Origin of the sequence: Virgisporangium aliadipatigenens, from assembly GCF_016863615.1 — a bacterium.
Taxonomy (GTDB): domain Bacteria; phylum Actinomycetota; class Actinomycetes; order Mycobacteriales; family Micromonosporaceae; genus Virgisporangium; species Virgisporangium aliadipatigenens.
In genome coordinates, this window is record NZ_BOPF01000030.1 from 57,672 (window position 1) to 142,059 (window position 84,388).

The following is an 84,388-nucleotide window of genomic DNA, read 5'->3' on the forward strand; positions in this document are numbered from 1 at the left end:
CCCGGGCCACGGTCGACGTCGAGTTGGTGATCTCCGACGATCCGCACGCCGCCCGGGCGGTGGCCGGCCGCCAACCGACCTACGTGGTGGCCGCGCGGCTGCGCAGCTTCCGCGCGGCGGCCGGCCCGCCGGTGCGGGCGGCGGCGCGCGTTCTGGTGCTGGGCAGCGATCCGGGCTGGCGCGGGCTGCTGCCGGGGCAGGTCGTGCGCGCCACCGGTCGGCTGTCGCCGTCGCGCGGCGGGGACCTGCGGGCCGGTGTGCTGTCGGTCAGCGCCGCACCCGAGCCGGTCGGCGGCCCGCCGTGGTACCAGCGCGCGGCGGGTCGGCTGCGCACCGGTCTGCAAAAGGCGTGCGCGCCGTTGCCGGCCGAACCGGGCGGGCTGCTGCCCGGGCTGGTGATCGGGGACACGAGCCGCCTCGACCCTGGACTGGAGGACGACTTCGTCGCCACCGGGCTCACGCATCTCACCGCGGTCAGCGGCTCGAACTGCGCGATCGTCGTCGGCGCCGTGCTGCTGCTCGCCCGCGCCGCGCGGGCCGGTCCGCGCACCGCGGCCGTCGTGTCGGTGCTGGCGCTGGTCGGGTTCGTCATCCTGGCGCGGCCGTCGCCGAGTGTGCTGCGCGCGGCGGCCATGGGCGGGATCGCGCTCGTCGGCCTGGCGACCGGACGGCCACGCGCCGCCCTGCCCGCGCTCGGCGCCACGGTGGTGGTGCTCGTGGCCGTCGATCCCGAACTGGCCGGGCACCCCGGGTTCGCGCTGTCGGTGCTGGCCACGTCGGGGCTGCTGGTGTTGGCGCCCCGGTGGCGGGACGGGCTGCGCCGGCGTCGGGTGCCGGCCGGCGTCGCGGAGGCGTTGGCCGTTCCGGCCGCGGCGCAGGCGGCCTGCGCGCCGGTGATCGCCGGGATGTCGGGCGTGGTGAGCCTGATCTCGATGCCGGCGAACCTGGTGGCCGTTCCGGCCGTCGCGCCGGCCACCGTCTGCGGGGTGCTCGCGGCGATCCTGTCGCCCGCGTGGCCCTCGGGGGCGGAGTTCCTCGCCTGGGTGGGGTCGTGGCCGGCGCGCTGGCTGGTGGCGATCGCCCGGTACGGGGCACAGGCACCGGCCGGTGAGATCCCGTGGCCGGACGGCACCGGGGGCGGGCTGCTGCTGGGCGGGGTGCTGGCCGTCGCGCTGGTCGCCGGCAGGTGGCGTTCGGCGCGGCGGGTCGTGCTCGTCGTGGTGCTGGTGGTCGCGGTGGTGGCGGTGCCGGTTCGGCTGGTCGTCGGCGGATGGCCGCCGCCGGACTGGATCGTCGTGGCGTGCGACGTCGGGCAGGGCGACGCCACCGTGCTCGCCGCCGGGCCGCACACCGCGGTGGTGGTCGACGCCGGACCCGAACCGGACGCCGTGGACCGGTGCCTGAGCCGGCTGGGCGTGACCCGGATCCTGATGCTGGCCGTCACGCACTTCCACGTCGACCACACGGGCGGGGTCGAGGGTGTGCTGCGGGGCCGTTCGGTGGGTGGGGTCGTCACGACGGCGTTCCCGGAGCCGGCCGGTGGGCGGGCCGCGGTGCACGCGGCCGCGCGATCGAAGCGGGTGCCGGTGATCGCCGCGTCGCCGGACTGGTCGGCACGCTGGGGATCGCTCGCCGTGCGGAGCCTCGGGCTGGCGGAGCCGTTGCGCGGCACCCGTTCCGACCCCAACAACAACTCGCTGATCCTCGCCGCGACCGTGGGCCGGCACTCCGTGCTCCTGCTCGGCGATGCCGAGGTCGAGCAGCAGTCCGCGCTGCTCACCGCCTACGGGCCGGCCGTCCGGGCGGAGGTCGTGAAATTGGCGCATCACGGCAGCGCGTTCCAGGACAAAGGAATGCTGGACGCGGTCGGTGCCGGGGCGGTCCTCGTCTCGGTCGGCGCGGGCAACGACTACGGTCACCCCAACGGTCCCGTCCTCGCGCGGCTCGCCCACCGCGGCGCCCGGATCATGAGGACCGACCGGGTCGGCGACATCGCGATCGTCACCCGCGCCGGCGCTCTCGCGATGGTGGGGGAACGGCGATGAGCCGGCCGCGGCACCCGTGGCACGATGGCGCGATGGCCGATCGCAATGCCGTTCATCTGGTCCTGGGCGACGAGGAACTGCTGGCCGCACGCGCGGTCGGTGACCTGGTCGCCGCGGCGCGGGCCGCCGAGCCCGACGCGGAGCTGCGCCAGTACATGGCGGGCGAACTCGTCGCCGGCGAACTCGCCGAGATGCTGAGCCCGTCGCTGTTCGGCGGCGCGCGGGTGCTCGTGCTGCGCTCGGGTCAGGACGCGAAGAAGGACGTCATCGCCGCCCTGCTCGCCTACGCGAAGTCGCCCGACGACGACGTGACGCTGATCGTTCAGCACGTCGGCGGTGCGAAGGGCAAGGCGCTCTCCGACGGATTGAAGTCGGCCGGTGCGAAGGTCGCCACCGTTCCCAAAATCAGCCGTCCGAGGGAACGCGTCGATTTCGTTACCTCGGAGGTTCGTCGGCTCGGTGGCAAGGCCGGTGACGCGGCCGCCGAGGCGCTCATCGCCGCCGTCGGCAACGACCTGCGCGAGCTGGCCTCGGCCTGTTCGCAACTGGTCGCCGACACCGACGGAAACATCGACGTGCGTACCGTCTCCCGCTACTACAAGGGACGCGCTGAGGTGTCCGGATTCAACGTCGCCGATGCCGCGCTCGTCGGCGACGTGTCCGGCGCGCTGGAGGCGTTGCGCTGGGCGCTGCACATCGGCGTCGATCCCGTGCCGATCGCCGACGCCATCGCCGACGGCGTTCGAACGGTGGCCCGCGTCGCCTCCGCGGGGCGCGGCAGCGCCTACCAGATCGCGGGAAATCTAGGTATGCCCCCGTGGAAAGTGGAACGAGCCCAGCGACAAGCCCGTGGCTGGACGCCCGATGCGCTCGTTGATGCCATGCAAGCGGCCGCGGAGTGCAACGCGGCTGTCAAGGGCGGCTCGGACGACCGGGCCTATGCCCTCGAACGTGCGGTCTTCGCCGTCGCGGCGGCGCGTCAGGGAGGTGGTGCTCGATGAGTGCCAAGGGGGCACCGCTGTACGCCCGGATGCTGCGCCTGCGCCGGATACGTGTCGGCGGGCTGGCCAGCTTCCTGTTCGTGGAGTGCGCCATCGCGGCCGGCATCCTGCTGGCCCTGGCGGAACTCGTGAGCTGGTGGGCCGTTCCGCTGCTGCCTGTACTGGTGGCCGCGGTCGTCAAGGTCAACGACATGGTCGGCGGGGTCGGCGGGATGGCCTCGTCGCGGCAGTCCGCGCCGCCGGTGGAGGAGGTGCCGGTGGAGTCGTCGTCGTGGTTCGACGATGACGAGACCGGGCGCGAACTCGCGGGCGCGCTGTCGATCGCCCGCACCGGCGGGGTCTACGGATCGCGGCACGCCCAGGCGCACGGCGACCCCTACGACTCGCACGGCGGTGCGGCGTACGAGTCGCGCGGCGGCCTGGCGCTGGAGGAGCGCGACCCCTGGGACGCCGAACAGGAGCACGTCGCGCACGAGGAGCCGGTCGGCACCGTCAGCGCCCGGGCCGGACGGCGCGACTTCCTGGAGCACACGCGCGTGGGGCTCGGTGCCGTCGCCCGGCACACCCACACCGACGCCCACGAACCACAGGCCGACGACCGGCCGATCACGATCGACGACTGGTCCGCGAGCGGGTTCGACGCGCGAACGGCCTCGTGGACGGACACCAGCGGCGGCCGTCGACGGGCGCCCGACTCCGACGGCCACCAGGACGCACCCGAGCGCGTCGGCCCTTCCGGCGGCGAGCGTGTCGATCCTTCCGAGGGCCGTCAGGAGACGACCGAGCGTGTCGGCTTCTCCGGAGGGCGCCAGGGCACACCCGAGCATGTCGGCCTTTCCGGAGGGGGCCAGGGCACGCCGGAGCGGGTCGGCCGGCACGGCACCGTCGAGACCGAGCCGTATGTCGGCGGTCGACGGCGGGCCGCTGACGACGACGAGTCCTCGCGGGCCAGCCGCGGCATCCCCACGAACTCCCGCTGGCAGTACGCGCGCGGCGGATCGTCCGGTGGCCGCACGACGGCGTTCGGGGTGACGGCTCCCGTCGGCACCACGCTCGGCGGCGGAACGCCCCCGGCAACGGCCGGCCGCGCCCCACTGATCGAGGGCGCGCCGGACCCGGCGATGGACGGCGCGGTCGCCGGCGCGGAGCGATGGGGCCAGCACGACTCGGAGACCCTCGTGCCGGGCACCGCTCACCGCGAGCCCACAGCCGTCGACCTGAACGGACGCCGCTCCGGCCGCTCCACCGGAGCCCGGGCCTACGACCGGGGCCGCAACGACGCCTACGAGCAGGCAGACGACCCGGCCGACGATGGAGACATCCCCGCGGACGGTCAGGTCGCCGGCCGGCGCTCGGGGGAGTGGCGCGGCGCCGAGGACGGGTTCCGGGACGACGACGGCTACCGCGACAGCGGACGATGGACACCCGAACAGCCGGCCGGCCAGCACGATGTGCGCTACGCGGCCGGGTACGAGGTTGATGCTCGGGCGGCCGGTGTGCCGGAAGGCTTTGACGTCGACGCTCGGGCGGCCGGTGTTGAGGGCGGCTTTGACGTCGACGCTCGCGCGGCTGGCGTGGCGGACGGCTATGACGCCCGCGCAGCCGGTGTGCCGGGCGGCGCCGGGCGGCGGGACGCCGGCTGGGAGTACGACGGGTCCGAGGCCGACGGCTGGTCGGACGGGGAGCCGTACGCGCAGGGCGGCCGTGGCGGATTCGGCGCGGACGAGCGTGCTGCCGACGGCTCGTACCGCGGGTCCGACTATGCGTCCGCCGCCGGTCGGGCGCGGCGGGAGCGGGGTGGCGGGGGCGCGGACGGGCGTGACTATCCGGCGGCTGAGGGCCAGGCGGCGTTTGCCGGTCAGTCGATCGCGGGTCGGTCGGCCGGCGATCCGGAGTACGGCGGCCGGGATGCGGACGGGCGTGACTATGCGCCCGCGGGCGGTCAGGCGGCTGGTGCGCGGTCCGCTGGTGCACAGTCCCCTGGCGGCCGGTCAGCGTCCGCGCACGAGTATGACGGCCACGATGCGGGCGGACACCACTATGCGCCTGCGGCCGACCAGGCGGCTGGTGCGCGGTCGGCATCCGGGCGTGAGCGTGGTGGCCGGGAGGTGTCCGGGGCTGACCACGCGGCCGCACCCGGGCAGGAGCGCGCTCCCCGGAACATGCCCGGCCAGGGCTACCGGTCCCCGACCCGCGGCGCCTCCATCCGCCGCACGTCCACCCGCGCCGTCGGCGGCCCCGACGCGGCAGCCGGGCGCTCCGATCGCGGCCGCGACTTCGGGCCGGCCGGCGAGCAGTCCCGTGGCGGGCACGACCGCCCGCAGGAGAGCCGCAGCGGCGGCCGTCGCCGGGCACAGGAGGCCGCCGGAACGGGCGCCTCGGAGCCGGCCCAGCCGCCGGCGTCCACCGGTGTCCCGGGTTCCGGAGCCCCGTCGCGTGCGCACGCGATCGGCGCGGCTGTGCGGCGTTCGATGGCGATGCAGGCGCAGCTCGGAAATGCCCGCGTGGTGCAGGTGTCCGGTAGGCACTCGAGGCACGACTCGGAGCCCGGCGCGGGGCTGAACGAACGCCGGTTCGGCGGTAACCGCTAGGCAGGTGAGGTTCGCGGCCCCATCCGGATTCCGGGTGGGGCCGCGCTGTATGCGACGCCTGTGCCGGTTGGGGCGGGCGGGGGCTGCAAGATCGCCACCAGTGCTACGCGTGCCACGTCATTCGTCAGCCATTACGTGGCACGCGTAGCATTCCCGCCGCCGTGGGCCGTGGGCCGTGGGCCGTGGGCCGTGGGCCGTGGGCCGTGGGCCGTGGGCCGTGGGTGCGGAGGTCGCAGGCCCGCGGGCTTCGCAGTGACGCTTCGCTCGCCTCCGGCCATCAAGGCCGAAGGGTCTGGGCGGCCGCACGGCGCACAACCGCCCCGCATCGCAGCCTTCGGCGCCTTCGGTCCTGGGTCGGGTCGATCGAGGGGACACGCGGTCGGCTCGACCTACGCTTCGGGATACATACGGGGTGGGGAAATAGGCGAACGCGTCGGCCGCCTTGTACCGATCATGACTGCTGTTCCGATGCCATCGGCCGCCGCTTGGCACCACCGCGATGCCCGGCAAGGGTTCGAAGTCGTGTACTTCCACGCCGTCGAGGAGGGCTACCGCATCGACGGACACACCGCCGCGGTCGAGAACGGCCAACCGTGGGTCGTCCAGTACACCATCCTGGTGGACGCTCGCTGGGCAACGCGCAGGGCCAGCGTCACCGGACACTGGTTCACCGGCACCAGGAAGATCGACATCGAAGCCGACGGCCACGGTCGATGGCACATCGACGGCGCGTACGCGTCAGCTCTGGACGGATGCCTGGATGTCGACCTGGAGTCCTCCTCGATGACCAACGCGCTTCCGGCCCGGCGGCTGGCGCTGCGCATCGGTGACCAGGCCTCCGCGCCCGCGGCATACGTGCGTGCCCTCGACCTGTCGGTCGACCGGTTGGAGCAGCGGTATGTCCGGGTCACAGACGAGGACGGCGGCCAGCGGTATGACTATTCGGCGCCCGCTTTCGATTTCGGATGCCGTCTGGTGTACGACACGGCGGGCTTGCCACTGCACTATCCCGGCATCGCGATCCGGGCGTTCTGAACGCTCGAAGACCGGCGCGCCTCTGAGCAGGTCCGGATAGAGCGCGCACCACACCGTTGCCAAGGCGTGCTGTTCGCCGGGGGTTAGCGGCATGCCTACCTCGGCGGCCGGCAATGCGACGCAACCGAGGACGGAGCCGAAACTCGCGAATAGAGCCACGCACGACAGCCGTGGCGCCGCATCAGAAAGCCTCAACCGCCACCGGCGCAGACCACAGCCGCCCGAGCCCACCCCGAGGCGCCGTCCCGGGCAGGCCGGAAACACAGATACGCCGGCATCGGACGCCTGCCGTCAGGGCAGCGACGTCGATGCCGGCGTCCCGGTCTTACCGCTCAGAGGTCAGCGCCCCCAAGAGGTCAGGCAGCGACCACCGTGTGGAGCTTCTTGGCGATGGCCGACTTGCGGTTGGCCGCCTGGTTCTTGTGGATGACGCCCTTGCTGGCGGCCTTGTCGAGCTTGCGGCCAGCGTCCTGCATCAACGCGGTCGCGGTCTCCGTGTCGCCGGCCGCGGCCGCCTCGTGGAACTTGCGGATCGCAGTCTTGAGCGACGACTTGACCGACTTGTTACGGAGCCGGCGCTTCTCGTTCTGCCGGTTGCGCTTGATCTGCGACTTGATGTTCGCCACGCGACAGCCTCGTCCTGATCGTTCGGTTGGTTTCGTGATGGTGCAGCTTGGGGCGGTGCCCAAGGCGCGCGGGACATCTGCACGTCACCTACGCGCGAAGATTCAGGCTACCAGCACCCGGTCTATCGAGCCAAAACGGTGTGACGCTCAGGACCGCAGGAGCGCGGGGGAGGCGTCGGGCTGGCCGAGCGGGATGGCGCTGCCCTTGGCGTAGTCCGCGAACGACCGGTCCCAGTGGGTGTAGCCGTCCTGCCACTTCACGTGTTCCTCGGTGCCCTTGATGATCACCGGGTCGCCGACCTGGGTCTGGTTGTACAGCCACTCGGCGTCGGCGTTGGAGAGGTTGGTGCAGCCGTTGGAGACGTTGCGCTTGCCCTGGTCACCCTCGGACCACGGCGCCGCGTGGAGGTACTCGCCGCTCCAGCTCAGCCGCTGCGTCCAGAACACGTCCTTGCGGTAGCCGCCGGGCCCGTCGACCGGCCGGCCGAACGTGGAGGAGTCGAAGACCTCCTTCTTGTTCTTGATCATCACCATCATGTTGCCCGCGTCGGTGGGAGTGGCCGGCTTGCCGAAGCTGACCGGCATGCGGCGCAGCACCTGCCCGTTCTTGGTGATGGTGAGGTGCTTGGAGGTGTTGTCGGCCTCCATGATGGTCTTGGCGCCGATCTTGAAGTTCATCGTGAGGTCCTGTGCGCCGTAGCGATTGCCGCCGAGCGGAAGCCCGCCGACCGCGGCCCGCACCTGCACCTTGGTGCCGGACTGCCAGTACTCCTTCGTCCGGAAGTGCACCTCACGGTTGTTCCACCAGTACCAGATGCCCTCCTGGGCCGGTTCGCTGGTGACGAAGAGCCGCTTCTGCACGGAGGCGCGCTGATCCTTCGGGATGTCGGCACTGAACGACACGATGATCGGCATCGCCACCCCGACGACCTGGTTGTCGCCGATGACGGTGCTCGCCTTGGCGGTGCTCCCCGGCTTGGCCATCGTCGTGAACGTCGCGGCCTTCGTCGCCGTGCGCCCGTCCGCCGTGGTCGCCGTGATCTTGGCGGTGTACTGCGTGCCGTACTTCAGCTGCGCCCCCGGCACCCACGCCGACTTGTCCGAGCGCCACGCGCCCTGCACGGGCCCGCCATTTGTCTCCACCAACTCCAGCGTGGAGGTGGGCGCATCGGCCTTGTAGGCCAGTTCCAGAGATGTGGGAACGTCCGTAGCCCCGTCGGTCAGCCCGGTGAACTCCATGGCGACCTGTGGACCGCTGTCCGACGGCGACGCCGCGGCGATGGCCCCGTTGGCCTGGTCGCCGGAACCGGACGACTTGGCGCCGCCGCTGTCACACGCGACGAGGCCGAGAAGGGCGACTGCCGCGGCGGCTGCCACGCGCAGGTACCGGACCGGGGGGTGCGTTCGCATTGAGAACTCCAGGGTCGTCCTGCCGGACTTAAGGTGCTTAATCGTGCCCTAAGATTGGCGAACGCGCTGACCCCCACATCCGCCGTCGATGGTCTAGACGCCGTATTGATCCCACGGGATGTCCCAGGCGGTCCAGCCGTTACCCTTCTGCAACGTCCGCTCGGTGCCTTTGACGATCACCGCATCGCCGATCATCGTCAGCTGGAACAGCCACTGCGCGTTGGACTCGGAGACGTTGACGCAGCCGTGGGAGACGTTGGTGTTGCCCTGCTGCTGCACCGACCACGGCGCCGAGTGGATGTACTCGCCGCCCCAGGTCAGGCGCTGCGCGTACTGGATGTCGACCCGGTAGCCGTTGGGCCCGTCCGTGGCCCGCGTGTCGAACACCGTCTGCTCGGCCTTCTCCATCACGACCATGTGCCCGCTCGACGAGGGCGTGCTCGGCTTGCCGAGGCTGACCGGCAGCTCCTTGATCGGCTGTCCGTCCTTCAGCACGGTCATCTTCTTGTTGGCGTTGTCGACCTCGATCACGATCGAACGGTCTGCGATCTTGACGGTCGCCGACCGGTCCGTGTCGCCGTACTTGCTGCCGATCGGCAGGCCCGACAGGGCGCTGCGCACACTGATCGTGGTGCCCGGCTGCCAGTACTTCTCGGCCCGGTAGAGCACCATCCGCGGGCTGTGCCAGTGCCACCGCCCCGGCTGCTCCGGCGTCGTCTTCACCAGGAGCCTGCGGGCGACGGCGGCCCGCGACGCCTCGGGCACGTCCGACTCGAACTCGACCACCACCGGCATGGCCGTCCCGTAGGTCTGCCCGTTGAACAGGTACAGCCCCGAGCCGACCTTCCCGCCACCCGGCCGCGCCATCGTCGTGAACGTCGTGTTCTTCGACTCGGACTCGCCACGCACGCCTTTTGCGGTGACAGTGGCGCTGTAAGTCCGTTCGAACTCCAAGGGCTTGGCGGGGATCCACGAGGAACCGTCGGCGCGCAGCTCGCCCTCGACGGCCTTGCCCTTGTCGTCGGTCAGCGTGACGGACGCCACGGTGCCGCCGGTCACGCGCGTGTCGACCTCGGTAGTGATCGGCAGCCCCTTGGTCCCCGCCGCAGGCCCTACCTCGAACGTGAACGGAGGCACACTCGCCGTGGGACTCGGCGACGCCGAAGCGGCCTGACTCGCAGGCTGCGCCGCCGGCTTCCGCGGATCGTCCGAGCATGCCGTCACGCCCAGTGGCAACGTCACTACCAGCGCTAACAGCATCCGTCGTACTGACATCCGTGCTCCCACGTGAACCCCTCCCCGTTGCCGACATCGTGCCCGACGGGTCCGACATTCTGCGACCCCGTGACGCGTGTTTCTTAAGGCGGGCCTCAGGTTGCCCGCGGAGGGATAACCGGTTGGGAGCCCCGTCAGGTCGCGTGCTATGGTTTTGCCCGTTCCAGTGAGCGCCGCTAGCTCAACTGGCAGAGCAGCGGACTCTTAATCCGCGGGTTCGGGGTTCGAGTCCCTGGCGGCGCACATTTGATCATGGCCCTGACCTGGCATTACTTGCCGAGTCGGGGCCATTTTCATGTCCACTGTGGACTGTTGGGTGATCGATGGGTGATCTGTAGCCCGTGGTACCACGCGTCATCGGGGGAAATGGCACGGCACGCACCGTCGGGCGACGACACTTCGGGTCGGCTTGGAGTCCGCTTGTCAGCGTGGCGCAAGTACTAAGCGCCGAGCACCCACGTCGCCCAGTCGATGGTCGGCATTGTGCTTACGCTCCATGTTCTTCTGATCGCAGACCGGGTCGCGACCTGGGTGAGCCGGCATCACAGATGGATGCACGTCCTTGTGTTTCGGGACGGCCAATCGGATGTCGGTGGGCCGTCGGAGCTGGCCAACGCGTACGTGTTCTGCGTGCTGGAGCAGTTCCACGCCCGGCTGCGCCGCCGGGACATCTTCGCCGCCGCCTCCCTACGCTGGGCGGATCCGGTCGCGCAACTGCTGGACACGACGCCTGGCAGAGCGTCCGCGGCGGGGTCCTCAACGATCTGCAAACGCCAAGGTCCGCATTGACGCCGACGGCCGCCTACACGCGGACAAGGTCACCGCCGTGGCGGACCCGCCGAGCCTTGTCGACCTGCCCCGTCGAATGCTCAGGAGGTTGCCGACCAGGAGACGGAGGCCCAAGTCGCGACCGGACGAAAGCCGCATACAGCTGCTCTGAGCAGCCCACTCTCGTCCGGTACGCACCCACACGGCAGCGATCCGCTCGCCGACGGTGCGGACATCCACCGTTTCTTAACCACGCACCACGGGCCACTGCCGCCCTCATCGGTCGGGGGAATGCACCGAGGAGACGGCTCACGGCCCGGTCAGGAGCGTCCTATGCATGCCGACGCAGGTGTGCACGGGCGTCTTACCGCTGCATCCTCAGCGGCGGTGGGGTAAGTACCCAGGTGATCGTCGTGCCGCCGGGTTCGACCGCGAACTGCCGGGCTGCGTGCCTAGCAGATCGTGTGGCGCCGGAGCGGGCGAATATTCTGGCCGGAACCGAAAAACGCGGCTGAAGCTGCCGGTGGGACCTCTCCCGAGAGGAAAGGTCCCACCCGCGCCGCTCGGAAAGCATCGCCGGCGCCCAGTAGACCGCCGGCGTCGTCTTACCGACGCCGGGCATTCTCTCCTCAGGCCATCGACTCCGCCCACCCCGCCGTCCCCCTGCTGCCCCGATTGTCCGTGCTGATACTGCCGCGTTCGTTGCTGGAGCTGGCTGCCGGTCAGTCGGGGCGCACGAGCATGTGGGCACGGCGGGTGGCCGGGTTGGCGGCGATGAGGGCGGTCTCGCCGACCTGGATCCAGGAGCGCTGGTAGTCCGCGCCGCCGTGGAACTGGCCGGCGCACTGGCAGACGCAGTCGTTGCCGAGGGCTTCCTGGCAGCGCACGTCGCAGCGCTGGTTCTCCAAGTAGTCGAGATGGACGTGCACGTGGCCGAACCGCTCGGCGAGGCCGGTCACGACCAGCCGCAGGTGCGTGCGGGCGAGGGTCCACTTCCCGCCGGCGTACTCGAGGCGGATCCGCGCGCCGAGCTGCTCGTGCAGCCACCAGCGGTTGCCCCTGCGATCGCTCGGGTCGTAGGGCATCTTGACCACGACGCGGCCCCGGACCGGCCGCCAGACGGCGGACAGTGGCGAGGCGCCCATGTCCAGCATTCTGCCGAGCCGGCCCCACGGCGTACATCAGTAACTTCCGATGCAATGCACGGGCGGAGAGTCGAGCGCGCCGCCCACGCCGAGCGGTTGAACCGGCTACGGCCCCACCCCCGGATGACCAGCCGACGCGACCTTGCTAGCGAGCGCCAGGCGGACTGGCAAGGTCTGGCTATTCGACGGCGATGAGTTCGCCTGAGGCCTACCGGTCTGGTGAGATCGCCTATTCAACTGTCCCGTATTCGGGACGGAGATCGCGCGGGTTGCCACGGAACGTATTGCGACCGCGGTGACCGATCTGGACTGGGCGCGACCCAGCCGGGCGAGGTCGGCTCAGCGCCACGGCACTAATGGCCGCGCAGCCGCCGCCTGCGTCACCACGCCGCGGTCCGTGTCAAGCTAGACGAACGCAATTATCATCGAACACGCGTTCGATATGGTCGCGTGGTGGAGACCGCGGGGAGATGGTGGAACGGCACGTGGGGTCGCCTGGCCCGGCGCGATGTGTTCCTCCGCGTAGGTCAAACTGTGGGAAGTCGAAGCCCGCGCAGGTGGCGCCGACGGAACCTCCCGGGTGTGGCGGTTCCTCTCCGAGGAGGAAGCCCTCGCCTTCGCTGCGTGCTGCATGTCCCGGCGGATGGCGGGATCTCCAGCACGACGACCCGCTGGCCGTCCCCGAGGCAGTCGCCGAGGGCGGTCGAATCCATGAGCGGCCGACCTAGGGCCGCTCCCAACGCCCGGACCGTGCCCATCGACCCGCCGACGTCCGGTCAACCGGGCCGACGGATCTTCTCTGTGGTGATGCCAGCACCCATCTGTCGAATATTATTCATAGAGCCGTGTGGACGAAGGATGGCGGCCTTATGAGTGTTGTTACGCGGACTGCGCACTGAAGCACGCGGCAACCGCCGAACAGGCTTGGCCGAAGACTCGGTTCGGCAACGTTGTTGCGCCATCGACCGGGCACCTATGGAAGATCGGTGAGTATCGTGCTACAGCCGTGTGATGGCAATGTGCGGTCACCCCAGATATGGTCAAAAAGGACTAAGGCCCTGCCGTCAAGATTTTTCTTCGTTGGACTGGACGCTTCCTATCGCCTATGACTTCTTCCTTGTGTCCCCGGCACGCTGCCTGGAGCGAGGAGATGCACGCGATGGACGGCCAGTGGATCCCGCTTGCGGGAATGGTAGGGCTGGGGCTGATCACAATGGTCTCCACCATCGCTCACGCGATGCAACTTGGCCGCACCGTGAAGAGTGCTCTTCAATCCCTTCCGATCGGTGCATCTGGCGTGAATATCCAGGTCAACGACCTGCGCGGGAGAAGTGTTCGCATTCAGATTGACGCAACCTCTGCGACTCGTCGAGACCGCGTGTGACATGGCGCAAGATACCGTCTCGCAGGCTAGGCCAGACGACTCGGACGCGGAGCCCTGTGCCGACTTTGAGACGTTCTACAAAAAAGCAGCCCCGGCGCTGTTGCGTCACGCGGCCTCGATCACGAACAGTTCTCGCGAAAAGGCTCAGGAGTACATGCAAGAGGCGATGCTGGTCGTATGGAAACACTGGTCAGAGTTGGAGCACCGATCCGACGGCGAGCGATACCGCTTCGCGCAGACGGTCATGATCCGGGTCGCCTACCGTGCGAGTGAACGGGCCGCCCGCTACAAGCGCCTGCTGCCCAAGTTGTGGAACCGGTCAGACGAACCGGCCGTCGAAGACGGTGTGGTGGCTAACCTGACGGCCGACGAAGCGTTAGCCGTGATCAACTCTTTGCCAGGCCAGCAGCGTATCGTGATGGTGCTGATGTACGACGGCTGCACCGCCGCTGACGTCGGGAAAATATTGGGCATAAGCCCATCTACGGTACGCTCTCATCTATCTCAGGCGCGACGGGAACTTCGCAAAGCTCTCGATCATCTCCAAGGGGGCGGTCATGGCTGAGTCGCCGCCGGACCGACTTACCGACGCCGAGCGTCACTTGTTCGCCCTCGCCGCCGATGCTGCTGGCAACCGCGCAAAATCGCTCGACTTCGACGCCACTGAAGGTTGGGAAGCCGTCCAACGAAGGGGAGTGTCCAACCGTCGGCGGGGCGAATTACGAAAAGTCGCGCTTGACGTCCGCCGCAGCTTCCACCTGGTTCCTTTCGGTTTGTCCGCCGCAATCGTTTGGGCAGCTTTTCTGTACCAAGCCAACCCTCCATTTGGTTTTTTGGGAGGACTGGTCCTTGTCGGCGCAGTCGTATTTATGGCATTCATGGGCTACGCTCATCTGCGTCGATCAAACGCCGCGTCGCTGATGGCGGCCGCTACTGCTCTGCTGATGATAGTAGGGGGGTTTGCCGCAATTGCATCGAAATCGGAAAATGGGATCCCGTCGGATAGCGGGCGCGCGGGGCCTGTCGAGGCAGTCCCTGCGCCATCTGAGCCGTCTGCAATGCCAGGCCCTTGGCGGACCGATGGCGGTGTTAGCCTGCTCTCGCTGACTAAAATAACAGGAATAGCGAGACAGGGTCCTGTAAGTATTGCCGGCCGATCATTTTCGGACGGCGTTACAATCCCATGCGGAAGCTCCGCTGCCGGCTACAATAATGTGCTCTGGAATGTTGAACACTACAAGCGCTTTTCGGCAATAGTGGGGATCCCCAGCGAGCTTCCGGGCGGCGTCGCCCTCAGCATTGCTTTTATGGACCAGGCGGGACGCTTGCTAGATTCCTACGACTTGTCGGCCGGGGAGACCAAAATCGTTTCTATCGCCGTATATGATTACTTGCAGATTTCTTGTCAACCGGTAAGTAATTCTCCGAACGGATATATTCCTGTAAGTGCCGCTATTGGAGCTCCGGAACTCTTTGAGAGCTAAGGGCTATCCGTACTTACCCGTCCCGCTCAACCGCGCGGTACTGGCCCTCATGCGCGTTGTGGATGGCCAGGGTCTGTGCCCGGCAATGCGTCAGCTGGCGTGGGGCAGCTACTCCTCGATCGGAAGAATCATGTCTCCATCGAGCCCGGCGTACAGGCGGGGCGTCGCGGTCAGCACATCGCAATCGTGGCCGTACGCCGCCAAGACCGCCGAGGCCGCGTCGACCCGACCGATGATCTCGTCTGTGGGCCCGGCCGACTGGTGAGAGCGCCTATTCAACTAACGCGGATTCCGGTCCGGTAGAGATCCAACTCTTACTCTCCGTACTGCCGAGGGTAGCTCCGGGCTGAACATGGCACTTCTCCGATGAGCCAACGAGATGTCGGCGCGTCAGCAAGGCTGTGCAGGTCAGGTCGAGACTGGGCCCACCAAGGCGGGGAGCACGGCATGACCAACGCGAACATCGAATCCGACCTCAGAATCACGCTCACGGACGAACGTTTCGCTGAGCTAGAGCATGCCGCAGCGCTCGCCAACGTCGTTCTGGGCAATGTTGGCGCGATCGCATCGATCACCGTTCGAGTCGGTTCGAGTAGGTGTGCCGGAACCGTCACGATCAACACAAGCGATGGCTCGGTCGACGTGGGACTCGGCGAGCTCTCAATGATGCGACTCCGTCTGGAGCGCATCGCGTTCCTGGACTCGGAAGCGTTCGTGATAAAGCCTGATGGCGCTATCTGGCAGGAGTTCGATCGGGTAAGCGTGGAACGCGATCGAGGGCGGCAGGTCTCGCCTTTGCCATCGCAGGAGGAATGGGCGGTCTTGTTGAAACTTGAGGCGGCCTGCACGGAGTAGCGGTCACGTCCTGTGGTCGCCGGGGCGTAGTTGGACCAGGTGGTGCCAGCGTTGGCTGCGAGGCGGGCGGCGGTGACCTGGTGGTAGCCGAGCGCGTCGGCGACGATCGGGGCGGGCATGTCGAGGACGTGCTGTCGGATCGCGGCGATGCGGCCTGCGGTGGTCGGGGACGCCGAGCTCATGGATCAGCGGTGACAGCGTGCGGGGCTGGAGCGGTTGGCCAGCTCGACGGCCGGGGAACAGCCAGCGGGAGTCGCGGTTGGTGGCGGTGCGCATATTGGTGCGCTGGCCGAGATACTCGAGCAACAGAGCAGCGACCGGTTCGGGCACCGGTGTGGGTGGGTCGCCGAGGCGTAGCAGGACCTGATCGTCGTCGCGGATGATGTCGTCGATGGTCAGCCGGGTAATCCGGCTGACCGGTTGGGCATAGAGCAGCAGGATCACCGCGGCGACCCGGGTGCGCAGCGGGGCGCGAGTGTCGATGAGGAGTTGGCCGAGGAGCACGGTGCGATCGTGCTCGGGCAGCGGCGTGCCGCCGGTTCCTTGGGCGGCTGGCAGCTCGAACCGTGGGCTGTGCCGGTTTGCGGCCGACCACTGCAGGAACGCCCGGACGTTGATGCGGTCGCTGACGGTGTGCTCGACGGCCCGCGCGTCGATGTCGGCTTGGGTGCAGTCGGCGAGCGGGCGGCCTCGGGCGGCAAGCCAGCCGAGTATGCGGTGGCCTGGCCGATCTGCTGGCCGGCGTAGCTGCGCCCGGCCGGGGTGATCGGCTGGTCTCGGCGCGGGACCGGAGCCGGGGCAGGACGTACCAGGTCGCAACCGTCGCAGCAGTTGGGCGTGGTCCGGGTCGTTGACTTCGGCGAGGTGCTGGTGCAGCCAGCGCACGAACAGCAGGATCTGCTTGTCGATCGTGGGCAGCAGACCGCAAGCCATCAGCAGTTCACGCAGGTGCGCGGCCGCGCGCCAGGGTTGCAAGGTGCGGAACCCCTCGTGGATCAGCGGAATCTCCCCGCGAGCCAGCCGGCGCAGGATTTCAGCGGGCGCTCGGTGGCGTGAGGTCAGCCAGGTCAGCCCGGTCAACGGGTTCTCCATGCCGCGCAGTTGGTCGGCGAGCGGAGTCAGTCGGGGGTGGATGCGGCCGGTGCCGTCGTCGAGGAGCTCGGCGAGCCGGTCGGCGAGGGCGCAGCGGGTGCAGCGGCGGCCGCCGTGCAGTTTGCCCTCATGGCCGCAGCGCGAGCAGGGTCAGCGGCCGGCTCACCGTTTATGGGACCCTTTGGTCATTTCGTTAAGCGCTTCGCGGACCTTAAGAAGGTCGGCGGAAAGCGCGGACGGCGGTGTGGCCCAGAGCAGGACTGTCGCGTCGTCTCCACCGGTGGCAAGCATGTGCCCCTCGGGAGAGAACGCCACCGCACGCACCCAGTCGGTGTGGCCGGTGAGGGGTTCGCCAGCGGGTTGGCCGGTCGCTAGATCCCATAGCCGCACCGTTTGATCACCGCTGCCGGTGGCGATGAAGCGGCCATCGGGAGAAAACGCCACCGCGAGCACCGTATTGGCGTGGCCGGTGAGGGGTTCACCGAGGGGTTGGCCGGTGTCCGGGTTCCACAGTCGAACCGTCCTGTCGGCGCTCGATGTGGCGAGCAGGCGCCCGTCGGGAGAGAACGTCACGGAAAGCACCGGAAGTTCGTGGCCGGTGAGGGGTTCACCGAGGGGTTGGCCGGTGTCCGGGTCCCATAGTCGCACTGTCCTGTCGTCGCTGGCGGTCGCGAGCAGGCGGCCGCTTGGGGAGAACGCCACCGACCACACCACGCCGGTGTGGCCGCGGAAAGGTCTGCCGAGGAGTTGGCCTGTGGTCGGATTCCACAACTGCACCGTCTCGTCAGCGCTGGCAGTGGCGAGACGGTGTCCGTCGGGAGAGAACGCCACCGCGAGCACCTCGCCGGTGTGGCCGGTGAGGGGTTCGCCGACGGTTTGGCCGGTCCCTGGGTCCCACAGCCGCACCGTTCTGTCGTCGCTGCCGGTAGCGAGCAGGCGGCCGCTTGGCGAAAACGCCACCGCACGCACCATGCGAATGTGGCCGGTGAGGGGTTCGCCGACGGTTTGGCCGGTCCCTGGGTCCCACAGCCGCACCATTTTGTCGGCGCCAGCGGTGGCGAGCAGGCGCCCGTAGGGCGAAAACGCGACCGCAACTATCCGATCTCCTGGTCGCAACGGCGTTTCGGGAAGCGGGAGTCGCGCTGCTTGGCGTCGCTGTTTGAGCAGGTCGTCAACGATGGTGAGCAGTTCAGCTGCTGAGTTGCGTAACTTGGCCACCTCGGCCCGCGCCTCGGTGGATTGGCGTCGGGCCTGTGTCAGGCCAGGGCAGCTATGAGAGCTCCATAGCCGCACCGTCTTGTCGAGGCCTGCGGTGGCGAGCAGGTGCCCGTCGGGGGAGAACGCCACCGCGTTCACAATGATGTGGCCGGTGAGGAGTTTTCCGGCGGGTTGGCCGGTGGCCGGATCCCACAGCCACACCGTCTCGTCGAGGCCTGCGGTGGCGAGCAGGTGCCCGTCGGGGGAGAACGCCACCGCGTACACCCCGGTGTGGCCGGTGAGGAGTTTTCCGGCGGGTTGGCCGGTGGCCGGATCCCACAGCCACACCGTGCCGTCGGAGTCTGCGCCGGCGAGCAGGCGCCCGTCGGGAGAGAACGCCACCGCATATACCCCGGCGGTGTGGCCGGTGAGGAGTTTTCCGGCGGGTCGGCCGGTGGCCGGATCCCACAGCTGCACTATTTGATCACCGTTTCCGGTGGCGATGAAGCGGCCATCTGGCGAGAACGCCACCGCGTACACCCCGCGGGTGTGGCCGGTGAGGGGCTCGCCGGCGGGTTGGCCGGTGGCCGGATCCCACAGCCGCACCCTCGCGTTGGAGCAGATGGTGGCGAGCAGGCGCCCGTCGGGAGAGAACGCCACCGACCGCACCCCGCCGGGATGGTCGGTGATGGGTGTACCGGCGAGTTGGCCGGTGGCCGGGTCCCACAGCCGCACCGTCTTGTCGGAGCCGGCGGAGGCGAGCAGGCGCCCGTCGGGAGAGAACGCCAGCGACCGCACCTCGCCGCCGGTGTGACCGGTGAGGGGCGCACCGGCGGCAGCCCATCCATCGTGGAGGTGAGGAGTCCGTGGCTGCGGAACCACGACAGGTTGGTTGATGACGGCGACGGCATCCGTTTGCGCCTGTCTGTTCGGACCTGGTTTGGCAGCGGATGCGAGTTCGGTTTGGCGGGCGGCTTTCCGGAGTGTGCGCAGCTGTGGAATCACGGCGAGCTGACCGGTGGCGGCGACAGGATCGGGTTGGGCTACCTGCTCCGAAGGCATCTGCGCGGACGTGCGTTCGTCCTGGCGGGCGGGTCTCGGCGGTTTGCGGGCCAGATGGTGGTGCTCAGCGATGCGTTCCCATGCGGCGATCCACGCCGGATGCCGATCGGCGGAAACTTCGCAGAGGGTGAGGAAGGGCCGGATGAACTGCTTCTTCGGCAGCTTCTTGCCGGCGAGGGCCTCGTAGATGCTGTTGCGGGTGATCACCGGATCGCTGTTGCCGTTGGTGGTTAAGGCCGCGGCGCGTTTTGCCAGTTCCCGGTAGGAGGTACTGCCGGCTCGGACGTGTACCCGTTTCAGCAGCAGCGCGAAGTCCTCGACGGTGCTGGCCTGATTCGGGTCGAGCTCTCCAGCAGGCGCGGTGTTCGGATGCATCGGGGCCGTCCTTGGCTGTCCTCAACTGTCTTGAGTTGTCGGCCAATGTACGTGGCGTAACCAATGCGGGTGGGACGCTGCCGCCGATTGTCTGGCCCCGCGCGGTATCCGGCCCGGGTTTGTTCGGGTGTTTCCGCAGCTCTTGGCGCAGACAGTCTTAACGGCACTTGATGGTGGAGTCCTTGCCGCAGCCGTCCTCGAACGGGTGAGCGGCTTCGCACCGCCCACGTTGGAGATTGCCGTGACCATCGCCCTGCGCGCCGTATGGACCGCCATGGTCCTCCTTACCGCCGCCTTCGTCGCCGTCCTCGCCGGGCTGCTCACCGCCGCCGGCGGCGCTACCCTGCCGAACGCCCTACTCGCCGGCGGCGTCGCCTTCGCCAGCACCGCCGGGGTACTGCTGGCCGTGCTTACCCTCCTCCTGAGCGGCCCCCAATGACCTACCGAGCCAGCGGCTCACGGCGGGCCCTGACACGCTCGTCGAGCTGGGCGTCACGAGGGGAGACCGGGGCCCTCCCACGGAAAACCCCGGCCGGGGTGACTCGCGCCGGCCCGGCGCTCAGTCGGTGTCGCGCTCGATGAGGGTGCGCCGCACACCGGCGTCGAGCATCGCCTGGGCGCGGTGGTTGCCGTTGTTGTAGCGGGCATCGCGCGGCCAGGGTCCGTGCGGGCGGATCGTGTCCATCACGAGGGAGTCCAGCGCCTCGGCCTCCCAGTCGGTCAGGCCCTGTGCGTCCGGGTGGTTGAGCACGTGCCGGGGGATGTCCTCGAAGCTGACGCCGGCGGCCTCGAACTGCGCGACCAGGCGCAGCGCGAGACGGTTCACCTGGTGCCAGTCCCCACCGTGGTACCAGCAGCAGTCCCGGCCGCCACGGCGCGGCACCAGCTGCCGGCCGAGCCGGCGCCACCACGGCACCCCGGCCGCCATGCACTTCTTCTCGCGGAACGGCGCCGGGCGCGGCAACCGGACCACCGGGTAGGCCACGAACCGAGCCTCCGGTTCCGGCTCGGGTTCGGGCGGGGTGAAGCCGGCCCCGCGTTCCAGATCGACCGCCTGGCCGACGAGCGCGTCGACGTCGGCCGGGGACATCGGCCGCCACCCGGGCGAGCGCAGCGTGCGCGCGCTCGGGTCGGCGGCGAACGTCACCAGCGACAACTGCCGCCGGTGTTCCAGGATCAGGTGCGAGACCCAGACCGGCGGCTCCGGCGCGTCGGGGAAGTGCTCCCGCCAGACCGTCTCGGCGCACGTCTCGGCTGCGTTGGTCAGCGACGCGCCCTCACCGGCGCCCGGCATCTGCGTGGCGACCGCGACCGGGCGCATCCCGTCGCCGGTGAACAGCTGCAGCCGGAACGTCGCCCGCCAGCGCGCCTCCGGCGGCAGCCGGTACATGTGCTCATCGAGGACTCGCGCACGCGCGCCGGCGAACGCGTCCAGCAGTTGCGGCAGGGACGGCTCGTCAGCGCTCATGCGCCGCACCGTACCGGCGGATCGTGTCGCCGCCGACCTTCCCGCCGCGCGTGTCGAGATCGATCCTGCTCGACACTCGGGCGACTGTCGCGGGTCCGGCCGGGACGGCCGCCGTCGCGGGTCGGCCGCCGTCGCGTGTCCGGCGCCCGGCTGCCGCGGCGCTTCCGTTCCTCGGCGCTGACGCGCCTGCGGTACGGGTCGCCTTGCCCTCGAACCCGCGCCGGGCGGCGCCCGCCCGACTCGCGCCAGGCGTGCCGGTGACGCCCGTGACCGCCGGGCGCGTGTCCACTCGCGGCCTGGTGCCCGGGCGTTACCGCGCACCAGGCCGCGTGGAAGCAGCAACGTAGTTGTCAGTGCTCGGCGGTCGCTTCGTTATCAGCGGATCGGTCGCTGCTGACACGGTCCGCGCCGGCTCGGCGTAGGTCGGACCCGACTCGTCGCGCGCCCGCGCCAGAATGCATTCGCGTCATCGACCTACTAGCGCGCGTCGCCCACCCCGGTATTGGTGTGGTTCCCCCACACAATCGTGACGGGACCGCCGGTGGAGTTGTACGACGCCTTGCGCTTCGCCCTGCGATCCTCGTCAACTGCCGCTCTGGCGTCGTGCGCCGAATTGGCAGAGATGAGGAGGACGGTCGCCTGCCCGTTATAACTCACGGGCACCTGCCAGGTTCTCACCTGATCAGGGTACGGCGGATCGCGGCGCGGCGAAGTCGAAGTCCGCGCCTGCTAACTGTCCCTATCTTTAGGTTTGTCGCCTCTACCCGTACTGGGGTCGAAGTGATCATCAACTCCAGCGCGCTGCCGCCAGTAGGTAACGGCGTTTTGGATGAGGATCGTGTCAGGAACGTCCGCACCGAATACCCGAAGCATTTTGGGAAGCAGGGAGCCGTAAGTAGCTGCAGCGGCAGCCGGATCTCCGGCCTCCCCACGCCAGTGGGCGAGATTGGCTTGTGTGAGGAGTACGTCGGGGTGGTCAGGTTCGAGGAGCCGGAGTTGGTCGGCGAGCAAATCGTTGAAAGCCGCAGCGGCGGCAGTTGGGTCACCGGCTTGGCCCCGGTAAGTGGCGAGGTTGCTACGAGTGGCGAGAGTGTGGCGATGATCTGGTCCGAGGGCTCGCATTTGATCGATGAGTAGTTCCTCGAATGCGGTCACTGCCCCGGCAGGATTGCCGGCTTCGCCTCGCCACATCGCGAGATCGCTGCGAGTGGTGAAGGTCGCAGGATGGTCCGGCCCAAGTGCTCGCAGCTGGTCAACGAGTAGCTGCTCAAGGGTGGTTACTGCTCCGGCTGGGTCACCACGTTCCCCCCGCGCTCTGGCGAGACTGTTGCGAGTGGCCAAGGATTCAAGGTGGTCCTGTCCGACCGCTCGGGCTTGATCGAAAAGCAGCTCCTCGATCGTGGCAGGGGTAGCGCTAAGCCGGCTCTTCCAATGAGCAAGGTTACTGCGGGTCAAGATAGTGTTGGGATGATCCGGTCCGAGGACACGAAGTTGGTCGGTGAGTAGTTCCTCGAAGGCGGTAGCTGCCCCGACCAGATCGCCAGTCTCACCTTGCCAACAGGCGAGGTTGCTGCGAGTGGTAAGCGGATAGAGGTGATCCGGTCCAAGGAGGCGTATCTGGTCAGCAAGTAGTTCTGTGCTAGCGGCGACTGCGCCTGACATGTCCCCGGAGCGACCGCGCCACACGGCGATATCGCTGCGGACCGCGAGCGTGTTGAGGTTTTCAGGACCAAACAACCGCAGGAGCTGGATAAGCAGCTCCTCAAAGAAGGAAACGGCACCACGGGGATTTCCTGATTCACCGAGACTCCGGCCAGCGTGAAGCAGTGCCTGATGGGTGTCGGGAAACAGCAGGGCGTCACGTCCGTGCTCGTAGACGGCGGCGGTGTTATCGCGTAGCGCCTGGCTGGTGGCCGGGTCGCGTTCGACGGCGGGCCAGACTTCGATCACGGCGTCGCAGGCGGCCCACGCTACGTCGGCGATGCGGCCGTCAGTGAGTTGGTCTCGGGTTACGCGTTGGACCAAGCCGTGCACCATGACGGCATTGTCAGTAATAGTGACCAGGTTGAGTCGGTGCAGAACCCGGAGTCCCGAACGAACGGTGTCGACATCCAGCTCAGTACCTTCGCCGCCGACGCTTGTGGGCCGGGTGTAAGCGAGCCAGTTGCGGGCGGCGGTAGTCATGAACACTGATTCAGGGATTCCGACCGGGCTCAGCAAACTGGCCAAGTCCAGTAACGGTGTGGCCATATCGGCCGGCCGAGCCTTGTTGGCGCTCTGGACGGACAGGGCTACGGTCGCCGCGACTGTGCGGGTGTAGTCGTCGGGTAGCTCGTCGGTGGACGGCGACAGTTCGTCCAGTCGGTGGCCGCGCTGCGCGAGCCGGCGTTGGTACTCCGTGCAGGGGATTCCTTCGTCGATCATGAACGCGGTTGCCTGGGCCAATGCGAGAGGAAGGTGGTATAAGGCGCTGGCGAGTCCGCCGACATCGTCAGCAAAGTCAGGGTGATCATCGAGCCGGGCCTGGAGATAGGCGACGGCCTCGGACTGGGTAAAGACGTCAACCTGTAAGAGACGACGACCCTGCCCGGTTAGCGCCGCTCCGCGCAGCCGCGTCGTGACAACCGTTCGTCCAGTGGGACGGACCGGGGGCCAGAGTTCTTTCAAGTCCGCGGCGATGCTCAAGTCATCTAGTACGACTAGCCACCGTCGGCCGGTGGTTGACAGCCAGGCGTGGAACCGGGCGGCGTCGCGATCGGTGTCAGTGCGATCGGCGCCGGGTAGGGCGAGGTCAACTGCGGCCTGGGCGTACCCGGCGGTGATCGCCTGCCTGGAAGAGGCGGAGATCCACACCAGGAGGTCCAGTTGCCCAGTGTCGCGCAGGTGGTTTGCAAGGTGAACCGCGAGTTGGGTCTTGCCGACTCCACCCATGCCGGAAAGTAGCCGGGTTGAAGCCCTCGGGCTTCTCGGTGTGGTGCCGGTCAGCACGGCAGTGCCACCGGCATCGGTGGCATGGGCCAGGTTGTCGACCAGGGCGCGGGGTTGGAAGCAGTCCGCCAGTCCGGGCACCACGCCGATGACCTGGACCTGCTGCGATCCAGATGGTGGCGGGTCTTTACGCTGGCCGGGATACGCCTGGTCATACCTGGTCCTCCACACCAGCATGTCCACCTCGTGGCCCGGCAACGGCCGGCCGCGCGCCTGGGCGTAGCCAGTGCAGGCGTCGATGAACGCGGCAACGGTCCCCCATCGCATTCCGCCCGTGCCGGTTAGTACGGCCGCGAGGGTGGACCTTCCCACGCTGTGCCCGCGCCGTTCGGCGTGCTCCAGCAGGCTGTCCGCCTTCGGGCCGCCAGCCAGCGTGTGGAGCTGACGCAGCTGTTTGCGCATCAGGCTGCAACCGTCCTACGCAGTGCATTTACCAGGCCGGCCAGCGGCATTTTTCGTCCTGAATCCAGTTCTGGACGGTGCTGGACGTGGAGGGCCGCACCGTCTTCCGCATCGCTGTTCGCTTCCCCTCGGAGGTCACCGATGTGGTTCACGATCATCACCGCCGTTGCCGTCGTCTGGGACTGGCTGCCCGAGATCACCATCGTGTTGGAGTTCTGCACCGCACTGATCGGGTTCGTCGTCACCGTGCCGTTGCTGGTGCGGCGCGTCCGTCGGTGGCAGCGTCGGCGCACACGCCGATAGGTGCTGATAGTGGCGGCCCGCTCGCACCGATACGCGGTCGGTGCGGGCCAGGCCGCGATGGGGGATGAATGTGCCGCCACCTCAGGCTGCCGTCCGATCGAGGTGCTGGTAGATGGTGCCTCGACTGACCCCGAGGGTGTGTGCGATCTGGTCGACGGTGTACTGCTGGGAGGCGTACATCTGCCGGGCGACGGCGATCTTTTCTGCCGTCATCTTGCGGGGCCGCCCGCCGCGGCGGCCGCGGGCCCGGCGCGCGGCGATGGCGGCCAGGCCGGCGGTGGTGCGCTCGCGTAGTAGGTCGCGTTCGAACTCGGCGAGAGCGGCGAACAGGTGGAACGTCAGCCGCCCGGCTGCGGTGGTGGTGTCGATGCTCTCCCGCAGGCTGCGGAACTGCACGCCACGCTCGTGGAGGGCTTTGACGGTGTCGATGAGGTGGCGCATGGAGCGGCCGAGCCGGTCGAGCTGCCAGACGATGAACACGTCTCCGGGGCGCAGGTAGTCGAGCGCCGCGATGAGCTGGGGCCGGTCGGCGCGGGCGCCGGAGGCGACGTCGGTGAAGATCTTGGCGCAGCCGGCGGCGGTGAGCGCGTCGTTTTGCAGGGCGGGGTTCTGGTCGGGGGTGGAGACGCGGACGTAGCCGACGGCGGTCACCGGATCACTGTACGGTTCGACCGTTTTTGGTGATGGATAGTCGGACGTTGATTTTCGGACGGTTTTCTGACTACCGTCCGTCCGAGGCCGAGCACCGATCACTCATGTTGATCTTTCTGTTTGGTTGGTCGTTCGGGTTTTCGGACGACCCGCCCGGGTGGGGTCGTTATGGCGAGGAGCCCGGGAGGGCGCAGGGCCGGTAGTCGAGCGTCGTGGTTCGTGATCGGCCGACAGTCCTGTTGATCGTGTTCGCGTGGTTGGCTGCCGCAACGTGGTGGACACCGGCGGGCATGGCGGCCGCCACTGAAATTCGCCGCCTGCGCGGTGGTGTGTCGGGAATCTGGTGGGACAGCGCGGAACCGGCGCGCGGCGCGGAACCGGCGCGCGGCGCGGAACCGGCGCGCGGCGCGGAACCGGTAACCCGTTCTGGGGAACGACCGCAGCGGGTACAAGGGCGGCAAGCGCCCGTCGGGCTTCTTGCCGCCCATCTTCGTGGCGAGCGCTATCCGGCTGCTCTTCGTTCGATCGGGACGGTGGTGGTGCGGCGGGGAACGATGGCGGCTGTCTTTTCGGCTGCGGTGCGGGCGAGGTCGGGTAGGACGCTGGTGTAGGTGTCTGCGGTGACGGTGATTGAGGAGTGTCGCAGCATTGCTTGGACGACCTTCATGTCGACGCCGGCGGCGAGTGCGAGGGTGGCGGCGCCGTGGCGGAGGTCGTGGAGTCGTACCGGCGGCAGGCCAGCTTGGCGTACGAGGAACTGGAAGTGGTCGGTGACGTCTGCCGGGTGTAGTGCTGCCCCGGTTGGTGTGGTGAACACGAGTCCGGTGTGTACCCATGCCGGGCCGGCGGCGAGACGGTAGCGCCGTTGCCGCGCGCGATGGGCGGTGAGCGCGTCGACGGTGGCGGCGTCGAGGGCGACGACGGCGTCGCTGTCGTCGGTTTTCGGTGCTTCGAGGGCGGTGGCCCAGCCGTGCTGGGTGATCTGCCAACGGATGGCCATCTGCTGGCCGGTCAGGTCGAGGTCGGTCCAGTGGAGTCCGCAGGCTTCGCCTCGGCGCAGTCCTCGGTAGGCGATGAGGTGGTAGAGGGCGTAGTAGGGGTCGTTCGCGGCGTGGGCGTGGTCGAGGAACGCGCCGGTCTGGGCGGGTGTCCACACCATGACCTTCCCCGGCCGCGTACCGGTGGTTTTCCACGCGTCGACGCGTTCGTCGGTCCACACGAGCGGCTTGGGTCGCACGGCGGGTGGTAGCTCGACGTGTTTGGCGGGGTTGGTGTCGATGAGTCCGTCGCGGCTGATGGCGGTGTTGAGCGCGGCGCGGAGGGTGGCGCGGATGCGGTGCATGGTGGCGGGGCCGATGGTGCGTTTGCCTTTGACCATGTCGCGGTTGGCGGGTTCGCGGCTGGCGCGCATGGTGGTGATGAGGTCGTTACGTTCGTCGATGGCGTCGAACATGGCGTCGAGGTGGCTGACTCGCAGCCGGTCCAATCGGATCGTGCCGAGGTGGGGGATGAGGTGGTTGGTGATGTGGCCGGCGTAGGAGCGTCGGGTGCCTTTGCGGAGTTTCTTTCGTCCGGCCAGCCAACTGGTCAGGTATGCCTCGACGGTGGGGATCTCGCCGATGTTGCCGAGGTGAAGGCGCCTGCGGACTTCTGTCGGGGTGGGGATCGGCTTTTCGGCCTGGACGGCCGTCTCGATCATGTCGCCGGTCTTGGTGAGATCGGTTGGGTCGTCGGTTTTGGCAACGGAGAGGGCGTTGCGGATCTTGTCGAGGATGTCCTGCGCCTCGGTCTGAGTGGCGTAGGTGCCGCGTCGGAGCGGTCGGCGGCGGCCGTCGGCGGCGGCCGGGAGTTCGATCTGGTACTGCCAGACGCCGTGGTTGGGGTTCCAGCCGTTGCCCCGGCGTAGTTTCGGGCACGACTGGCCGAGCCGTTTACGGTTGGTGTCGCGGCAGCCGCAGCGTTTGTAGGTGGTGCCATCCATCAGGTTCGGGTTCCTTCCGCCATCGTTGGACGGCCAGCGGATTCGCCGGATCGGTGAGTCCGCTGGCCGCGCTGGTCGATGTGGATCCATGCCGATACCACGGGGGCGATCAAGCCTGCTCCTGCCGTCTGCGAAGGCACCGGCGGGGACGCCCGCTGCCGGCGGGTTAGCTGTCGATACCGACGGCGTGGAGCAGGTGGGCGACCGCGACGAGGTAGCGGGCGCCGACTCTGCGGACGGGCACAGGGAACTGGTTGTCACGGACGAGGCGGTAGGCGGTGGTGCGGCCGATGCCGAGGACCGACCCGGCGGTGACGACATCGGTGGTCACGCCGAGCGCCCGTACCTGTTCCGGAGACCACGCCCGTGCCGCCCCCATCACCGTCCTCCGGCACGATCGAACACCGACATCACGGCAGCGCCATGAGCGCCGAGCGGACGTCTGAAGACCAGGACGTCTTCGTGCTGGCCGAGCCATTGTGGGTCGCCGGCGGCGATGGCTTCGCGGACGTTCTTCTGCTGGAAGAACGACGCCCGCGGCACGATGACGCCGTCGCGGACGCCGCAGATGAGCGCGACGCATTCCTCGACGAGGTCGAGTCCTGCGGTGAGGCCGGCGGCTTCGACCGTGCCGGGGATGTCGACGAGTTCGCCGTGGCGGCGGTAGGGCCGTGCGGTGACGACGACGTGGCCGCCGGGGCGCATTAGCGGGATGCAGCCGGCGAGGATTTGGGTGAAGCCGTCGGCGAGTTCGGCGTGGCTGCGGTAGGCGAGGTTGTCCGCCGCTCCGTACCGATGGTTGACCTTGCGGACCTTCCCGCGCCGCGCGCCGGGCGTGCGGACGTGCCCGTGGGTCGAAGGCCCGTACGGGGGAGAGGTGAGCACGAGCGCGACCCGCTCGCGGAGGTTCGCCGGCACGAGGTGCGGCAGGGTGCGGGCGTCGCCGATGTAGATCTCGCCCCTCCCGGGGGCGCCGCGCCGGTGGGCGAGTCGGATGTTGTCGGCGGCGTGGGTTGCCCACTGTGGTTCGTATTCCACGCCGATGCCGGTGCGTGCGAGGTGCATGGCCTCGATGAGGGTGGTGCCGATGCCGGCCATCGGGTCAAGGACTGTATCGCCGGGTTGGGTGTAGGTGCGGATGGCGTAGCGGGCGATGGTGGGCAGCATCTTGCCCGGGTGCGCCATCGACTCGGGCGTGTACCGGCCGCCGCGCAGATCTCGGGAGGCGGTCTGCCCGGTCAGCCATACCGAACCCGGTGCTGTTGCGGCGGGCGGTGCCGCTACGTTGGCGTCGATCGTCGAACCGGGAGGGACCGTGTCGGCGGATGGCGGTCGGGGCGAGGCTGGGGTGTCAGGCATCGATGCTCTCCTGTGCGGTGGCGGTGCCGGCGAACACGATGAGGTCGCGATGGATGAGTCGGTGCCGGCCGGTGGGTAGCCGCTTGGCGGGTGTCGGCTCGGTGGCCGGGTCGATGTCGGTGCGCGGTTCGTGTTCGGGCAGTGGGGTGTGCACGACGGGGATGTGCTGGTGGTACAGCAGTCCGGCCGCGCGGGCGGCGGCGATGACGCTCGAGCGGTAGCCGATGCTGTCGGGTTCCGGGGCGAGCGCGTCGAGGACGACGATGAGGTGCCCGCCGGGGCGCAAGAGCCGACGCCACGCCTGCATGGCCTCGACGGTGGCGATCAGGTCCAGCGGGTCCTGCCAGGGCCGGGGGAACGCGACCATGATGAGGTCCACCACCGCCTCCGGGCGGGGCATCACCTCGTCCAGGCAACCACCGGCCGATACCGCCGGCAGCGGTCGAGTGGGCGACCCGGTGCCGGCGTTGTCGGGTGGTGACGGAACTCGGCGTAGGTGAACGGCCGCTGCGGCGACGGTGGGGTGCGCGTCGATGTCGAGGACGATGTCCCCGATGCGGGTGTAGCGGCGGATCAGGTGGGCGACGCTGACCGGCGGCAGCCCGTGCCAGTCCGGCATGGCCGCGATCGGCGGGGCCGGGTGGCCGGGGCCGGTGGTGGGCGGTAGGAACAGGGAGATCGGTATCCGGTGCGGCGGCGTGTCGCCGTCGGCAGGTAGAGCCATCGGCATCGGCAGGTAGGCCGCGTCGTCGGCGAGCGCTGACATCAACAGATACCGGCGCGACCGCGATTTTCGACGCCACGCGGCTCACGGGTTGTCCAGCCCTGCAGCGGAGCCGGCGTTGTCATCAGCGCGGCAATCCCCGATGCGCTACGAGTCCGCGTGCACATTGGTCGGTGCCACCTGCGGATACCGTTCCACGTTGAACTCGCTGGCAGCGCGCGGTGTTCACGCTCTGACCACGTGCCATGCATCAGCCGCGCCGCGCGATGCCTGTTCAACCGTCCCGCGTTGCCAAGCGCATGCCGTGTTCAGTACCCGGCGTGCGGATGGTGTTGAAGGGTTGTCCAACCCCGGTGGCGAGATTGGTGGCGTCTTCGCCGAAGCGTTGCACCGCAACGGTCTCGGCACCTCGCCACCGAATCATCCGGGGGTTTCTCATGCCTTCATCCGTCCGTCCGAGCATGCCTGCCACCGCGCCGCCCGTTGCGTGCGTGGTGACGGGGACGGCGTCGCTCGACGTCGCTGAAGTCACGTTTCGTCTGCTCACCGCCGGTACGCAGCCGCTGGCAATCGACGGCGCCGAGATCGGTCTGGGGCTGCCCGCACGCCGGATCCCGTTGCACGAGCTGGCCGCGATCCTGATGCACCCGTCGTGCTCCTACACCGCCCGGGACACGGTGTGGCGCCTGCTGGTTGCCCGTGCGCGGACCGGTGGGTCGGCGTGGGTGATCGGCGCGGTCGGTGTGGCGTTGCCGGGGCTGCGCGCGGCGGCGAAGCGGCTCGCGGCCACCTACTGCGGTGATGTGCAGGCCGAGGTGCTGGCCGGGTTTCTGGCGGCGTTGCACCAGATCAGGCCGAGCCTGCCGCAGGTCGCCCAGCGGCTGTGCAGCACGGCCTTCGTCACCGCGCGCCGCCAGTTGCGGGCCGGTGAGCCGCCGCGTGTCGAGGCGGCCGGTGCCGCGGCGGGGGCGGTGGCGCCGCCGGCGTTGTGGCGGCACCCGGACTTCGTGCTGCTGCGGGCGGTCCGCGCCGGGGTGATCACCGAGGGGGAGGCGGCGCTGATCGGTGCGACCCGGATGGAAGAGGTCACGGTCGCCGACTACGCCGCCCGGGTCGGTAAGACGGTGAAGGCGGTGTACAAGGCCCGTGACCGTGCCGAGGCCCGCCTGGTTGCCGCGATCTGCTCCGGCGCCCTGTCGGAACCGGACGCCGAGGTCATCGCCGAGGCGACCCTGACCGTCGCCGCCGATCCCGAGCCGCGCACCTGAGCGCGCCTGACCGGCCGGGTGTCGAAAACGGGGCCGGGAACGGTATCTCCAGGTGCGGGATCTTCCGCGTGGTGACCGTCGATCGCCTTCGCCGGCGGCGCTGACACCCGTACGGCCCTGACCGACTCCTGCCTGTGGTGAGGAGGACGGCCGCGCCGGTCGACCGGTCACCACCTCATCTGCCACCTCGATTTCCGCCTTATCCATTCGCGCGCGACGGCTGCCGCATCGGCCGCTGGTCGGGCAGCCGTCGCGCGCACCGGAGGTGCCTTTCCATGAGTGACACGTCATCGCCGGTCGCCGAACCGGCCCGACGCCGTTCCTTCTTCAAAGAAGTTCGAGCCGGCCGACCGGACCATCACCGCACGCGACGCTGCCAGATCGCGGTGTCGCGGGTTGGCCGTGTCATGTTCGTTGTGGGCATTGCCGTCGCCGCAACGGTTTCCGCCGTGCCGGAGGCGGCGTACGCGGCTGAGCCGCACGCGGCTGTGGTCGCGGTCGAGTCGATCGACCAGGTGCTCAACAACATGCGCGCCTGGTTGATGGGGCTCCTCGGGGCCTGGGTCGCGTTGTGCGCCACAGTGGGCTGGTTCCGCTACACCAGCGGCGAGTCCGACGAGGTCGAACGCGGCAAACGCAGCCTGCGATACGCCGGGCTCGGCTTCATCGGCGCGATGCTCACACCGCTGATCATCAAAGTCCTAACTGCGTGGGTGGCCTGATGACCCACCGCCCCACTCGTCGGCGTCTCAGCGTCAAGAAGACGCTGCTGAGCGCTGCCGCGGTCCTCGTCGCCGGGCTGGCGTTGGTGTTCATCGGCCCGGCGTACGCCGATCCGAGTCCGGCACCCGGCCCCGCACCGAGCCCGCCCGGCGCCCCGGCATCCCCGAGCGCCCCGGCGCCGCCCGGCGTTCCGGATCCCGGCGTCCGCCCACCCGGAGCGGGAACGTCCCCGGCGCCGTCGGCACCGAATTCGACCCCGTCGCTCGCGCCGGCACCGCCGCCGTCGACACCACCGGGGGACGATCCGGCGTGGTGGGACGTTCCTGGCCAGATCCGTCAGGCGATCGTGGGCTTCTTCGGCTGGGCCGCGGAGCAGGCGATCCAGCCGGTGATGGCAGCGCTGGGCGCCTCGTGGTTGTCCACCCCGGACTTCACGAACAGCCCGCATGTGTGGGCGATCTGGACAACGTCCCTGGTCACCGCCAACGGCGTCGTGGTCCTGTTCGTCCTGGCGGGGATGTTCGTCCTGGCCGGCCGGGAGACGGTGCAGACCCGCTACGGGTTCAAGGAGATCGCGCCGCGGCTTGTGGCCGGGGTGGTGGCGGCGAATTGCAGCCTCATCATCTGCGCCAAGGCGATCGAGGCGACGAACGCGCTCACCGTGGCCATCGCCGGCAACACCGTCGACGGGCCGACGGCAGCGGCGGCGGTGGAACAGATCGTGAACACCGCGTTGGACGGCGACGTGTTCCTGCTGGCAATGCTCGTTCTCGCGGTGATCGTGATGTGCCTCGTCGTGGAGATCACGTGGGTGCTGCGCCTGGCCGCGCTGATCGTCCTCGTCGGGATCGCCCCGGCGGCCCTGATCTGCCACGCCAGCCCGTATACCGAGGGGTTGGCGCGGATGTGGTGGCGGGCGTTCATCGCCGCCCTCGGCATGCAGATCGGTCAAGCCGTGATCGTGATGGCCACGGTGAAGGTGTTCCTCACCCCGGCCGGCCCTACCGTCATGGGCCTACCCGCCACCGGCGGCGGTCTCCTCGGCGTTCTCGTCTGTCTGACGATGCTGTGGCTGCTGATCCGGCTACCGGGCTGGATGCGCCAGTTCGTCCTCGGCCCGCTCGGCGGCGGGCAGCGCGGCCTGATCGGCCAACTCGTGCACACCTACGCATCGGTGAAGACGTTCGGCGCGGCCGCCGGCATCCTGCGCGGCGGGACCGCCGCCCACGCCGCCGCGGCGGGCGGACGCGGGACGGCAGCCCGGGCGACGCTGCCACGCTCGTCCCCGATACGCACAACACCCACGCGGCTCGGGCGTGCGGTCCCGTCCCGCCGCGCTGCGGCCGGGCCGTTGTGGTTCAGCCACGGCCCGAGCGTCCAGGCACCGCTTGCGGGGCGGTCCGGGACGAGCGGTCCGCCGGCCTTCAGCCACCCGCCGTCCCCACCAGCCCCGTCCCGCCCGCCGCAGGACGGCGTACCGCCCGCGGTGTTCTCCCACCCGTCCCCGTCCCCGGCGAGCCCACCGGCCCGGCCGGCGCCTGCCTCGCCGATCGTGTTCTCGGCGTCGCGGGACGAAGAACCAACACGTCCGGCGTCCGGCCCGGTCTCGCCCGTGCGGTTCTCGGCCGCACCGCAGGCGCCGGCCGGGCCTACCGCCGGGAACGTGTCGCGCCGCCCGCCCACCCCGGGCGCGCCGGTGTTCCGCTCCGCGTCCGTCACCGCTGCCCGCGGACCAGCGACCGGGGGACGGGTCAGCAGGTCGCGTGGCCAGGCCGGCCCGTCGACCGGTTCGGCGCGTGCCGTCCCAGGAACTCGTAGCTCGCCGTCCCCGCCGATGCCACCGTCCCCGTCGCCCGTCCCGCCCGTGCAGTCGGGTGTGGTGCGGCGTCGTCCCCGGCGAGGGGGTGAACAGCGGTGACCGGTCGTCGAGGGGACGAGGTGCCGTTGCGCGTGCGGGTGCCGGGGGACGTGGAGCGGCAGGATCGGATCGCGTTCAACTTGAACGCACGCCAGTTGGTCATCGTGTCGGTGACCGGGTTGGTGTTGTACGCGGCGTGGACAGCGGTCGCGACGGTGGTGCACCCGGTGGTGTTCATGGTGTGCGCGGCGCCGGTGGCCGGGACGGCGTTCATCGTCGCGGTCAGCCGTCGGGATGGGATCAGCTTCGACGCCTGGCTTCTCGCCGCGTGGCGTCACCGACGTGCCCCGCGCCACCTCGTCCCCGCCGACGCCCCGATCGCCTCGCCACCGGCATGGGTCACCACCGCGGGGGAGCGGGTGGCGTTGCCGGCGCCGCTGCGGCTGCCCGCGAAGGGCTTCACCGACAGCGGGCTGGTGGATCTCGGCCCGGACGGCACCACCGGCCTCGTGGCGGCGTCGACGGTCGCGTTCGGGCTCCGCAGTGCCGGCGAGCAGAACAGCCTTGTCGCCGGGTTCGCCCGCTGGCTGCACAGCCTTGATGGGCCGGCGCAGATCGTGGTCCACGCCCGGCGGGTCGACCTGACCTATCTCGCCGACCGGTACCTCACCGCTGCGCCGGGGTTGGCGCATCCGGCGTTGGAGGACGCCGCCCGAGGTCACGCCGCGTTCCTCGACCATCTTGCGCAGCAGCGGGAGTTGCTGCACCGGCAGGTCACCGTCGCGGTGCGCAGTACGCACGGGCCGCACCGCACCGCCCTGCAGGTGGCCGAGGCGGTCCGGGCGCTCGGCGCCTGCGAGGTCCCCGCCCGCGCGCTCGACCCGGGGGAGGCGCAGGCGCGGCTCGCGGCCTGCATGCAACCCATCCCGGCGCCGCCGCCAACACCGCACCTGCTGACCGACGGAGACGATAGACAATGAACCTGCTGTCCGTGCTGCGACCGAACCGACAGGCCAGCGCCGACGACACGGCCGTGACGCTGCCGGGCTCGCCGGACGCGGTCGACGTCGCCCGCAGCTTCGTGCGCGTCGGTGACGGCTACAGCACCACCCTGGCGGTGACCGGCTACCCGGCCGAGGTGGGGCCTGGTTGGGCGGAGCCGCTGCTGTCCTACCCCGGCTTGGTCGATGTCGCGTTCCACATCGAGCCGGTGCCGCCGCCGGTCGCCGCCGAGCGGCTGCGGAAGCAGCGGGCACGGTTCGAAAGCTCCCGCCGTCACGACGCCGCACGCGGCCGGCTCGACGACCCCGACCTCGACGTTGCCGCGCAGGACGCGGCCGATCTGGCGGTGCGGGTCGCGCGCGGCGAGGCCCGCCTGTTCCGCCTTGGCCTCTACCTGACCGTCCACGCCGCTACCGCACGCGAGTTGGCCGAGCGGGTGGCGGAGGTGCGGTCGCTGGCGGCGTCGCTGCTGTTGAGCACGGCGGCGGTGACGTGGCGGCAGCTGCAGGGCTGGGTCACCGGCCTCCCCCTCGCGGTTGATGCGGTGGGGATGAAGCGGGTGTTCGACACCGACGCTCTCGCCGCCGCGTTCCCGTTCACCTCGCCGGATCTGCCGGACACGGCGGGGGACAGCGGCATGGGTGTGCTGTATGGGTTGAACCTGCATTCGCCGGGGGTGGTGGTGTGGGACCGGTGGGCGCAGCCGAACTTCAACGCCGTCATCCTCGCCCGCTCCGGCGAAGGCAAGTCCTACCTGGCCAAACTCGACCTGCTGCGCAACCTGTGCCTCGGCGTGGAAGCGTTCGTCATCGACCCCGAAGACGAATACCTGGCGTTGGCCGGCGCGGTCGGCGGCACGGTCATCCGCCCCGGCGGAGCGGGGGTGCGGATCAACCCGCTCGACCTGCCACCCGGGACCGAGGACGCGCTGCACGAGCGGGTGCAGTTCATGCACACCCTCATCGCGGTCATGGACAGCGGCGACACCACCTCCGCCAGTGCGCCGCTGCCGGCTGATGAGGCACGCGCGCTGGACGTGGCGGTCCTGGCTGCGTACCGGGCCAAGGGCATCGACTCCGATCCGCGCACGTGGCGGCGTCCCGCGCCGCTGCTCGCGGATGCGATGGCCGCGCTGGAAGAGACTGGCGGCGACGCCGGCCATCGGGTCGCGGCCCGGCTGTACCCCTACGTGGCCGGAAGCATGAAAGGCCTGTTCGACGGGCCGACAACGACCGCGCCGACCGGTCATCTGGTGGTGTACGCGCTCAAAGACCTTCCCGAACAGCTTCACCCGGTGGGGACGCTGCTGGTCCTCGACAGGATCTGGCGCACCGTCCGCTCCAGCCAATCCGCTGCCGGGCCGCAGGTGTTGCGCATGGTGGTGGTCGATGAGGCGTGGAAGCTGCTGTCCACCGGCCGCGGCGGCCGATTCCTGGAAACGCTCGCGAAGTCGGCGCGCAAGTACGGCACCGGTCTGACTGTCGTCACCCAGGACGGCCTCGACGTCCTGTCGACCAAGGTCGGCCGAGCAGTCGTGTCTAACGCCGCAACGCAGCTGCTGCTGCGCCAGGCACCGCAGGCGATCGACACCGTTGTCGAGGCGTTCCACCTCACCGACGGCGAGCGGGCGTTCCTGCTGTCCAGCCACCGCGGCGAAGCGCTGCTGTGCGCGGGGTTGGCGCGGGCCGCGTTCTACGCCCAAGCCTCCGACGTCGAACACGACCTCATCGTGACCGGGCCGCTGGCCGGCTCCACGGCCGGTCGTCGCTAACACCGCGCCCCATCGCCGCGTTCAACCCCCATCGATCGGGAGCGATTCTGGTGTACACGCTGATCCCTGTACCGCTGTCGCTGTCGCCGAGTCCGGTCGCGCCGCCGGGTGGCGCATGTGTGCCGGGCCGCGACGGCGTCCCCGACTCGGTGGTGGGCGAGGTGCTGTGCGGCACCTGGGGCGACGACGCCACCAACGTCGTATCGCGGCTCGTCCGGGACCGGTGGCCGCTGCTGCTGCTCGTCGTGGCGGCAGTGGCCGGTGTGCGGATCGGTTGGGCGCTCTGGCGTCGGGCGGTGTGGCGGGCCCACGCTGCGCAGGCGCGATGGCTGGCGATCACCCCGCCGGTAACGGCCACCCCGGCGGCGACGCTCGGCCTGTGGCGGCTGCTGGCCACCGTGCTGCCCGCGCCGCGACGGTGGGCGTTGCGGCCGGCCAGGTTGGTGTGGGAGGTGGCCGCGGACCCGCACGGGTTGCGATGTGGTTTGTGGTTGCCGCCGGGGGTCAACCCGACGGCGGTGAGCCGGCTGCTGCAACGCGGCTGGCCCGGCGTGCGCGCCGCACAGATCCGCCCACCGCGTCTGCCAACGGCAGGGGCGGTGACGGCACTGGCCCTGACGCCGACTCGGTCGGACTGGTTGGCCATCGTCGAGGACGCCACCCCGCCGGTGCGGCACGGTGTCGCTGCGGGGGCGCAGGAGGATGACCGGCTGCGGGCGGTGTTTGACGGGCTCGCCTCGGCGGGCCGCACCGGCGGCGGTCTCCTGCAGGTCCACGTCGGCCGGGCACCGGCGTACCGGCTGCGAGTGCTGCGCCGGGCGATGACCCACCCGGACAACACCCGCCGCCCGCGCGCCGCCGGGAGTATCGCCGGGGCGCTGCATACCGGGGTCCTGGCGATGCTCGACCTGATCGTGCCAGGACCGGCCACCCGCCGGTCCCCGTCCGCCAGGACGGACCCGTACACCGCCGATCTGGCCCGGCAGGCGCGGGCGAAGTACGCCGACGCGCCGCACCTGCTCGTTGCTGTGCACGCCGTCGCGGCCGGCCCGACGAAGGCCGCCGCCCGCGCGGCGGCCGCCGACATCACCTCCGGGTTCGGTCTGCTGTCAGCGCACTTCACCCGCCGTCGGCTCCGCGCCGGCCCGACCGGTGCCGTCGAGCGGTGGGTGCCACAAAGCCGGATGAGCGTCGCGTCGATCGCCGAGGTCGCCGCTCTCGCCGGGCTGCCCGCCGAACCGGCCGCCTACGGCCTGCCCGGCGCCGCATCCCGCCGCCGCGCCGCGACCCGCGACGTTTTCCGGACCTCCGGCCGGACCTCCGGTCGGGAGATAGCCCACCGCAAGGCCGCACCAGCGCCAGACGGAGGCGACGACCGCGACGAGCCGGCTGCCAGGAGGACTCCTTGAACACCATCAACCAGGGCGGTGCTGCGGCCGACCCCCGCCCGGAGGGAGGCGGCCGGTTGAGGCTGGTGCCGGTCGAGGAGCGGCACGGCATCGGCGGAAAGATCATCGGGGTCGCGAACGCAGGGCCGCCGGTGCAGATCGGGATCTCATTGCCCGACTGCCGCTACCACCTGCACATCCTCGGGCCGACCGGCACCGGCAAGACCACGCTGCTGGCGCGGATGGTCCTTGACGACGCCGCGGCCGGGCGCGGGGTGGCCGTGTTCGACCCGGCCAAAGGCGACCTGATCCGCGACCTCCTCGCCCGGCTGCCGCGCGCGTGCGGAGACCGGCTCGTCCTCATCGACCCGGACGAACACCGGGCGCCGCCGACGATCAACCTGCTCGACCCGCAGGTGCATGGCGGCAGCGCCCACGACGTGGCCGCGAATCTGACGGCGGTGATGGCGAAGGTGTGGCACCGGTGGTGGGGCCACCGCACCGCCGACATCTGCTACCACGGCCTGCTCACCCTGGCCCACCTGCCCGGCGCCACTCTCGCCCAGCTGCCCCGGCTGCTGTCCGACAGCGCGTGGCGGGCCAGCCGCGTCAACGCGGTCATCAGCGGGTTGAACGCGTGGGAGGGCAACACCCTCGGCGAATTCTGGGAGGGATTCAACGAGCTGCCCACCGCCGCGCGCTCCGGGCTTGTGGCGCCGCTGCTGTCGAGGTTGCGGCTGGTGTTGGCGCATCCGATGGCGAACTCGCTGTTCGGGGTGCCGGCCACCACGTTTTCCTTCGCCGACATTCTCGACGGCGGGATCCTCCTCGCGCGGCTACCGAAAGGCGTCATCGGCGAAGACGGCACCCGCCTCGTCGGATCGCTGCTGCTTGCCGGGTTGTGGCAGGCGAGCACGGCCCGCGCCCGCATCCCGGAAGCCGACCGGCCGGACTGCGCCATCGTGCTGGACGAGTGCCACAACTTTCTGCATCTGCCGATCGGCGTCGATGACGCGCTCGCCGAGGCCCGCGGGCTGCACACCTCGTTCGTCCTCGCGCATCAGTACCTGGGGCAGCTGTCCGGCGAGATGGCCGAGGCGATCGATGCGAACGCCCGCAACAAGGTGTACTTCGCCCTCGCTCCCCGTGATGCGATCGATCAGGCCCGGCACCTGCGCCCGTACCTGGACGACGGGGACCTGATCCGCCTCGGCGGCTACGAGATTGTCCTACGCCCCGTTGCCGGCGGCCGCACCGTGCCGCCGGTGACCGCCGACACCGAACCTCCACCGCCGCCGCGTCGCGGCCGGGCACCCGCGCTGCGTCACGCGGCCCGGACCCACACCGGCCTGGCGCAGGCAACGCGCCGGCGCCTCCTCGGGGAGACCGCTACCGCAGCAACCCCCGGCTCGGAGACTCCGGCGCCGGCTCAGGCCACGGGTGCGGATCTCGTTGGTCACAACACGTTCGCTGTCCAGGGCGAGTGGTCTAACGAGGGTTCCAACGAGGAATCCAACGAGTTTTCCAACGAGTCCGATGACTCGCCTGAACCGGCCCCCATGAACACCGCTTCCGCGCACGTGAGTACCCGTGGGGAGGGCCGGTGAACCGGAACCGACTGATAAGAGATATCACTCCTACCCGCACATCCGCCGGGTCGTCTGGTGGGCGGCTGACGGCGTCCGTCGTGGCCGGCGAACTTGCCCGCCTCACCCCTCGCGACCGGCACATCCTGGACCTGCTGCACCAGCATCGGACCTTCACCACCGACCAGCTCGTCGACCTCGCGTTCGGTTCGGTCGGCCGGGCCCGCAACCGGCTGAACACGTTGCACGAGCGCGACATTCTCGACCGGTTCCGGCACTACCAGCGGCCCGGGTCGCAAGCCTGGCGGTGGACCCTCGGCCCGGTCGGCGCGGCCATCGTCGCGGCCGGCAACGGCGAGTCACTGCCGCGCCCGGCGCTCGTGCGCGACTCCACGGCGCGGCTGGCGCTGTCGCCGACGCTCGGGCATCTGATCGCGGTGAACGGGTTCTTCGTCGCGTTGACCGCGCACAGCCACACGCACCCCGACGTCCGGCTGACGCGCTGGTGGAACGAGGCCCGGTGCCGTGAGGCGTGCGGCAACCTGGTCCGCCCGGACGGGCACGGCGTCTGGGCCGCCACCCGTGCCGGGCGGGTGGTGCCGTTCTGGTTGGAGGTCGACCTCGGCACCGAACCGTTGCGCCGCCTCGCGGGCAAGCTGACCGGCTATGCGGCGCTGCCACCGCGTCGGGCGTACCCGGTGCTGTTCTGGCTCACCAGCACCGCCCGGGAGGCGAACCTTCACACCCATTTGTCCCGCGCCGGTGTGCCGGACGGGGTCAGCGTCGCGACCGCCGCCGCTGAGCACGCCACCGAGGCGGGCGGGCCGGCCGGGCCGGTGTGGCGACCCGTCGGACACGCCGACCGCGTCGCGTTGACCGACCTCGCACCGCCCGGCGGGGCCGTGTCGTGGGACGGCTGATCGGGTGGGCCGCAACCGCCGTTGGCGTGCTGGTGGTGCTGTTCGTCGCTGCCGCCGCCGGAGTCGTCACCGCCGTGTCCGGTAACGGCTACGGCACCGGATGCGGCGCGGCCGTTGCCACAGTGGGCACGGCACCGGGCGGGTTGTCGGCGGAACAAGCTGCCAACGCGGCCGTGATTGTCGCGGTGGGACAGCGGATGCGGGTGCCGGTGCGCGGGTGGGTGGTGGCGGTCGCGACGGCGTTGCAAGAGTCCGAGCTGGTCAACGTGCGGGGTGGCCCGGATGACTCGTTGGGGCTGTTCCAACAGCGGCCGTCGCAAGGCTGGGGCACCCCGGAACAGCTCATGAGCCCCGACTACGCCGCCACCGCCTTCTACACCCGCCTTCTGGCCGTGCCCGGGTGGGAACGGTTGCCGCTGACCGTTGCGGCGCAACGGGTCCAGCGCTCGGCGTACCCGAACGCCTACCGCCGTCACGAGTCCCACTCGACGCAGATCGTCGCCGCCTACACCGGCGGATCCCTGCCGGTCTGTGACGGTGTGACCGTCGCCGCGTCGGGCTGGACACGCCCGGTCGCCGCCGAGATCGGGTCGAAGTTCCGCACCGGTGAGCGGCCCGGACATGACGGGGTCGACCTCATGGCCCCGCGCGGCACGCTCATCCGCGCCGCGTCCGCCGGCCTCGTCGTGCGGGTGCGGTGCAACGTCGACAACGACTCGTGGGAACCGACCGGCGCTGCGATGCCGTGCGACCGCGACGGAAGCCCCGGCGTGCGTGGGTGCGGCTGGTACGTCGACATCCGCCACACCGGCGACATCGTCACCCGCTACTGCCACATGATCCGGCAACCGGCCGTCCACATCGGACAGACAGTGACCGTCGGACAGCCGATCGGCAACGTCGGATCATCCGGTAATTCGTCCGCCCCGCATCTTCATTTCGAGGTCCACCGCTCCTATCCCGCGAATAAAGACAATGCGGTCGACCCGATTTCTTTCATGGCCGATCGAGGCGCGCACCTCTAGCAAAGCAAGTGTGATTCAACACATTTATAGGCTTGACATTGTTGTCGGATCGAGCGTCCATGGTTAGGTAAGCGAATTCGTCAGCCGAAAGGAAATCCCATGTCAGCGACCGTCGCGCAATTCACATACGAGTCAGTCCGCGACGCCGTGCGCGCACACGAGCACAATTTCACCACGCCGACACTGATCGTGCTGACCGCAGGAAACCCGGTCGCGGTCAGCCGTTCGGCCGCGTGGGACGATCACGTCACCGCCGACGCCATGGCCACGACGCTGGCAGGCGTGGCGACACTGATCACCCGCCACCGTGCCCTATTCGGCCCTGCGGTGATCGCGTACGGGGTTGACCTGCCTGGTGAGCGGGTCGCGTTCGTCGTTGACCGCGACCGGTGCCGCCACCACATCCAACTGCCCGGCGTCCCGACTCAGCCGTTGCGCCGCGACCGGTGGGACGCTGCCATCGACGGACTGACTACGATGATCAACGCCCTATAGCGTCACCATCAACCGTGCGCGCCCGGCCGACTTTCCGGCCGGGCGCATTGCGCTTTCCGGCAAGAAAATCCCCGCCCGTAGCGGGCGTGAAAGGCGGGTTGTGGGGCGCCGTACCGTCGCGCCGCGACGGCGCGTCAGGGGCGACGCTAGGTGGGTTAAATGGGCTATTGGGTGCGTGGGTGGCCCGGAGGATTGAGGCCATGTCGTTCCTGTTCGCAGGTGCGAGAAAGAGTCTTGGGAATCGGGGTTGACAATCAACTGGTAAAGAGGGTCCATGGACGTGGGCAACAAAAGCTGCCCCGCGAAACCGCCAACAATAGGCACGCGACGTACCAATGCGGAATCGCAATTCAACGCCCTTTTCGTGCGGAGGTTTCATCACCATGTCCGAGAACCCCAACGCCACCGCGTCCGCCGCTGACACCGTTGCCCGCGCGCTTGCCGAGCACCCCGAGGGCATCACGACCCGCGATCTCGCCACCAAGGCCGGAATCGGTGCGTCGACGACCGCCAAAGCGCTCGCCGCGATGGAAACCGCCGGCACCGCCGTGCGCACCCCCGGTGCCGTCAACGGCGGCCGCAAGAGCGCCGACCTGTGGCAGCCCGTCATCACCCCGCAGAACCCCATCGCCGACGATGCCTCGAACACTGAGGAAGCCCCGAAATCTGAGGGCGCGCCGTCAGTCGTGGATGACGCGAAGGCCGTCACCGACGACGCGCCGGTGACCGAGACTGCCCCGCGCACCGGGGACGAGGTGCCCCCGACCGGCGACATCAATGACGCTGCCGACGACGCGTCGGTGCTCGGCAGCGGAACCGGCGACGGCGACGCGGGGCCGACGGCCGACACGCCCGGGGACGAGGCGCCGGTTGCGGCGATGTCGCGTCAGCCGGATCTGAAGGTTCTGATCATGGCCGGTGTGTTGGGTGATCACCTCGGTGGGGTGACGGCGACGGACGCGATCACGGAGAGTGGATTGGCCCCGGCGGTCGGGGACACGATTCTCGCCGCGATGGAGGTTGCCGGTGCGGCGCGCCGCCTGCCGGTGGCCAACGACGGTACCGAGCTGTGGGTGCGCGGTGACGGTGATCTCGCCACCGTGGACCCGGCCAAGGCCCCGACGCACATCCGCTGCCAGGCGTGCGGGCAGACTCGCCCGGTCCGGCGCTCCTCGGCGACCGGCCGCCGCACCAACGGCACCGGTGGGGTCGGTCGAGCCGCCGGTGGTGTCAACAGCGATGGGTCGCAGAAGCTCGCCAAGGGCGAGTTGGAGCGCCTGGTCGAGGCGTTCATCCGCGACCTCGGTCCCGGCCACGACGTGTCGCCGGTGATCGTGGGCCGTGAGTTGGGCGGCCGTAGTTCCGGCGCCTGCGGCAACGCGATGGACAAGCTGACCGCCCATGGGGTGCTGGTGCTGACCAGCGAGGCGCCGCGCGCGTTCGCGCTGGCGGACAACCCGCCGCCGCCGTCGGCCGAGGTCGTCGCGCTGATGACCCGCCCCGCCGGCGACGACAGCTCGGGCGACGCGGACATCCCGGTCAGCAGCGATACCCCGAGTACCAACGGCGTCCCGACCGCCGACGAGGCCCGCGCCGCGTAGCACCACGCCGATCGGTCCGGCCCGCGCGGGCCGGACCGATCGGCGTCCCCGTGTTCGAGCTTTCCTTCCGATGGCGAATGGATACCAAGTGATGAACCGTGTCAGCTACCGGCGGAGCGTGACGCTGCGGATGGTGTGCCCGGTGTGCCACGAACCGGCCCGCGCCTATGCGCCGCGCGTATGGGCCACAGGTAACGGGCCACGCCCGTCGTGGTCGCATGTGGACGGTGAGCCGTTGTGCCCCGTCGTCGGGACCGGCGGCTACCGGCCTGCACGCCGCGCGTGCGTACTGACCGCACTACACCCGACCGGTGCACACCGGTCCTCCGCACGCCGCGCGCGACGCGTACCGGCCGGGCCGTGACCCGCCGCGCGACGCGAACCGCGGTAAGCGGAACCGCGCCCGCCGCCGTCGCGATGGCGCGTACCCGGCAACCGCACCTCACGGTTCCCGGAGCGAGGGCCGGGCGGGCGGCCGGTGCACGATGAGCCATCGTCCGGACTCCAGTGATGATGACCCGGGCGGGGTGGACCTTCCCGCGATGCTGGCCGCGCGTCCTCGTGACGCGCGGCGAGGCCGTGCCCATTCCACCAGTCAACGAACATCCGGACCCATCCGGCGGCGGCTGGCACGCGCCGACCGGCCCGGCGGCGGCATAATCCCGCCCGGATTACACGGCGACAAACCCGACCGGTACCTGTGGGGCATCACCCGCACCTACCGGACCGGTTCATTCCCGAACACGGCTACACCGTCTACCTGCCCGCGCCGGTTCTAAACGGTGCGCACCCACCTGTACGGCCCGGACGGCCGTCTACAGCCCGCGCCTTACGCCCGGTAGGGCATGCCGCGCGACGGCCGCCAAATTCGCTGAAGAAACCTCGATAGACGAAAACAGATCGGCTTGATCCAACCATTGAGGTAGGAAACATTATTTGTGACGGCGTGACCCGGGTCGCAAGCCGCAAGTCGCGCCGTCCCCGATGTCCGTAACGACCCCGGAAAGGGGTGCCACCGTGGCACACGAACTCGAACGACTCGCCAACGGCCAGACCGCCTTCGCCTCCGCCCGTCTATCGGCCTGGCACCAACTCGGCACCGTCACCGACGAGTGCATGACCGCCGAAGAGGTGATGGACAAGGCGTGGCTCGGCGGCTGGAACGTCCGCAAGATCGCCCTGCAGGGCATCGAACTCACCGAGCACGGCGTGACGAAGGTCGACGCCGCCGACAAGTACATGACCGTGCGGACAAACCCGGTCACCGGCGCCACCGAGTACCTCGGCATCGTCGGCGAGGACTACCGCGTCGTGCAGAACGAGCAGGTCACCGAAACCCTCAACCTCCTCGTGGACGAGTCCGGCGCGCACTTCGAAACGGCCGGCTCAATGCGCGGCGGCAAGAGCGTGTTCGTCACGATGAAACTGCCGAACGCAATGCGCATCGCCGACGTCGACGACCTCGACCTGTACCTCGCCGCGACCACATCGCACGACGGCACCGCCTCCCTGCGCTTGGACGGAACACCAGTGCGAATCGTCTGCGCCAACACGCAACGTCTCGCCTACCGCCGTTCGCGGGCCTCGTACACGTTCCGGCACACCTCCAACGTCACCAATAAGATCGCCGAGGCGCGGCAGGCGCTCGGGCTGATGTGGCGCGCGTTCGACGCGTTCGAGACCGAAGCCGAAAAGATGATCAACGAGACGTTGACGATGGGCGAGTTCGAGAAAGTCGTCGCCCAGCTGTGGCCGCTCGCCGAGGACGCCTCGGACACGGCAAAGAACCTCGCCAAGCAACGCAGCTCGGTCCTGCGGTACCTCGTGCGCGACGCCGACACCCAGAAGGCGATCAAAGGCACCCGCTGGGCCGGATACCAGGCGATCACCGAGTACGTCGACCACTACGGCCCCGCCAAGTCCGACACCGCCCGCGCCACGCGAGCGCTGACCGGCACCGGCGCGGAGCTGAAGTCCCGCGCGTTCGAGCTGCTGACGGTCTGATATGGGCGAGCACACGGGCCGGCGCAGGAACACCCCGCCCGGCCCCGGGCGCCGCACCACGGCCGGGATCGCTGCCGTCCCCACCGCCAGTACGACCGGGGTCGCCGAGAGCACAGATGCACCAGCGGCGGTCACGGCGCAGGATTTGATCGCTCTCGTCAACGAGGTGTGCGACCTGTGGGCGCGGGCCGAGGTCGCCCGCGCGATGGCGGGCCACTCCACCACCGAAGCCGAACATACTCACCTCGCCGCCCGTGCCGATCACTGGGCCGAACTCGCCCGCGAACGGTACGAGACCGTCGCCGGGACGATCACGGCGGTGCTTCCGGACGCCGCCGCGCAGATCGAGCGGTTCATGCCGGTCCGGCCGCTCGACAACGGCCACGTCGAGCTGCGCGTGCACGACGCCGACGCGCGTCTGCTCGTCGTGTTGCTGTCCGGCTCGCAGGCCCTCGCCCTCGGCACGCACCTCACCGCACACGGAGCGATCAGCCTCGACCGGGCCGGTCACAAGATCGATAACGAACTGCCGCACATCGCGGCCGTGCCGCCGCTGACCGCCACGCCCACCACCGGGCACCCGGCTGACGCGATCAGCCCGCCCGCGCACCCGTGAGCGCGCTGGACGCCGCGCGGCCACTTCCCCGGCCGCGCGGCCCGGCATTCCGTTTTGTCTGCCCACCCGTATGGAGCGATCGCGCATGAGTCCGGAAGAGCTGTTCGACATTGCCCTTGCATACGCCGCCGCACGTGCCCGAGCGGCGCAACTTCGTGCCCGCGCGGCGCTTTCCCGCGACCGCGACACCACAACGACGTACCGCTCCAAGGCGAAGACCGCCACGCGGCGCGCCGACCTGTTCCGCGAGAAACTCCGCCACGGCCTCCACCAAGCAGGCGGCAGCACGACAACGACCGATGCGGTGTCGTTGCCGTTGAACGTCGCCGAGTTTCTGCGGTATTGCCTGCACAACGCGGCCGAGCGGTGGCGAGCGGCGATCGCCCACGCCGCCGCCGGAACCGTTCAGCCGCCGCAGTCCTCGCCGGCTGAGCCGGAACATCCCACCGCGGAACCGAGGCCGGCCGGATATCGAGGTGCACGACGGCTGTTAACCGGCGACCTGGAACGGGTCGAACACTTGAGCCGTCTCCTCGACCAGCATCTCGACCACGTGCGTGCCGGTGACGAAACGGAGGAACAGCCGTGACCCCCGATCCCCGCGACTTCGGGAACCCGCCGGTGCAGCTGCTGTTCTGCCGGCAGTGCCGCCGCGCGGTCAACACCTACGCCGGAATGACCGGAGTCACCTACTTGCACACGATCGAGCTGCGCGGCGGTACCGCTGATCACCGGCCGGATCCGGCGCCGGTGACCGAGATCGCCGATCCGCTGATCGAGTGCGACTTCTGCTCCGCGTCGGACGCGGCGTGGATCTACCGGTGCGCGGATCAACACACCGACATCCGTACCGTCACCACCCGCGTGGTGCGTCTCGGCGACTACCGGGATCGGCACGACGCGGCGCGTGCGCGGCGTGTCGAGACCGCTCCCGGGCTGACCCAGGCGTGGGGCGAGCAGTGGGCGGCATGCGCCGGATGCGGGCAGCTGGTCGAGGAGCGTGACTTGTACGGGCTGATCCGGCGGGTGGTCGAGGCCATGCCTCCGAAACTGACCCGAGGCAACCGCCTCCTGCGCGTACGCGGCACTCTGCACACCACCTACTCCGCGGTGTTCGACACGCTCATCCCCGGCAGAGGCCGGATCGAGCCCGGCCACCCGCTCGGCGTGTGGCCGAGCGGGTCGGACGGCACACGGTGACCGTGCCGCCGCCGCGCCGGCACCGCTTCGCGCTCACGCACGCGAAGAGGCTCCACCGCCCGGGACCGGTGTGCGGCGCCGACGACGCGACACCGGCCCGGCTCAGCGGCGACCCGCCGCTTGGGAGCTGTGTCGATTGTCTCGGGCTGGCGGAGTGGGAGGCGCTGCCGGATGACGCGACCGCGTGACCCCAGGGTGATCGAGGTGCTGCGCGAGGCGAAACGGGGCGCGGTGTGCAAGGTCGACGGGGTGGTGGTCGACGCGACCACCGCCGACGCGATCCTGACCGTGTACGGCGCCTGCACACCGGCCACGCGGGCGAAACTCGCAGCGTTGCGCCTCGACCGGATGGCGACCGTCGCGTGGCGAATCCTCCGCCCGCACCTGTAGGGCGGTCGGTGGCCGGCGGGCACACCCGAGGGTGCGCGCAAGTCCCGCCGGCCACCTCGCTCCGCTTTCGGCAATCGGCAGGTCCGTAACAATCTGCGTCTCCCGTCGGCGGAGCGTGCGCCGATCGTACGGCGGCCCGCCGCCGAGACTCCATCACGCAGCACGAGTCCGGCCACCGATGCGGCAGGCTCGATGCCGAGGCGGCAGCAGCTCAGGGAGGATGGGGTCGTGGCGACCCGCACGATCAACGGGCGTCGCGCTGTGGACCGGCGCGGCGTCGCCGCGCGCCTGCGAGTGGCGTACTCCACGGTCAACCACTGGCACCGCCAGCGCGCCCGTTTCAATTTTCCCGAGGGCGTCTCCTGCGATGGCCGAGACTGGTTCTGGGTGGAGGAGATCGACACGTTCCACACCACCCACCTCGCGGCCAAACGCGCCCAGCTGACCACGATCGACCGCAGCGGAGACCCCGACGAACTCGTCGGCTCCGGAACCGCGGCGAAGATCCTTCGCTACGGCTCATACCGCAACCTGCCCGACACCCTCCTCGACCAGGCAGACCGCACCGAGAAGCTGCCGGACGGGCGGATCCGCCGACGATGGTTCCGCCGCACCGTATGGGCCGTCGCCGACGCCCGCACCGGACGGCAATCCACCGGCCGCACCCTGGGCATCACCGGCCCACGCAAGCCGCACCCCTACGCCGACGACCCTCGACTAGCGGCGGCCGCCGCACTGCTGGCCGAGGCGACAAACACCGGCCAAGAGGCGCGTGGCCTCGGCGTGGAACTGGCCCGCCGCCTCGGCATCGGCGAGCGCACCGCGCAACGCCTCCTCGCCGCCGCGAACTCCGACCTCGACCGGTAACACCACCACGCACAAGGGATTGCCGCCGGCCCAGCCGGACCGGCAGCAATCGTCATACGGGCTCGGTCAGTCGTCGTCCCTGCCTGCAGGCGCGGCCGAAACCTGCGGGGCCTCGATCAGGTAACGCAGCACACCGTCGATGTCAGTCTCCCGGCGGGCGGCGGTACGGGCGAGCACGTCGTAGACGTCTTCGCTGACCTCGACCGTGTGGGTTGTGGGCTTCGGCATGGTCATCTCGGTTCCTCCGGTCGGTCGTAAACGGGCTGGGCGTCGGCCCGGTTTCGGGCACCCGCGCCCATCCATGCCGGCCAGCGTGAAGCGATCAAGCCTGTCCCGGGCACCGGACTGGCACCGGAAGCTGAACTACTGATCTCGCTCAGGAGCGAGAGCCAAGGTTCGTCATTCGGGAGCCACCTCGCCGACGGCGCCGCATGAATTGTGGTGTTGTCGCAATATTGTCACTGAAGCCCTCCGCTTAGCCCATGCCACCCAAGCTGACCGGAAGGCCCGGCGGCGAACCCGATCCCGGCTTCGGTTGCCCTAAAAAGGAGTTCAATGTCAAGCTCAGATTCGCCTGTACCGACCGCAAGTGATCCTCCGAGCATCCTCGGCGCCACGCTCCTTAATGTGCTCGTCGCAGCTGGCGTGTTCAGTATTGTTGGCTACTATCTGTATTGGTGTCAACAATCCGGCTATTTCGGAGCCTTTTCTGTCAGCTTGGAACAGGTGGGTGTGAGCGGCAGCGTTCAAATCCAACGAGCAAGCCTTCTAGTAGCAAATTTGCTGTTCGGAATTGCTGCGATCGGCATGATCTGGGCTCTTGTGCACTTTTTCAAGCATGGCATTAAGGCGAACTGGGACAAGAAATTTAATTTGGTTGTAGTGTCGGTTCTCGCACTACTTCACCTTGGCATCATTGCTCAACTAGTCGCTGACCATAACTGGACTCGACACATCTTTTACACCTCCGTTGCACTGGTTGCGGCGTCTGGAGTTCTAGTTGGTACCCGACGGCTCTGGAAGGAAATCGAGGCTCAGGCCGACGAGAGCGTCAAGCGCAGGTTTCGCGCCTATCTGGTTGCGGCATCGGCGGCGTCGCTTTTGGGTGTTCTTGGTTTCGCAACGAACGCATGGTTCTACAACGTTGGTACCACAGTTCGGGAGCAGGGCGGGAGCCGATTCGGTTACCTCGTCGGTATCTCGGCGCCACACGCCGAAGTGGTATGGCGGTCGCCCTCTACGGATCAGTGCACAGAGGGACTCCTTCTCGGCGAAGCGAGTGCGCAGTACGTTGTGTACTGCCTGTCTGACGGGCGCGTTTACTACATTCCAAGAGTCGACGCACGAGTCATTACCGAGCCAAAGTCTTAACGCACTTTTGCACGTCAGAATGCCTACCCATAGTCCGCGGTGGCCGTGACGTTGCGGTAGGCACCATCTCCGGCGAAGTCGTCGAGACGTCCGAAGTCGTCGGGACATCCGGATCTGCCGCTGTCAGTGCGAACCGGCCGGTCGCTGAACGTGCGAACACCAGACGAGACACAACACACCCGCCCTCAACCCGAGCAGCGGTTATCACCTCATAGCCCCAGCAAGCAAACCGCACGGACAGTTGCCGCTTTGAGGGACAATGCATTAGAGGGAGTTGGTATGCCAATCTACTTCAGCGACAGCTTGGTGAACTGCGCTCTCGATTTCTGTGTGGAAATCGGCAATCGCCTTCTTTACAGCCTTGTCGGGAAGTCCGGCGCTGCTCAATGCCTGTCGTGCGCCGTCGCTGGCCGTTCGCGTCAGTGGGCCGATCCGTCGACGGCGGATGGCCGTGCGGCTTTCGCGCGCGTCGTCGCCGGCCGCTGGCTGACCATCTGGGCTGACCAAGTCCCGACTCTGTAAAGTCCGTTTCAGGGCGGCGTCCGCGCCGGCACGGCCAATTACGCGGATGCGGGCGTCAAGAGCCGATCGTTCGGTGCGCCGAAGGTGTGCGCGGGGAGCGGAGGCTGTGTTGAACCGAGCTACTTCGCTGCGGACGGATACTGAGTTGCCATTGCCGGCAGCGACCAGTCCGCCTCGCACTCGTCCTGCAGCGCCGGACAGTGCGATGGCCCCCTCAGGGAATGTGGCGCCGAGCCGGGCTGTGCCGTCCAGATCGCCCAGAGTTTTCCGTAGAGAGTTCCCGAGGCTGTCGTCGTTCCTGCCGGCATGGATCAGTTCGTACAGGGATCTCGCCACGCGGTCGTACCGGATCAGTCTGGCCATCGACATGTCGGCCTTCCGAACCCGTACAACCTGTACGTCGCGGATGACATTGTATGAGCCGATGGACACCTTATGGCATCTCCTGATGGCGATGCGGTCCACGCATCCCATGGTGCGGGCGACGCTCTGAACTCGAGCCGGGTCGACAGATCCGGCTACGGGAGTGTGTAGGCCTCGGACGAAGCGTCGATAGTTGTCGAATGTCAGACCGGCGCCGCCCGCACGGAGGCGGTTCTCAACCCATCGCGCGCTGGCCCTTATGTACCGGTCGAGGTCGCCCCGTTTGACTCTGGCTTGAGTGATCTCGAACCTGCGGTGGGCATCGATCTGGCCGCCGGATCCCACCAGCACACAACGCGAATGCGAGACGTTCAGCTCGCGCGCAGAGCCCCAGCTGCCTCGGCCGACCTTTGCCATCCTCTGGGCCGGGGCAAAGACCTCAACCTTGATCGATTTACCTGGGTGGGCGAAGTCATGCTTTTCTGGCTGAGTCGCCGGGCCGCGGTCCCCTAACTCTCTCCAGTTGAGCCGACCTGAGTATTCCAGGTGTTGCTCGACCTGCAGTACAACGTCATCGAGCGACCGCCACAAGCAAGCTACACCCATTCGCTGCAAGGGATCGTGGTACTGCCCCGCCCATTGCAGGCAATCCCGGCCGAGTTTCCGGGTCAGCAAGCGGTGAAGGTCCTGTAGGGCGCTGTACGGATCGAGATCATGGGGTGACTCGAGTCCGTGGAGAAGCTCATCGTCAAGATCGATTCCTGGTAGACGCATCAACCGTCCCAGGAGAGATCCGACCCGCCGCTGCCAGGTATTCGGTGTGACCGGCCCGATCGGCCACTCGTCAGGCTGCTCAACAACTACTGGTAGCGGCGCCTCGGCGGCATCGGTGACTTCGCGCGCAGCTACGAACGCGACACGTTTGCCCTCGTTCGCGGTCGGGGGATCCTCGCCGACCGCATGTCGGACCTCTGCGACCATGTCAGTGCACCGTCCGTCGCACTCGGACGAATCGCGTTCGGACCCGGTCTTACTGGGTGCGGTGTCTTCCGTCGACGCCGACATGGACGTGGTCAACATCGACACGGTTTCCACGGCTGATGATTCCTGCGGCACCACCTCGTCCGGCTCGACCGTCCTCGACGCCTCGACGGCTGCGGCGACGCCGGGAACACCGCCTGGAGCGTCGCTGGTGTCAGTGGTCTCGGTGGCGTGGACGTCGGACTCATCCGCGTTGACGCCGCCGGGCGTGACGGGCGTGTCTGCAACCGGAAAACTCGGCGGGACCGACGTCGTGTCGGGCACCGCTGCCAGCCCAATCTCGCTTGTATCGACATCGTCGGACTCCAGCGCAGGCGCCTCAGCGAACACGGTTCCAAACATGCCGTCGTCGATATCATCCGGCTTAAGTCCACCGGCCACGGTTAACGCGGAACCGATAACGCTGGTGTCGACCTCGTCCGGCGGATAATCGGCAACCTGGTTGAGTGCAGAACCGATAACGCGTCGGTAAACTTCGGCCCATCCGTACGCGTCAGCCGGGCCGAAGCCGGAACCGATCAAGTGGCTGTCGTCCTCGTCGGCGTCCGCGGTGATGGCCTCGAACATTTCGTAGTCATCGGGCGTGAAGGCGGCAGGTGAACCGCTGCTGTACACGCTGTGGATCACCCGAGGGGCCTCATAGCCGCCACCTGATATCTCCAGCACGCCGCCACCGCCAACCTTTCGCCCGGGCCCGCCAGGGGCTTGTCAATGCATGACGTTGCCATTGCCGATCTGCAACTTCCGATTCCGCTTCAGGTTGAACGTGTTTCGCTGCCAGGACGACATCTGATCCATTTGATGCACCTCGCCTTGGGCAACGTGGTGATCATCGGTGCGATCGCCGAACTCGGGCAGGCTCTGGAGGAATGCGAACGCGAACGCGGCGGCATTGCGAGCCGCCTTCGGTTGCCAGTGCATGTCCGCCTCCGGGTTCTTGCCGACAAGGAGGTCGGAGACTCCCCTGATCGGAAGCGCGTGACACCGATGGTCGCTGGCGTGCACGCCGTGAAGGAATCCGTAGCTCTCCATGTCGACGGCTACCGCTTCGGAGCAGTACTTTCGCAGTCGCCTGAAACTCGAGGACTGCCGTGAGGCAAGAACCTTCCCGCCGGACGCGATCTGCGCAACCATCGCGCGCGGTTCGCCGTCCAAGGCGCCCTTGACGAAGACCTGCCAGGCGGCGTTCGCGGCGACCGTTCGTGCGTGTCTGATCAATCGCTCGGACGACGAATGCTGCCTGATCCGCGGCCTGAACCCGAACCGGATCTCCTTGCCTCGTTCGTAGTGGACTACCGACTCCCCGACCACGACATCACCGTGATGCAGGTCGTTCAACCCACCTGCGATGCCGACGAACAGCGCCACTTCGGGTCGGTGTTCGGCGATGATCCGCTGGCATTCGCCGGCAGCCGCGATATTGCCGACGCCGACCTCCAGCAGGGACACTCGCCAAGTCCCATGATCGCCGGCGAAGGTACCGGTGCGCGCTTGTACTCGGGAACGACCAGGCCTCTGGTAATCGAGGTGGTCCAGTACAGCCCTGCTTTCGACCTGCAATGCAGTCATGATCACGGCCGTGCGATGCTGCGGCATACGCTCCACGTTCAAATGATGACAAGATCGACGGTCACAATCCACGATCCGTACTACGACGGACGGTTCCTGGAAGGTCGGACACAGGGCCGGCACCAGTGGCTCGCTGCCCCGGCACCTGCAACTGTCACGTTCAGGACGCCCGCAGCATCCAGCCACGGATACGGTGCTGTGACTACTGCGATCCGTTGGGAAGTGGGTCATGAACCCGTTGTCCATCGCCCCGTAGCCCTCCTCGCGCATGGCCGCGTCTTCATGCCGGATCCGCGCCATGAGGTCATCAATTGCGCACCGCTCTCATCGCTCACCCGCGATGATGCCGACCTGGCCACCACCGCCAACCGGCTTTGTCGGGGATCCAGGGGCATCCGCCTCTGCCGCAGAGGAAGCGCACCGCATCCCACTCCCATGACTACGCGTGAGCGAGTACCTCTCGACTAACTGGCGTAGCGCTGCGGTAGACAGGTGGCTTCCAAACTCGCGAACATCGAGGTCGGGTAGATCCAGCGGCTCCCGAACTCAGCGACTCCGGCTCTGGAGCTCACCACTGGACGCAGACGACAGAGCTTCGTCTCTACGCTGTGGTTGTGGAGCGGTGTCCGTTGACGGGTTCCGCGGACTGGTCGCTGTTTGCCGCCGCTGCCTCCTTCCGTAGCAGAGCGAGCAGTTCGGAGGCTCGGTTGTTGCGCACGGCGTGGCCGTTGCGGCGCATCTCCTTCGCGAGCGCGTCCCGGCTCAGTGGGTGACCTTCGCGGAGGAGTTGATCGCGCGCCGTGCGGGCAGCAGCGAACAGCGAATCGAGGCCGTCCGCAGGTGCGCTCCCGGCCGGAACGGTGGGCCGGCCGACCTCGCTGCTGCGGTGAGGACCGTTGTGCGTGTCGCTGCGGTGATGGCCGTCCGCGGGCGGGTGCGCGGAGGCGAGGTGGTCGACCGGACGCTCATCTCGGTTCCTCTGTTCGGCGCGCGGCCGGGCAGCCGTTGCCCCGGTCGCGGCAGCGGGTTCGGGGCGGCGGTGCCCTCCGTTCCTTGCGTCGTGAGGTGCGGCGGCCGGTTCCGGGACCGTGTGGGGCGGTGGAGCTGGGGCCGTCGGTTCGTTCGTGGGATGAGCGGTTGGTGTGGTGGTGTCGCGGAGGCGGGCGGCGAGTTCTACCAGGGAGACCGAGGCGACGATGATGAGGCCGTCGGCTGATAGCGGTAGTAGGTAGGGGACGGTGCCGACTTCGCCGTAGCGGGCGACGACGCCGACCATGTGCCAGTAGGAGACCCACGCGGCGATGCCGGCGATGGCTACGGTTGCGACGATCCGGACGACGCCGAGCGCGGGCCGGTATACCGGGATGCGGGTGACGAGTTCGACCGTGATGAGTAGGGCGAGTGGTGGCCACGCGGCGATGGCTTGCGCGATCGGATGTGGCCGGGCGTGGAGGATGTTCGCGGTGACCGAGGCGGTGACGCCGAGGACGAGGGTGGCGCGCACGGCCCATTGCAGACGCCGGATCTGGCTTTCTGTCATGCTCGGCCACCGGCGGCCGTGTGGTGTTGGAATTGGCGTTCGGCGACGTGGCGGGTCGCCAGGGACGGTTCGGCGTCGAGGTCGGCCAGGCGCTCTTCCAGACGGCGCAGCAGCCGGCGCACGGCGTCGGGTCGTCGGTTGCGGCCGTGGATGCGCATGATGCGCTGGTACAGCTCCTCGTTGAGCGGGTCGAGGCTGATTGCCTGTTCCAACGCGGCAACGGCCTGGTCGGGCTGGTCGGGCTCGAGGATTTCGGCGATGCGGGCGTGGACGGCGAGGATGTGGTGCCGGTAGGTGGTGGCGTGATCGGCGATCCAGGCGCGGTCGTGCCCGTCGGCGAAGTCACCTCCGTACAGCCCTGCCGCCTCGCGCAACGTCGCCAGCATGTTCGTGTCGTCGGTGGCGGTGTTGGCGCGCTGGATGGCGGTGAGCATCTGCCACAGGTCCACGGTCATCGTGTTGGGGTCGAGCCGGTATTGGCTGGTGGCTGGGTCGTAGATGACGAAGAACTCGTGGTCGCGGCCGGTGGCGGTGCGTAGGACTCGGCGGGTGGTGTTGAGGTCGGTTCGGACCCGCTTGACCGCCGCTGTCGGCTCGGTGTTCGGGTAGAGCGCATCTGCGAGTTGGTCGAGGGTGCGCCCGGCCGGGTATGCGGCGAGTAGGGCGAGGGCGATGGTCGAGCCGGTGCGCATCCCGGTTGTGATGGGCCCCGTGTCGGTGGAGACGGTGACCGGGCCGAGGACCCGCAGCCGCACGGGCGCAAGCGCGGCGGCGTCGTGGACCGGTGCGGACTCCGCCGGTGCCGCTACGGGCTGCGGGGCGGTGGTGGGAGCGTCGATGTCGATCCCGGCCTCGGGCCGTGGGATCGCTTCGGCCAGCGCGGCGAGAACGCCGGCCAGGTCGACGTCTTCAAGTGTCGACATGCGCCGGGCTCCGGTGTCGGCGCCGCCGATCACGGTGCCGTCGCGTCCGACCTTGACCAGCGGGACGGCGTCGAGCGCGCCCAGGACGACGACGTACATGTGTAGCGTCGCGGCCCGTTCGGCGATCCTGCAGAGTTGGGCGGCGTGGCGCTCGCTGGTGTCGAGGAGCAGGAGGTAGGGCGGCTGGGTCTCGGCGTGGTCGATCCGTGCGTTCAACTCGGTGATCGTGTGGGCGGCGAGGTCGTCCAGCAGCCGGCGCCGGCCGAGGGTCTCGGCTTCGGCGTGCGCGACGGCTGCGGCACTGTCGGCGCAGACGATCAGTCGTTCGCCGTCGAAGCTCGACCCGTCGGGGTCCAACCCGACCGGCTTTACCCCGCCAGGGAGGAGCCGGGCCAGCAATTGTGTCGTGGTGACCACGAGCGGGCGGTTTACGGCGGGCTTGTGCGCGCCGGTGGCGAGCGCGGCGGCGAGAACGGCCCGCGCCGCCGAGGCGGCACCCGCACCGTGCAGACCCATGCCGGGACCGGCCAGGTCGAGCAGACCGATGTCGGTGCCGTGCGTGTCGATGCCGATCGGCACATCTACGCGTCTGAGAGTTTCGTGCTGCTCGAGGGTGTCGAGGCGCCGGTTGGCGATGGTGTCGAGTCGCGTCAACGAGTCCGGCAGCGGTGATGGCTGCGGCGCCAGCGTCGCAGAGATGGGGTAGGACAGCCGGGCGCGGCGTCGATGCTGAAGGCGCAGGAGCCCGGCCACCACCGCGATCAGGCCAGCAAGGCCCAGGCTGACCCACCCGCGTGACGGTAGGGAGATCCCCGAATTCGGTGTGTGGGCGGAGCCGAGATCGGCTTTTGGCGACGACGCGTCCGGTCGGGGGGTCTGCGAAGAGTCCTCTGGGCCGCTGCTCGCGCCTGCCTGCGGTGGCGCCGGTTCCGGTTCAGGGTCCGGGGCCGGCGAGGTGGGTGGGGGAGTGGCCGGCGGGCTCGGGTCGGGAGGGCTCGCGGCCGGCGCGGGCAGGTACAACGTCCAGCCGGGATGAATGACATCCGGGTTCGTGAGCGTGCCTCCGACAGGCCAACGGCGACCGCGGTTGAGGTTGAAAATCTCCGGCCACCGGCTGCCGTCACCGAGCCACCGCTCGGCGATGGCCCACAACGTGTCGCCGTGGTGCACCGTGCATTCGGAAACGCCCTCGTCGGTGGACCGCAGCGGCAGATGCGGTCCGGACTCGCCGTCAGCGTCAGCCGGTGTGGCAGGTTCGGGATCCGGTTGTGCGGGCGCCACCGCCGTGGCGACGCTGGCCGACGCCACGGCCGGAAGCGCGGTGCCGGCGACCGCAACCGTCCCGAACAGCGTCCACCACCACCGCGCACCCCACCCGACCGACAGACGCGGTCCGACCGCACGCATCCGCCACCGACCTCGCAGACGACGAGGCCGGTCACGAAACGCTGAGCATGTCTCGGCCGCGGCGCCAGCCACGAACGCGGCCCACAACAACCACAGCACCCCAACCAGCACCGCACGCAGATGCTTTCCGGTGATCGGCTCCTGCACCGATGCAACGAACTGCTCGACGGCCGGAACCCGGCCCGGTACCGGCCAGCCGCCCACCACCAGCAGGACAGCAGGCCAGCCCAGCACGACGGCAAGAACCACTAACCAGCGAACAGCACCCCGGGCAGCGGACACGGTGACTCCTAGCGAAGGCGGCACGCATCAGCGCCACTGCCTCTCCGGCCAGTGGCGCAACGCGAACGACAGTGCCGTCTCCACAGCGAGCCAAAACCGACGACTGTGATGCGCCGCCGACATCGGTGGAGCCGGTCGCACCGACGCTATTTATCCCGAGAGCTGCCGGGAAGGACTGTGACGTTCACAGAAGTTCACAGAAGTTAACACCGCAGGTCACAGGCCATCGGCTCGACCACCACGGCGAGGCCACCTGGAATCGCATGTTCATCGCCAGATCGGCTCGGGTGCCGGCGGTGCGGCCGGCAGATCGACGGAGGGGACTGCTGCACGGCGTGCCGAACGGGTACGGGTCGGCCGGGCCGGCACCGAGCGGCCCAATGCAAATGCGTTTGCTACGGCTGCCCCATGGTGCGCACACAGCTCGATCTCCCGAACGGCCCCCTCCGGGCCGGTGATGGTCCACGTATGCGCGGGATCCTTGCCGCACCGATCGCACTCGCGCACCTCAACGGCCAGTTTTGCCACAATCAGCAGGCTATCCGAACACCGGCCAGGACATGCAGGGCCAGGGACCGAGTGCGGGCAACTGCACCATGCAATGGTGGCTGCCGGTACTGCAATGGCCGTCCTACGTTGGCTCGCTCGCGGCTGATGAGGGCTGCCGAGCCGCTCTGTACACAACCATGGGCCACCTTGGCTGCGATTCTCGCCGGTCGTACCGCAGGTCGAACTCGATGCGAATCGGCCTCATCTAACGGTGGCCGTACGGACGACCGGAAGATGACGTCAACGACGAGTGTTGATCAATCAAACCGTGAGAAGCTGCGGCGACGCGTGGCGTTTCCGTGCTGCGCGCCGACCAATCTCGTTCCCACTAGGTCAGCGCGCCGATGGCAACGCGCGGACGGTTGACCTGAAGTGAATTTACGGCGCAGTCGACAGTAGTAGCCGGGCGACGTCGCAGTCCAGCCCAACAATAGCGCCAATGAGATTGGAGCAATTCACATGTCGAGCCTCCTGTCGGCAGTGCTGCCCCTGGTAGGCGTCGTTCTCGGTGCGGCCGGGGCGTTCGCGACCCAATACTTGAGCACGCGAGAAACGAGAAGTCAAGCCAGGAGGGCGGCAGCAATTCTGATACGGGACGAACGGAAGCTGGCGATAAAGGAGTTCTTGCGGATCTCCCAGAAAGTGGAACGCTTAGCCGAGCATCGCTGGCAAGGTGATAACCAATTCATTGAAGGATCACCTGAATTGACTCACGAGATGTGGTTCCGGCAGAAGTGTGTGGAACTTGTGTCGACGGAACCGGTACGTGATGCCGCCAGAACGTACGCGTGGCACATGTCGGAAGCTACGTACGGCCGAGTTCCGCAGGGCAAGTCGGTTTGGAGTTACCTAACCGAAGGTCGGGAGCCGTTCCTTGCCGCGGCTAGGGTCGAGCTAGGAGTCGATCTGTCGGGCATGGAGGGGGCGATCGCGTAGCTGTGATCGCGAAGTGAACTGGCTCCCTCGGGCGCGCAGTGAGCGTGTCATGTCCCGATCGGGGCGGATGCGATCATCGTCGATCCTAGATTTGCCGCGCGTGTCCTAGTCGAGTGTGGCGACGTACACGCCTTTGCCTTTCTGGCCGATGAGGAACTGGCGGGCTTTGAGCTCGACCATGGCCATGCGGATGACCGTTTCCGAGACGCCGTAGTGGGCGGTGAGTTCGCGTGTTGATGGAAGTTTGTCGCCTGGCCGAAGCTTTCCGGCCTTGATCTGATCGACGATGTCGTCGATGACCTGCCGGTATCCCGGCGCTCCGGACCGCCAATCAACTGCCATGGGCACAACCTACGCCTCCAGGTAACGCTGGTGTTGCCCGGGCGCTGATCAGTCGGGCGGTGTTGAAGCACCGGGGGCGATACCTGAGGTCTACGGTGTTGACCATGTCCCGCAGCACCGGTCACGACATGGCCTCGGTGAGTGCTGACCGGGAAGAGCCGTTGTGGTTGCGGGGAAGCCGACTCCTGGCCGCCGGGGTGGTGCACGGCGCGGCGTGCCCGCTGCTGGTGTGGGCCGCGTTGCTGCTCTGGCAGGAACCGCGCACGCCGACGGGCGGCTTGTTGATGGCCTGCGTTGCGATCGTGGTGGCTGCGGTCTGCGTCGTTGCGGCGCTGGCACAGCTGGTGTGCGGCGGCCGGATAGCGGTCGGCATGGTGCGGGCCGGATTGCGCCGCTGAGCGACAGTCCCAGGGCATACCGTGGCGGATCGACTCTTTCATTGCTCGGGGTGGTTCCCGCTGGAGCGCAGCGGTGGTCACGGGTTCGGGCTGCGCGTTGTAAGAAGGTGCTCGGCCAGGCGGACGGTTTCGTCGTCGGGCGCTATTCCGTAGGCGGCGAGCTGCTGCGTGAGGTGCCGGTAGGTGTGGGCTGCGGCGTCGAGGTCGGCGCCGTCGGCGTGGTGTTTCATGATGCGGCGGTGGACGCTCTCGTTCAGCGGGTCGACGTCGAGCGCCTGCCGCAGCAGGTCCAGAGTGGCGCCGTGATCGGTGGCCGCGTCGGCGAGGTGCAGGTAGGCGTCGATCGTGGTGCGCCTGGTTGCTTCCCGGTGCGGTGTGAGCCACGGCCAGTCGGCGCCGGCGGCGAGTTCGTCGGCGTACAGATCGGTGAGCGCGCGTAGGGCTTCCTGGCGTTGTTCAGTGTCTGCGGCGGTGGCGGCGCGGGAGCGCAGGTGCTCGTACGTCCACAGGTCGACGTCGAGGTGGGTGGGGTGGAGGCGGTACCGGTCGCCGGTGCGGTCGAGCGCGTCGGCGGCGTAGGGGCGTAGCGCGGTGCGCAGTGAGCTGAGGGTGGTTTGCAGCCGCCGGTACGCCGAGTGCGTCCGGACGTCGGGCCACATCGCGGCCAGCAGCTCGCCGGTGGTCAGGCCGTGCTTGTGGACGGCGAGGAGGACGAGGACTTCGACGGCGGCGCGGCGTTGGATCGGGATTTCGGTCATCCCACCGTGGCGGTCGTAGAGGACCGTGTCGCCGAGCACGCGCAGGCGAAGCGCCGGCCGCGAGCCGTTGTCGGCCATGGAGTGCGCAGAGTTGCCGGTCGCGGTCTCCTTGGCGGGGCTGCGCGGTTCGGGGCTTGTGGTCGGGTCGTGGGCGAGGGCGACGGTGGCGTGGCCGGTTGGCGGGGTGAGGACGCTGAGGCGTCCGCCGGTGGTGGTGCCGTCGGTGTCGATGTGCCAGGTCGGCGTTTCCTCATCTGGTGCCGGGCCGAGCATGAGGGTGGTGGTGTGCAGGTGCGCGGCGACCGCTGCCGCGAATCTCCAGCGGGGCAGGTCGGTGCTGGACGGCGGTTCGATCAGGACCAGCGTGCGGGTGGAGGCGGCGGGTTCGGGAATGCGGTTGAGGAGGTGCTGCTCATAGTCGTCGAGCAGCCGGGCGGCGTCGACGGCCAGGCGGAGCCGGGCCAGGCCGCTGTGCGCAGCGGTGCCGAAGAGGCGTTCCCATGTGGTGGTGGTGCACCACACGGTTCCGCCGGTGGGGGTAAGGAGGGTGGCGGCGACGGCGGCGCGGAGTGCGGCGTCGGCGCCTGGGCCGGTCCAGCACAGCATTCCGGGAGGTGGTGTGAGGACCGGCGACGGTGTCGTGTCGCGGCTTTCGGACGGATCTTCACCGGGTGGGGTTGGTGCGGCGGCGCGCAGGATCGCGGCGATCGGTGGGGGTACGGGGGCAAGGTCGGGGTCGGTGCGGGTGGTGGTGATGGTGCCGGGGCGGTAGAGGCGTCGGCGGTGGATCCATCGGGCGGTGACGGCGGCGGTCAGGGTGTCGGTGAGGTGCCCGTCGAGCCAGCTGCCGTCCGGCAACGACAGTCCGACCGCCGATACCGGTTCGGCTGTGACGGCGGGCGGGACCACCGCCGGGGCCGGGGGCTGCGGGGTTGTTGGTGTGGTGTCGGTGTCCGGTGTGGGTGGCACGGCCGCGAGGGCTATGTCCGGGCCTGGTGGGGTGGTTGCGGTGGTGAGGCCGACCGCGACGGCGCCGACCATCCCGCCCGCGATCACCTGCGTTGGCCCGCCTGGGAGAAGACGCGGCATCGCGGGGCGGGGGCGGCGGGCAAGTCGGCGGCCGAGCCGTGCTGCCGCAACGAGCGTGATGCTGGCGGCCCGTATGACGATGAGGAGCCAGAGGAGCCACACTGCGCACGCGATGATCCGGGCACCGAAGTAGCGGGCTTCGGCCGGAAGGCGTGGCAGGGCTGAGGTCCACTTGAGGAGTTCGTCGGTGGTCGGGAGTGTGGTGGGCCAGGGCGGCCAGCCGCCCCACCACCACAGCAGCGCCGGGATCCCGATGAGCACGGCGGCCGTGAGCGTCACGTCCAAGGCGACGGACGCCGACCGTTTCGCCCACGCGAGGATGCCGCGTGGGACGTGCGGCGGGTTGGTACGCGGCGGTGTCACGGCTGTGCTGGTGTCGTTGTGGGGAGCCGGGATATCGACCAGACGCGGCGTGCCCACCATGCGGTGGCGGTGCCGATCCACACGCACGCCAACAGGCTCGGTTTAACGGCGGCGACGGTGCCGAAGGCGAGCGCCGGAATCGCCAACATTGCCCGGGTGAGAGGGCTGGCGGGCACGATCAACGCGGTCGCCGCGCCGAGCAGGATCCCACCACCGAGGCGTACCGCCATCCGGGTGGCATCCTCACCGGGGGCAAAAAGCGTGTGGGAGTACTGCATGAGCAGCATCCCGGCAGTGGCCGCGATGATCGAGTAGGTCGGCGGTGCCAGACGTGGATGCCATCCACCGGCAGGGGGGTGCAGACGGCGGGTGGAGATCAGCCCGGCAGCCAGGAGCGCACCGATAGCGAAGGGCAGCGTCGGGCCGATCGACCAGACCAGAAAGTTCGTCAACTCGATGCCGAAGACCAGGAAGTTGAGGACGGCGCCGCACGCGGCGATCAAGACTGCGCAGACGGCGGAGGCCGCTACCGTGCCGCCGAATCGGGTCGGGGTGTCGACCGCCTGCTCGGGTGCGGTCTCCCCGCGACTGGTCCTGGCGGCGGCGGTGAAGACCGCTGAGAGGGAAATGAGCGACAACGTCATCAGGGCGCAGGCCATCGCCAGCTCACCCCAGTTGATGACCATGTAGCGATGGTCGCCGACGTCGACGGTGCCCTCGACATAGCCGGTCGCCGACGCGTGCCACCACAGCGCCAACGCACCCACGAATGGCACCAGGCACGCCAGGCTTCGTGCCACCGGCGGGCCGGTCCACACCACCGGGTCCAACACCAACCGGCGAAACACCCGCACCGCCACGTCCACCGACGCACCCTGCTCGCCGCTGCCCTCGCCGACCTGTTCGGTGGCCGACGCCGCAACAACTGCGCCACCCTCAGCGGCGTCAACCGGCTGCTTCCGCGGCACAGCATCGACAACCGGCGCGGACGCGGTCGATACCGCCGCTGTCGCTGTGGCTGTCGCTGTCGGGAATGGGGAGGCGCCGCCGCAGGCGGCGGCGAGAACCGGGTTCGCCACCGTGCGCACCACCAGCCCGGTCGCCTCGCCGAGCAGCACCTCAACGCGCGCCAACAGCGCGCCGCCGCCGGCCAGCCACACGCCGCCGCCGGTTTCCGCAGGCACCTGCGCCACCTCGATCACCGAGCGGACCAGAGCAGCGATCTCGGCGAAGACCGGCTCGCTCACCTCACGCACCACCCAGTCCGGCACCACCAGCGGCGGGCTCGCGCCCGGCAACACCACCTTCACCGCCGCGTCAGTACCGAGCTGCTCCTTGCCCGAGCGCACCGCGGCCACCAGTCGCCGCCGATACCCGTCCTCCACCGCAGGCTCGTTGAGGACCGGCAATAACCGCGCCGCCAACACCGCATCGATCCGATCGCCACCGGCATCGGCGGCCATCGTCGCGACCACCTCAAATCCCGCCGTGTTACGGCGGACCACACTCACCTCACACCCGGCGCCGACGTCCACCACCACGATCCACCGGCCTACACCGAACCCGCGGGGATCCGCTCCGGCAACCCGGCGTGCGATCGCGACCGGCGCCTCAACCAGCTCCGCACCGGCCAAACCCGCCCGGTGAGCGGCCTGACGCAACAACAGCCGCCGGGCCGGTCCCCACCCCGCCGGCGTCACCACCGACACCTCACCCGGCCGGCCCCACCGCGCCGTAGCCGCCTCGCACACCGGCCGCAGCACCGCCGCGACCAGATCCACCGCCTCCACCCGCCGCTCACCCACGACAAGCACACCGTCGCCAAGCCGCCGCAACGGCGCTTCCACGTACAAGGCCGGCAATCGCAGCGCCCGCTCCAACCCGGCCACGCCCGGCACCAACTCGCCACCCGGATTCACGAACACCCCGGACGGCGTCACCGCACCGCCATCGACAGCAAGCGGAGTGCAACTGCCGTCAGCTAAGGCGCCCACCGCCACGACCGACGAGGCGCCTACATCGATACCTATCCGGATCTCCGCCGCCACGACAAACAGTCCTACCACCATCAACTACCCGAAGGCATCAGTTGATCTCGAAGCGTTTCGGTCGAAGTCGGCAGCTCGACAACTCGTGCTGTCTATGGATGGCTGCCGCCGAACGTGACGCTCGAGCGTGGCTGGCTCGATCGACCGCCAGGGTTCTGTGTCTGTGTCAGCTCGTCGAGGCGGCGCCAGCCCTCGCCGGTGACGAGTTGAGCCAGCGTGTCGCGGGCCTCGACCTCGGTGGCGAACTCGCCCAACGACGAGCGGCCGGCGCGCCTCGCCTCGATCTCCCACAACCCCGCCGGGTTGTACCGCAACCACACATCCCGACGGCTACCCGTGCCCCACAACCCGTTCCACCAATGTTCCCGCGTCTCCACCCACACACCGTATCGAACACTTGTTCTAGCAGGTCAAGACCGACACGCTGTGTTGAAGCGGTCACTTACTCGTGCTCGACTGATTGCCATGGCGGCGACCCGGCGGCACTCTTCGCCGGTGCGAGGCTTCTCGTTGGCACATTCAGGTCGCGCTCGCTGGCAGGCCGGCGATCAGCATTTGGCTACGGAAGAGCTCTTGCCGACTCCGAAAAGGTGGGCCGCATCGGTCCCCTGCGTCCGCCACAGCCCATAGTTTTGGCGCGCGTGAAGCACCGGGCGCTACTCGTGGTCCGGGCCGACCCAGAACAGGCCGCGCTCATTCAGGTCGGCGTCGTACTCCAGCACGACACTCCACCCGGCACGCTCGTCTGGTGCGTCAATGCCCAGCGAGCGTGCGTAGGCGGTCAGCGCTTTGGTCCCGAGGACGTCGAGCTGCCGGTGGAGGTCAGCCAGCGTTGCCGGGTCTGCTTGGACCGGGTACTCGTCAACGTGGGTCATCGGTGGCTAGTCCTTCGCCTGTTCCTGGGTAGTCCCATACTCGCACGGTGCTGTTGGGCAGTACCTGAAACACCGTCAGCCGCGAGCCGACCGGCAGCGTCGCTTCGACGTTCTCGTCGCATCCGTCGTCGCCGGGACACGGCTTCATGTTGGTGTAGATCACGGCCTGGCGGATTCCGTGGCGGCGCATGTAGGCGGTGGCGTTGGACTCCACGTGCCAGGTGAACTTCATCGACCGGTACGGCTCGACCAGGTCCCCATGCGCGCCGGTGTCGCCGGGGCCGACGATCGGCGTCAGCGGGTTGCCGTCCATGTCATACAGCTGGCCGGCGGCAACGCCGCGGCCGACGTGCGGCAGCATCCGCTCGATCGCTGTGCGGTCCGGCCGGGGACGCACGAACACGACCGGCTCGGCGTCGGGGTTCCCACCGCTGGATGAGCCGCCGGCTGCGCGCGCTTCCTCGAGCGCGTCGGCGACGAGCTGCTGCACGACGGTACACCGTTCGCCGACCGCCTGAACGACGGTTCGTATACCTTGGAGCTGGGCCAGCATCGGGCCGGGCTGCCCGCCGCGCAGGGTCGCGGCGGCGAGCTGCTGTACCTCGCGGAGCCGCCCGAGGGCGCGCCCGATGCCGAGGTGGAGCTCGCGCAACGGTTCGACGGTCGGGGAGAGGACGTCGATCGTCTGCTGCGGGGTCGGCTGCTGCGGCGCGGCTGTCACCGTCTCGCGGATGTTGCCAACAGCGGCGATCACTGGAATGAGATGTCCGCGTACGTCGCCGACGCCTTGCCGGACCCGGCTCATCGCCTGCGCGATCCCCGTGAAGCCAGCGCGGGCCATGCGTGCTGCGACGTCGCCCGCAACGCGGTCCGCGGCAGCAGAAATCTCCGTAGCCCGCCGCAGGCCGGTCCCCATCGCCTCCAGGCCATCGTCAACGTCCGTCAGCGACATCGGCTCCCCACAGGTGGACGCTCGACGTGGGCGCAGCGTAGGTACCGCCCGTCGCCGCCGGCAATATGCCGGCAGCACGGGAAGGTACGGCGCAACTCCGGTCCATGTTGAGGTCGCGCCGCCAGTGCCAGCACCGAGGCCGTGGCGCTGACACCGTCCCGAGCGCGGTCAGGGGATCGCCCTGCAGGCCGATGCGCTCCGGGGACGTTCGGACTATCCCGGCAGAAACAGCGCGGCCTCGGCTTTGGCGCGGCCAGTGGTGTACGTCAGTAGATCGCCGAGCCTCGGCTCCAGGTACGGCGAAACGACGGCGGCGAAGCGTTCGTAGTTGCACATCCGCTGGGCGAGATCGGGTCTGTCGCGCCACGCGGTCGTCGGGTCACCGCCCTTGTCCCGAATCCGCGCACCCTTCTGCAGAACGGTGCCGAGAGTGAGGATCTGGTCGGCTGCGCTCACGAACAGGGTGCCAAGATGCGCATACAGCAGTTCGGGTCCGACCGGGCGGCCGTCGGTGTGCTCGTCGCGCAGCTCCCGCAGGATCCGCATGGTGTCTTCCCCGAAATGTCCTTCGAGTTCGTTGGTGAACTCGTCGAAGTCGCCTACGAGGCGTGCGGCGTCATGCAGGAGCGCCACGACGATCAGGTACGGCGGGAGCCGGTCAACGTGCTTACGCAACACGGACGCGAGCTGGATGACGTGACCGAGCGCGGGGCTGCCGTCGAGGTGGATGTCGATGGACCACGACTGCGCGAGGGCGAGCGCATCCCGTACCAGCGGTTCGTTGGGCAGGATTCCCGCGAACCGCGACTTCTCGCCTCGCTGGGGAGGCGTCGGGCGGGATCGCTTCCCGTGGCGTGGTGTCGGCGCCGGCATGGGTTCCTCCGTTCAGGTCCGCAGTTGAGGTGCGGTGACAGGCATCCCGGGGCATGAACGATGGTTGCCCGTCACCGCAGCGCGCACAGGCGCGCTCCTCCCCGCCGATCGGGCATCGAGCGAGGAAGTCTGAAAAGGGGTGCGGAAGACCGCTGACGAACCGTTCGTACGGGGCGAGTTACCGGAGGACCCCGTGTTGGTGGAGTCGTTGCACGCATGCGGATGCCTGCTGCGGGTTCATGCGTTTGCGGGCGGCGTCGGCAGGGTCTTCGTTCGCGGCGCCGTATTGCCACCACGCTTTGCCGGTGTGGCGGTCGGTGACCACGAAGCGGTCTTTGACGGCGGGTCCGCGAACGATGAGGGAGACGGTGTAGGGCTCGGCTTCCACGGAGTGGATCATGCTGTGGTGCAGGGTGTAGGTGTCGCCGGGCTCTTCGGTGCGGATCATCCGTGGTGTGAGGTCGGCGGGGTTGATGGTGTCGCCGAGGTGTTCGTCAGTGCCGTAGAGGGTGTGGGTGTAGCTGCCGGACAGGATGCGGCTGGCGTAGGTCCAGCGGTGGTTGTGGGGCCGGTCGAAATAGCCGGGCAGGAAGACGTGCAGGCATAGCCGCCATCCGCTGGGGTCGTCGTGCAGGACGATCTTGTCGAGGATGTCGTAGTGCTCGCACAGCGCCAGCAGGTGCGGGTCGTTCAGCGCGCGGTCGGTGAGGGTGGCCAGGGTCGCGCGGTCCTCGTCGAGGGCAGTGAGGAGCTTGTCGGTGGTGGCGGCGACGGCCGCGAGGTTGTGCCAGTCGACGGCGGTGACGTCCGCGAACAGGGCTTCGACCATCGGGTCCTCCGTTTCAGGTAGTGACGAACTCGGCGGGCAGGCGGTTCGGGACGCCAGCCGCCGGGCCAGCGCAGTAGCGGTGCCGATGCGGCATCCGGCCTCGACGGCCTGTGTGGGTGCGGCGCCGGTGAGGATGGCGTGGACGTAGCCGGCCGAGAACGCGGCGCCGGCGCCGTGGGTGTGTCCGACGACCGCGGCTGGTGCGGCGATGTGGTGCGTGCCGGTGGAGGTGCGGGCGACGGCGCCGAGCCGGCCGACGGTGACGATCGCCGTGTCGGTCCGCAGCCGCAGGTACAGCTCATTGGCCAGGCCGGGTGCCGCAGTGGCCTTGGCTTCGTCGAGGTTGGTTTGCACTGCGAGGATGTCGCCGCCTGCGCTCGCGGCGGCGATGTCGTCGGTGAGCGGGTCTCCGCCGAGGTTGAGCAGCAGCGGCACCTGCCCCGCCGCACGGATGGTTCGACGCGCCGCGGTGATGATGGCGCGGTAGCAGTCGATATAGACGCACCGGGCCTGGGTGAGCAGGTGCAGGTCGACCTGGAGCAGGTCGTCGGCGGCGTGGTGGAGTGAGGCGAACCAGGTGCGGGTGCCGTCGTCGCCGGCAATGACCGTGAGCTGCGGCGTGCGGCGCTCGGCCACCGCTGGAATCTCGTGGCGGATCCCGGCGATAGCGAGTTGGTCGAGGACACGCCGCCCGGCCGTGTCGGTCCCGACCGGGTTGGCGACAAGCCCGGTGCGCAGGCCGAGCCCAGCGCCGACGCTCGCGACGAGCGGCCCGTCACCGGCCATCGACCCGGCGGCCGCAACGATGACGGCGCCGCTGCCGACGGGCGGGTAGGCCGGCACGTGGTAGACCTGCGCGTCGGCGAGGTAGGAGAAGCAGACGAGGTCGAGCCGGTCGCTGCTCATGACGCTGGTTCCGGCCAGCCGAGTTCGGAGTACGTCTCACCCTTCGGGTAGAGGTCGAGCGCGTGGCGGGCATACGGGATCGTCGGTGTCGGCAGCGCGGCGAGCGGGAACCAGGCCAGGTCGGCGCATTTGTGCGGCTCGGCGTTGACCGGCTCGCCGGACCAGCGGCTGGTTTCGAAGAAGAACGCGAGCCGCGCCGAGTCGGTGTGGTGGTGCACCACGTGCACCAGCCGCAGATCGGCCGGGTCGACGGTGATGCCCAGCTCTTCGACGGCTTCGCGGGCGGTGGCGGCGGTGGCCGGTTCGCCGTCCTCGCCGTGGCCGGAGGGCAGGTGCCAGTGCCCGTCGGCCCAGCCGGTGCCTTTGCGTAGGCCGAGCAGGATCTCATCGCCTCGGCGCAGGATCAGGTGGACGTCGACCTGGGCACGCTGATTCGGCATTCGGTTCCTCATCTCAGGTTCGGGGTGCTGACGCTGCATTCAACGGCGCGCACGCTCACGCGGCCCCGGTGGGGACGTCGGCTTTCCACAGCCGGCACACCGGCACGATGTCCGGCTCGGCGGCGCACGACGCGGCACCCATGACCAGTTCCTCCGCGGGGCAGCCCCCGGCGCATCCGGTCGGGGCTTTGCAGCCGCCGCAACTGGACCGGGCGATGACGCGGGTGAACAGGTCGAACTCGTTGTCGCCCTTGTTGAGCACGACCTGGCCGTCGATCATGTTCGCGAAGTGCAGGTCGGTGTCGAACAGGTACGAGCACACGTACGCTCGCCCGTCCGGGAAGATGCTGATCCGGTCGAGGGTCCGCCCGATACAGCCGCGGTAGCCCTGGGCGGCGTAGTCGGCGATCCGCTCGCGGCGGGCGTAGGTCGGCTGGTACCACACTCGGGTGCGGTGCTGTGGCGCGACGCGTTCCAGCTCCTCGTAGAAGGCGATCCACTCGCCGGGTGGCATGGCGATGTCCTCGGCGGCGGTGCCGGCGCCGATGGTGCTGAACACGTGGAACTTCACCAGGCTCACGCCGAGGTCGTCGGCCAGGTTCAGCAGCCGCATCGCGTCGGGGGCGTTGCGCCGGTTGACGGTGCAGATGATCCGGGTGTCGAAACCGCGACTCGTCAGCTCACCGATGTTGCGCAGCGCCTCGGCGAAGGTGTCCGGTCCGCGGATGCTGTTGTGGCTGTCGGCGCAGCCGCCGTCGAGGCTGATCTGCACGTAGGCGAAGTCGCTCGGTTGCATCTGCCGGAATTTGCGGATCGCCGTTTCGAGGCCGTTGCTGGTCGTGATGACGTGCTCGAAGCCGAGCGCACCCGCATGAGGGATGATCTTCACGTAGTCGGGGTGCAGGGTCGGCTCGCCGCCGAGGATGGTCAGCTTCGACCCGCCCATCAACCGCCACGTCTCCAACGTCGCAGCGACCTGGTCGAACGGCATCTTCAACGCCCGGTCGAGCCGGTCGCCCATGTAGCAGTGTGTGCACCGCAACTGGCATCGCTCGGTGATGTACAGGTAGACGTTGCGGAACCGCCCGTACGGGATCTTCTCCACCCGCGCCGGCTCAGCGGTGTGCGCGCCGGCGGGCAGTCGGGCATGGCCGTACCGATCGCCTGCTGTGGGTCCCTGGCTGGGCATGGTGGGCGACAGCGTCGGCGTGGGCAACGGGACAGCGACCATCGCACGGCCTCCTATCGGATGGACGAGGGAACCGCGGCGGTGCGGATTCCGGGGATCGATGCGATCTCGCTGCGCACCGCTGATGCCACTGCTGCGCGGTCGGCGGAGGCGTGGATGCGCCGGTACGGCATGTCGAGCTGGGTGGCGCAGGTGCGGATCGCGTCGAGGCGGTGCCGGTAACGTCCGAACCGGGCCGGGATCACGTCGAGACGGTCACTGCACCGGCGTGCCAGAGCACCGTCGCAGCGTCCACAGCGCTCGGGGGCATCGGGGTCGGCCGCGGCGGGCGCGTGCGGATCACCGGTCGGGTCCGGCTCGCAGGTCGGGCAGACCCGTCGGGCGCGGGCGCGGGTCATCACGACCTCCGGCGCGGCATCCAGCTCGACCACCATCAGCGGCGCACCCCGCAACCGGCCAATGTCGTGCAGCAGATGCAGCTGCACGGCGTTGCCGGGAAAGCTTTCCAGCACGATCACGCCCTCGGCGGGGAACCGCCCGTAAAGGAACGCCGCGCGCAGCAACGCATCCACCGTGCCGTCCGGGAACCAGCCCAACGGATCCGTCGTGGCGAACAACTCCGCCGCCAACAGCCCCGCGATGCGGGACTGCTGGGCGAACTCCCGCAGCCGGAACGTCGTCGCGCCGACCTCCTCGGCGAGTGCGGCAGCCACCGTGCTTTTGCCGACCGCTGGCGGACCGATCAGGGCGACAAACGCGGTCGGCAGCTCGCCGAACAGCCGCGGGCGTGGTAGTAAAGGCCGCGCGGCCGGCGTGCCGGTCAAGGACTGGTGGTCGCCTACTGGTGATCGCATCTCGGTCTCCTATGCGGTGTGCCGGGGCGGGGTGCCCGCCGGACTTGGCCGGTCACAACGGCGGGCACCCCTGGGGTGGTGGCTATGCGGCCAGGCCGTGCCAACTCCGGGTCGCCGCCGTCGCGGTCGACGGTGGAGCCGGTGCGGCGCCGGGTGCGGCCGGGGGGACCTTGCCGGTGCGCATCACGTCGAACATCCAGGTGCGGTAGTAGGTCGTGTCGGTGAAGATCGCCGGGCCGGTGCCGCAGCCGTCGTCGGTCGTGCCCCGTGACGCGCCGCCGATGAGCTGCCAGCGGCCCTGGGTGCGCTGCATGACGGGGCCGCCGCTGTCGCCGTAGCAGATGCCGTCGGTGCCGTGGACGTTGTTGACGCAGATCTCGCCCTCGCTGATCCCGCCGGCCGTGCACCGGCCGTCCGGCACGAGCCGGGTGTCGAGTTCCTGCAGCATCGTGGGCAGGTCGCCGTCGCCGGCCGGCTCGGTGGTGCCGAACCCGAGGACCCGGGCCACTGCCCGGCCGCGCTGGAGCCGGGTGGCGATCTCGATCTGTTGGAGCTGCACGTAGCGGTCAAGGCGGATCATGGCGATGTCGGCGACCCGGTTGGTGCCGGTTGCCCAGTCCCATTCCGCGTGCGGCAGCACCGCCGTCACGCCGACGTACTCCCCGGCGGTGGTGCGGTCGTGCGAGCCGATGCGCAGGTGGATCATCTGCGGCGGCATGACCGCGCCGCTGGGTGCGGTGACGCAGTGGGCGTTGGTGACCGCCCACTGCCGCGACACGAGGGTGGCGCCGCAGATGTGCTGGTGCGGGTTGTCCGGGGTGGCGATCTGGAGGGATGCCATCGCCGGGTAGGGCTCAGTGGCCACGTGTCCGCCGACGACGTCGACCGACACGTCCCCGTCGGGCGTGGCCGCGTATGCCGTACCCGACGTGGGCACGAACGCGGTGAGCGCGGCGGCGGTCGCGAGCGCGGAGAACGCCATCGTCCACCGCCAGGTGCTTGTGATGAACACTCGATTCCTTCCGGAAACGGGGTTGAGGGGAATGGGGTGGTGCCATCGGCCGAGGAATCGCCGGAGGCGGCCATCGCCCCGGCCGAAGATCAGGGGTTAGGCGACGGTGCGGTGACCGCCGGGTGGCATACCGCGCGGGCGAAGCGGCGTTCCGGAGGCTTTGATCAGCCGCCGGACCAGGCCGTAGTTGTGGCCGAGGCGTCTACCGGTCTGCCGGATCGACAGCGTCTTACCGTGGTAGAGATCGAGGCACGCGCGGGTCAACGCGGCGCGTTCGGCGCCGACGATGAGGTACCCGTGCTCCGGCGCAGGCATCTACACCGCCGCCAGCGGCTCAGGATCACGCCACATCGGAAACATGACCGGACCGCGATCGGGCAACGTCAGCCGCGGCCCGTGGTCCCGAAAGCCGTACCGCAGATACAGCTCCCGGGAGCGCGTGTCGGACGCCTCCAGATAGGCCGGCATTTCGTCCTCGTCGAGCTGGCGCAGGTGGTGTTCGAGCAGGGCCGAGCCGACCCCGCCGCCGCGCACGCTCACCTCGACCGCGAGGAACGCCAGGTGGTGATGCGGCTCGTCCGGGTGGTGCTTGGCGAACGCCTCATCCAGCGCCCGGAACCGGTCCACGTGCGGGCCGCAGATCACCTTCAGGCGCTCGTCGTAGTCCTCGATCGGCGGGAGCGGCTGATCGCGGTACATCCACACCGATGCGCCACGGCCGGCGAGCGCTGTCGACACCTCGCCGTAGGTGAAGGCTTGCTCGACGAACATCCGGAACTGCGCCGTCAGCGTCGCCTCGCGCAACTCCTCGTCGTTGGGCACCAGCCACTCGGCCACCTCCAGGCCGCAGAACGCCTTGGCGATCCTGCGTGCGACCGTGCCGGCCGCCGCCGGTTGAGCCGGCGTGATCGTGTACGAGGTCATCTACGCCACCAGCCGATGCGAAGCGACCGCAGACCCGGCCGAGTGAAGCGTGGCCTTCGCGCCGGCGCCGATGCGTTCGTAGACCTCGGGCCGCCAGACCTTGAACGCGAGCCCGACGACGATGCCGAACACCGCGAGGCCGCCGTACGCGACGGCCGGTGTCCACCGCAGCGGCCCCGACACATCGAGCAGAACGTCCAGGTTCGTGATCGCGCACGCCGACACGACCAGCAGCGCGGCGCAGGACAGCACCGGCGCGAACAACCACTGCCACACGTTCTCCTCGTCCCGCTCGCGGAGGAAGAATGAGATGACCGCGAGCGACGTGGCCGTGATGAGCAGCAGGACGCCGACGCCGCCGCTGGTGCCGCACCAGAAGAAGAGCTGCACCAGCGGATCCCAGCCCATCGCGGCGTAGGTAATGATCACCGCCAGGCCGAGGACGCTCTGTGCGATCGAGCCGGAGATCGGCGCGTTGGTCTTCTGCCACACCTTCCCGAACAGCTTGGGCAGGACGCCTTCGCGGCCGAGGGCGTAGATGTAGCGGCCGGTCGTGTTGTGGAAGGAGATCATCGCCGCGAGGACCGAGGTCAGGAACAGCACCGACCCGATCGCCGCCACCGTCCCGCCCAGGTGCGTAGCCGCCAGTTCGAAGATAAGACCGACTTCTTTGTCCGTCGCGGCCTGGACGACGTTGGCCGGGCCGACAACGACGGTGATCGCCCACGACGACACCGCATACAGGCCCGACAGGATCCCGAGCGTCAGGTACGTCGCCACCGGCACCGTGCGCTTCGGGTCCCGGGACTCCTCGGAGTAGACCACCGCCGACTCGAACCCAACGAAGCCCAACATCGCCAACACGAGCATCGCCCCGACACCGGGGTCCGCCATCGCCGCAGGGTTCAACGCCGCAAACGACATCACGCGGTCGAACGGGTGCAGCAGGTTCGCAACGTCGAACACACAGATGACCGCGATCTCGGCCACCAGCAGCCCGGCCAGGATCTTGCCGTTGAGATCCACTTGCAGGATGCCGAGGACGGCGACGAGCGCCCACGACAGGAACGCGACGAGGTACCACGGAACGGGAACGTCAGTGACGAGCAGGATGACCGGTGCGGCTGCCGCACCGACCGCCCCGTACAGGCCGACCTGAAGCGCGTTGTAGGACAGCAGCGCCACCCACGCCGCACCAACCCCGGCAGGGCGGCCGAGACCACGGGCGATGTAGGCGTAGAAGGCCCCTGTGTGCTCGATCCGGCGGGCCATCGCCACGTAGCCGACCGAGAACAGGGCCAGCACCACGCCGATGACCAGGAACGCCACCGACAGCGCGATGATGCCGGTCACCGCCCACCCGGTCGTAACGACCCCGGCCACGACGGTGAACGGCGCCGCCGCTGACATCACGAAGAACACCACCGCCCACACGCCGAGCCGGTTACGGGCGAGCGTCTGCGCCACCACATCAGGGCGTGCCGCCGCCACGGCAATCGAGGACATAAGGGACTCCAAAGTGCAGTCGAGGGGAAGAGAATTACGAGAAGGCGGTTAGTGCGAGACGCCCACGCGCCCGTGGACTGCGCGGTCGACGGCGTCGTACAACTCCGCCAGATCGGTCGGAAGCGCACCGCGGGTGCGGTCGAGGTGGGCGCGGGCGGCGGGGCGCCAGTCCGGATTCCAGAACACGTGCCCCGCCAGGCCCAACAGGTCCACCAGGCAGGCCAGCATCGAGTCCGGGAACGACAGCACCACAGCGCCGTCGGCCGGCGGGGGTCGCGATAGCCGGTATGCCAACCGCAGTCCCGGCGCCAGCGCCTCCTCGCTGTCCGTCGGCAGCCATACCTTGCGAGTGGCAAGAAGCCGCCGATACGTGACCTCGCGGGCCAGCCCATGACGCTGCAACCGCTGACCGACATCAGCAACCGCGCTCGTGCCCAGGAACTCAAGCCACGTCGCCACATCCCGGTGCTGTGACTGACTCACCAACAGGTCCAACACCCGATGTGCCAACGAATCGGTCGGCGGGTACTCGTCCACGACCAACACCGCGCCGTGCGCCACCTTGACGTTGCCGAACAACACCAACTCGGCCAACAGCGCCCCAGCCAAACCAAACCCAAGCGCCCGCGGATGAACCCGAACACGACCCGATCGGTCCGGACACGCTACGAGGAACAGCTCATCAGCCAGCAGCACCGCGCGACCTCGCTAACGCGACGACTGTCGAGAGCGGGGTCAGCATTGGTCCCTCCTCACGTTGCGGCCGGTAACGGCCGGTGAGCTACACCATTCGCTGCGTCGATTGACGGGACCATGCCGTTAGCGCGCCGTTGGGCTGCCGCCTGCCTGCCCCTTATTCAGTCGCCGAGCCGTCAGGCATACGGTGATTGCGCCGTCCAAGAGGAGACGTGATGCTGAAGCAGCCAGAGTCGGGCACGGTGCTTGAGCGGGAGATGCAGCGCCGGCATTGGAGCCGCGAGGAAACCTTGGTCCAGCTCGCGCGCAAGGCACGGGAAATGCGGGTTCGCGACTACGGGTTGAGCCTGCGACAGCTTGACCGGTGGCTCTCCGGCGAGGTGCACGTGCCGCGCGGCCCAGCGTGTCGGGTGGCGGAGCGGCTCTTCGGTCATCCAATCGCGATACTGCTGAGTCAGGCGGTTCCATCCAAGCCGGCACCGGCACCGACCCCTGTACCAACGCCGGCCGTCGACGACGGGCCGCTGACCCGCCGCGCCGCCTTGAAGGCCCGTCAGCATTCCGGAGTCGCCGCGTCCAGCGTGGTCGACCCGGTCAGCATCGAGGCGCTGCATCTACAGGTACGTCGTTTGGCGCGTGAGTACGCGACCACGCGGCCGGTTGAGCTGCTCCACGACCTGGTGGAGGTACGAGACGGGGCGTATCGGCTGTTGGCGGTGACTCGCCGGCCAAGCGATCTGGCCGAGCTGTACATGATTGCCGGGCAGGTGTGCGGGCTGGCGGCTACGACTGCCTGGGACCTCGGTGACGCCGACGCCGCCGACGAACTGGCCGCCGCAGCATGGACCTATGCGCAACTGTGCGATCACGGCACCCTCCGGGCCTGGGTACGCAGCGTGCAGGCGACCATCGCTTTTTGGTCCGGCCGGCCAACGGAGGGTCTACGGTTTGCCGAGAACGGCTTGCGTTTCGCCACGGGATCGGCGGCGGTGCGGCTGCACGCAATCACCGCTCGGGCCTGGACTTTGTTGCCGGGCGGCGCGGATCGGGCTGTGGTCGCGCTCCGGCTAGCCGTCGACGCGCGTGAGCGCGACGCCGGGGTCGATGAAATGGCGGACAGTGTCGGCGGGGAGTTCGGCTTCTCGGCTGCGCGGCTGGCGTTGTGCGCCGGAGCGGTTTACCTGGGAATCGGCGACGGCGCCCAGGCAGCGCGCTACTCCGGCGAGGCGCTGCACCTGTACCAGCAGACGCCGGCGATGCAGCGACGCTGGGCGGTCCACCACGGCGCACTGATCGACCTGGCCACCGCCCGCGCTCAACAGGGCGACCTCGATGGCGCCGCCGCAGCGCTCGGTCCGGCGTTGCAATTGGACCCTGCGCGCCGCACTGCCCGGTTGACTGGGCGGCTGAAAGCGCTACGTCGGGTAGTTGCCGCACCGCCGTTTCGGCAGGTGCGGGTCGGTCGGGAGCTGACCGAGGCTGTTGATGACTGGACCGCTGGCGCGCTGATTAGCGCGCCGCTTGCCGCGCTTCCCAGCGGTCCAACAGTTGCCGCTCCCAATCCGAGTCCAGGCCATGGAGTGCCTGTCGATCCGTCGTGACCGGCTGTCCACCGGAGGCCAGCCACGCCCAGGTGTCGGTGACGGTTTCGGCGAGCGGCCGGCAGGTGAGTCCGGCGCGCTGCGCCCGGGTGGTGTCGATGGCCCATGTGCCGGGCGCGGTGCGCCACATCGGCAGTTCCACCCATTGCCGCACGCCCTGCGCAGCAAGCCACTGGCCGTCGACCCATTCCACTGGCGCTGTTGTCCCGGTTGCCGTCAGGCAGGCGTCGAGAAGGTCGCCCCACGTGTCACGGTCGGCCGGACCTGCGACGTTGTAGACCCCGTACGCCTCTCGCTCGACGAGGCGGAGCACGAAGTCAGCAAGGTCGCGCACATCTACCGGGCGCAAGAAGTCATCCGGGGATCCGGGTGCAAGGATCTTGCCACCAGAGGCAGAGCGGCGTAGCCACCAGGTCAGCCGGTTCCCATATTCGCCCGGCCCGAGGATTACCCCCGGTCGGACCACCACTAGCCGCTCCGGCGAATAGACCCGCGCAGCGGCTGCCTCGGCGCCGGACTTTAGCGGCCCGTACACACCCGTTCCCCATGTCCATTCGCCCGGATCGGCGTCAGGATCCGCGGGATGCAACGGGGAGCCTTCGTGCACAGGTTCGCGCGGCCAGTCCCGATAGACGCTGACCGTCGAAACCAGCACGTACCGCTCGGCCGCATCGCGGAGTGCTGCTGCGGCGGCGCCGACGTGTCGCGGCACTACACCGTGCACATCGATGACCACGTCCCATGGTCCATGTTCGGCCAGCCGAGCCAGGTCGGCAGGATCAGTACGGTCGCCCGATACCCGCGTTACGATCCGCGAAGGCGGTGCCGACCGGCCACGATTGAAAACCGTGACCTGATGGTCGGCAGCTTCAGCAGTAACGACCACGGCACGGCCGACGAACCAGCCACCGCCCAGGATGAGCATCCGCATCTGTCGATTCTGGCCAGCTGCCACGTCTAGACGCTATCGCCACCGATGCGAGAGTGCTTCCGCGTTCTGGACTCGACGAGCCCGTACGATCCCGGCCGAACCCACCCAGACCGGTATCATTCTTGGACATGGGGTCGGCGCCGGCCTTGAATGCGAGGTCCGGCTGGACGACCGACGCCAGCCCAGGACAGTTTACGAGCTGGCGAAATCCGGTACCGCATTCGGATTGAGCGGTTCCGGGGCCGTCACCCGTGCGCCGCGTAACAATAGGCGGTGCTCCATCGGGCGGCGTTAGCACCGCGTGCGACACCTCCCGCGTCGCACGATAATCCGGCCTTATCGTGACGCCGAGATGGGCTACCTCGCGACCGACGAGGGTTTCGGGGCCATAAACCCACGATCAGTTCGCCCGCCTTGCATAACGGTCCTGCTATCCCCACAGCGCTTCCAGTCCGAGGCTCTTCAGGAGACCCGCGACGTCGACACGGAATTTCTTAGTTTCCACGCCGGGAAGCCGCACTTCTACTTCAGCGGTTTCCTCCGTATGAGGGCCGAGGCATGGCGTCAGATCCACCTCCGACCATGTTTCAGGCCTCGTCGGGAGCGTACAGATCCTGCCGTCGACGAGAATCGTCAAATTGACCTCTGCGCCAATACCCGTGGTGCGAAGGCGTAGGGCCGGCGGAGCACCGGTGACGTCGACCGTGAGAGTAACCGGCTCACCGGACGGCACATTGGCAAACCCCTTCGGACTCCGCGACGGCCTATGGACGTCGGACGCCGAGGACGTGGTGGGGGTTGGACCGGCAGTCGAGGCCCGCTGACCCGGAGTAGGAGATCTGGGTGTATTGGAATCCGCCGGCGCCGCCGACTGGGTGGCCTGACCTGACTCCGAAGTAGTTGAAGATTTTGATTCTTGCGGCCAGGCAATAGCTGCGATTAGCCCAGCCGTTAATAGAAAAAAGGCACAGAAGGCAACAAATACAATTGGTTTCTTGGCTGTATGCAGGCTTCGGCTCGTTTCCACGGTGGGGCAAACGACACAACAGCAACTCGGGCGAGTTTTAGTGACGTACATCACATTACGGATTTGGCGCACTTCGTAACCAATGCCCGTTTCGGGGGTTGCGTAGATCGAGAACGAAATCTGCGAGCATCCAGGAGGAGCGCGTGCGGCGCACAACGGCCACCATGAAGGTGCTGACCCTACTTGCGAAGGCCGGAGTCGAGGACAGGCTGTGGGGCCGTCGGATCTGCCAACTGACGAACCTCGGCCCCGGCTCGGTTTACCCGATCCTGGAACGGCTGGAACGCGAGGGTTTTGTGCGGGGCTACCGAGAGACGGAGGCGCCGTCTGGACGCCCGCGGAGAAGGTACTACGAACTCACGCGCGACGGGCGCTTGGAGTTGGCGGAAGCGCACGCGACATCTGTCCGCGCGACGAACGGCGCCCGCCGGTCCACTTCCTTCGGATGGGCACCGTGAATCAGAAGACACGAAAGCATGTCTATTGCGGAGCGCTCGTCGCGTGTTGCGCCGTGTGGGGATCCTCTGTTGGTAGTGCCTGTTCGTCGCATCCGGCGATTGCCGCCGTAAGTACCGGACTGGGCGCATTGGGCGGCATCCCTCTATCGCTGGTGGTCGACTCGGTGACCGACAGGATGGACGCGGGACAAGAAGCGTCGGTTGCCATCGTCGGCGAACTGGCCACATGGGCAGGACCGGGACGAGTCAACCTGTGTGAGGAGTGGCCGGCCGATATCAATGAAATTGCGGGCTTCGCACGATTTCGGTACATCCTGAGTTGCGCCCGCGCCGTTGCGGTGTTCCGGTTGGCGGATACCACAGGCTGGCTATGCCGATCTCTCCTCCCCGCCTTTCGGCGAGCAGCCAGGTCGGTCGTGTTCGCTTCCCTTCGCACCACCATCTGGAGTTTGACGAACACTAGGGCGCTTCTTACGCTTTCCGGCCTCGCAACGGCCATGTTCGCTTGGCGGTGTGTCGGCGCCGAAAGGCTGCCCGATCCGCTGTCGCTGGCGGCCTTAGTGGGGGTCTGGCAGAACGCATTCTCCGGTCTCGCGTTCATCGGATGCTTGTTGCAGGACAGGTGCAGCAAAGTGATGAAACGCGAAACCGAGGGAGTCGCGGACTAATGCCCGTCCGAAGGTGGATTGGTTGACGGCTGTCGCTGCTATGGGCCCAGAGATGCGGGGAGCACCGACAGGCAAACGGCGGCCCGCAGCGGTCGGGCGGGGATGCCGAGCTCGCGAAGACCCTGGTGACGCTGAGTACGTCCACCGGCCCGGCCCGCCCGGTTGCTGGCCAGACCTCCTCGCTGGGGACCAGCGTGGGGTCATGGCCGCATTCCCTCGCCTTCGGCCATCAGCGCTGGGGCCAGCTGCTCGTGAGCGCTCACCCGCTTCCAGCAGGCCGTTGAAGCCCAGCCAGGCGCGGATGTGCGATCCGCATCCAGCGGGTGACCTCGCCGTCCACATCGACCGCATCTTCACCCTCGGCCAGGTCCCCGAGGTCCTGGCCCACGTAGGCGAGAGACGCGCCCGCGGCAAAGCCCTCGTAACAGTAACCTGGCCGCCGTGCCCAAAGCACCCGGCTACTTCGGCAGCCGGAACTCAGATTCACCCGGCGGGACAGCGAACAGCAGGGCAACGGCGCGCCGAGCCTCGCCGTGCCGCAGTCCTGGGTCGCAACGAGCATCCGGGGATCTGCCGGCTGGTCGGACGCGATCTGCGTGCAGCCAATAGGGGTGCGCTGCCGAGCCTGCCCTGCCGCTCGGCACCGGGCACCGGGCACCGGGGCACCGAATGATGCCCCGTTACCCCCGAAAACCCACCGCAACGATCAACAATTGGTGACAGACCGCAGCAACCCTAAGGGCACGTATCCGCAGGTCAATGGCAAGGTTTGACAATCAATGACGAACTCAACATCGTCACTGACGGCAAGAAGAGGTCCCCGATGACAACCAGCGACAAGAGCTGATGAGGGTCGGGATCAGGAGGCCGTCGGTTCAGATTCAGCCCCGACCACCAGAGCATATGATCAGGGCCAGTCCTCCAGTCGGGGACGGGCCCTGCTTCGTTCGACCGGATCACTACGGCAGGAACGGGTCGCGTATGTGCTGGCACTGATGTGGCCAGCGGCTGAGCGTGGCGAAATTCGGCAGCATAGCGCCGCTGGACCGGGGGTTCACGATCGAACCGGTGCGGGGTGAGCCGGCCCCAGCACCTCTCGCCGTGTACGCCGGCGATGACCTCATAGCGACAGCGGCGTCCCAAGACCACGCTGACATCCGCGCAATCTTGGAAACCGGGCTGAACATCGTCGTCAAGATCGACGGTCAGGTGGCTCCACCCGCACTGTTGATCAGCCTGCCATTCGGAGACTCTGACGATTAGTCAGCATCCTTCGTCGCCGCACCCAACAGCCGGCCGTGCGCGGAACCGTGGCTGTCGTGCCCCCATGTGCAGTCGAAGGTGGGCAGCACACATTCTGGAGAGCGATGGATCCTTATGTAGCCAACCTTTCGCGTTCCCGGACTGCCCCGCCAGCCGCCCCCTCCTGGAGGGTCCGACCTAAGGAGCCATGAAGTCTCGAATGATTCGGGCCAGAATCTCGGGAGGAGCGCCCATTTCTCGCGCGATGCGCTGGCCGTCTCCAGATTTGCTGTAACTGCGCTGAGCGAACTTTTTCCAAATCAGAGTGAGTACCTCATCACCCGGAGCCAGCATGGTCCACTCGTCATCCCACGTAGCCCCGATCGTCCCGGAGTGCTCGTCCCACCGCTCGTTAATTCGGTGCGTAATTGACTCCTTGGTTGGAAGTCGGCCGACAATTTCGGCGGTGAATTCGCTTCTCCCAAGATCGCGTGACGCGAGCTCGGCCCGCAGCTCATTGTCCACGTGACGGTGGATCCCGAGATCAAAAGCTACGCGCTTCAGAATGACAGTCTGCTTAAGCTTGCTTGCCATCTCATATGCGCTGGTCCGGACGCTGGTCTCGCTTACCTCGGACTCGGTCAATCGAGTCAAGACACGCGCAATTGCTCCGAAATCGAAAAGCAGGTTTTCGATTTCGCGGCACGGAAGGACCGAGACGATCTTGGAACGTTCGAGTTTAGCAATTTGGGCATCCGAGAGTTCGTCTCGGTCTCGCAGAAAAAGAACCTTTCGTCCGCCAAGTGAGTCGGCATGGTCAAGCCACGTCGCAAGTATGTCAGCATGTGCGGCCGAACCGCCCCCTCCGCCGGCAATGACTGCAACCTTAGGATTTCGGATGACCTCCGGAAACCAGATGCTCACGATCTTCTCGTCAGTTACCCCCTCTAGGATCAAAATGCGTTCGGCCGAAAGATAGTCGCTACGCCGAACACCAAGGTCATGGAGCACCGCGACTCGATCGTCATCCACGGTTCGGACGTTTGACGACGGGCCGTCCCTGGTAACCGCAAGGACGGCCGCGCTGCTCCAATCGAGCATCACGGGCGAGTGGGTCGAAATGGCGAAGGTGCGACCGTCCGCCGACCAGTCCTGCAGCAGCGCCAAAAGGCCACGTTGCGCCAGAGGATTGAGTCCATTCTCAGGCTCCTCAAGCACGACCATCTGCATGTTGTCGGCGACTCCGGCTGTCAAGGCCATTAAGATCTGCTCGACGCCGGTACCTAGGTCTTTTATGTTGTGCTTGAATTCCGCCACATATTCATCAGCAAATGCAATTTCAAACCTGGTTTCTTCTGCGGGCAGCATGAGCATTCCAACGCCGGGAACGATTTCCTTCATGACGCGAACAACTTCGTCCCACTTTGCGGGCGCGTTGGACCTCAAGTGCAAGAGGACCTCTGCGAGATTGGAGCCATCAGGATTGAGTCGCTTGGCTGATGACCACGGTGTGTTGCGCGCAAGCGTCTGCCGAAATGGTCGAAAATGAAAGAAGCTGGACCGCCATTCATGCAGGATGTCCGACGCAGGCTTTAGTCTTTCGTTGTTGAAGCCGTTCTCAAGAACGGAATCGGCCGTTCCGGAAGACTCCAAGATCATTTCAAGGGGTGTTCCTGGGCCGTCAGATCCAGATAGTAGTGGCTTCCGGAAACCAAAGATTTTGTACATCGGCCCGTTGCGCTCAAGGCGCCCCAGTTCGATAGGATTGACCGAGGGCCAGTGCAGGAGAACCTTTGTCGCTTGAAGGTCCGAGTCGGATGCTTCGAATCTCCATTCGACCCAGCTCGCCGCGCCACGGTCAAGCCAAGCCTGAGCTTGCTCGTGAGGGCCAATGATTGCCGCCCTCTCCTGACTGTCGAGCAGGAACCGTGCGTTCACCTTGGGTGTCTCTTGTGTGCCGGCGAAGCGGACGGCGCCAGCGACATCCTGGCCCGCGATAACATCGAGAGCGGACAACAAGGCGCTCTTGCCCGCGTTATTCTGGCCGGTAACCAACAAGAGGCCGCTCTTAGGTACATTGAACGTAGCGTTCTTAAAAGCGCGAAAGTTGTTGATTCTAACCTGGACGAGGCGAGACATGAGTAGGTCTCCTAGACCATCGGCAAGCGCAGCGGAGTCATCTTAGGCCTGGTCGATCGGAGGGCGCCTCCACATTCCGGGCACGCATCGATGCACTACTCCCTATACCTGAGGGCAAACGGTATACGGCGACCTGCACCTGCCGTTGCAAGCGGCGACGCAACCCGAGCCTCACCAGTCTCCGAGTACGAAGCCGCAAAACCGCGTGCTCCAGCGCATCAAGCCGGTCGGGAGAGTCGCCCGACTCCGGCGTCCACTCGGTCCGCTGAGCCTCCAATCGCGGGAACGCCCCCGACGTGGGGACCCGCGGCGGTGCCTGCTCGAAGCGAGCCTCGACCGGCTCAGCCCGCAGACGCTTGAACTTTCTTCACCAGCACGACCCGTAGCGGTGGATCGACGGCCGGCAGCATCTCTTCCAAGACGTTCCGGACCCAGTTGTTCAACCCCTCGTACACCACCTCGTCCGCGTCGTAATCCGCGTACGCCGTCCACACGCGCCGCGCCGCTGCCACACCGGCGACCTTCGCCGAACGGTCCGCCAGGACATAGTCCTCGCCATCGACGCCGCGACCCGCAACGACGATCCCCGTCTCATCCGACGTCTCCGACACCGTGTCCGCCGGATCGACCGCCACCACCGTGCCCACCAACTCCGGCGCAGCCTCTACCCGGCCAGCTTCGATCTACTCCAGCCGCCACAGTGCGCCCTCGACGTCCCTCAACAACTCCGCGTCGAGCTCCTGCCGCCCGAGCCGTGTAACGGCGTACCGGTCCATCAGTTCCTCCTGGGCCGCCGGCGACAGGTTGGCCGCCTCATCCAGCGTCTTGCCCCTCGTCACCACCATCGGGAGCGCGATCGCTTGCGGGCGACGCCTGTTGACCTCGATGAGCAGCGACGTCTACGGCAGCTCGACGCCCAAGTTGTGGCGTCGTGGCTGCGCATCCGGAAGCGTCGCGGCCACGACAGTAGCGACCGACGTGGCGCAGACGTTTGTGGCGTCCCTGGCAGGGCACCGTCCTGCGCGGAACGCCCCGCGCACTGACAGCACCGATACGGCCGGCACGCCGTCCCCGTTTACCCCCCGAAAACCACTGCCAAGCGTTGACCATTGGCTACCTGCGATGGCCATCTCGCGCCGACGTTTGTGCAGCTGAAGAACGAAGCTGAGGATCAATGACAATCTAGAAGTCGTGCGGTTCGGTACGTGTGTCGTCGGCTCAAATCTGGATGCCTGACCAAGTGGAAGGCCGTTCAGGGCTACCCGAGGCAGAGGTCTAGACCGCTACAGGCAGCAGTCCGTTCGGCTCCCGGCGTTCGGTTTCGCACATAGCACGGTGGTTTCTCGCTGCGCACTCGGTTGGGCTGGCGTACGCGCGGTACTGGTGCACCTTGTCGGCAACGTGGATCAGTGTCCCTCAAACGTCGGTACCGTTCGGCCATGGATGACCTTGTCAGCCGAGCCAGAGCGGTAGCCCAACGGCATCTCGATGTGCCTGATCTGGTAGATCGGTGGGCCCATGTTCGTGCGGTCGCCGAGCGAGCGCGGTGCTCTGCGCAGCCTTCACTGACCAAGCGGACCACGAACTGGCGGTGGCCGCAGCGTGGTTACACGATATTGGTTACGCAGGGGAGTTGGTGGCGACCGGGTTTCACCCGCTCGATGGAGCGCGTTACCTTCAGCGCGTCGGCTTCCCGGCTCGGCTTGTCGCGCTGGTTGCGCATCATTCCGGTGCGCGGTTCGAGGCCGCGGAGAGAGGTCTCGTGGCTGATCTTGAGGTGTTTCCGCTCGAGGACGGTCCGGTGATGGATGTCCTGGTTGCTGCTGACCT

The 84,388-nt window shown here is 68.4% G+C and carries 72 protein-coding genes, 1 tRNA gene and 3 pseudogenes (1 of these 76 running past the window's edge); 36 read left to right on the forward strand and 40 right to left on the reverse strand.

The window, feature by feature from the left end:
• From Val02_RS32995 to Val02_RS33010, 4 genes are all read left to right on the forward strand, one after another.
• Positions 1 to 2,045: the 3' portion of a ComEC/Rec2 family competence protein gene (locus Val02_RS32995; RefSeq protein WP_203903255.1), read on the forward strand. Its footprint begins 235 nt before the window's first position; 2,045 of the gene's 2,280 nt are visible here — the last part of the coding sequence; its start codon lies off the left edge, out of view; it ends in the stop codon at positions 2,043 to 2,045.
• Between the two features lie 32 nt (positions 2,046 to 2,077).
• The gene (gene holA, locus Val02_RS33000; RefSeq protein WP_203903192.1) at positions 2,078 to 3,046 is read left to right on the forward strand and encodes a DNA polymerase III subunit delta; all 969 of its coding nucleotides are present in this window, start codon (positions 2,078 to 2,080) and stop codon (positions 3,044 to 3,046) included.
• Entirely contained in the window at positions 3,043 to 5,637 is a 2,595-nt protein-coding gene (locus Val02_RS33005; RefSeq protein WP_203903193.1) for a hypothetical protein, read from the forward strand. Before holA ends, Val02_RS33005 begins: the two co-directional genes overlap by 4 nt.
• Positions 5,638 to 6,090: 453 nt before the next feature.
• A complete protein-coding gene (locus Val02_RS33010) occupies positions 6,091 to 6,672 on the forward strand; it encodes a putative glycolipid-binding domain-containing protein (protein WP_203903194.1) in 582 nt (193 codons plus the stop codon).
• Positions 6,673 to 7,028: 356 nt separating this feature from the next.
• On the opposite strand, the gene rpsT is transcribed toward Val02_RS33010, so the two are convergent.
• The 3 genes from rpsT to Val02_RS33025 form a co-directional block, all read right to left on the reverse strand.
• On the reverse strand, positions 7,029 to 7,298 hold the full coding sequence (gene rpsT, locus Val02_RS33015) for a 30S ribosomal protein S20 (RefSeq protein WP_203903195.1): 270 nt from the start codon (positions 7,296 to 7,298) through the stop codon (positions 7,029 to 7,031).
• Between the two features lie 147 nt (positions 7,299 to 7,445).
• On the reverse strand, positions 7,446 to 8,708 hold the full coding sequence (locus Val02_RS33020) for a L,D-transpeptidase (RefSeq protein ID WP_203903196.1): 1,263 nt from the start codon (positions 8,706 to 8,708) through the stop codon (positions 7,446 to 7,448).
• A 93-nt stretch (positions 8,709 to 8,801) separates the two neighbouring features.
• Entirely contained in the window at positions 8,802 to 9,983 is a 1,182-nt protein-coding gene (locus Val02_RS33025; RefSeq protein WP_203903197.1) for a L,D-transpeptidase, read from the reverse strand.
• Positions 9,984 to 10,153: 170 nt separating this feature from the next.
• On the opposite strand from Val02_RS33025, the gene Val02_RS33030 reads away from it, so the two are divergent.
• Positions 10,154 to 10,226, forward strand: a tRNA-Lys gene (locus Val02_RS33030).
• Positions 10,227 to 10,466: 240 nt separating this feature from the next.
• Positions 10,467 to 10,772 (forward strand): hypothetical protein, encoded by a 306-nt coding sequence (locus Val02_RS33035; protein ID WP_203903198.1) that lies wholly within the window; start codon positions 10,467 to 10,469, stop codon positions 10,770 to 10,772.
• A 701-nt stretch (positions 10,773 to 11,473) separates the two neighbouring features.
• Here the strand turns inward: Val02_RS33035 and Val02_RS33040 are convergent.
• Complete coding sequence (locus tag Val02_RS33040) at positions 11,474 to 11,896, reverse strand: hypothetical protein (protein ID WP_239153510.1); 423 nt, start codon at positions 11,894 to 11,896, stop codon at positions 11,474 to 11,476.
• Positions 11,897 to 12,349: 453 nt separating this feature from the next.
• Between Val02_RS33040 and Val02_RS47715 the strand changes: the two are divergent.
• The 5 genes and pseudogenes from Val02_RS47715 to Val02_RS33060 all read left to right on the forward strand — a co-directional run bounded on the left by Val02_RS47715 (position 12,350) and on the right by Val02_RS33060 (position 15,619).
• A pseudogene (locus tag Val02_RS47715) lies at positions 12,350 to 12,624 on the forward strand (hypothetical protein).
• Positions 12,625 to 13,055: 431 nt separating this feature from the next.
• Entirely contained in the window at positions 13,056 to 13,280 is a 225-nt protein-coding gene (locus Val02_RS33045) for a hypothetical protein (protein ID WP_203903199.1), read from the forward strand.
• A gap of 1 nt (position 13,281) precedes the next feature.
• The gene (locus Val02_RS33050; protein ID WP_203903200.1) at positions 13,282 to 13,845 is read left to right on the forward strand and encodes an RNA polymerase sigma factor; all 564 of its coding nucleotides are present in this window, start codon (positions 13,282 to 13,284) and stop codon (positions 13,843 to 13,845) included.
• Positions 13,838 to 14,764, forward strand: a complete 927-nt coding sequence (locus Val02_RS33055; protein WP_203903201.1) for a hypothetical protein — start codon at positions 13,838 to 13,840, stop codon at positions 14,762 to 14,764. The genes Val02_RS33050 and Val02_RS33055 overlap by 8 nt, the downstream gene beginning before the upstream one ends.
• Before the next feature lie 447 nt (positions 14,765 to 15,211).
• On the forward strand, positions 15,212 to 15,619 hold the full coding sequence (locus Val02_RS33060; protein ID WP_203903262.1) for a hypothetical protein: 408 nt from the start codon (positions 15,212 to 15,214) through the stop codon (positions 15,617 to 15,619).
• A gap of 3 nt (positions 15,620 to 15,622) precedes the next feature.
• Here the strand turns inward: Val02_RS33060 and Val02_RS47720 are convergent, their stop codons facing one another.
• Both Val02_RS47720 and Val02_RS33070 read right to left on the reverse strand, forming a co-directional pair.
• Positions 15,623 to 16,699, reverse strand: a complete 1,077-nt coding sequence (locus tag Val02_RS47720) for a site-specific integrase (RefSeq protein WP_239153511.1) — start codon at positions 16,697 to 16,699, stop codon at positions 15,623 to 15,625.
• 174 nt (positions 16,700 to 16,873) lie between these two features.
• Entirely contained in the window at positions 16,874 to 19,345 is a 2,472-nt protein-coding gene (locus tag Val02_RS33070) for a WD40 repeat domain-containing protein (RefSeq protein WP_203903202.1), read from the reverse strand.
• 241 nt (positions 19,346 to 19,586) lie between these two features.
• On the opposite strand from Val02_RS33070, the gene Val02_RS33075 reads away from it, so the two are divergent.
• Complete coding sequence (locus Val02_RS33075) at positions 19,587 to 19,784, forward strand: hypothetical protein (RefSeq protein WP_203903203.1); 198 nt, start codon at positions 19,587 to 19,589, stop codon at positions 19,782 to 19,784.
• Between the two features lie 120 nt (positions 19,785 to 19,904).
• On the opposite strand, the gene Val02_RS33080 is transcribed toward Val02_RS33075, so the two are convergent.
• The 3 genes from Val02_RS33080 to Val02_RS33090 all read right to left on the reverse strand — a co-directional run bounded on the left by Val02_RS33080 (position 19,905) and on the right by Val02_RS33090 (position 24,203).
• Positions 19,905 to 20,813 (reverse strand): hypothetical protein, encoded by a 909-nt coding sequence (locus tag Val02_RS33080; protein WP_203903204.1) that lies wholly within the window; start codon positions 20,811 to 20,813, stop codon positions 19,905 to 19,907.
• A 477-nt stretch (positions 20,814 to 21,290) separates the two neighbouring features.
• Positions 21,291 to 21,491 (reverse strand): hypothetical protein, encoded by a 201-nt coding sequence (locus tag Val02_RS33085; protein WP_203903205.1) that lies wholly within the window; start codon positions 21,489 to 21,491, stop codon positions 21,291 to 21,293.
• 51 nt (positions 21,492 to 21,542) lie between these two features.
• On the reverse strand, positions 21,543 to 24,203 hold the full coding sequence (locus Val02_RS33090) for a tetratricopeptide repeat protein (protein WP_203903206.1): 2,661 nt from the start codon (positions 24,201 to 24,203) through the stop codon (positions 21,543 to 21,545).
• Between the two features lie 141 nt (positions 24,204 to 24,344).
• Between Val02_RS33090 and Val02_RS33095 the strand changes: the two genes are divergently transcribed.
• Positions 24,345 to 24,506, forward strand: coding sequence for a hypothetical protein (locus Val02_RS33095; RefSeq protein WP_203903207.1), 162 nt, complete (start codon positions 24,345 to 24,347; stop codon positions 24,504 to 24,506).
• Positions 24,507 to 24,587: 81 nt separating this feature from the next.
• Here the strand turns inward: Val02_RS33095 and Val02_RS33100 are convergent, their stop codons facing one another.
• The 6 genes from Val02_RS33100 to Val02_RS33125 all read right to left on the reverse strand — a co-directional run bounded on the left by Val02_RS33100 (position 24,588) and on the right by Val02_RS33125 (position 29,684).
• Complete coding sequence (locus tag Val02_RS33100; protein WP_203903208.1) at positions 24,588 to 25,157, reverse strand: recombinase family protein; 570 nt, start codon at positions 25,155 to 25,157, stop codon at positions 24,588 to 24,590.
• A 502-nt stretch (positions 25,158 to 25,659) separates the two neighbouring features.
• Positions 25,660 to 27,138 carry a tyrosine-type recombinase/integrase gene (locus Val02_RS33105; RefSeq protein WP_203903209.1) on the reverse strand — a complete coding sequence of 493 codons (1,479 nt, stop codon included), beginning with the start codon at positions 27,136 to 27,138 and terminating at the stop codon, positions 25,660 to 25,662.
• 166 nt (positions 27,139 to 27,304) lie between these two features.
• Positions 27,305 to 27,469 carry a helix-turn-helix transcriptional regulator gene (locus tag Val02_RS33110; protein WP_239153512.1) on the reverse strand — a complete coding sequence of 55 codons (165 nt, stop codon included), beginning with the start codon at positions 27,467 to 27,469 and terminating at the stop codon, positions 27,305 to 27,307.
• A 47-nt stretch (positions 27,470 to 27,516) separates the two neighbouring features.
• On the reverse strand, positions 27,517 to 28,497 hold the full coding sequence (locus tag Val02_RS33115) for a TRM11 family SAM-dependent methyltransferase (protein WP_203903211.1): 981 nt from the start codon (positions 28,495 to 28,497) through the stop codon (positions 27,517 to 27,519).
• Positions 28,490 to 29,263: a hypothetical protein gene (locus Val02_RS33120; RefSeq protein ID WP_239153514.1), complete on the reverse strand. Its 774-nt coding sequence runs from the start codon at positions 29,261 to 29,263 to the stop codon at positions 28,490 to 28,492. Before Val02_RS33120 ends, Val02_RS33115 begins: the two co-directional genes overlap by 8 nt.
• Before the next feature lie 232 nt (positions 29,264 to 29,495).
• Positions 29,496 to 29,684: a hypothetical protein gene (locus Val02_RS33125; protein ID WP_203903212.1), complete on the reverse strand. Its 189-nt coding sequence runs from the start codon at positions 29,682 to 29,684 to the stop codon at positions 29,496 to 29,498.
• Here Val02_RS33125 and Val02_RS33130 point away from each other — a divergent pair.
• The 17 genes and pseudogenes from Val02_RS33130 (at position 29,683) to Val02_RS33210 (ending at position 47,935) form a co-directional block, all read left to right on the forward strand.
• The gene (locus Val02_RS33130) at positions 29,683 to 30,489 is read left to right on the forward strand and encodes a hypothetical protein (RefSeq protein WP_203903213.1); all 807 of its coding nucleotides are present in this window, start codon (positions 29,683 to 29,685) and stop codon (positions 30,487 to 30,489) included. The genes Val02_RS33125 and Val02_RS33130 overlap by 2 nt on opposite strands.
• A 275-nt stretch (positions 30,490 to 30,764) precedes the next feature.
• On the forward strand, positions 30,765 to 31,211 hold the full coding sequence (locus Val02_RS33135) for a pilin (protein ID WP_239153515.1): 447 nt from the start codon (positions 30,765 to 30,767) through the stop codon (positions 31,209 to 31,211).
• Positions 31,211 to 33,130, forward strand: coding sequence for a TrbL/VirB6 family protein (locus tag Val02_RS33140; protein ID WP_275415636.1), 1,920 nt, complete (start codon positions 31,211 to 31,213; stop codon positions 33,128 to 33,130). The genes Val02_RS33135 and Val02_RS33140 overlap by 1 nt, the downstream gene beginning before the upstream one ends.
• Complete coding sequence (locus Val02_RS33145; protein WP_239153516.1) at positions 33,127 to 34,050, forward strand: PrgI family protein; 924 nt, start codon at positions 33,127 to 33,129, stop codon at positions 34,048 to 34,050. The genes Val02_RS33140 and Val02_RS33145 overlap by 4 nt, the downstream gene beginning before the upstream one ends.
• On the forward strand, positions 34,047 to 35,843 hold the full coding sequence (locus tag Val02_RS33150; protein ID WP_203903214.1) for a VirB4 family type IV secretion system protein: 1,797 nt from the start codon (positions 34,047 to 34,049) through the stop codon (positions 35,841 to 35,843). Before Val02_RS33145 ends, Val02_RS33150 begins: the two co-directional genes overlap by 4 nt.
• Positions 35,844 to 35,893: 50 nt before the next feature.
• Positions 35,894 to 37,252: a hypothetical protein gene (locus tag Val02_RS33155; RefSeq protein ID WP_203903215.1), complete on the forward strand. Its 1,359-nt coding sequence runs from the start codon at positions 35,894 to 35,896 to the stop codon at positions 37,250 to 37,252.
• Positions 37,249 to 38,838 carry a type IV secretory system conjugative DNA transfer family protein gene (locus Val02_RS33160; RefSeq protein WP_239153517.1) on the forward strand — a complete coding sequence of 530 codons (1,590 nt, stop codon included), beginning with the start codon at positions 37,249 to 37,251 and terminating at the stop codon, positions 38,836 to 38,838. The genes Val02_RS33155 and Val02_RS33160 overlap by 4 nt, the downstream gene beginning before the upstream one ends.
• A gap of 80 nt (positions 38,839 to 38,918) precedes the next feature.
• A complete protein-coding gene (locus Val02_RS33165) occupies positions 38,919 to 39,737 on the forward strand; it encodes a replication-relaxation family protein (protein WP_203903216.1) in 819 nt (272 codons plus the stop codon).
• Positions 39,725 to 40,762, forward strand: coding sequence for a M23 family metallopeptidase (locus Val02_RS33170; protein WP_203903217.1), 1,038 nt, complete (start codon positions 39,725 to 39,727; stop codon positions 40,760 to 40,762). Before Val02_RS33165 ends, Val02_RS33170 begins: the two co-directional genes overlap by 13 nt.
• 99 nt (positions 40,763 to 40,861) lie before the next feature.
• On the forward strand, positions 40,862 to 41,257 hold the full coding sequence (locus Val02_RS33175; RefSeq protein WP_203903218.1) for a hypothetical protein: 396 nt from the start codon (positions 40,862 to 40,864) through the stop codon (positions 41,255 to 41,257).
• 383 nt (positions 41,258 to 41,640) lie between these two features.
• The gene (locus Val02_RS33180) at positions 41,641 to 42,858 is read left to right on the forward strand and encodes a hypothetical protein (protein WP_239153518.1); all 1,218 of its coding nucleotides are present in this window, start codon (positions 41,641 to 41,643) and stop codon (positions 42,856 to 42,858) included.
• A 1,017-nt stretch (positions 42,859 to 43,875) separates the two neighbouring features.
• On the forward strand, positions 43,876 to 44,862 hold the full coding sequence (locus tag Val02_RS33185) for a DUF932 domain-containing protein (protein WP_203903219.1): 987 nt from the start codon (positions 43,876 to 43,878) through the stop codon (positions 44,860 to 44,862).
• Position 44,863: 1 nt separating this feature from the next.
• The gene (locus Val02_RS33190; RefSeq protein WP_203903220.1) at positions 44,864 to 45,478 is read left to right on the forward strand and encodes a hypothetical protein; all 615 of its coding nucleotides are present in this window, start codon (positions 44,864 to 44,866) and stop codon (positions 45,476 to 45,478) included.
• 85 nt (positions 45,479 to 45,563) lie between these two features.
• Positions 45,564 to 46,067 carry a hypothetical protein gene (locus tag Val02_RS33195; protein WP_203903221.1) on the forward strand — a complete coding sequence of 168 codons (504 nt, stop codon included), beginning with the start codon at positions 45,564 to 45,566 and terminating at the stop codon, positions 46,065 to 46,067.
• Positions 46,064 to 46,678 carry a hypothetical protein gene (locus Val02_RS33200; protein ID WP_203903263.1) on the forward strand — a complete coding sequence of 205 codons (615 nt, stop codon included), beginning with the start codon at positions 46,064 to 46,066 and terminating at the stop codon, positions 46,676 to 46,678. The genes Val02_RS33195 and Val02_RS33200 overlap by 4 nt, the downstream gene beginning before the upstream one ends.
• Positions 46,679 to 46,680: 2 nt before the next feature.
• Positions 46,681 to 47,068 (forward strand): annotated as a pseudogene (locus Val02_RS33205) (hypothetical protein).
• 228 nt (positions 47,069 to 47,296) lie between these two features.
• Complete coding sequence (locus Val02_RS33210) at positions 47,297 to 47,935, forward strand: hypothetical protein (protein ID WP_239153519.1); 639 nt, start codon at positions 47,297 to 47,299, stop codon at positions 47,933 to 47,935.
• Positions 47,936 to 48,001: 66 nt separating this feature from the next.
• Here Val02_RS33210 and Val02_RS33215 read toward each other — a convergent pair whose 3' ends face one another.
• Positions 48,002 to 48,169, reverse strand: a complete 168-nt coding sequence (locus tag Val02_RS33215) for a hypothetical protein (RefSeq protein WP_203903223.1) — start codon at positions 48,167 to 48,169, stop codon at positions 48,002 to 48,004.
• A gap of 321 nt (positions 48,170 to 48,490) precedes the next feature.
• Between Val02_RS33215 and Val02_RS33220 the strand changes: the two genes are divergently transcribed.
• Positions 48,491 to 49,306 carry a hypothetical protein gene (locus Val02_RS33220; protein WP_203903224.1) on the forward strand — a complete coding sequence of 272 codons (816 nt, stop codon included), beginning with the start codon at positions 48,491 to 48,493 and terminating at the stop codon, positions 49,304 to 49,306.
• 264 nt (positions 49,307 to 49,570) lie between these two features.
• Here Val02_RS33220 and Val02_RS33225 read toward each other — a convergent pair whose 3' ends face one another.
• The 5 genes from Val02_RS33225 to Val02_RS33245 form a co-directional block, all read right to left on the reverse strand.
• Complete coding sequence (locus Val02_RS33225; RefSeq protein WP_203903225.1) at positions 49,571 to 51,898, reverse strand: hypothetical protein; 2,328 nt, start codon at positions 51,896 to 51,898, stop codon at positions 49,571 to 49,573.
• A gap of 42 nt (positions 51,899 to 51,940) precedes the next feature.
• Positions 51,941 to 52,828, reverse strand: coding sequence for a 5'-methylthioadenosine/S-adenosylhomocysteine nucleosidase family protein (locus tag Val02_RS33230; protein ID WP_239153526.1), 888 nt, complete (start codon positions 52,826 to 52,828; stop codon positions 51,941 to 51,943).
• A gap of 574 nt (positions 52,829 to 53,402) precedes the next feature.
• A complete protein-coding gene (locus tag Val02_RS33235; RefSeq protein ID WP_203903227.1) occupies positions 53,403 to 54,341 on the reverse strand; it encodes a DUF2637 domain-containing protein in 939 nt (312 codons plus the stop codon).
• Entirely contained in the window at positions 54,338 to 56,953 is a 2,616-nt protein-coding gene (locus Val02_RS33240) for an AfsR/SARP family transcriptional regulator (RefSeq protein ID WP_203903228.1), read from the reverse strand. Before Val02_RS33240 ends, Val02_RS33235 begins: the two co-directional genes overlap by 4 nt.
• A gap of 1,590 nt (positions 56,954 to 58,543) precedes the next feature.
• Positions 58,544 to 58,780 (reverse strand): winged helix-turn-helix domain-containing protein, encoded by a 237-nt coding sequence (locus Val02_RS33245; protein ID WP_203903229.1) that lies wholly within the window; start codon positions 58,778 to 58,780, stop codon positions 58,544 to 58,546.
• Positions 58,781 to 58,884: 104 nt separating this feature from the next.
• On the opposite strand from Val02_RS33245, the gene Val02_RS33250 reads away from it, so the two are divergent.
• Positions 58,885 to 59,178, forward strand: coding sequence for a hypothetical protein (locus tag Val02_RS33250; protein WP_203903230.1), 294 nt, complete (start codon positions 58,885 to 58,887; stop codon positions 59,176 to 59,178).
• A 77-nt stretch (positions 59,179 to 59,255) separates the two neighbouring features.
• Here the strand turns inward: Val02_RS33250 and Val02_RS33255 are convergent, their stop codons facing one another.
• From Val02_RS33255 to Val02_RS33320, 15 genes are all read right to left on the reverse strand, one after another.
• A complete protein-coding gene (locus tag Val02_RS33255) occupies positions 59,256 to 61,388 on the reverse strand; it encodes an AfsR/SARP family transcriptional regulator (RefSeq protein ID WP_203903231.1) in 2,133 nt (710 codons plus the stop codon).
• Entirely contained in the window at positions 61,385 to 63,436 is a 2,052-nt protein-coding gene (locus Val02_RS33260) for an Hsp70 family protein (protein WP_203903232.1), read from the reverse strand. Before Val02_RS33260 ends, Val02_RS33255 begins: the two co-directional genes overlap by 4 nt.
• Positions 63,437 to 63,528: 92 nt before the next feature.
• Positions 63,529 to 63,813: a hypothetical protein gene (locus tag Val02_RS33265; RefSeq protein ID WP_203903233.1), complete on the reverse strand. Its 285-nt coding sequence runs from the start codon at positions 63,811 to 63,813 to the stop codon at positions 63,529 to 63,531.
• Between the two features lie 279 nt (positions 63,814 to 64,092).
• On the reverse strand, positions 64,093 to 64,311 hold the full coding sequence (locus Val02_RS47725; protein WP_239153520.1) for a hypothetical protein: 219 nt from the start codon (positions 64,309 to 64,311) through the stop codon (positions 64,093 to 64,095).
• On the reverse strand, positions 64,298 to 65,263 hold the full coding sequence (locus Val02_RS47730) for a DddA-like double-stranded DNA deaminase toxin (protein ID WP_239153521.1): 966 nt from the start codon (positions 65,261 to 65,263) through the stop codon (positions 64,298 to 64,300). The genes Val02_RS47725 and Val02_RS47730 overlap by 14 nt, the downstream gene beginning before the upstream one ends.
• Before the next feature lie 213 nt (positions 65,264 to 65,476).
• On the reverse strand, positions 65,477 to 66,136 hold the full coding sequence (locus tag Val02_RS33275) for a hypothetical protein (RefSeq protein ID WP_203903234.1): 660 nt from the start codon (positions 66,134 to 66,136) through the stop codon (positions 65,477 to 65,479).
• A gap of 178 nt (positions 66,137 to 66,314) precedes the next feature.
• Positions 66,315 to 67,808 carry a carbohydrate kinase family protein gene (locus Val02_RS33280; protein WP_203903235.1) on the reverse strand — a complete coding sequence of 498 codons (1,494 nt, stop codon included), beginning with the start codon at positions 67,806 to 67,808 and terminating at the stop codon, positions 66,315 to 66,317.
• Positions 67,809 to 67,867: 59 nt separating this feature from the next.
• Positions 67,868 to 68,311, reverse strand: a complete 444-nt coding sequence (locus tag Val02_RS33285) for an NUDIX hydrolase (RefSeq protein WP_203903236.1) — start codon at positions 68,309 to 68,311, stop codon at positions 67,868 to 67,870.
• A gap of 55 nt (positions 68,312 to 68,366) precedes the next feature.
• Positions 68,367 to 69,542: a radical SAM/SPASM domain-containing protein gene (locus tag Val02_RS33290; protein WP_203903237.1), complete on the reverse strand. Its 1,176-nt coding sequence runs from the start codon at positions 69,540 to 69,542 to the stop codon at positions 68,367 to 68,369.
• A gap of 11 nt (positions 69,543 to 69,553) precedes the next feature.
• Entirely contained in the window at positions 69,554 to 70,354 is an 801-nt protein-coding gene (locus Val02_RS33295; RefSeq protein ID WP_203903238.1) for a nucleoside/nucleotide kinase family protein, read from the reverse strand.
• An 82-nt stretch (positions 70,355 to 70,436) separates the two neighbouring features.
• Positions 70,437 to 71,366, reverse strand: a complete 930-nt coding sequence (locus tag Val02_RS33300; protein ID WP_203903239.1) for a S1 family peptidase — start codon at positions 71,364 to 71,366, stop codon at positions 70,437 to 70,439.
• Positions 71,367 to 71,462: 96 nt separating this feature from the next.
• The gene (locus tag Val02_RS33305) at positions 71,463 to 71,681 is read right to left on the reverse strand and encodes a helix-turn-helix domain-containing protein (protein WP_203903240.1); all 219 of its coding nucleotides are present in this window, start codon (positions 71,679 to 71,681) and stop codon (positions 71,463 to 71,465) included.
• Positions 71,682 to 72,290, reverse strand: a complete 609-nt coding sequence (locus Val02_RS33310) for a GNAT family N-acetyltransferase (protein WP_203903241.1) — start codon at positions 72,288 to 72,290, stop codon at positions 71,682 to 71,684. It lies immediately after the preceding gene.
• Positions 72,291 to 73,796 carry an APC family permease gene (locus tag Val02_RS33315; protein ID WP_203903242.1) on the reverse strand — a complete coding sequence of 502 codons (1,506 nt, stop codon included), beginning with the start codon at positions 73,794 to 73,796 and terminating at the stop codon, positions 72,291 to 72,293.
• Between the two features lie 48 nt (positions 73,797 to 73,844).
• Positions 73,845 to 74,492, reverse strand: coding sequence for a GOLPH3/VPS74 family protein (locus Val02_RS33320; protein WP_203903243.1), 648 nt, complete (start codon positions 74,490 to 74,492; stop codon positions 73,845 to 73,847).
• A 215-nt stretch (positions 74,493 to 74,707) separates the two neighbouring features.
• Here Val02_RS33320 and Val02_RS33325 point away from each other — a divergent pair, with 215 nt between their 5' ends.
• Entirely contained in the window at positions 74,708 to 76,093 is a 1,386-nt protein-coding gene (locus tag Val02_RS33325) for an NsdA family TPR-like regulatory protein (protein ID WP_203903244.1), read from the forward strand.
• Here Val02_RS33325 and Val02_RS33330 read toward each other — a convergent pair.
• On the reverse strand, positions 76,002 to 77,024 hold the full coding sequence (locus tag Val02_RS33330) for an NAD-dependent epimerase/dehydratase family protein (protein ID WP_203903245.1): 1,023 nt from the start codon (positions 77,022 to 77,024) through the stop codon (positions 76,002 to 76,004). The two genes, Val02_RS33325 and Val02_RS33330, sit on opposite strands and share 92 nt — an antisense overlap.
• 1,191 nt (positions 77,025 to 78,215) lie before the next feature.
• Here Val02_RS33330 and Val02_RS48740 point away from each other — a divergent pair.
• Positions 78,216 to 78,509: a PadR family transcriptional regulator gene (locus tag Val02_RS48740; protein WP_203903246.1), complete on the forward strand. Its 294-nt coding sequence runs from the start codon at positions 78,216 to 78,218 to the stop codon at positions 78,507 to 78,509.
• Positions 78,506 to 79,177, forward strand: coding sequence for a hypothetical protein (locus Val02_RS33340; protein ID WP_203903247.1), 672 nt, complete (start codon positions 78,506 to 78,508; stop codon positions 79,175 to 79,177). The genes Val02_RS48740 and Val02_RS33340 overlap by 4 nt, the downstream gene beginning before the upstream one ends.
• Positions 79,178 to 80,617: 1,440 nt before the next feature.
• Here Val02_RS33340 and Val02_RS33345 read toward each other — a convergent pair.
• The 3 genes from Val02_RS33345 to Val02_RS33355 all read right to left on the reverse strand — a co-directional run bounded on the left by Val02_RS33345 (position 80,618) and on the right by Val02_RS33355 (position 83,403).
• Positions 80,618 to 82,558 carry an AAA family ATPase gene (locus tag Val02_RS33345; protein WP_203903248.1) on the reverse strand — a complete coding sequence of 647 codons (1,941 nt, stop codon included), beginning with the start codon at positions 82,556 to 82,558 and terminating at the stop codon, positions 80,618 to 80,620.
• Between the two features lie 341 nt (positions 82,559 to 82,899).
• Entirely contained in the window at positions 82,900 to 83,205 is a 306-nt protein-coding gene (locus Val02_RS33350) for a hypothetical protein (RefSeq protein WP_203903249.1), read from the reverse strand.
• A 36-nt stretch (positions 83,206 to 83,241) separates the two neighbouring features.
• Positions 83,242 to 83,403: a hypothetical protein gene (locus Val02_RS33355; RefSeq protein ID WP_203903250.1), complete on the reverse strand. Its 162-nt coding sequence runs from the start codon at positions 83,401 to 83,403 to the stop codon at positions 83,242 to 83,244.
• Positions 83,404 to 84,149: 746 nt separating this feature from the next.
• On the opposite strand from Val02_RS33355, the pseudogene Val02_RS33360 reads away from it, so the two are divergent.
• Positions 84,150 to 84,388, forward strand: a pseudogene (locus Val02_RS33360) (HD domain-containing protein); the annotation flags it as partial.

What these genes read in the sequence shown, in the direction of transcription:
- Val02_RS48740 (WP_203903246.1), top strand. Translation starts at nt 78,216, where the DNA reads ATGAAGGTGCTGACCCTACTTGCGAAGGCCGGAGTCGAGGACAGGCTG.
- Val02_RS47730 (WP_239153521.1), bottom strand. Translation starts at nt 65,263, where the DNA reads ATGTCGCTGACGGACGTTGACGATGGCCTGGAGGCGATGGGGACCGGC.
- Val02_RS33235 (WP_203903227.1), bottom strand. Translation starts at nt 54,341, where the DNA reads ATGACAGAAAGCCAGATCCGGCGTCTGCAATGGGCCGTGCGCGCCACC.
- Val02_RS33040 (WP_239153510.1), bottom strand. Translation starts at nt 11,896, where the DNA reads ATGGGCGCCTCGCCACTGTCCGCCGTCTGGCGGCCGGTCCGGGGCCGC.
- Val02_RS33010 (WP_203903194.1), top strand. Translation starts at nt 6,091, where the DNA reads ATGACTGCTGTTCCGATGCCATCGGCCGCCGCTTGGCACCACCGCGAT.
- Val02_RS33290 (WP_203903237.1), bottom strand. Translation starts at nt 69,542, where the DNA reads ATGGTCGCTGTCCCGTTGCCCACGCCGACGCTGTCGCCCACCATGCCC.
- Val02_RS33005 (WP_203903193.1), top strand. Translation starts at nt 3,043, where the DNA reads ATGAGTGCCAAGGGGGCACCGCTGTACGCCCGGATGCTGCGCCTGCGC.
- Val02_RS33070 (WP_203903202.1), bottom strand. Translation starts at nt 19,345, where the DNA reads ATGCATCCGAACACCGCGCCTGCTGGAGAGCTCGACCCGAATCAGGCC.
- Val02_RS33135 (WP_239153515.1), top strand. Translation starts at nt 30,765, where the DNA reads ATGAGTGACACGTCATCGCCGGTCGCCGAACCGGCCCGACGCCGTTCC.
- Val02_RS33215 (WP_203903223.1), bottom strand. Translation starts at nt 48,169, where the DNA reads ATGACCATGCCGAAGCCCACAACCCACACGGTCGAGGTCAGCGAAGAC.
- Val02_RS33095 (WP_203903207.1), top strand. Translation starts at nt 24,345, where the DNA reads ATGTGGTTCACGATCATCACCGCCGTTGCCGTCGTCTGGGACTGGCTG.
- Val02_RS33090 (WP_203903206.1), bottom strand. Translation starts at nt 24,203, where the DNA reads ATGCGCAAACAGCTGCGTCAGCTCCACACGCTGGCTGGCGGCCCGAAG.
- Val02_RS33285 (WP_203903236.1), bottom strand. Translation starts at nt 68,311, where the DNA reads ATGCCGAATCAGCGTGCCCAGGTCGACGTCCACCTGATCCTGCGCCGA.
- Val02_RS33120 (WP_239153514.1), bottom strand. Translation starts at nt 29,263, where the DNA reads ATGTCAGCGCTCGCCGACGACGCGGCCTACCTGCCGATGCCGATGGCT.
- Val02_RS33305 (WP_203903240.1), bottom strand. Translation starts at nt 71,681, where the DNA reads ATGCCTGCGCCGGAGCACGGGTACCTCATCGTCGGCGCCGAACGCGCC.
- Val02_RS33325 (WP_203903244.1), top strand. Translation starts at nt 74,708, where the DNA reads ATGCTGAAGCAGCCAGAGTCGGGCACGGTGCTTGAGCGGGAGATGCAG.
- Val02_RS33250 (WP_203903230.1), top strand. Translation starts at nt 58,885, where the DNA reads ATGTCCCGCAGCACCGGTCACGACATGGCCTCGGTGAGTGCTGACCGG.
- Val02_RS33190 (WP_203903220.1), top strand. Translation starts at nt 44,864, where the DNA reads ATGGGCGAGCACACGGGCCGGCGCAGGAACACCCCGCCCGGCCCCGGG.
- Val02_RS47725 (WP_239153520.1), bottom strand. Translation starts at nt 64,311, where the DNA reads ATGACCCACGTTGACGAGTACCCGGTCCAAGCAGACCCGGCAACGCTG.
- Val02_RS33275 (WP_203903234.1), bottom strand. Translation starts at nt 66,136, where the DNA reads ATGCCGGCGCCGACACCACGCCACGGGAAGCGATCCCGCCCGACGCCT.
- Val02_RS33220 (WP_203903224.1), top strand. Translation starts at nt 48,491, where the DNA reads ATGTCAAGCTCAGATTCGCCTGTACCGACCGCAAGTGATCCTCCGAGC.
- Val02_RS33140 (WP_275415636.1), top strand. Translation starts at nt 31,211, where the DNA reads ATGACCCACCGCCCCACTCGTCGGCGTCTCAGCGTCAAGAAGACGCTG.
- Val02_RS33115 (WP_203903211.1), bottom strand. Translation starts at nt 28,497, where the DNA reads ATGCCTGACACCCCAGCCTCGCCCCGACCGCCATCCGCCGACACGGTC.
- Val02_RS33050 (WP_203903200.1), top strand. Translation starts at nt 13,282, where the DNA reads ATGGCGCAAGATACCGTCTCGCAGGCTAGGCCAGACGACTCGGACGCG.
- holA (WP_203903192.1), top strand. Translation starts at nt 2,078, where the DNA reads ATGGCCGATCGCAATGCCGTTCATCTGGTCCTGGGCGACGAGGAACTG.
- Val02_RS33055 (WP_203903201.1), top strand. Translation starts at nt 13,838, where the DNA reads ATGGCTGAGTCGCCGCCGGACCGACTTACCGACGCCGAGCGTCACTTG.
- Val02_RS33060 (WP_203903262.1), top strand. Translation starts at nt 15,212, where the DNA reads ATGACCAACGCGAACATCGAATCCGACCTCAGAATCACGCTCACGGAC.
- Val02_RS33310 (WP_203903241.1), bottom strand. Translation starts at nt 72,290, where the DNA reads ATGACCTCGTACACGATCACGCCGGCTCAACCGGCGGCGGCCGGCACG.
- Val02_RS33175 (WP_203903218.1), top strand. Translation starts at nt 40,862, where the DNA reads ATGTCAGCGACCGTCGCGCAATTCACATACGAGTCAGTCCGCGACGCC.
- Val02_RS33195 (WP_203903221.1), top strand. Translation starts at nt 45,564, where the DNA reads ATGAGTCCGGAAGAGCTGTTCGACATTGCCCTTGCATACGCCGCCGCA.
- Val02_RS33105 (WP_203903209.1), bottom strand. Translation starts at nt 27,138, where the DNA reads ATGGATGGCACCACCTACAAACGCTGCGGCTGCCGCGACACCAACCGT.
- Val02_RS33330 (WP_203903245.1), bottom strand. Translation starts at nt 77,024, where the DNA reads ATGCGGATGCTCATCCTGGGCGGTGGCTGGTTCGTCGGCCGTGCCGTG.
- Val02_RS33125 (WP_203903212.1), bottom strand. Translation starts at nt 29,684, where the DNA reads ATGCTCGGACGGACGGATGAAGGCATGAGAAACCCCCGGATGATTCGG.
- Val02_RS33150 (WP_203903214.1), top strand. Translation starts at nt 34,047, where the DNA reads ATGAACCTGCTGTCCGTGCTGCGACCGAACCGACAGGCCAGCGCCGAC.
- Val02_RS33025 (WP_203903197.1), bottom strand. Translation starts at nt 9,983, where the DNA reads ATGTCAGTACGACGGATGCTGTTAGCGCTGGTAGTGACGTTGCCACTG.
- Val02_RS33315 (WP_203903242.1), bottom strand. Translation starts at nt 73,796, where the DNA reads ATGTCCTCGATTGCCGTGGCGGCGGCACGCCCTGATGTGGTGGCGCAG.
- Val02_RS33295 (WP_203903238.1), bottom strand. Translation starts at nt 70,354, where the DNA reads ATGCGATCACCAGTAGGCGACCACCAGTCCTTGACCGGCACGCCGGCC.
- Val02_RS33020 (WP_203903196.1), bottom strand. Translation starts at nt 8,708, where the DNA reads ATGCGAACGCACCCCCCGGTCCGGTACCTGCGCGTGGCAGCCGCCGCG.
- Val02_RS33080 (WP_203903204.1), bottom strand. Translation starts at nt 20,813, where the DNA reads ATGAGCGCTGACGAGCCGTCCCTGCCGCAACTGCTGGACGCGTTCGCC.
- Val02_RS33130 (WP_203903213.1), top strand. Translation starts at nt 29,683, where the DNA reads ATGCCTGCCACCGCGCCGCCCGTTGCGTGCGTGGTGACGGGGACGGCG.
- Val02_RS33045 (WP_203903199.1), top strand. Translation starts at nt 13,056, where the DNA reads ATGGACGGCCAGTGGATCCCGCTTGCGGGAATGGTAGGGCTGGGGCTG.
- Val02_RS33355 (WP_203903250.1), bottom strand. Translation starts at nt 83,403, where the DNA reads ATGGTGGTGACGAGGGGCAAGACGCTGGATGAGGCGGCCAACCTGTCG.
- Val02_RS33230 (WP_239153526.1), bottom strand. Translation starts at nt 52,828, where the DNA reads ATGCCGCAGCATCGCACGGCCGTGATCATGACTGCATTGCAGGTCGAA.
- Val02_RS33180 (WP_239153518.1), top strand. Translation starts at nt 41,641, where the DNA reads ATGTCCGAGAACCCCAACGCCACCGCGTCCGCCGCTGACACCGTTGCC.
- Val02_RS33345 (WP_203903248.1), bottom strand. Translation starts at nt 82,558, where the DNA reads ATGTCTCGCCTCGTCCAGGTTAGAATCAACAACTTTCGCGCTTTTAAG.
- Val02_RS33245 (WP_203903229.1), bottom strand. Translation starts at nt 58,780, where the DNA reads ATGGCAGTTGATTGGCGGTCCGGAGCGCCGGGATACCGGCAGGTCATC.